This window comes from Neobittarella massiliensis (ex Bilen et al. 2018), from assembly GCF_900289145.1.
Classification (GTDB): domain Bacteria; phylum Bacillota; class Clostridia; order Oscillospirales; family Ruminococcaceae; genus Neobittarella; species Neobittarella massiliensis.
Window position 1 is genome coordinate 1 of record NZ_OKQO01000001.1, and the last position, 112,210, is coordinate 112,210.

At 58.3% G+C, this 112,210-nt stretch carries 121 protein-coding genes, 1 tRNA gene and 1 pseudogene (1 of these 123 cut by a window edge); 91 read left to right on the top strand and 32 right to left on the bottom strand.

The features are described 5' to 3' along the window. From C6Y32_RS15200 to C6Y32_RS15700, 8 genes are all read left to right on the top strand, one after another. Positions 1 to 808: DUF5011/hyalin repeat domain-containing protein (locus tag C6Y32_RS15200; protein ID WP_105203113.1), on the top strand; the 808-nt coding region annotated here is incomplete at its 5' end. Further along, on the top strand, positions 795 to 986 hold the full coding sequence (locus C6Y32_RS00010) for a hypothetical protein (RefSeq protein ID WP_105203114.1): 192 nt from the start codon (positions 795 to 797) through the stop codon (positions 984 to 986). The genes C6Y32_RS15200 and C6Y32_RS00010, both read left to right, overlap by 14 nt. 324 nt (positions 987 to 1,310) lie before the next feature. Beyond that, positions 1,311 to 2,642, top strand: coding sequence for an electron transport complex subunit RsxC (rsxC, locus tag C6Y32_RS00015; protein WP_105203115.1), 1,332 nt, complete (start codon positions 1,311 to 1,313; stop codon positions 2,640 to 2,642). 17 nt (positions 2,643 to 2,659) lie between these two features. Then, on the top strand, positions 2,660 to 3,628 hold the full coding sequence (locus C6Y32_RS00020) for an RnfABCDGE type electron transport complex subunit D (RefSeq protein ID WP_105203116.1): 969 nt from the start codon (positions 2,660 to 2,662) through the stop codon (positions 3,626 to 3,628). Further along, positions 3,625 to 4,161: an RnfABCDGE type electron transport complex subunit G gene (locus tag C6Y32_RS00025; RefSeq protein ID WP_105203117.1), complete on the top strand. Its 537-nt coding sequence runs from the start codon at positions 3,625 to 3,627 to the stop codon at positions 4,159 to 4,161. The genes C6Y32_RS00020 and C6Y32_RS00025 overlap by 4 nt, the downstream gene beginning before the upstream one ends. Beyond that, positions 4,161 to 4,898 carry an electron transport complex subunit RsxE gene (gene rsxE / locus C6Y32_RS00030; RefSeq protein WP_105203118.1) on the top strand — a complete coding sequence of 246 codons (738 nt, stop codon included), beginning with the start codon at positions 4,161 to 4,163 and terminating at the stop codon, positions 4,896 to 4,898. The genes C6Y32_RS00025 and rsxE overlap by 1 nt, the downstream gene beginning before the upstream one ends. Then, entirely contained in the window at positions 4,899 to 5,489 is a 591-nt protein-coding gene (gene rsxA, locus C6Y32_RS00035) for an electron transport complex subunit RsxA (protein WP_105203119.1), read from the top strand. It begins immediately after the preceding gene. A 15-nt stretch (positions 5,490 to 5,504) separates the two neighbouring features. Next, positions 5,505 to 6,314: an RnfABCDGE type electron transport complex subunit B gene (locus tag C6Y32_RS15700; protein WP_105203120.1), complete on the top strand. Its 810-nt coding sequence runs from the start codon at positions 5,505 to 5,507 to the stop codon at positions 6,312 to 6,314. A 323-nt stretch (positions 6,315 to 6,637) separates the two neighbouring features. On the opposite strand, the gene C6Y32_RS00045 is transcribed toward C6Y32_RS15700, so the two are convergent. The 3 genes from C6Y32_RS00045 to C6Y32_RS00055 form a co-directional block, all read right to left on the bottom strand. Next, positions 6,638 to 6,895, bottom strand: coding sequence for a hypothetical protein (locus C6Y32_RS00045; protein WP_105203121.1), 258 nt, complete (start codon positions 6,893 to 6,895; stop codon positions 6,638 to 6,640). 106 nt (positions 6,896 to 7,001) lie between these two features. After that, positions 7,002 to 7,223 (bottom strand): hypothetical protein, encoded by a 222-nt coding sequence (locus C6Y32_RS00050; protein ID WP_105203122.1) that lies wholly within the window; start codon positions 7,221 to 7,223, stop codon positions 7,002 to 7,004. After that, the gene (locus tag C6Y32_RS00055) at positions 7,202 to 7,558 is read right to left on the bottom strand and encodes a hypothetical protein (protein WP_105203123.1); all 357 of its coding nucleotides are present in this window, start codon (positions 7,556 to 7,558) and stop codon (positions 7,202 to 7,204) included. The genes C6Y32_RS00050 and C6Y32_RS00055 overlap by 22 nt, the downstream gene beginning before the upstream one ends. A 375-nt stretch (positions 7,559 to 7,933) precedes the next feature. On the opposite strand from C6Y32_RS00055, the gene alr reads away from it, so the two are divergent. The 3 genes from alr (at position 7,934) to hflX (ending at position 11,708) form a co-directional block, all read left to right on the top strand. Continuing rightward, entirely contained in the window at positions 7,934 to 9,103 is a 1,170-nt protein-coding gene (alr, locus tag C6Y32_RS00060; RefSeq protein ID WP_105203124.1) for an alanine racemase, read from the top strand. An 83-nt stretch (positions 9,104 to 9,186) separates the two neighbouring features. Next, positions 9,187 to 10,395 carry a M20 metallopeptidase family protein gene (locus C6Y32_RS00065; RefSeq protein WP_105203125.1) on the top strand — a complete coding sequence of 403 codons (1,209 nt, stop codon included), beginning with the start codon at positions 9,187 to 9,189 and terminating at the stop codon, positions 10,393 to 10,395. Positions 10,396 to 10,457: 62 nt separating this feature from the next. Further along, the gene (gene hflX / locus C6Y32_RS00070) at positions 10,458 to 11,708 is read left to right on the top strand and encodes a GTPase HflX (RefSeq protein ID WP_105203126.1); all 1,251 of its coding nucleotides are present in this window, start codon (positions 10,458 to 10,460) and stop codon (positions 11,706 to 11,708) included. 387 nt (positions 11,709 to 12,095) lie between these two features. Here hflX and C6Y32_RS00075 read toward each other — a convergent pair whose 3' ends face one another. The 5 genes from C6Y32_RS00075 to C6Y32_RS00100 all read right to left on the bottom strand — a co-directional run bounded on the left by C6Y32_RS00075 (position 12,096) and on the right by C6Y32_RS00100 (position 16,691). Continuing rightward, positions 12,096 to 13,634: a DUF4153 domain-containing protein gene (locus tag C6Y32_RS00075; RefSeq protein WP_164998041.1), complete on the bottom strand. Its 1,539-nt coding sequence runs from the start codon at positions 13,632 to 13,634 to the stop codon at positions 12,096 to 12,098. A gap of 387 nt (positions 13,635 to 14,021) precedes the next feature. Then, the gene (locus tag C6Y32_RS00080; RefSeq protein ID WP_105203128.1) at positions 14,022 to 14,264 is read right to left on the bottom strand and encodes a helix-turn-helix domain-containing protein; all 243 of its coding nucleotides are present in this window, start codon (positions 14,262 to 14,264) and stop codon (positions 14,022 to 14,024) included. Positions 14,265 to 14,307: 43 nt separating this feature from the next. After that, positions 14,308 to 14,778, bottom strand: coding sequence for a DUF2975 domain-containing protein (locus C6Y32_RS00085; protein ID WP_164998042.1), 471 nt, complete (start codon positions 14,776 to 14,778; stop codon positions 14,308 to 14,310). A gap of 750 nt (positions 14,779 to 15,528) precedes the next feature. Then, positions 15,529 to 16,107, bottom strand: a complete 579-nt coding sequence (locus tag C6Y32_RS00095; protein ID WP_164998043.1) for a cyclase family protein — start codon at positions 16,105 to 16,107, stop codon at positions 15,529 to 15,531. 83 nt (positions 16,108 to 16,190) lie between these two features. After that, positions 16,191 to 16,691, bottom strand: coding sequence for a flavin reductase (locus C6Y32_RS00100; RefSeq protein WP_105203132.1), 501 nt, complete (start codon positions 16,689 to 16,691; stop codon positions 16,191 to 16,193). A gap of 216 nt (positions 16,692 to 16,907) precedes the next feature. Between C6Y32_RS00100 and C6Y32_RS00105 the strand changes: the two genes are divergently transcribed. From C6Y32_RS00105 to C6Y32_RS15205, 3 genes are all read left to right on the top strand, one after another. Beyond that, positions 16,908 to 18,041: a cysteine desulfurase family protein gene (locus C6Y32_RS00105; protein WP_105203133.1), complete on the top strand. Its 1,134-nt coding sequence runs from the start codon at positions 16,908 to 16,910 to the stop codon at positions 18,039 to 18,041. Between the two features lie 99 nt (positions 18,042 to 18,140). Further along, positions 18,141 to 19,313, top strand: coding sequence for a tRNA uracil 4-sulfurtransferase ThiI (thiI, locus tag C6Y32_RS00110; protein ID WP_105203134.1), 1,173 nt, complete (start codon positions 18,141 to 18,143; stop codon positions 19,311 to 19,313). Between the two features lie 25 nt (positions 19,314 to 19,338). After that, complete coding sequence (locus tag C6Y32_RS15205; protein WP_164998044.1) at positions 19,339 to 21,471, top strand: competence/damage-inducible protein A; 2,133 nt, start codon at positions 19,339 to 19,341, stop codon at positions 21,469 to 21,471. A 453-nt stretch (positions 21,472 to 21,924) separates the two neighbouring features. Here C6Y32_RS15205 and C6Y32_RS00120 read toward each other — a convergent pair whose 3' ends face one another. Further along, a complete protein-coding gene (locus C6Y32_RS00120) occupies positions 21,925 to 23,121 on the bottom strand; it encodes a cation:proton antiporter domain-containing protein (RefSeq protein ID WP_105203135.1) in 1,197 nt (398 codons plus the stop codon). Between the two features lie 472 nt (positions 23,122 to 23,593). Here C6Y32_RS00120 and C6Y32_RS00125 point away from each other — a divergent pair, with 472 nt between their 5' ends. Continuing rightward, complete coding sequence (locus tag C6Y32_RS00125; RefSeq protein WP_105203136.1) at positions 23,594 to 24,907, top strand: M20 family metallopeptidase; 1,314 nt, start codon at positions 23,594 to 23,596, stop codon at positions 24,905 to 24,907. Positions 24,908 to 25,226: 319 nt separating this feature from the next. On the opposite strand, the gene C6Y32_RS00130 is transcribed toward C6Y32_RS00125, so the two are convergent. Further along, the gene (locus C6Y32_RS00130; RefSeq protein ID WP_105203137.1) at positions 25,227 to 25,751 is read right to left on the bottom strand and encodes a DUF1836 domain-containing protein; all 525 of its coding nucleotides are present in this window, start codon (positions 25,749 to 25,751) and stop codon (positions 25,227 to 25,229) included. Between the two features lie 166 nt (positions 25,752 to 25,917). Between C6Y32_RS00130 and trhA the strand changes: the two genes are divergently transcribed. After that, the gene (gene trhA / locus C6Y32_RS00135) at positions 25,918 to 26,571 is read left to right on the top strand and encodes a PAQR family membrane homeostasis protein TrhA (protein WP_105203138.1); all 654 of its coding nucleotides are present in this window, start codon (positions 25,918 to 25,920) and stop codon (positions 26,569 to 26,571) included. A 60-nt stretch (positions 26,572 to 26,631) separates the two neighbouring features. Here the strand turns inward: trhA and C6Y32_RS00140 are convergent, their stop codons facing one another. Both C6Y32_RS00140 and C6Y32_RS00145 read right to left on the bottom strand, forming a co-directional pair. Next, entirely contained in the window at positions 26,632 to 27,153 is a 522-nt protein-coding gene (locus C6Y32_RS00140; RefSeq protein WP_105203139.1) for a permease, read from the bottom strand. Then, a complete protein-coding gene (locus tag C6Y32_RS00145; protein ID WP_105203140.1) occupies positions 27,150 to 27,632 on the bottom strand; it encodes a permease in 483 nt (160 codons plus the stop codon). Before C6Y32_RS00145 ends, C6Y32_RS00140 begins: the two co-directional genes overlap by 4 nt. Positions 27,633 to 27,751: 119 nt before the next feature. Here C6Y32_RS00145 and C6Y32_RS00150 point away from each other — a divergent pair, with 119 nt between their 5' ends. The 5 genes from C6Y32_RS00150 to C6Y32_RS00170 are packed head-to-tail and all read left to right on the top strand — an operon-like array spanning position 27,752 to position 31,987. Continuing rightward, entirely contained in the window at positions 27,752 to 28,426 is a 675-nt protein-coding gene (locus C6Y32_RS00150; RefSeq protein ID WP_105203141.1) for a Crp/Fnr family transcriptional regulator, read from the top strand. A 17-nt stretch (positions 28,427 to 28,443) separates the two neighbouring features. Further along, positions 28,444 to 28,983 carry an NUDIX domain-containing protein gene (locus C6Y32_RS00155; protein WP_105203142.1) on the top strand — a complete coding sequence of 180 codons (540 nt, stop codon included), beginning with the start codon at positions 28,444 to 28,446 and terminating at the stop codon, positions 28,981 to 28,983. A 22-nt stretch (positions 28,984 to 29,005) separates the two neighbouring features. Continuing rightward, a complete protein-coding gene (locus C6Y32_RS00160) occupies positions 29,006 to 29,701 on the top strand; it encodes an L-2-amino-thiazoline-4-carboxylic acid hydrolase (RefSeq protein ID WP_105203143.1) in 696 nt (231 codons plus the stop codon). A 60-nt stretch (positions 29,702 to 29,761) separates the two neighbouring features. After that, positions 29,762 to 31,102, top strand: coding sequence for an amidohydrolase family protein (locus tag C6Y32_RS00165; protein ID WP_105203144.1), 1,341 nt, complete (start codon positions 29,762 to 29,764; stop codon positions 31,100 to 31,102). Beyond that, on the top strand, positions 31,103 to 31,987 hold the full coding sequence (locus tag C6Y32_RS00170; RefSeq protein ID WP_105203145.1) for a hypothetical protein: 885 nt from the start codon (positions 31,103 to 31,105) through the stop codon (positions 31,985 to 31,987). Between the two features lie 929 nt (positions 31,988 to 32,916). Here the strand turns inward: C6Y32_RS00170 and C6Y32_RS00175 are convergent. From C6Y32_RS00175 to C6Y32_RS00185, 3 genes are all read right to left on the bottom strand, one after another. Next, a complete protein-coding gene (locus C6Y32_RS00175) occupies positions 32,917 to 33,555 on the bottom strand; it encodes a hypothetical protein (RefSeq protein ID WP_105203146.1) in 639 nt (212 codons plus the stop codon). A 79-nt stretch (positions 33,556 to 33,634) separates the two neighbouring features. Then, complete coding sequence (gene secA, locus C6Y32_RS00180) at positions 33,635 to 36,373, bottom strand: preprotein translocase subunit SecA (protein WP_105203147.1); 2,739 nt, start codon at positions 36,371 to 36,373, stop codon at positions 33,635 to 33,637. Between the two features lie 385 nt (positions 36,374 to 36,758). Beyond that, entirely contained in the window at positions 36,759 to 37,007 is a 249-nt protein-coding gene (locus C6Y32_RS00185) for a hypothetical protein (RefSeq protein ID WP_129589345.1), read from the bottom strand. Positions 37,008 to 37,203: 196 nt separating this feature from the next. On the opposite strand from C6Y32_RS00185, the gene C6Y32_RS00190 reads away from it, so the two are divergent. The 10 genes from C6Y32_RS00190 (at position 37,204) to kdpC (ending at position 48,645) form a co-directional block, all read left to right on the top strand. Then, positions 37,204 to 37,896 carry an iron-sulfur cluster assembly scaffold protein gene (locus C6Y32_RS00190; protein WP_105203149.1) on the top strand — a complete coding sequence of 231 codons (693 nt, stop codon included), beginning with the start codon at positions 37,204 to 37,206 and terminating at the stop codon, positions 37,894 to 37,896. Between the two features lie 20 nt (positions 37,897 to 37,916). Continuing rightward, positions 37,917 to 38,915, top strand: coding sequence for a GGGtGRT protein (locus tag C6Y32_RS00195; protein ID WP_105203150.1), 999 nt, complete (start codon positions 37,917 to 37,919; stop codon positions 38,913 to 38,915). A gap of 531 nt (positions 38,916 to 39,446) precedes the next feature. Then, complete coding sequence (locus tag C6Y32_RS00200; protein WP_105203151.1) at positions 39,447 to 39,626, top strand: hypothetical protein; 180 nt, start codon at positions 39,447 to 39,449, stop codon at positions 39,624 to 39,626. Positions 39,627 to 39,750: 124 nt separating this feature from the next. Beyond that, positions 39,751 to 40,026, top strand: a complete 276-nt coding sequence (locus tag C6Y32_RS00205; protein WP_105203152.1) for a metal-sensing transcriptional repressor — start codon at positions 39,751 to 39,753, stop codon at positions 40,024 to 40,026. 168 nt (positions 40,027 to 40,194) lie between these two features. Then, positions 40,195 to 42,069, top strand: a complete 1,875-nt coding sequence (locus C6Y32_RS00210) for a heavy metal translocating P-type ATPase (RefSeq protein ID WP_105203153.1) — start codon at positions 40,195 to 40,197, stop codon at positions 42,067 to 42,069. A gap of 70 nt (positions 42,070 to 42,139) precedes the next feature. Continuing rightward, positions 42,140 to 43,006, top strand: a complete 867-nt coding sequence (locus C6Y32_RS00215; protein WP_105203154.1) for a GNAT family N-acetyltransferase — start codon at positions 42,140 to 42,142, stop codon at positions 43,004 to 43,006. Positions 43,007 to 43,097: 91 nt separating this feature from the next. Beyond that, positions 43,098 to 43,550, top strand: coding sequence for a GNAT family N-acetyltransferase (locus C6Y32_RS00220; RefSeq protein ID WP_105203155.1), 453 nt, complete (start codon positions 43,098 to 43,100; stop codon positions 43,548 to 43,550). A gap of 542 nt (positions 43,551 to 44,092) precedes the next feature. Continuing rightward, positions 44,093 to 45,916 (top strand): potassium-transporting ATPase subunit KdpA, encoded by a 1,824-nt coding sequence (gene kdpA, locus C6Y32_RS00230; protein WP_105203157.1) that lies wholly within the window; start codon positions 44,093 to 44,095, stop codon positions 45,914 to 45,916. Between the two features lie 57 nt (positions 45,917 to 45,973). Beyond that, the gene (gene kdpB / locus C6Y32_RS00235; protein ID WP_105203639.1) at positions 45,974 to 48,013 is read left to right on the top strand and encodes a potassium-transporting ATPase subunit KdpB; all 2,040 of its coding nucleotides are present in this window, start codon (positions 45,974 to 45,976) and stop codon (positions 48,011 to 48,013) included. A gap of 29 nt (positions 48,014 to 48,042) precedes the next feature. Beyond that, a complete protein-coding gene (gene kdpC / locus C6Y32_RS00240) occupies positions 48,043 to 48,645 on the top strand; it encodes a potassium-transporting ATPase subunit KdpC (protein WP_105203158.1) in 603 nt (200 codons plus the stop codon). Between the two features lie 654 nt (positions 48,646 to 49,299). Here the strand turns inward: kdpC and C6Y32_RS00245 are convergent. Next, on the bottom strand, positions 49,300 to 50,577 hold the full coding sequence (locus C6Y32_RS00245; protein ID WP_105203159.1) for an alkyl/aryl-sulfatase: 1,278 nt from the start codon (positions 50,575 to 50,577) through the stop codon (positions 49,300 to 49,302). A 168-nt stretch (positions 50,578 to 50,745) separates the two neighbouring features. Here C6Y32_RS00245 and yeiL point away from each other — a divergent pair, with 168 nt between their 5' ends. Then, positions 50,746 to 51,414: a transcriptional regulator YeiL gene (gene yeiL / locus C6Y32_RS00250; protein ID WP_164998045.1), complete on the top strand. Its 669-nt coding sequence runs from the start codon at positions 50,746 to 50,748 to the stop codon at positions 51,412 to 51,414. Positions 51,415 to 51,607: 193 nt separating this feature from the next. Here yeiL and C6Y32_RS00255 read toward each other — a convergent pair whose 3' ends face one another. The 4 genes from C6Y32_RS00255 to C6Y32_RS00270 form a co-directional block, all read right to left on the bottom strand. Further along, a complete protein-coding gene (locus C6Y32_RS00255) occupies positions 51,608 to 52,567 on the bottom strand; it encodes a carbohydrate kinase family protein (protein ID WP_105203161.1) in 960 nt (319 codons plus the stop codon). Positions 52,568 to 52,574: 7 nt separating this feature from the next. Continuing rightward, complete coding sequence (locus tag C6Y32_RS00260) at positions 52,575 to 53,249, bottom strand: phosphoribosylanthranilate isomerase (protein ID WP_105203162.1); 675 nt, start codon at positions 53,247 to 53,249, stop codon at positions 52,575 to 52,577. 159 nt (positions 53,250 to 53,408) lie between these two features. Beyond that, positions 53,409 to 54,380, bottom strand: coding sequence for a nucleoside hydrolase (locus C6Y32_RS00265; protein ID WP_105203163.1), 972 nt, complete (start codon positions 54,378 to 54,380; stop codon positions 53,409 to 53,411). A 26-nt stretch (positions 54,381 to 54,406) separates the two neighbouring features. Next, positions 54,407 to 55,375 (bottom strand): nucleoside hydrolase, encoded by a 969-nt coding sequence (locus C6Y32_RS00270; RefSeq protein WP_164998046.1) that lies wholly within the window; start codon positions 55,373 to 55,375, stop codon positions 54,407 to 54,409. Between the two features lie 97 nt (positions 55,376 to 55,472). Between C6Y32_RS00270 and C6Y32_RS15010 the strand changes: the two genes are divergently transcribed. Both C6Y32_RS15010 and C6Y32_RS00285 read left to right on the top strand, forming a co-directional pair. Then, entirely contained in the window at positions 55,473 to 56,099 is a 627-nt protein-coding gene (locus tag C6Y32_RS15010; RefSeq protein ID WP_164998047.1) for a Crp/Fnr family transcriptional regulator, read from the top strand. A 162-nt stretch (positions 56,100 to 56,261) separates the two neighbouring features. After that, on the top strand, positions 56,262 to 56,765 hold the full coding sequence (locus tag C6Y32_RS00285) for a hypothetical protein (protein WP_105203165.1): 504 nt from the start codon (positions 56,262 to 56,264) through the stop codon (positions 56,763 to 56,765). A gap of 462 nt (positions 56,766 to 57,227) precedes the next feature. Here C6Y32_RS00285 and C6Y32_RS00290 read toward each other — a convergent pair whose 3' ends face one another. The 5 genes from C6Y32_RS00290 to C6Y32_RS00310 all read right to left on the bottom strand — a co-directional run bounded on the left by C6Y32_RS00290 (position 57,228) and on the right by C6Y32_RS00310 (position 63,017). Next, positions 57,228 to 57,617, bottom strand: coding sequence for an SdpI family protein (locus C6Y32_RS00290; protein WP_105203166.1), 390 nt, complete (start codon positions 57,615 to 57,617; stop codon positions 57,228 to 57,230). Between the two features lie 93 nt (positions 57,618 to 57,710). Next, positions 57,711 to 57,968, bottom strand: coding sequence for a hypothetical protein (locus C6Y32_RS00295; protein WP_105203167.1), 258 nt, complete (start codon positions 57,966 to 57,968; stop codon positions 57,711 to 57,713). Then, positions 57,969 to 58,463, bottom strand: a complete 495-nt coding sequence (locus C6Y32_RS00300) for a helix-turn-helix domain-containing protein (protein ID WP_105203168.1) — start codon at positions 58,461 to 58,463, stop codon at positions 57,969 to 57,971. Between the two features lie 445 nt (positions 58,464 to 58,908). Beyond that, positions 58,909 to 60,423 (bottom strand): phosphohexomutase domain-containing protein, encoded by a 1,515-nt coding sequence (locus tag C6Y32_RS00305; RefSeq protein ID WP_105203169.1) that lies wholly within the window; start codon positions 60,421 to 60,423, stop codon positions 58,909 to 58,911. A 221-nt stretch (positions 60,424 to 60,644) separates the two neighbouring features. Continuing rightward, positions 60,645 to 63,017: a YfhO family protein gene (locus C6Y32_RS00310; protein ID WP_164998048.1), complete on the bottom strand. Its 2,373-nt coding sequence runs from the start codon at positions 63,015 to 63,017 to the stop codon at positions 60,645 to 60,647. A gap of 263 nt (positions 63,018 to 63,280) precedes the next feature. Here C6Y32_RS00310 and yfbR point away from each other — a divergent pair, with 263 nt between their 5' ends. Continuing rightward, positions 63,281 to 63,868 carry a 5'-deoxynucleotidase gene (gene yfbR, locus C6Y32_RS00315; RefSeq protein WP_243562417.1) on the top strand — a complete coding sequence of 196 codons (588 nt, stop codon included), beginning with the start codon at positions 63,281 to 63,283 and terminating at the stop codon, positions 63,866 to 63,868. 379 nt (positions 63,869 to 64,247) lie between these two features. Here the strand turns inward: yfbR and dusB are convergent, their stop codons facing one another. Beyond that, a complete protein-coding gene (dusB, locus tag C6Y32_RS00320) occupies positions 64,248 to 65,210 on the bottom strand; it encodes a tRNA dihydrouridine synthase DusB (protein ID WP_105203171.1) in 963 nt (320 codons plus the stop codon). A gap of 222 nt (positions 65,211 to 65,432) precedes the next feature. Between dusB and polA the strand changes: the two genes are divergently transcribed. The 8 genes from polA to C6Y32_RS00360 all read left to right on the top strand — a co-directional run bounded on the left by polA (position 65,433) and on the right by C6Y32_RS00360 (position 74,274). Then, positions 65,433 to 67,955 carry a DNA polymerase I gene (polA, locus tag C6Y32_RS00325; RefSeq protein ID WP_105203172.1) on the top strand — a complete coding sequence of 841 codons (2,523 nt, stop codon included), beginning with the start codon at positions 65,433 to 65,435 and terminating at the stop codon, positions 67,953 to 67,955. 41 nt (positions 67,956 to 67,996) lie between these two features. After that, the gene (locus C6Y32_RS00330) at positions 67,997 to 68,425 is read left to right on the top strand and encodes a low molecular weight protein arginine phosphatase (RefSeq protein WP_105203173.1); all 429 of its coding nucleotides are present in this window, start codon (positions 67,997 to 67,999) and stop codon (positions 68,423 to 68,425) included. Then, positions 68,416 to 68,919: a ribosomal protein S18-alanine N-acetyltransferase gene (gene rimI, locus C6Y32_RS00335; RefSeq protein WP_105203174.1), complete on the top strand. Its 504-nt coding sequence runs from the start codon at positions 68,416 to 68,418 to the stop codon at positions 68,917 to 68,919. Before C6Y32_RS00330 ends, rimI begins: the two co-directional genes overlap by 10 nt. 11 nt (positions 68,920 to 68,930) lie before the next feature. After that, positions 68,931 to 69,938: a tRNA (adenosine(37)-N6)-threonylcarbamoyltransferase complex transferase subunit TsaD gene (gene tsaD, locus C6Y32_RS00340; protein WP_105203175.1), complete on the top strand. Its 1,008-nt coding sequence runs from the start codon at positions 68,931 to 68,933 to the stop codon at positions 69,936 to 69,938. A 379-nt stretch (positions 69,939 to 70,317) separates the two neighbouring features. After that, positions 70,318 to 71,250, top strand: coding sequence for a nucleoside hydrolase (locus C6Y32_RS00345; RefSeq protein WP_164998049.1), 933 nt, complete (start codon positions 70,318 to 70,320; stop codon positions 71,248 to 71,250). Between the two features lie 13 nt (positions 71,251 to 71,263). Further along, positions 71,264 to 72,220 carry a nucleoside hydrolase gene (locus C6Y32_RS00350; RefSeq protein WP_105203177.1) on the top strand — a complete coding sequence of 319 codons (957 nt, stop codon included), beginning with the start codon at positions 71,264 to 71,266 and terminating at the stop codon, positions 72,218 to 72,220. A gap of 126 nt (positions 72,221 to 72,346) precedes the next feature. Further along, a complete protein-coding gene (locus tag C6Y32_RS00355) occupies positions 72,347 to 73,279 on the top strand; it encodes a nucleoside hydrolase (protein WP_105203642.1) in 933 nt (310 codons plus the stop codon). A 20-nt stretch (positions 73,280 to 73,299) separates the two neighbouring features. Continuing rightward, positions 73,300 to 74,274 (top strand): nucleoside hydrolase, encoded by a 975-nt coding sequence (locus C6Y32_RS00360; RefSeq protein WP_105203178.1) that lies wholly within the window; start codon positions 73,300 to 73,302, stop codon positions 74,272 to 74,274. A 147-nt stretch (positions 74,275 to 74,421) separates the two neighbouring features. On the opposite strand, the gene C6Y32_RS00365 is transcribed toward C6Y32_RS00360, so the two are convergent. Next, positions 74,422 to 74,928: a shikimate kinase gene (locus C6Y32_RS00365; RefSeq protein WP_164998050.1), complete on the bottom strand. Its 507-nt coding sequence runs from the start codon at positions 74,926 to 74,928 to the stop codon at positions 74,422 to 74,424. Then, positions 74,921 to 75,745, bottom strand: coding sequence for a shikimate dehydrogenase family protein (locus tag C6Y32_RS00370; RefSeq protein WP_164998051.1), 825 nt, complete (start codon positions 75,743 to 75,745; stop codon positions 74,921 to 74,923). Before C6Y32_RS00370 ends, C6Y32_RS00365 begins: the two co-directional genes overlap by 8 nt. Before the next feature lie 325 nt (positions 75,746 to 76,070). Here C6Y32_RS00370 and acpP point away from each other — a divergent pair, with 325 nt between their 5' ends. From acpP to C6Y32_RS00570, 41 genes are all read left to right on the top strand, one after another. Then, the gene (acpP, locus tag C6Y32_RS00375) at positions 76,071 to 76,298 is read left to right on the top strand and encodes an acyl carrier protein (protein ID WP_105203181.1); all 228 of its coding nucleotides are present in this window, start codon (positions 76,071 to 76,073) and stop codon (positions 76,296 to 76,298) included. A gap of 689 nt (positions 76,299 to 76,987) precedes the next feature. Then, entirely contained in the window at positions 76,988 to 77,299 is a 312-nt protein-coding gene (gene rpsJ, locus C6Y32_RS00380) for a 30S ribosomal protein S10 (protein ID WP_105203182.1), read from the top strand. A 73-nt stretch (positions 77,300 to 77,372) separates the two neighbouring features. Further along, a complete protein-coding gene (rplC, locus tag C6Y32_RS00385) occupies positions 77,373 to 78,005 on the top strand; it encodes a 50S ribosomal protein L3 (RefSeq protein ID WP_105203183.1) in 633 nt (210 codons plus the stop codon). Between the two features lie 18 nt (positions 78,006 to 78,023). After that, positions 78,024 to 78,647 carry a 50S ribosomal protein L4 gene (gene rplD / locus C6Y32_RS00390; RefSeq protein ID WP_105203184.1) on the top strand — a complete coding sequence of 208 codons (624 nt, stop codon included), beginning with the start codon at positions 78,024 to 78,026 and terminating at the stop codon, positions 78,645 to 78,647. Then, positions 78,647 to 78,940, top strand: coding sequence for a 50S ribosomal protein L23 (rplW, locus tag C6Y32_RS00395; RefSeq protein ID WP_105203185.1), 294 nt, complete (start codon positions 78,647 to 78,649; stop codon positions 78,938 to 78,940). Before rplD ends, rplW begins: the two co-directional genes overlap by 1 nt. Positions 78,941 to 79,040: 100 nt before the next feature. Next, positions 79,041 to 79,874, top strand: coding sequence for a 50S ribosomal protein L2 (rplB, locus tag C6Y32_RS00400; protein ID WP_105203186.1), 834 nt, complete (start codon positions 79,041 to 79,043; stop codon positions 79,872 to 79,874). Positions 79,875 to 79,900: 26 nt separating this feature from the next. Next, on the top strand, positions 79,901 to 80,179 hold the full coding sequence (gene rpsS, locus C6Y32_RS00405; RefSeq protein ID WP_105203187.1) for a 30S ribosomal protein S19: 279 nt from the start codon (positions 79,901 to 79,903) through the stop codon (positions 80,177 to 80,179). 20 nt (positions 80,180 to 80,199) lie between these two features. After that, a complete protein-coding gene (gene rplV, locus C6Y32_RS00410; protein ID WP_105203188.1) occupies positions 80,200 to 80,535 on the top strand; it encodes a 50S ribosomal protein L22 in 336 nt (111 codons plus the stop codon). A gap of 20 nt (positions 80,536 to 80,555) precedes the next feature. Continuing rightward, positions 80,556 to 81,230, top strand: coding sequence for a 30S ribosomal protein S3 (gene rpsC / locus C6Y32_RS00415; protein WP_105203189.1), 675 nt, complete (start codon positions 80,556 to 80,558; stop codon positions 81,228 to 81,230). Next, positions 81,230 to 81,655: a 50S ribosomal protein L16 gene (rplP, locus tag C6Y32_RS00420; RefSeq protein ID WP_105203190.1), complete on the top strand. Its 426-nt coding sequence runs from the start codon at positions 81,230 to 81,232 to the stop codon at positions 81,653 to 81,655. Before rpsC ends, rplP begins: the two co-directional genes overlap by 1 nt. After that, positions 81,655 to 81,861: a 50S ribosomal protein L29 gene (gene rpmC / locus C6Y32_RS00425; protein WP_105203191.1), complete on the top strand. Its 207-nt coding sequence runs from the start codon at positions 81,655 to 81,657 to the stop codon at positions 81,859 to 81,861. Before rplP ends, rpmC begins: the two co-directional genes overlap by 1 nt. Positions 81,862 to 81,879: 18 nt before the next feature. Continuing rightward, entirely contained in the window at positions 81,880 to 82,137 is a 258-nt protein-coding gene (rpsQ, locus tag C6Y32_RS00430) for a 30S ribosomal protein S17 (protein WP_105203192.1), read from the top strand. Between the two features lie 30 nt (positions 82,138 to 82,167). Next, on the top strand, positions 82,168 to 82,536 hold the full coding sequence (gene rplN, locus C6Y32_RS00435; RefSeq protein WP_105203193.1) for a 50S ribosomal protein L14: 369 nt from the start codon (positions 82,168 to 82,170) through the stop codon (positions 82,534 to 82,536). Positions 82,537 to 82,548: 12 nt separating this feature from the next. Then, entirely contained in the window at positions 82,549 to 82,872 is a 324-nt protein-coding gene (gene rplX, locus C6Y32_RS00440) for a 50S ribosomal protein L24 (RefSeq protein WP_105203194.1), read from the top strand. A 16-nt stretch (positions 82,873 to 82,888) separates the two neighbouring features. Then, entirely contained in the window at positions 82,889 to 83,428 is a 540-nt protein-coding gene (gene rplE, locus C6Y32_RS00445; RefSeq protein WP_105203195.1) for a 50S ribosomal protein L5, read from the top strand. 12 nt (positions 83,429 to 83,440) lie between these two features. Then, positions 83,441 to 83,626: a type Z 30S ribosomal protein S14 gene (locus C6Y32_RS00450; protein WP_105203196.1), complete on the top strand. Its 186-nt coding sequence runs from the start codon at positions 83,441 to 83,443 to the stop codon at positions 83,624 to 83,626. A gap of 24 nt (positions 83,627 to 83,650) precedes the next feature. Beyond that, positions 83,651 to 84,049 (top strand): 30S ribosomal protein S8, encoded by a 399-nt coding sequence (gene rpsH, locus C6Y32_RS00455; protein WP_105203197.1) that lies wholly within the window; start codon positions 83,651 to 83,653, stop codon positions 84,047 to 84,049. A gap of 18 nt (positions 84,050 to 84,067) precedes the next feature. Then, positions 84,068 to 84,610, top strand: coding sequence for a 50S ribosomal protein L6 (rplF, locus tag C6Y32_RS00460; RefSeq protein WP_105203198.1), 543 nt, complete (start codon positions 84,068 to 84,070; stop codon positions 84,608 to 84,610). 18 nt (positions 84,611 to 84,628) lie between these two features. Continuing rightward, on the top strand, positions 84,629 to 84,988 hold the full coding sequence (rplR, locus tag C6Y32_RS00465; RefSeq protein WP_105203199.1) for a 50S ribosomal protein L18: 360 nt from the start codon (positions 84,629 to 84,631) through the stop codon (positions 84,986 to 84,988). A 16-nt stretch (positions 84,989 to 85,004) separates the two neighbouring features. After that, a complete protein-coding gene (rpsE, locus tag C6Y32_RS00470) occupies positions 85,005 to 85,505 on the top strand; it encodes a 30S ribosomal protein S5 (protein WP_105203200.1) in 501 nt (166 codons plus the stop codon). A 13-nt stretch (positions 85,506 to 85,518) separates the two neighbouring features. Continuing rightward, complete coding sequence (gene rpmD, locus C6Y32_RS00475; RefSeq protein WP_105203201.1) at positions 85,519 to 85,698, top strand: 50S ribosomal protein L30; 180 nt, start codon at positions 85,519 to 85,521, stop codon at positions 85,696 to 85,698. Positions 85,699 to 85,719: 21 nt separating this feature from the next. After that, positions 85,720 to 86,163 (top strand): 50S ribosomal protein L15, encoded by a 444-nt coding sequence (gene rplO, locus C6Y32_RS00480; protein ID WP_105203202.1) that lies wholly within the window; start codon positions 85,720 to 85,722, stop codon positions 86,161 to 86,163. Position 86,164: 1 nt separating this feature from the next. Further along, on the top strand, positions 86,165 to 87,463 hold the full coding sequence (gene secY / locus C6Y32_RS00485) for a preprotein translocase subunit SecY (RefSeq protein WP_105203203.1): 1,299 nt from the start codon (positions 86,165 to 86,167) through the stop codon (positions 87,461 to 87,463). 30 nt (positions 87,464 to 87,493) lie between these two features. Continuing rightward, entirely contained in the window at positions 87,494 to 88,126 is a 633-nt protein-coding gene (locus C6Y32_RS00490; protein WP_105203204.1) for an adenylate kinase, read from the top strand. Further along, positions 88,123 to 88,869: a type I methionyl aminopeptidase gene (map, locus tag C6Y32_RS00495; RefSeq protein WP_105203205.1), complete on the top strand. Its 747-nt coding sequence runs from the start codon at positions 88,123 to 88,125 to the stop codon at positions 88,867 to 88,869. The genes C6Y32_RS00490 and map overlap by 4 nt, the downstream gene beginning before the upstream one ends. Positions 88,870 to 88,886: 17 nt before the next feature. Next, positions 88,887 to 89,150 (top strand): KOW domain-containing RNA-binding protein, encoded by a 264-nt coding sequence (locus C6Y32_RS00500; protein WP_105203206.1) that lies wholly within the window; start codon positions 88,887 to 88,889, stop codon positions 89,148 to 89,150. A 14-nt stretch (positions 89,151 to 89,164) separates the two neighbouring features. Continuing rightward, entirely contained in the window at positions 89,165 to 89,383 is a 219-nt protein-coding gene (gene infA, locus C6Y32_RS00505; RefSeq protein ID WP_105203207.1) for a translation initiation factor IF-1, read from the top strand. Between the two features lie 32 nt (positions 89,384 to 89,415). Beyond that, positions 89,416 to 89,529 carry a 50S ribosomal protein L36 gene (rpmJ, locus tag C6Y32_RS00510; RefSeq protein WP_105203208.1) on the top strand — a complete coding sequence of 38 codons (114 nt, stop codon included), beginning with the start codon at positions 89,416 to 89,418 and terminating at the stop codon, positions 89,527 to 89,529. Between the two features lie 35 nt (positions 89,530 to 89,564). Next, complete coding sequence (gene rpsM, locus C6Y32_RS00515) at positions 89,565 to 89,933, top strand: 30S ribosomal protein S13 (protein WP_105203209.1); 369 nt, start codon at positions 89,565 to 89,567, stop codon at positions 89,931 to 89,933. 20 nt (positions 89,934 to 89,953) lie between these two features. Further along, positions 89,954 to 90,346, top strand: coding sequence for a 30S ribosomal protein S11 (gene rpsK / locus C6Y32_RS00520; protein ID WP_105203210.1), 393 nt, complete (start codon positions 89,954 to 89,956; stop codon positions 90,344 to 90,346). A 23-nt stretch (positions 90,347 to 90,369) separates the two neighbouring features. Further along, a complete protein-coding gene (gene rpsD / locus C6Y32_RS00525) occupies positions 90,370 to 90,996 on the top strand; it encodes a 30S ribosomal protein S4 (RefSeq protein ID WP_105203211.1) in 627 nt (208 codons plus the stop codon). Between the two features lie 68 nt (positions 90,997 to 91,064). Then, positions 91,065 to 92,015: a DNA-directed RNA polymerase subunit alpha gene (locus tag C6Y32_RS00530; protein ID WP_105203212.1), complete on the top strand. Its 951-nt coding sequence runs from the start codon at positions 91,065 to 91,067 to the stop codon at positions 92,013 to 92,015. Between the two features lie 39 nt (positions 92,016 to 92,054). Beyond that, a complete protein-coding gene (gene rplQ / locus C6Y32_RS00535) occupies positions 92,055 to 92,390 on the top strand; it encodes a 50S ribosomal protein L17 (RefSeq protein WP_105203213.1) in 336 nt (111 codons plus the stop codon). Between the two features lie 264 nt (positions 92,391 to 92,654). Further along, positions 92,655 to 93,014 (top strand): hypothetical protein, encoded by a 360-nt coding sequence (locus C6Y32_RS15015; protein ID WP_129589348.1) that lies wholly within the window; start codon positions 92,655 to 92,657, stop codon positions 93,012 to 93,014. 65 nt (positions 93,015 to 93,079) lie between these two features. Continuing rightward, on the top strand, positions 93,080 to 95,029 hold the full coding sequence (locus C6Y32_RS00540; protein ID WP_105203214.1) for a hypothetical protein: 1,950 nt from the start codon (positions 93,080 to 93,082) through the stop codon (positions 95,027 to 95,029). Positions 95,030 to 95,040: 11 nt separating this feature from the next. Then, the gene (locus C6Y32_RS00545) at positions 95,041 to 95,889 is read left to right on the top strand and encodes an ATP-binding cassette domain-containing protein (protein WP_105203215.1); all 849 of its coding nucleotides are present in this window, start codon (positions 95,041 to 95,043) and stop codon (positions 95,887 to 95,889) included. 3 nt (positions 95,890 to 95,892) lie between these two features. After that, positions 95,893 to 96,552 (top strand): hypothetical protein, encoded by a 660-nt coding sequence (locus C6Y32_RS00550; RefSeq protein WP_105203216.1) that lies wholly within the window; start codon positions 95,893 to 95,895, stop codon positions 96,550 to 96,552. A gap of 30 nt (positions 96,553 to 96,582) precedes the next feature. Beyond that, positions 96,583 to 97,491, top strand: a complete 909-nt coding sequence (locus C6Y32_RS00555) for a hypothetical protein (RefSeq protein WP_105203217.1) — start codon at positions 96,583 to 96,585, stop codon at positions 97,489 to 97,491. A gap of 311 nt (positions 97,492 to 97,802) precedes the next feature. Next, entirely contained in the window at positions 97,803 to 98,981 is a 1,179-nt protein-coding gene (locus tag C6Y32_RS00560) for a metal-dependent hydrolase family protein (protein ID WP_164998052.1), read from the top strand. A 159-nt stretch (positions 98,982 to 99,140) separates the two neighbouring features. After that, positions 99,141 to 99,377 (top strand): hypothetical protein, encoded by a 237-nt coding sequence (locus C6Y32_RS15020; protein WP_129589349.1) that lies wholly within the window; start codon positions 99,141 to 99,143, stop codon positions 99,375 to 99,377. Positions 99,378 to 99,413: 36 nt separating this feature from the next. Next, positions 99,414 to 99,638, top strand: coding sequence for a hypothetical protein (locus C6Y32_RS00570; RefSeq protein WP_105203220.1), 225 nt, complete (start codon positions 99,414 to 99,416; stop codon positions 99,636 to 99,638). Between the two features lie 121 nt (positions 99,639 to 99,759). Here C6Y32_RS00570 and C6Y32_RS00575 read toward each other — a convergent pair whose 3' ends face one another. After that, positions 99,760 to 101,385 (bottom strand): peptide ABC transporter substrate-binding protein, encoded by a 1,626-nt coding sequence (locus tag C6Y32_RS00575; protein WP_164998053.1) that lies wholly within the window; start codon positions 101,383 to 101,385, stop codon positions 99,760 to 99,762. 15 nt (positions 101,386 to 101,400) lie between these two features. Next, positions 101,401 to 102,414 (bottom strand): aspartate--ammonia ligase, encoded by a 1,014-nt coding sequence (asnA, locus tag C6Y32_RS00580; RefSeq protein ID WP_105203222.1) that lies wholly within the window; start codon positions 102,412 to 102,414, stop codon positions 101,401 to 101,403. A 275-nt stretch (positions 102,415 to 102,689) separates the two neighbouring features. Here asnA and murD point away from each other — a divergent pair, with 275 nt between their 5' ends. From murD to C6Y32_RS00610, 6 genes are all read left to right on the top strand, one after another. Continuing rightward, complete coding sequence (gene murD / locus C6Y32_RS00585; protein ID WP_105203223.1) at positions 102,690 to 104,075, top strand: UDP-N-acetylmuramoyl-L-alanine--D-glutamate ligase; 1,386 nt, start codon at positions 102,690 to 102,692, stop codon at positions 104,073 to 104,075. Positions 104,076 to 104,245: 170 nt separating this feature from the next. Further along, positions 104,246 to 105,271, top strand: coding sequence for a M42 family metallopeptidase (locus tag C6Y32_RS00590; RefSeq protein ID WP_105203224.1), 1,026 nt, complete (start codon positions 104,246 to 104,248; stop codon positions 105,269 to 105,271). A 12-nt stretch (positions 105,272 to 105,283) separates the two neighbouring features. Further along, on the top strand, positions 105,284 to 106,312 hold the full coding sequence (locus tag C6Y32_RS00595; RefSeq protein WP_129589350.1) for a M42 family metallopeptidase: 1,029 nt from the start codon (positions 105,284 to 105,286) through the stop codon (positions 106,310 to 106,312). Continuing rightward, positions 106,302 to 107,039 carry a GNAT family N-acetyltransferase gene (locus C6Y32_RS00600; protein WP_105203226.1) on the top strand — a complete coding sequence of 246 codons (738 nt, stop codon included), beginning with the start codon at positions 106,302 to 106,304 and terminating at the stop codon, positions 107,037 to 107,039. Before C6Y32_RS00595 ends, C6Y32_RS00600 begins: the two co-directional genes overlap by 11 nt. Beyond that, a complete protein-coding gene (locus C6Y32_RS00605) occupies positions 107,039 to 108,301 on the top strand; it encodes a methionine gamma-lyase family protein (RefSeq protein WP_370738799.1) in 1,263 nt (420 codons plus the stop codon). The genes C6Y32_RS00600 and C6Y32_RS00605 overlap by 1 nt, the downstream gene beginning before the upstream one ends. A gap of 41 nt (positions 108,302 to 108,342) precedes the next feature. Beyond that, positions 108,343 to 108,424: transfer RNA gene (locus C6Y32_RS00610), tRNA-Leu, on the top strand. Positions 108,425 to 108,759: 335 nt separating this feature from the next. Here C6Y32_RS00610 and C6Y32_RS00615 read toward each other — a convergent pair. After that, positions 108,760 to 110,193: an ADP-ribosylglycohydrolase family protein gene (locus C6Y32_RS00615; protein WP_105203228.1), complete on the bottom strand. Its 1,434-nt coding sequence runs from the start codon at positions 110,191 to 110,193 to the stop codon at positions 108,760 to 108,762. Positions 110,194 to 110,459: 266 nt separating this feature from the next. Further along, complete coding sequence (locus tag C6Y32_RS00620; RefSeq protein ID WP_105203229.1) at positions 110,460 to 111,452, bottom strand: LacI family DNA-binding transcriptional regulator; 993 nt, start codon at positions 111,450 to 111,452, stop codon at positions 110,460 to 110,462. A gap of 545 nt (positions 111,453 to 111,997) precedes the next feature. Here C6Y32_RS00620 and C6Y32_RS00625 point away from each other — a divergent pair. Further along, positions 111,998 to 112,210, top strand: a pseudogene (locus C6Y32_RS00625) (aldo/keto reductase) (it continues 914 nt past the right edge of the window).

Here is a 112,210-nt window from a genome sequence, read left to right on the forward strand (position 1 = left end):
TATGACCGGCGAACTGAAGATCATGCAGGATGGCAAAGACGTCACTGCCGCCGGGGCCGATACCACCACAGCCGGCAGCTTTACCGTGGTGTATAAAGTCACCGATGCCGACGGCAACACGACCACCTTGTATCTCACCGATATCCTCACCGATCCCAACGCCCCGCCGGTGGTGGTCTACCCCGACTATGTCGACCCGATCGTTGGCCCGCCTATCGACCCGGATAAGCCGCTGGCCGAGCCCACCGTGAAAAAAGACCCTAAAACAGGCAAGAACCACGCCTATTACGAGGACTGGGCCACCGAAGTCATCCGCAGAGACCCGGCGCTGTACGATGGCAGCATAGACCGCGAAACGGCCCTGTCTATCATGCAGCAGCGCTTTCGCATCCTCTCCGGCCAAAGCAGTAAAAAGCTGCAGGTCATCGGTCTGTATATCTTCGATAAAGACGGCAAAGACATCACTAAACAGGGGATAGACACCCAAAAAGTCGGCGCCTACGACATCCGCTATACGGTCGAGGATACCGCCGGCAACCGCGTCACCATCACCCTGCACTACGCGCTGCGCATGCCCCAGGTAGATATAGACCCGGTGGCTCCCGAAAGTACCGGCGCCGATGGCGGTGGGCTGGAAAACACCCCTATCTCACAGCCCAACACCGGCAGCGCCGTGGGCGGCTGTGTTTTGCACTGGCTGGCGCTGCTGGCCACATTGGCCACCATAACCTACACGTTGCTGCGCGCCGGCTGGCTAAAATTTTTTAGCCGCTGCAAAAGACAAGGAGGAGATCATGAAACTGTGTGATCTGCTGTTTTTCACCGCCGCCGCGCTGATCGGCGGTGTGCTGTGGGCCTGTTCCGGCTGTGGGCTGGATGCGCCCATGCTGTTTGCTCTGGCAGCGGCTATCATCATGGGGGTGCTCATCCTCTCTCACAGCGCTAAAAAGGAACGTCAAGACCCGCACGGCGATGGAAAGCTATAGAAAAACTATAATTAAAACAGGTAAAAAGGCGGCTTGAGCCGCCTTTTTTCTGTGAAAATTTTGACAGCATCCGTCTCATAAGATCGTACAATCGCAATAGAATGTGCAGGAATACCGCCGCTTTTTGGCTCAATCACCAATTCGACAACAAATCTGTGTACATAAAAAATATTCGGTGCTATAATAATACATTGTAAATTGGGGCTGCTGGCCCCAAAAAAGTGGGACGGGACAGCTTTTTTGCCCCGTCCCGCGCGGTGACCGGCCGCCGCCTGGCCCACTTTTCGGCGGTGGATTATCCGAGCTACACAGGAGGAGTTAACAGTGTTTTCTTTTGGAAAGAACACCTTTAAAAGAACGCGGGGCGGCGTCACCCCGGGGCACTTTAAAAATACCAGGGACTGTGCCACCGAGCAGCTGCCCATCCCCGATACCGTGCGCATCCCCATGGCCCAGCACATCGGCGCGCCGTGCCAGCCCACCGTCAAGGTGGGCGACACGGTGGCGGTGGGCACCGTTATCGGTCTGGGAGAGGGATTTATGACCGCCCCCATCCACGCCAGCGTATCCGGTAAAGTCAAGGCGATCGAAGACTTTATCATGCCCACCTCGGCGCGCTGTAAGGCGGTGGTCATCGCAGCGGACAAGCTTCAGACCCTCGACGAGTCGGTGACCCCCCCCGATGTGCACGATTTCGAGAGCTTTATTGCCGCCGTCAAACAGTCGGGCCTGGTGGGCCTGGGTGGGGCCGGTTTTCCCACCTGGATTAAGCTCAGCCCCAAAAATCTCGACCAGGTCGATACCCTGATCATTAACGGCGCCGAGTGCGAGCCCTACCTCACCAGCGACTACCGCGAGTGTCTCGAGAGCCCCGACACGGTGATCGAGGGGGTACAGCTGGTCAAAAAATACTTGAACCTGCAGCACTGCTACATCGGCATCGAGAAAAACAAGCCCGAGGCCATCGCCATTTTAAAAGAAAAGGTGCAGGGCCTCGACGGCATCGAGATCAAAGAGCTGGCCACCCGCTATCCGCAGGGGGCCGAGAAGGTCATCATCAGCGAGATCACCGGCCGCCGGGTGCCCATGGGCAAGCTGCCGGCCGATGTGGGGGTGGTGGTGCTCAACATCACCAGCACCTCTTTTATCGCCAGGTATCTGCGCACCGGTATGCCGCTGGTCGCAAAGCGGGTCACCGTCGACGGCGACTGCGTCAAGAACCCCGGCAACTGGCTGGTGCCTATCGGCACAGCGATCGCCGATGTGGCCGAGGCCTGCGGCGGCTGCGACAAAGACCCGGCCAAGATCCTGCTGGGCGGCCCCATGATGGGCACCTGTGTGTACGCCGATAGTTACCCGGTGGCCAAAAACACCAATGGGCTGCTGTTTTTCAGCGCCGACGCGGCGGGCCAGCAGCGGGTACTGGCCTGCATGAAGTGCGGCCGCTGTGCCTCGGTCTGCCCCATGGGCCTCATGCCGCCCCAGATCTACGAGGCCAACAAGGTCAAAGACATCGCCGAGCTCACCAGGTTACAGGTCAATGCCTGTATGGAGTGCGGCTGCTGCTCATATATCTGCCCGTCCAAGCGCCTGGTCACCCAGTCCATGCGGGAGGCCAAAGCCACCCTGCGGGCTGCGGCGGCCAAAAAACAGTAAAAGAGGGGAGCTAAAACGTGAATACAGTCAACAGCGCAAACCGTCTCGTCGTCTCCTCATCGCCCCATCTGCGCGACCGCCGCACCACCGCCTCGGTGATGCGCGACGTGGTCATCGCCCTGATCCCTGCCATCATCGCCTCGGGCATCCTCTTTGGCAGCAAGGCGCTGGTGCTCATCGCCGTGTGTGTGGTCTCCTGCGTGGGCTTTGAGTACATCTGGGACCTGGTCATGAAAAAGCAGAATACGGTGGGCGATTTTTCCGCCGTCATCACCGGCATCCTGCTGGCTTTTAACCTGCCGGCCACCCTGCCTATCTGGATGGCCATCATCGGCAGCTTTGTCTCCATCGTCATCGTCAAACAGCTGTTTGGCGGCCTGGGTCAAAACTTTGTCAACCCGGCTATCGGCGGCCGTATCGTGCTGGCGCTCTCGTTTACCGAGGCCATGACCGCCTACCCCAATGCCTTTTTCTATAAGGTGGGGGTACAGTCGATGGCGTCGGCCACCCCCCTGGGCACCATGAAGACCATGTTTCAAAACAACACCTGGGAAAAACTGCCCGCCAACTCCGATATGTTCCTGGGCATCCAGCCCGGCGTGCTGGGCGAGACCTGTGCGCTGGCGCTGATCATCGGCGGCATCTACCTGGTCATCCGCGGGGTGCTCAACCCCATCATCCCGCTCAGCTTTTTGGGCACCGTGTTTGCCCTGACGGCAGTGATGGACGCCAACCCCGTGCAGCAGCTGTTGTCGGGCGGCGTTATGTTGGGTGCCATCTTCATGGCCTCCGACTATTCCACCAGCCCCATGTCGGGTAAAGGCAAGCTCATCTTCGGCATCGGCTGCGGACTGCTCACGGTGCTCATCCGCCTCTACAGTACCGGCAACGAAGGTGTGTCTTACGCCATCATTTTGATGAATATCCTCTCTCCGCAGATCGACCGGCTCACCAAAAACAAGGTATTTGGAGGGAAGGCGGCATGAAAAACAGCATATTCAAACAGATCATCTGGCCCGTCTTGTCACTGACCATCATCTGTATCGTGGTCTCGCTGGCACTGGGGGCCACCAACATGGTGACCAGCGCCAAGATCCAGGCCAACCTCGATGCGGTCAACAATGCCGGCCGGCAGGAGGTTCTGCCAGATGCCGACAAGTTTACCGTGGTCGAGCTCACCCAGGAGCTCAGTGACCTGGGCGTCACCGAAGCGGCGGTCGCCGACAACGGCGGCATGGTCATAAACGTCCAGTCCAAGGGCTACGGCGGCGAACTGCCCATCATGGTGGGCTTTGACGCCGGCGGTGCCATCACCCGTATCAAGATCCTGGACAACTCCGAGACTCCCGGCGTCGGCAAGCGGGTGGAGGAAGAGAGCTTTTACGGCCAGTTCAGCGGCCTGCAGGGCGATATCAGCGGCGTCAACACACTGGCTGGCGCCACAGTCTCCTCCACCTCGGTCAAGACCAGCGTACAAAATGCCATCGCCGCCCAAAAACTCATAGGGGAGGGAGCATAATGAAAAAACAAGGCAAACTGCAGTACCTCACCAATGGCCTGCTCAAAGAAAACCCGGTGCTGCGGCTGGTGCTGGGCACCTGCCCCACGCTGGCAGTCACCACCCTGGCTGTTAATGGCATCGGCATGGGCCTCTCGGCCACAGTGGTGCTCATCTGCTCCAACCTGGTCATCTCGCTGCTGCGCAACTTTATTCCCAAACAGGTGCGCATCCCGGCCTATATCACCATCATCGCCGGTTTCGTCACCATCGTCCAGCTGTTCATCAAGGCCTTTTTCCCCGATATAGACAGCGCGCTGGGCATCTTTTTACCGCTTATCGTGGTCAACTGTATCATCCTCGGCCGGGCCGAGATGTTCGCCTCCAAGCACGGCCCGATCGAGTCGGTGCTCGACGGGGTGGGCATGGGCCTGGGCTTTACGGTGGTGCTGTTCATCATGGCCTCCATCCGCGAGATCATCGGCAGCGGCACCTGGATGGGCATCGTCCTCACCGCCGATGCCATCACCCCTATGGGCATCCTCAAAATGGCCCCCGGCGGCTTTTTCGTCTTTGGCTGTCTCATGGCACTGGCCAACTGGCTGAGCGACCGCAAGCGCGGTAAGCCCGCCGTGAGCACGGCCGGTTGCGCAGGGGGCTGCGCCGGTTGTGCCGGCTGTGCACAGCACGCCGAGGGCGCCGATGCCGAGGCCCCGCAAAACGACCATCCCCACGTCGAAAAAGGGGAGGACAAGTAAATGAAAGAGATCTTTACGATTCTAGTCAGCGCCATTTTGGTAGACAACTTCGTGCTCTCCAAATTCCTGGGCTGCTGCCCGTTTTTGGGCGTATCTAAAAAAATGGATTCCGCTCTGGGCATGAGCGGTGCCGTTATCTTTGTCATGGGGCTGGCCTCGGCGGCCACCTGGCCCATACAGACCTACCTGCTCACCCCCTTAAAACTCGACTACATGGGCACCATCGTGTTCATCCTCATCATTGCCGCGCTGGTCCAGCTGGTCGAGACCATTATGAAAAAGTACCTGCCGGCCCTGCACCGGGCGCTGGGCATCTACCTGCCGCTCATCACCACCAACTGTGCCGTGCTGGGCGTCACGCTGCTCAACATCGAGAGCCAGTACACCTTCATCCAGGCGGTGGTCAACGGCATCGGCGCGGGTATCGGCTTTATGGTGGCGCTGGTGCTGTTTGCCGGCGTGCGCCGCAAGCTCGAGAGCTGCGATATCCCCAAATCGTTCCAGGGCCTGCCCATCACGTTGGTGGCGGCCTCGCTGGTCTCGCTGTCCTTTATGGGCTTTGCGGGCCTGGCCGAGAACATGTTTAAGTAACGGGAGGACAAACAGATGGTGACCTTATTAAACGGCGTCTGGGTCGTTACCGGCCTGGGCCTGGCCTGCGCCATCGTGCTGGTGGTGTTCTCCAAGCTGATGGAAGTCAAATCCGACGAGCGGGCCGAAAAGATCCGCGAAGTGCTGCCCGGCGCCAACTGCGGCGCCTGTGGCTATGCCGGCTGTGACGACTACGCCAAGGCGGTGGCCGCCGGCGAAGCCGAGGGCAACCTGTGTGTGCCCGGCGGCGCACAAACGGCAGACGACATCGCTGCCATCACCGGCAAGGCGGCCGGTGCAGTGGCCAAAAAGGTGGCGGTAGTGGCCTGTCAGGGCAGCTACGACAACACCTGGGACAAGATGGATTACAGCGGTATCGAGAGCTGCAAGGCCTGTGACAAATTTTTTGCCGGCCGCGCGGTGTGCCCCTACGGCTGTATGGGCTTTGGCGACTGTGTCGAGAGCTGCATGTTCGGCGCTATCTCCATTCAAAATGGGGTGGCGGTAGTGGATCAGGCGCTCTGTACCGGCTGCGGCGCCTGTGTGAACAACTGCCCCAAGTCGGTCATCAAGCTGGTCGACGCCGAGAAACCTACCGCCTTTGTGCTGTGCCAAAACCACGACAAGGGCGGTATCACCCGCAAAGGCTGTACCATCGGCTGTATCGGCTGTCAAAAATGTGCCAAGGCCTGTCCGGTCGAGGCCATTCATATGGATCAGAATTTGGCGGTAGTAGACCAGGATACCTGTATCAACTGCGGTAAGTGTATCAAAGAATGCCCCACCCACGCCATCAGTCACATTCTGCAAAAAGTAGAGGTGTAGAGCCTCGGGCCGGATCACGGCATAGTGAGAGCGCCGCTCCCCCACACCGGGGAGCGGCGCTCTTTTTGCGGTCTCTTTTTAAATGTTCAGCGGCCATATACCGCTCATGCCGCCGGCCCCAAACAGGTGTCGCCCGCCGGCGCCTCGCCTGGCCTGTCAAAACCTTCTGGCGCACTGTTTCCATCGCCCCCACCGTTCTTGCTGTCCCCACCGCTCTCCGGCGGGTCCTGCCGCGGCTCTCGTAAAAGCCTAATGTAGTGCTGCCCGCTGTGCGGCAGAGCATCCGGCAGCACAGGACATTTTCCATCTCTACCCGCCAGCTGTCATAGCTTGCGGCTGGCCACCAAGATCTCCCGTCCCAGATCCTCCGGGGAAAAATTGCAGTACACCGCTACCTGCGGTACCTCCTCACCAAGCCCATCTTGCTCTGGGCAGTCGATCGCCGTTGCTGTGTCGCCGGTGACGTGCCACACTGCACCTCCGCAAAGGTCGGCAGTCACTTCAGCTGGGGCCGGCTGTTCGCGCTGCTGCAGCGCTGCCTGCCCGGCATCCCACGCCGGCTCCCTGCCCGCTATCTGCACCTGTGCGTAGCACAGGCGGTCGATCTCCGGTCTGGGCCACGGTCTGGGACATGTCGTACCGGCCGCAGGAGGTAACGCTGTACAGCTCCTCCAGCCGGTAAGCCCGCTACTGTTCTTCGGTCGTGTAGCCCCAGTAACTCAACAGCGGCGCCCCCATAAAGTGCTCCTGCCGGTACAGCGTCACCACCGCCTGCCTGCCGCGGTGAACACCGGTAGGGAAGAAGTCGCTCAGATCGATATCGTCTGGCGGCAGCTGCCCGTACCCGCACTTTATCGCCACCTTGATCCGGTAGTTGCCGCTGGCCGTCAGCTGCTCGGCGGTGCGCACCTCGGGCTCGCAAAAGCCCAGAAAGGTATCGCTGCCCGGCCCGCTGGCGTCGGCGTACCGGCAGTACGGTTCCGCCCCGGCGCTAGGTTGGCACCGCGCTCTACAAAGCCCTGCCGCAGCAGGTTCCAGCGGGCATCGTCTAAAAGAAGGTGCTCCAGCATGTTCACCAGCACCGTAAAACTGCGCCCGTCAGCGTTCTGCTCGGGTGCCTTCGCCCAGCCGCTGCCGCGAGTGGACGGGTAGGGGATCGGCCCGCCTCTCTTGTACCGATCCAGGCGGGTCAGCGAGCCTGCCTGTCCGCCACCGCAGTGCTGCTGCAGGTAAGCGCTGATCATAGGTCCCGCCTTTTTTCATTGATCAGCGCCGGCCGCCGCTCCTTTTTGGCCGTACACCCGCCTGGCAGCAAGCAGCTGGGCAGTGCCGTCAAAAGTGGTATCCATCTTTCGCGCACTCGACTCCCACCCTCTATACGCTCGACGGCCCAGCCGGAACGGCCCCGTTTACTCTGCCTGCAGCATACTGCCGGCACACAGCGCCGCCAAGCGCAGTGCGGCTTGCCGCTTGTGCCCGCTGGCGGGATATACTATAATAAGAAAATAGGGCAGACGGCGCTACCGTCCGGTGCCCGCCCGGCGACTTTTCGCATTCGCCGGCACATACAGTTTGCTGTACGCAACTATTTTTGCCGATATAGATGGAGATGATCTTCCATGAGAGAGCCATTCAGGCGCACCTGGGCCGAGATCGACCTGGACGCCATCGAACACAACGCCCGCCAGATCAAGGCCCTGCTGGACCCCGGCTGCAAGATGATGGCGGTAGTCAAGGCCGACGCCTACGGCCACGGCGACCGCCAAACAGCTGCCGTGCTCAAGGCTGCCGGGGCCGATGCTTTTGCCGTGTCGGCCATTAACGAGGCCATTTCGCTGCGCGAATGTGGGGTAAAAGACCCCATTTTGGTGCTGGGTTTCACCCCGCTCGATTTTGCCGACAAACTGGTGCAGTACGGCATCACCCAAACGGTCTACTGCCCCGACTATGCCCGCTCGCTCAGCCGGGCGCTCACCGCGCTGGGGGCCAGTGTCAAGGTGCACATCAAAGTCGACAGCGGCATGGGCCGTCTGGGCTTTTTCGGCACCGACTCCGCCGCCGAGATCGCCGCTGTGGCGGCGCTGTCCGGCCTCGATATCGAGGGCATCTTCACCCATTTCACCTCGGCTGATGACTTTAGCCCCGAGGGGATTGCCTACACCCACGCCCAGTACCAGCGGTTTATGGGCGTTATCGCCGAGCTGGAGGAGCGGGGCGTGCACTTTTCACTGCGGCACTGCTGCAACAGCGCCGGCACCGTATTTTACCCCCAGTGCCACCTGGATTTGGTGCGCCCCGGCCTCATCCTCTACGGCCACTGGCCCTGCGCCGGCGATAAGATCCAGCTGCGCCGGGCCATGAAGCTCAAAAGTGTTGTCAGCATGGTCAAAACACTGCCCGCCGGCAGCTTTGTCAGCTACGGCAACACCTATCAGACCAAAGCCCCCACCCAGGTGGCCACCATCGCCGTGGGCTACGCCGACGGATACCCCCGCCAGCTCTCTAATCGCGGTTGGGTGGGTATCGGCGGCCGCCGCGCGCGCATTATCGGCCGGGTGTGCATGGACCAGATGATGGTCGATGTCACCGGTCTGGGCGTCTCGCCCGGGCAGGAGGTGGTGCTCTTCGGCGACGAGTCCGACGGCGTCACTGTCGAGGATGTGGCCGCCCTGTGTTCCACCATCAACTACGAGCTGCTGTGCATCCTCGGCCGGCGGGTGCAGCGGCTCTACTACCGGCAGGGCAAAATGGTCGAGGTGCTCGACTACCTGCTCGAGAGCGAGCACTGACAAAACACACCTGCCCCAACAGCTCGCGCTGCGGCAGAAAGCAGGCAGGGCCGCCGCGCCCCGCCATCAAGGAGGTCTTTACCGTGCTCGATACGCAGATGGTGCGCCGGGCAGCCGATGAGCAGCTGCCCTTTGTCAAGCAGACATTTACCCAGTTACACCAAAATCCCGAGCTCAGCATGCACACCAAAAATACCAGTGCGCTGGTACAGCAGCAGCTGCGCGAGTTGGGCGTGCCGTTTGAGATCGTCGGAAACTACTCGGTGATCGCTCTACTGGACACCGGCCGCCCCGGCAATACCCTGCTCTTGCGCGCTGATATGGATGCACTGCCCATGGACGAGGCCCCGCAAAACGACAAGGGACCCAAGCAGTGCGTGGCCCAGGTCTCCGGCGCTGCCCACACCTGTGGCCACGACGCCCACACCGCCATCTTGCTGGGTGCAGTGCGCGCTTTGTGCGGTATGAGAGAGAAGCTGGTGGGCAAACTGTACTTTGTGTTTGAAGAGGCCGAGGAGACCGGTGGCGTGGCCGATATTATGGAGCAGTACTTTGCCGATATCCACCTCGACTGCGCCTGGGCCATTCATGTCTACGCCAAACTTGCGACCGGTAAGATCTGCGTCACCCCCGGTCAGCGCATGTCCGGCTTTGGCGGCTTTGCCATTCGGGTAAACGGTCAGGGCGGCCACGGCTCCCGGCCCGATTTGTGCCGCAGCCCTATCATGGCCGCCGCCAACATGATCCAAAACCTCTCAAACGCCTGGATATCCCAGCGCGATATCACCAAGATCGTCACCCTCAGCATCGGCAGTATCCACGCCGGTACCAAGGCCAACATCATCCCCGACTGCTGTGAGTTTGCCGGCTCGATGCGCTACTTCGATTATGAGGCCGGTAAGCAGGCCATGGATACGCTCATCCGCGTGTGTAAAGACACGGCCCGCCTCTACGGCTGCACCGCCGAGGTGACCGACTGCGAGGTCAGCCGCAACATCGCCACCACCGCCCCCGAGACCTCGGCCTTTGCCACCGCGTGCTTTTTGCCGCTGTTTGGCAAAGAGGGGCTGGCCGATACCGAGCCCTGGTACGGCTCAGAGCCCTTTGCCGTCTACTGCCGCCACTGCCCGGGCATCTTCGCCTTTTTGGGCTGCCGCAACGAGGATAAAGGTATGACCGCCGAGCACCACAACCCCCATTTCGAGGTGGATCAGGACTGTCTGCAGATGGGCGTAGAGGCCACCTGCCAGTATGCGGCCAACTTTTTACACGACTTTAAGCCCCAAAACTAATCACTGCGCCCCACCCTCAAAGCGGATGGGCGCCCGTCATACAGAAACGAGAGGGACGCCCCTTGTACGAGACACAGCAAAAACGCCCCCGAGCTCTGGCCGTAGCGCTCGACAGCGGCGAATACGACGTGGAGAACTCGCTTTGCGAGCTGAGCGATCTGGCCGACACCGCCGGCATCGATATGGTGCTCAAGGTGGTACAGCGCAAAGAGGGGGCCGACAACGCCACCTTTGTGGGCAAAGGAAAGCTCGAGGAGATACGGCAACTCATCGAAAACGAGCAGATCGATATCCTGCTCTTCGACGATGAGCTGTCGCCCGTGCAGATCCGCAACATCGAGGAGCTGACCGGTCTGGCCCCTGTCGATCGCACCATGCTCATAATGGATATCTTTGCCATGCGCGCCAAGACCCGTGAGGGCGAGGTACAGGTGGAGCTGGCACAGCACCGCTACCGGCTGCCCCGCCTAATGGGCGCCGGTAAGGCAATGAGCCGCCTGGGCGGCGGTATCGGCACCCGCGGACCCGGTGAATCCAAGCTCGAGAGCGACCGCCGTCACATCCAGCGGCGCATCCAGTTTTTGCAGAGCGACCTGAAAAAGATCGAGAACCACCGCGAGCTGACCCGCAAAAACCGGCTCAAGACCGGTATCCCCACGGTGGCCATCGTCGGCTACACCAACGTGGGCAAATCCACCCTGCTCAACCGTCTTACCGGCGCCCAGGTGCTGGTGGAAAACAAGCTGTTTGCCACCCTCGATCCCACCGCCCGCAAGCTGGCGCTGCCGGATGGCACCACCATCCTGCTGGTGGACACGGTGGGCTTTGTCTCGCGGCTGCCCCACCACCTGGTCAAGGCCTTTCAGTCCACCCTGCGCGAGAGCGCCTATGCCGATCTCATCCTGCAGGTGTGCGATGTCCAGTCCGACCAGCTGCTCCTGCAGATGGCGACCACCAAGACCACTTTGGATGAGCTGGATATCGGCGACACAGAAATACTAACTGTATTTAACAAATGTGATAATACTGAATGTATGCAGCGCATTCCCGCCGGTGTACAGCGGGATAAATACGTGGCGGTCAGCGCCAAGACCGGTTTTGGCCTGGAGCAGCTGTGCGCCCGTATCGCCGACATCCTGCGACGGAACTATCTGCCCATCGATGTGGTGCTGCCTTTCTCGCAGGGCCAGCTCGAGACCGTACTGCGCGACCACGGGCAGATCACCAGCCTCGACTACACCGCCGATGGGGTGCATATCACCGGCCGCTGCCGGCAAGAGCACGCCCACCTGTTTGCCCCCTATCAAAAATAGACGCTGCGAAAGATGCGTGCAGCAAAAAAGAGAGACCTGTCGGGTCTCTCTCTTTTTTATCTGTCCTTCGGGCAGGGTCGCCAGCCGTGTGGTACACACAGTTGCGGCCGGCCACCTTGCGCCCGACAGTTTCTCTTTGGGCGGTGGGATGGCCCCCTATAAGCGGGTGCCGCTGTCGGTGTCTATACGCTGTGCGCTGTGCACTGTGTGCAGTATGCTGTGTGCTGTGCTCTATACCGGCCGCTATTTCCCGCACCTTTTGCCTGCCCGGCCAGCTGGTCTCGGGCGACTGCTAAAAAAAGTTCCTCCCACCGTACCAGCGGCGGCGTTTACTGCAGCGCGGTACAGCCTCCACTCGCAAAATAAGTCCCGCCTTGTGTTTGCCTGTCACCTGCTATCTGCCGTCTCGGCCAGCAAGTCACGGGATAGCGCAGTGGGGTCTATCTGCTGCCGGCAGCGGTGGGCAGTCAGCAGCTGCCAGTCGGCATTCTGCACCGTTACTTCCCGCAGCTGGCTCTGCCACACAAACAGCTGTAGCTGCTGCCGCTTGTCTGACCGCCGGGTCTCGGTACTGCCCGCATAGGCTGCCAGCACACCGGCGCTGCCGCAGTCGGTCAGCACCTGCACTTCTAGCTCCCGGTCGGCAGCCAAGTACCGGTTTACCGTATTTTGGGCCACGATGCCCCGCACGTCGCCAAACAGCAGCAGACACAGTCCCAGCGCCACCGCCGCCAGGCACAGCGGCCAAAGCCGCAACTGCCGCCCCCACAACACCACTTGACCGGCCAGTATCAGCAAAAACAGTATCGCCAACAGGCCTATGGCCCAGCAGGTGTACAGCCGCCTCGGGGTCAGGCCGTAGCGGTCCATGTACAGCTTCATTTTAGAAAAGGCGGTGACGATCAAAAACAGCGTCTGCACCGCCATCAGCGCCACCAGTATCCGCACCGTTACCGGCAGCCTGCCGTCTTTTCGCCGGCAGAACAGGTAGCAGCCCACCGTCACCAGCAGATCGATGGCCGCCACTGCACACAGCTCAAAAAAACCTTCCCGGGCATAGGTGGCGTAAGAGTATCCCGTCGGCAGCTGTCCCCAAAACGCCGCCGTCAGCGTCGCCTTGCCGTTCAAGACCCCCGCGCGGGCGGCAAAAAACAGCAGGTATAGACCGTTTAGTCCGCCCAGTACCACATAAAAGGTGCTGGTCGGCAGTGCCTGGCAGTCCATTTGTACTTGGCGCACACCGCTGGCCGTCAGGCTCTGACGGCGTATTCGGCGCACACTGCCATACAAAAGGCCAAACAGGTACAGCGCTACCGGCAAAGTAAACACCAGCCGCCAAAATACCGTCGCCACCTGTTCCGAAAAGCCAAAAGCCAGCTTGCGCGTCAGTTCATAAAAGTTGTGGTCGGCTCGGGCCAGCAGCAGGGCCACCACCGCCAGCACCGGTATCGCCAGCGCCCCGCCCAGTAAAAGGCCTAGCCCGGTATGGCGCTCGCTGGTGTTTTGGCCGCGGCTGCGCAGCAGTACTTGCGGCAGGTCAAACAGGGTTTTAAAGGGGGTGAGCAGCCCGCCCTGCAGACAGTCGGCGGCCAGATAGCCACTGGCGGCGCCACCCAAACGCGCACCGGTGATACAGCACACCCAATACACCGCCAGCGCAGCACACAAAAGCAGCTGCAGCGGTTTTAACAGCAGGTCGTCATGTATGGCCAGCCCCAGCGCCAAAAAGCCGGTGGCCATCATGTATAAGAGCCCCTCGGTGCCCAGCCGCAGTCCGCTCAGCTTGGCGTACACCGCGGTGACGGTCAAAAAGCAGAGCGTCCACACCGCCGCGCCCAGCCCCGGCTGCAGCGGGTCCATCAGCCACACGAACAGGTAGCCTATCACCAGGCAGCAAATGGCCAGTCCCCGGTCACCCCTGCCCACCGGCAGCGGCTTTTTGCCTGCCCGGACTGCAGGCGGGGAAGACGGAATACAACCGCCGCCGTTTGTCCCAGCCGTCGACGCACCCCAAATGGCCGATCCGGTGCCGCATCCGCCGCCTGCTGCGCTGGCAGCTGTAGGCGTCCCTGCGGCGGGGGTGGGCTGTCCTTTAAATAGTGGCGCACCCGGCGCGCTGCCGGTTAGCTGGTCCCGGGTGTGAGCCTCTCGGCCCGCGGTACACGGCGGCGCTTTTTGCATTTTGGGCGCGCCAGCGGTAGAGGGTCCTTGGCCCCCCGTATATTTGCTGTTCACTTTTTTACCCTCCTTTTCATCAAAGGCTCGATTTATACGATCTGTATATATATGATCTGTTTATATAAATAGTTGTTTTTACTGGCCCGGTGACGCCTGGCCATCACCGTCTCCGGGCTCCTGCCGGTACTCCAAAATATCGGCCGGCTGGCAGTCCAGGGCCTGACAAATAGCCTCCAGCGTAGAAAAGCGTATAGCTTTGGCCCGGTTATTTTTTAAGATCGACAGGTTGGCCGGTGTAATACCCACCCGCTGGGCCAACTCACCGGCAGATATTTTGCGCCTGGCCATCATTACGTCCAGGTTTACGACTATGGGCATGGTATCCTCCCCCTAAAAGCCTGCCCGGTGGGCAGCTTGGCGCTCAGATCGTGTAGTCTACTTCGGTCTGCAGATAAATGGCCTGGTCAAATACGTTTTTGACCACCCGCAGTACCAGGCCCATAAAGCCCGCGGCAGCAGCGATCACCAAAAACGGCAGGTACCAAAAGCTGGCGGCCAAGGTTATAGCCGCCGCCAGATAGCAGCACCACGATATCCGCCGTAACAGCTGCACGTTGTGGTGGATGAACACCTGTCCGGCCAGCAGATTTTGTAGCAGTCGGTCCAGGCACAGCAGCAGGTAAAAGCCCGGAGGGCAACAGCAGTACAGCGCCACCAGCAGCGCGGTATGCAGCTGCGGGCCAAATTCCCGCAGCTGCACATACCACTTTACCCAAAATGGGGCGCTGGCTGCTGCCAGCGCCAGCAGCACCAAAAAGCTGCGCACCGCCACCAGCGACAGCTGCATCGACCGGGTGCTGGTCCACCCGCGGCCATCCTCATGTCCAGTCATATCGTTCCTCCTTGTTTTACGCCGTGCAAGTATTGTCATCAGCGGCTCTCATCTACCAGTACTATAACATGTGAAATATTGATTTGCAAGTATTTTTTATCGATAAACAATAAATATACATGGAATAACGATAGATAGCCTTAAAGACATATAATGTGATCACACGTGCGGTCCCAATAAAAGCGTCATCCAGGCGATGGCACCATGCACGGCGCCCAAATGCTCGGAAGGTAATACCGCGTGTGGCTCCGGCTCCACGCACGGCATAGTCTCCACGCCATCGGCGGCTCTCCCGCTCCGGTCGCTCTTTCAAATTCGGGCGCGCCGTCTACGGCTCTCCTGCTTTTGTAAACAGCTGTTGGCCGGCTATCTCCCTATGGGCAGTCAAGATCTTGTCGGCAGTACTGTCCATCCTATTAACCCAGCAGTTCCCGCCGCCCACCCAGTGGAGGGGGAGACCGCCCTGCTCGGCGGCGCGGTTTAAAAAACTGCCGTTCCGAGCGATCCCGCACAGCCCCACTCCCAGCGTGTGCGGGGGTCCTCGAAAGCAGGTCCTCAACGCTCTCTTTCACGCCCCAGGATTTCATACAGCTCCTTTTGGGGCTGCATCACGCCCCAGGTAGTCTCTGCCAAAGCGCCATCCCAAACAAGCTCTCGTATCTCCCTAAAAAAGGGCCCCGACGCATGTACGCGTCAGGGCCCTTTGGGCGATCATATATGATTTACACAGGTCCAGGCATGGACGGCAGCTCACGACCACTCGATCAGTACCGCCCGCACCGGGGCGCCGTCGCTGCCGGCGATCTTGACCGGCGGCGCGCTCAAAAAGTACCTGCCCGGCGCCACACCATCCAGATTCAGTGTCTCGATGATGGCGATCTTCTCGGCCAAGATGCTCTGGTGCGGCGGCTTTTCACCGCCCACCGGTCCCACCGATAAGGCGTCGGTCCCCAGGGTGATCACGCCTTTCTCTCTTAAAATGGCCCCGGCATTGGCGCTGAAAAACGCCCCGCCCCGCACGATCAGTATACGGCAGCCCTGCATATCCAGCGCCCGCAGCCAATTGTCATCCACCGTCTCGCCGTCGTAGTCCACCAGCAGGCAGTCGCCAAAATAGTGCTCCAGCGGCATGTCGGCGATCGCCACCGGCAGGTCGGTAAAGTGGCAGGGGGCATCGGTGTGGGTCCCCTTATGTACCGAGGTGCTCAGTTTGGTACAGTTACAGTCGTCTCCCCGGTCGCGGCTCAGCGTCTTTTCCACCTCGGCCGGCGGGTCACCGGGGTACAGCGGCGCCGACAACAGCTCATGCGAGATATCGATCAGTCTCAAAGCGATCCCTCCTATATACGATATGTATTTTTAAATATTACAATAAGTATAATATGTGGTGGCTAAGACCTGTACCGTGCCGCCTACAGGTGGCGGTACACCTTCTCGATCTCGCCGATATACAGCCGGTGATAGTCCTTTTCCGGATAGTTGGCTGCCTCTACGCTCTTGTCTACAAAAACACCGTCCCCCATGTCGGTGTAGTAAAGCTTGCGGCACAGTACCACCAGCTGGGCCTGCTCAAAATAGGGGGCTGTGTCAAAGATCGGGTCGAGCCCGCAGGCGCGCGGCTTATCGATGTCCCGCCCCGACTTGGTCCCGCACAGCGTCAGTGCGTCGCGGTAGCAGGGGTCAAAAAAGCACAGCGAAAAGGTGTCCTGCTGCTCGGTAAACTGGTAGGTGTAGCGCTGGGGCCGCACGTAGATGGTGGCCACCGGCTTATTAAACAGTGTGCCCATCCCGCCCCACGAGGCGGTCATGGTGTTAAAGCGCTGCTCATCACCGGCGGTGATCAGCATCCACTGGCGGCCGATACGGTCGATACAATCGCCGATCTCGCCGGGCTGTATAGTTGTAAAAGGCATATTCGGTCCCTCCCTTGTAAAAAAGGCGCCCATCGGGCGCCGGTGGTGTCGGGCGACACGGTCGCCGGTAAAATTATCTCGCACACAGTATATCAGATCTTCTCCTCTCTGTACAGCGCCGCCCCCGCAGTCGCATTGCGCATTGACCGGGAATATAGTATACTAATTATCAATCGTGCCCCGCTGTGCGTGGGGCCGCAATCTAGGAGTGACACCATGGAATGTTATCTCGACAACAGCGCCACCACCCGGGTATTGCCCCAGGTGGCCGATACCGTGTATAAAGTCCTCACCCAGCAGTACGGAAATCCTTCCTCACTGCACAAAAAAGGGCTGGAGGCCGAGCTCATTTTAGAGGGGGCCCGCCGCGATCTGGCTCAAGTGCTGGGCTGCGACAGCAGCGAGGTCTACTTCACCTCCGGCGGCACCGAGGCCAACAACTGGGCCGTCTACAGCGGTTATGAGCTGTGCCGCCGCCGGGCCACCGGCATCGTCACCACCGCTTTCGAGCACTCGTCGGTGATCGAGCCGGTGCAGTTCTTGGCCGAAAAAGGGGCGCAGGCCACCTTTGTCGCCCCCGACATCACCGGCCATATCGACCCGGCCGCCGTGCTCGGCGCGGTAGACGAAAACACCGGTTTGGTCAGCCTCATGCTGGTCAATAACGAGCTGGGTACCATCCTGCCCATCAAAGCCCTCGCCGCCCAGATCAAGCGCAAAAATCCCCAGGTCCTCGTCCACTGCGATGCAGTACAGGGCTTTGGCAAATTGCCGCTGTCGGTGCACAGCCTGGGGGTGGATATGCTCACCGTCACCGGCCATAAGATACACGCCCCCAAAGGCATCGGCGCTCTGTATATCAAAAAAGGGGTACACCTCAAGCCCATCATCCGCGGCGGGCAGCAGCAAAAGCGGCTGCGCCCGGGCACCGAGAACGTCGCCTATGCGGCGGCTCTGGCCCAGGCCGCGCAAATAGCCGACCAGGGCCGGGTGCAAAATACCGCCCACGCCACCGCCCTGCGCGACAAGCTGCTCGGCCTGTGCGCCCAAAACAGCGAGGTCGCCGTCAATTCCCCCGCCGACGGCCTGCCCTATATCGTAAATTTATCGGTACTGGGCATCCGCAGCGAGACTTTGCTCCACTTCTTGGCCGAGCAGGGGATCTATGTCTCCAGCGGCTCAGCCTGTGCCAAAGGCGGCCCCAGCCATGTGCTGCGCAGCACCGGTATGGACCTCGCCCGCGCCGACAGCGCCCTGCGCATAAGCTTTAGCGCCTACACCGACGAGCGCGAGATCGACTGTCTCTATCAGGGCATCTGCCAGGCGCAGGCTACCCTGTCCCGGCGCTGACAGCGCCCCGCTCCCCTCAAGGCCACCCAAATACCCCGGTCCCCGGCCGGCCGCCACGCCGGCTGGGCACCCAAGTTAAACAGATAGGAATGTGTTAAGTTGAACGAGATACTGCTCTTAAAATACGGCGAGATCGCCCTCAAAGGTCTCAACAAAAATAACTTTGAAGGAGTGCTGCTCAAAAACGTGCGGCATCGCATCAAAAAACTGGGCCGGTTCGAGGTGCGCAAAGCCCAGTCCACCGTCTACGTCCAACCCCTGGAAGAAGTGGATCTCGACCGCTGCGAAGAGCGCCTCTCCCACGTGTTTGGCATCTCCACCATCGCCCGGGCGGTAGTGGCCGAGAAGGACTTTGCCGACATCACCCAAAAGGTGCTCGATTACGTGCAGGATATCCTGCCCTTTGCCAAGACGTTTCGGGTCGAGGCCCGCCGCTCCGACAAGTCTTTTCCCATGAACACCCCCCAGATCTGCGCCGAGCTGGGCGGCATTTTGCTGGAGCACTACCCCCACTTAAAAGTTGACCTGCATGACCCCGAGGTGCGGGTGTTCGTCGAGGTGCGCGACTTCGGCGCCTATGTCCACGCCGGGGCAAAAAAGGGGGCCGGCGGCATGCCGGTGGGCTCCAGCGGCCACGGCGCGCTGCTGCTCTCAGGTGGGATCGACTCGCCGGTGGCCGGCTACATGATGGCCAAGCGGGGCATGCAGCTGTGCTACATCCACTTCGAAAGCCCCCCCTACACCAGCGAGCGCGCCCGCTTAAAGGTGGTGGCGCTGGGGCAAAAGCTCACCGAGTACGCTAACACCTGCGAGATGTTCATCGTCCCCTTTACCGACATTCAGGAAAAGATAAAGGCCCACTGCCGCGAGGAGTATTTTACCATCATCATGCGCCGCATGATGATGAAGATCGCCAGCCGCCTGGCCGCCCAAAACGGGTGCGAGGCGCTGATTACCGGCGAGAGCCTGGCCCAGGTGGCCAGCCAAACGGTGCGGGCCATCGGCTGCACCGATGCCGCCAGCGAGCTGCCGGTATTCAGGCCGCTCATCGGCATGGACAAATCCGAGATCGTCGACATCGCCCAGAAGATCGATACCTTCGAGACCTCCATCCTCCCCTATGAGGACTGCTGCACCGTGTTCACCCCCCGCCACCCCAAGACCAGGCCGGTGCTGGAATACGTGTTAAAAGAGGAGGAGAAGCTGGCCGTCGACGAGCTGGTAGAGGCCGCGGTGGCCGGGGCGGCCAAATCGGTGGTCATCTTACAGTAGCCGCTAAGGCGAGGAGGGGACGATCTTGAGAGCAGAGCTCATCTGTGTGGGCACCGAGTTGCTACTCGGCGACATACTCAACACCAACGCCCAGTACATCTCCAGGCAGCTGGCCAAGCTGGGCATCGACATGTACTACCAGAGCGTAGTGGGCGACAACCCCGACCGCCTAAAAGAGACGCTGACCACCGCCCTGCGCCGCAGCGAGCTGGTCATCCTCACCGGCGGCCTGGGCCCCACCAAAGACGACCTCACCAAAGAGACCGTCTGCGACCTGCTGGGCCTCGAGCTCATCCTGCACCAGCCCAGCATGGACGCCATCGAGACCTACTACAAAAACACCTGCCGCCAAATGACCCCCAACAACGTAAAACAGGCCTATGTGCCCGCCGGCAGCAAGGTGTTTTTAAACCACCACGGCTCGGCGCCGGGCTGCGTGGTCTCCAGCCGTAAGGGCCACCAGCACGTGGTGCTGCTGCCCGGCCCCCCGTCCGAGTGCTGCCCCATGGTCGACGAGCACCTGATGCCGTTTTTGCAGGCCATCACCGGCCAGACTATCTACTCCACCACTCTGCGGGTGTTCGGCATCGGCGAGTCGGCGCTGGAACCCCAGGTCGAGGACCTGCTGGCAGGGGAAAACCCCACCGCCGCCCTCTACGCCAAAGAGGGGGAGGTGGAGCTGCGCATCACCGCCAAGGCCGCCAGTGAAGAGGCGGCCAGAGCCCAGTGCCAGCAGCTGGCCGACGAGGTAAAGCGCCGTCTGGGCGATCACGTCTACGGGCAGGATACCTCCGGGCTGCACCATACCGCCGTCGAGCTGCTCATCCAAAAAGGGCTCAAGATCTCTACCGCCGAGTCCTGTACCGGCGGCCTCATCAGCCAGCGCATCACCCAGGTGCCCGGCTCCTCCAAGGTGTTCGACCTGGGGGCCGCCACCTATGCGGTGTGGGCCAAGCGGTCGCTTTTGGGCATCCGCAAAAAATTTTTTAAAGGCGGGGCGGTCAGCGAGCAGGTGGCCGCGCGCATGGCCGTCGGCGCCCGGCGCCGCGGCCGGGCCGATATCGGCGTGGGGGTCACCGGCGTGGCCGGCCCCGGCGCCGACGAAAACGGCAACCCTGAGGGGCTGGTCTACGTCGGTGTGGCCTACAAAAAAACCGTCTATGTGCAAAAGCTGCAGCTGAAAAACGGCAACACCAGCCGCGACAAGATCCGCCACCTGGCCAGCCTGCACGCCTTCGATATGGTCCGCCGCATCGCCGCCGGGCTCGACTGCTCGGCCTACACCGCGCTGGATATCAAAAAACTCACCGCCGGCGACCGCTGGCTGCGCCGTCTCGACGGGCTGCGCGCAGTGGCGTTTTACCTGGCGCTTTGCGTGTTTATCGGCTCGCTTACTCTGGTGGGCCAGTACCTCTATGAGGGCTGGCAGAATAAGCAGCAGGTGTCCGGTCTCTCCAGCCTCTATACCGACGGCAAAGATGTAGACGTACAACTGCCCGAAGGGTACCTCCCCAAATTCAAGTCGCTGTACTACTACAATCAGGATATCGCCGGTTTCCTCCGCATCCCCCAAACGCAGATCAACTATCCCATCGTCCAGTACTCCGACAACAGCTATTACCTAAAGGTCGACTACTACGACGACTACAGCCGTTACGGCACGCTGTTTTTCGACTACCGCAACGACCTGCAGGCCCGGGGTGAGAACCTGGTGGTGTACGGCCACAACATGAAAGACAGCCAGATGTTCGGCGACCTCACCAAATATAAAGATCTCGATTTTTACAAAAAGTCGCCGCTCATCTACATGGATACCGTCTACGGCGAAGGCGTGTATAAGATCTTTGCCGTGTTCACCGCCAACACCGACCCCTCTGTGGGCGAGGTGTTCGACTACTACAACCGCCTCAACTTCGTCACTGCCGAGGCCTACGACCAATTCGTGTCCGAGCTCAAGGCGCGCTCGCTCATCGATACCGGGGTAGACGCCCAGTTCGACGACCGGCTGCTCACCCTCTCCACCTGCGAGTACGACTACGACGGCCAGCGGCTGGTGGTGGTCGCCCGCCAGGTGCGCGATGGGGAAGAGGACAAAGTCGATACTTCCGCCGCCAAGAAAAACCCCGATCCGGTGCTGCCGGTGTTGTATAAAAAATAAGTGATTGCTTTCAAAAGAGGGTGCCCAGTCGCGACGGACGCACAGGCTCTGCCTGCTCGCCTTGCTCTGGGCACTCTCTCTTTGCAAGCTCTCGACACAGGGCGGACAGCGCGCCCATGTCGCACTGTTCGCCCTGCGATAGGAGTCAGGCGTGCGCCTGACGGTATTAAATGGTTCCAGTGATACAGGTATCGTAAAACGTGAGTCGCTGCTTTCAAAAGAGAGTGCCCAGTCGCGGCGGACTTGCGGGCTATGCCCGCGCGCCTTGCTTTGACATCCCTCTTATGGTTTTCCCCGCACGGCACCAACATCGCACCCGAGCTGCTCTCGAGCTGTATGCGCAGCACCGCGGCAGGTGTTAGCCGTGCGCCTAATGCTATGTTGCAGGCACAGGGGCACAGCGAGAACAAAATGCGAGCCGCCAGGCCTTGTAGCCGGCGGCTCGCTCTGTATTTAGACCGGCCTCCCCCCATCTTTTTTTAGCAGCCGGGGCCCCAGTTTGTCGATGAGCAGCGCCCCCAGCGGGGCAGTCAGCAAAATAGCCACTACCGCCACCGCCAGTACGGTGCTGCCGCAGCCAAGACCCATAGCCAGCGGTACCCCGCCAATGGCCGCCTGTACGGTGGCTTTGGGCAGATAGGCAGCTGCGCAGAAAAGCCTCTCTTTTTTGCACAGCGGGGTCTTTATCACACACAGCAGTACCCCCAGCGCGCGAAAGATCAGCCCACCGGCCACACAACAGACCGCCGCCAGCCCGCACAGCGCCAAATACCGCAGGTCCACCGCTGCCCCCACCAGTGAAAACAGCAGGATCTCGGCGCCCACCCACAGCGAGGAAAAACTGCCGGCCAGCTCGGCTGCCCGGTCCGGCGTACGCCATAAAAGCGCCATGCCCATGGCCACAATGCCCAGCAGACCCGAAAAGGGGCAGTAGCCCTTCAGCTGGTTTTCCACCTCCAGCAGCAAAAACGAGACAGCCAAAAACAACACCGTCCGCAGTGGCACCGGCAGAAAAGACCGGGCAAAAAATACGCCCAGCAAAAGCCCGCACAGAGCCCCGGCCCCGGCCCCCAACAAAATGGATATCGGCACCTGTCCCAGTACTGCCGGCGAAAAACTGCCGCCCCCGGCCGCCACCCCGGTCAGGGCGGTAAACACCACGATGACGAACACATCGTCCACCGAGGCCCCAGCCATGATCATCTGCGGGATGTGCCGCTGCTGCCCACGGTTATCTTCGATCAGCGCCAGCATCCGCGGCACCACCACCGCCGGCGATACCGCCGCCACCACCGCGCCGATGATGCCGGCCTCCAGCACGCTCACCCCCAGCAGGGGCGGGGCCAACAGCAGCATGCCCAATATCTCAAAAGTCGCCGGCAAAAAGCACAGCAACAGCGCCGGTCGCCCCACAGCCAACAGGTCTTTTGGGTGCAGCGCCAGCCCGGCCCGCGCCAAAATGATCACCAGCGCCAGCTGTCGCAGCGGGGCCGAGATGGCCAAGATCCCCCCCTGCAGCAGCCCCAGCGCCCCCGGTCCCAAAATAACGCCTGCCAGCAGCATGCCCACCAGCGCCGGCAGCCCTGTTTTTTTGCACAGCTCACCCAAAAACCAGCCGCCTAAAAACAACAGTGCCATATCTGTCAGCACAATACATTCCCCCTTATCTCTCTTATCCGGCGGCTGCCGCCGGCAAACAAAAAAGGGCCGACAGCTACCGCGAGCATCTCTCGCAGAAGCCATCAGCCCCGACTATCTCCGGTGCGGTTCGGGCTCTGGGCCCGGGGAGGACATCATTCCCCACCGGCTCCAAAGCCGGCCCCATTATCCTAGCACACCATACGTACCGCTGTCAACGCCTATCTGCGGCCGGCACGCAGCATGCCGCAGATAGGATGTGTCCGGGCCAGTCGGTATCGACAGGCCGCCCTACGTCGGTCCATCCGCCACTTCCCCAGCCGCCGGCGCACAGCCACTTTTCACCCCTGCCAAAAAAGAGGAAAAAACGATAGCCAATTTGTCAATAGAAACCCGCTCCCACAGGTGGTATAGTGGTGATACATGAGAGAGTAAAAACGCTTTTACACACCGCCTGATAGACCCGCCTTGAAAGGAGCGCACCATGGAAAATAAACAGGTCATGGACTGGATCGATCAAAACAGTCAGCAGATCATCGGTTTTCTGCAGGAGCTCATCCGCCGCCCGTCAGTCAACCCCGCCTTCGACGAAAAAGAGGAGCTCAAAGGGGAGGGGGACGTCCAGCGCTACATCCAGCAGTATCTCCAAGACGAGCTGGGCCTCGAGTCCGAGCTGCGCTGTCCCGACCCTGAGGCGCTGCGCAAATACGCCGACAAGGCCGGCTACATGGAGGGTCACACCTTCGAGGACCGCCCCAACCTGTACGCCGAGTGCAAAGGTGCCGGTGGTGGCCGCTCCATCATGCTGTCGGGCCACGTCGATGTGGTGCAGCTGGGTGAGGGCTGGACGGTCGATCCCTTCGGCGGCGATATCGACGGCGACAAGCTCTATGGCCGCGGTGCCACCGATATGAAAGGCGGTGTAGCGGCAATGATCATGGCCCTCAAGGCCATCAAACAGGCGGGCATCACCTTAAAGGGAGATGTGCGTATCGGCACCGTCGTCGATGAGGAGGCCGGCGGCATGGGTACACTGGCGCTGGTGGGCGGCGACGGCCGCCGGGCCGACGCCTGCATCATCACCGAGGGGACCGAGATGCTTGTCGAGCCGCTATGCCGCGGTATCCTGTGGGGCAAGCTCATCGTGCCCGGCCGCCCCGGCCACATCGAGCACTTTAAGACCGATTGGCGCACCGGCGGCGCTGTCGACGCCATCGACAAGGCCCGCCTCTACCTCGATCAGATCGATCGCCTCAACGAGGAGTGGGGCTTCACCAAGCGGCACCCGCTGCTGCCCATCCCCTGCCAGTTCAAGGTGGCCCAGATCAATGCCGGCGAGTACCCCACCACCTATGCCGGCAGCTGCGAGATCATCTTTGACGTGCAGTACCTGCCGGAGGAAAACGACCAAAACGGCATGGGCTCCAAGGTCAAACAGCAGGTGCTCGATTTCGTCAAGCAGGTGGCCGATACCGACCCCTGGCTGCGCGAGAACCCGCCCAAAGTCGAGTGGATCCTCAACGCCGACTGCGGCGAGACCCCGGCCGACAGCGACTTTGTACAGACGGTGGTCGGCGCGGTGGAGCAGGTAGAGGGGCAAAAGCCAGATATCACTGGCGCCTTGGGCCACACCGATATGGGTTGGTTTTGCAACGTGGGCATCCCCACCATCAACTACGGCCCCGGCCCGGCCTGGAAGGCCCATCAGGTCGACGAGTACGTCTCCATCGATCAGCTCATCCGCTGCACCAAAAATATCGCCCAGACCATTCTCGACTGGTGCGGTGTGGCCGAGTGACCTCCCGGTTCTAGCGGCGCCCGCGCGGTGGCAGCTCTCTTCGGCGTAAAATAGCCGTAACACCAGCATACCAGTATACCAATACATCAGCACCCGTACAGGTTTTTCCTGTACGGGTGCTTTTTTTGCCGCCAAACGGGGCAGTATTTTTACAGTCGTTGGCGCAAACAGCAGCTTATAGCTTATAGCCGCCGCCAGCCCACCGCTACAAAAAATCGTATCCCACCGCCGTGATCAGTCGATCGGCCTATCTGGCGCCGCGCAGGGACGGTCTCTCCGGCAAACGACCGCATCCTGCGGCAAAAACAGCCGGTCGCGGTCACTTCTCGGCGGCAAAGTGCTGCTCTACCAGCGCCGCCGCCACATCCTGTACCTGCTGGCTCAGCCGCGAGAGCACCAGCACCGCGGCCAACAAGTCGCCGCTGTCGTCCAACGTCTCTTGGGGGATGAGGTCGCACAGCAGCCCGGCGGTGGTCTCTTCCAGCTGTGGCGCGCGCTCCAAAAATTCGCTGTAGGCCATCTGCAGGGCATTGTCGCTCTCCAGTGCACCGTAGCACTCGCCCAATACCTGTCCGATCTGGCTGATAGAGAGCACCGATTTCAGGTTGTAGATGAGCAGCATCTGTATGATGTGGTTCTTGGTGTACTTTTTTCCCGCCAGCGGGCGTATAATCTCCTCTTTGCGGTAGTTGTTGATCATCGTCTTGGTCAGCATGTTGTCGCCGCCGTGCTGGCTAAACAGGGTCAGCACCTGGTCCATATACAGGTCGATCTGGGGGATGTCCCGCAGCTGCATATCCTCGCGGTGCAGTGCTTTCTGTACGATCTCGGTCACTTTTTCCATGGCGATCACCTCTTCACAGCTTTTATGTTTCTATCATACTATGAACTAGTATAGAAATCAATATGTCGCTTGCATATAATATCAATAAGTGGTAATATACTAACATAAATATAGTTTTAAAAACTACATAATAAAGTTTGCGCTTGCTTATGATAGGAGAATTGCTATGTGGACCTACTTTCAGCGCGCCCGTGACCCCATCGACAGTTTCACCCACTTCATCGGCATCCTGCTGGCCGGCGCCGGCACGCTGCTGGTCGTGACCACCGGCCTTATCGCCGGCACGCCCCGCACCTATGCGGCGGCAGGCCTGGTATTCTGCATTTCCATGTTGGCACTGTATACTGCAAGCTCGGTGTACCATTACTATAATGGTCGGGCCGACCGGCTGCGCCGCCTGCGCAAGTTCGATCACTCCATGATCTATGTGCTCATTGCCGGCACCTACACCCCCATCTATTTCCGCTACCAGCCGCTGCCCCATGCGCTGGTCTTCATGGGGGTGCTGTGGGGCATCGCCATCGCCGGTATCCTGGTAAAAATGTGCTGGATCACCGCCCCCAACTGGCTGTCGGCGGCGGTGTATATCCTCATGGGCTGGGCGCTGGTGTTTGACTTTTCCATCTTTGCCCACATGCCCGCCGGTATGACGGCGCTGCTGGCCACCGGTGGGGTCTCCTACACGGTGGGCGGGGTCATGTACGCCCTCAAAAAGCCCGATCTGTGGCCCAATTTCGGCCATCACGAGCTGTTTCATATCTTTGTGTTGGTGGGTACCTTTTTCCACTTTCTGGCCATCTACTTCTACGTTATCCTCTAACACCCACAGAGCGGCATCACCGGGCCGGGCGGCAGCGCCCGGCTTTTTTGGTGTCCGCTCTCACAACTCTTCGGCCCGTCGGTACAGCGCTGTGCGCTGCGCCGGGGTCAGCAGCCACTCGATCAGCTGGGCGGTGGCAAACACCGCCGCCGTGTTTACCCCCAATCGCACCAGTGCAAAGGTCCAGCCCAGCGCCCCGGCCTCAAACAGCCAAAGTGGCACCCGCACAGCGTTGCTGGCACACAAAAAAAGCAGCATATTGCGTATGCGGGCCCCTTTTTTAAGCAGCATGGCCGCTACCGGCAGCAGCGCATAAAAAGGCACCGCCGTCACCATCCCCAGCAAAAAGGCCAGTCCGGCGCCGCGCCAGCCGGCCTGCTCGCCCATCAGTGCGGCCATGGCTGGGCGGGGCACCCACACCTCCAGCAGCCCCACACACAAAAACACCGGCGGCAGCGCCAACAGAAAGGTCCGCGCGCTCTGCCCGGTCAGCCGCAGGGCTTGGGTGCCCGCCGCCGGGTCCAGCGCCCACAGGATCAAAAACAACAGTAGAGAGCTAAATAGCAATAAGTATCTCTTCATAAAAATATTACCTCTAATATATATGCACTGCCAAAGGCGGCAGCCAGTGCCAGCAAGTTGCGCCACAGCGCTACCTTGACCCCCAAGTATCGTATCTCCAGCGGCAGCGTCACCAGCCCTACCGTCGTCAGCGTTCCCAAAAACACGGCGATCTGTGCCACTCCGGCGCCGCCCTGTAAAAGCTGGGCCGCGATGGGAAAAGCCACCAGTACCGGCACCACCGCCGCCGCGCCCAGTCCCGCCGCCACCAGCATGCCCGCCGACCCGCTGCCACCGCCCAAATAGCGGCTGATCACCGCCGGCGGCAGCACCGCCAGCAGCGAGCCCACCAGCAGCAAGATCCCCCCAAACTGGGGCAGTACCCGGCAAAACATCCGCCAGGCCACACCCAGCGCCTGCCGGGTCTTGCCCCGGTCCCGCCACAGCGACACCCCTAGCAGCGCCGCCGTGACCGCGTATAAAAGCGCCGTATAAACCATTTTTTGCCCTCCTCACTCATCGTCGCCTCACTTGCGGCGCTGCCAACACTATAGTATGATAGGGGCAGTGCCGTAAGTTGCCCGCGCAACATAAGTGGCAAATAGGGGAGGGGTCCACCATGATACAGCTGCCCGCTTCGGCACCGCTGTTTGCGCACATACCGCCGGCGGCGCTGCCGGCACTGCTGCACTGCCTGCAGGCCGTTACCCGCCGGTACCGCCCCGGGCAAACAGTGCTCTGGCCCGGGCAGCAGGTGTCGCAGGTGGGGGTGGTGCTCAGCGGCCGGGCCCACAGCGTCAAAAGCGATATCACCGGCAAAGAGGTGACCATCACCCTGCTGGTCCCCGGCAGTTCCGTCGGGGTGTTGCTGGCTGCCAGCGGCCGTTCCAGCCCGGTGGCGGTACGGGCGGTCAGCGATCTGGCCGTGCTGTTTTTCCCTGCCGACCGGCTCACCGGCTACTGCGGCCGCTGTTGCCCGGCCCACCGGCAGCTGCTTACAAACTATCAGGCCCAACTGGCCGCTAAAGCTATGGCCCTGCACGATCGCAACGACTGTCTCATCCGCCCCACGCTGCGGCAAAAGGTGCTCACCTATCTGTTGCAGCTGGCCGGGCGGCAGCGGCGGGCCGATGTCGTGGTCCCGCTCGACCGGGCCGGAATGGCCCAGTACCTCGATGCCGACCGCAGCGCGCTCTCCCGCGAGCTCTCCCGCATGCGCGCCGACGGTCTCATCTCTTTTCACAAAGATCACTTTCAGCTGTTGGGCCCGCTGGCCGGGCAGCTGCCCGACTAGCAGGGGAGGTAGATACCGTGCCAACCGAATACCGCGATCTCTATACCCGCTGCGGCCGGCGTGTCGGCCGGCCGGTCGCCCGCGGCACCGCCGCCCCCGCCGGCTGCTACTTTATGGCAGTAGAGCTGTGGCTATACCGGCCAGACGGCCAGCTCCTGCTGTGCCGGCGGGCCAAAAGCTGCCACGTGCTGCCGGGGTACTGGGGAGCCACCACCGGCGGCGTACAGACCGGCGAGACCAGTGAGCAGGCCTGCCTGCGCGAGGCCAAAGAAGAGCTGGGCCTTACCTTGTCCCCCACAGCGCTGCAACCCGTCGCCCGGCTGCTGCCCCACGGCGACACACTGTGGGATGTCTATGCCGCCGCGCTCACCTGCCCGGTCGGCGCGCTGACGCTGCAGCCCGAAGAAGTCGCCGCCGCCCGCTGGGCCACCACCGCCGAGATCCGCGCCCGCGCCGGGCAGGGGCAGCTGTATATCTATCCCGAACTGCCCTGGGTGCTGCACAAAGTGAAGATGCAAATTTTGTCTGGACAGGTCGATCCCCGACCGCTAGAATAGACAGTACAGGGAGGGATAGATCATGGAATTTTTGATCGAACACCACGCCGCGCTCTACGGCTACTTTGCCCGTGCCGCCATCGTCGCCGCTGGGGAGGAGGGCCGTCGTGCCATGGCCGAGGCCACCTGCCTCTACGGCCAGCAGCGGGGCCGCCGTATGGCGCTGCGCGCTGTGCGCGACGGGGCGCCGCTGGATATGAACAGCTATCTTCTGTACGGCGAATGGGCCGACAAAGAGGGCAAAAACATCTCGCAGCCGCTATCTGTTTCGCCCCACTATACCACCGCTACCACCCATTGCGGCTGGTGCGAGGCGTGGGAGAAACTCGGCCTGCTGGAGTACGCAAAGCTCTACTGCCAGTATGTCGACGAAAACCTGGTGCGCGGTTTCGCCCCCGCACTGCACCTGGGCATCGAAGGCGTGCTCTCAGCTGGGGCCGACCACTGCCATTTCGTCTGGTACGGGGCCGATCTCAGCGGAGAGGCAATGGCCGATTTTGCCCGCCGCAAAACCCAGATGGGAGAACAAAACCAGCGCGATTTCCTCTACCACACCGCCCATCTCTACCGCGCGCTCACCGACACACTGCGCACCCAGCTGCCCCAGTGTGCCGACTCGGTGATCGCCACGGCCGAGCAAGACTTTGCCGGTCAGTACGGTCTGGCGGCGCTGGCAGCGGTACAGACGGCCGCCAGCCAGGATTTTTCTGCCATCTAGCGCCCCGGCCCCACCGGCCGTCCTATACGCCCGCCACCCATTTGCACAGGAGGAAAAACTATGGTTTGTGACCTGCTCATCAGCGGCGCGTCGGCCCTCATGCCCGACTACACCGTCAGAGAGGACGTCTCCATCGCCGTCACCGGCGGCAATATCGTCGAGATAGGCCCCGCCGCCGACCTGGCCGTCAAATACCAGCCGGCCCAAACGCTGTCGGGCCGGGGAAAGCTGGCTATGCCCGGCCTGGTCGACGCCCACCACCACACCTGCCAGCAGCTGCTGCGCGCCAAAGTTACCGACGAGTACCCCATGATCTGGACCCGCTTTCTGGTCCCGTTTGAGAGCAATCTCGACGAGGAGGACGTGTATGTCAGCGCCCAGCTCTCCTGCCTCGAGATGATAAAATCCGGCACCACTTCTTTTGCCGATTCCGGCGGCCGCCACATGGACCAAGTGGTCCGCGCCGTGCTCGAGTCGGGCATGCGCGCCTGCATCACCCGCTCCACCATGGACATCGGTCCCGCCATCCCCGACAGCATGAAAGATTCGCCGGAGGAGAACATCCGCCAGACCGAGGAGCTCTACCGCCAGTTCCACGGCGCCGGAAACGACCGGGTACATATCTGGTTTGGCATGCGTCAGGTCATGACCTGCTCGCCCGAGCTGGTCCGCGCCACCGCTCAGCGCGCCCGCGAGCTGGGCACCGGCGTGCACGCCCACCTGTGCGAGCACAAAGACGAGGTCAGTTTCTGCCTGCAGAACTACCGCCTGCGCCCGGCCGAGTACTTGGAGGAGATGGGCATGCTGCGCGACAACCTGCTCACCGCCCACAATGTGGTGCTGTCCGAGAGCGATATCGCCCTCATGGCCCGGCGGGGGGTCAAGGTGGTGCACTGCCCCCGCGCCAACCTCTCCAACCACGGTTTCCCCAAAACGCCGCGCATCCTCGAGCAGGGCCTGTCGGTGGGCCTGGGCAGCGACGGCTGCTGTTCCAGCAGTCTAAACCTGTTCGACGAGATGAAGGTGCTGCGCAACGGCATCATCGCCTACTGGGGCCTGCCCATCTTCGACCCGGTGGTGCTGCGGGTGGAGCAGATCGTCGACATGGCCACCCAGGGCGGCGCCAACGCGCTGCTGCAGGGCGACAGTCTGGGCAGCTTGCAGGTGGGCAAAAAGGCCGATATCATCTGTATCGATATCGACCAGCCCCATATCAGCCCCACCTTCAACCTGGTCAGCACGCTGGTCGAGGCGGTCACCGGCGGCGACGTGGTCGACTCGGTCATCGACGGCAAGCTGGTCATGAAAGACCGCCAGGTACTCACCCTCGACCAGAAAAAGATCCTCGCCCAGGCCAAAGAGCACATGCAGACCATGGCCGTGCGGGCGGGTATCGCCTAAATGCATACCCGTCTGCGCGCTCCGGCGCGGCTGCTGTTGGCCCTGCTGGCCGCTGTGTCGCTGGTCGGCTGCGGTGCAGAGCAGGACCCGACGCCCGAGCCGACGAACCTCTACCGCACCTTTATCAGCGAACAGGCTGCCGAGATGGGCTACCTGCAGCAGAGCACCTATACCTTTCCCTGGCGCACCCCCACCAGCTCCAGCCAAAAGCTGGGCCTGTGCAGCGCCTATATCGGCGATCTCGACGGCGACAGCCAAAAAGAGCTGCTCACCGCCGCCATCCCCAAAGACCAGCAGGGCAGTGCCCAGTTTGTGGCGGCGGTGTACGGCCTTCGGGATGGGCAAGTCCGGCAGATAGGCCAGCTGTGCAGCCTGCCCACCCTGCAGTACGGCAGCGAGCACAAACAGCTGTTTATCCGCGAAAAAGACGGGGTGCGCTATCTCTGTGTCACCAGTCAGAGCATGCAGTCCCCGTTTCTGCCCGATTGGGGCAGCGCGCTCTGGGTGTACCAGCTTAAAGACGGAAAGCTGCGGCCGGTGCGGTCCTACGCCTTCACCCACAGCGAGGCGGGCAACCGCTACACCGGAGAAGGCATCACCCTGTTCGATACGGCGGCCGAGCCGGGCACCGCCCAGCGCTACGAGAGCGAGCAGGCCGCCATCGACGGCATCCGGCAAGATCTCGACGCCTACGGCCTGCAGGATCAGGCCGTCGCCGCCGAAAACCCCGATGCGCTGCGCCGCTTTGCCTTCGGCGATCCGGTGCGCAAAGACAGTGCTACCCAGCCCATCTTTGCGTTGGAGGCTTCTTTTAACGCCGACACAGCCCAAACGGTGTCTGTAAAGCTCAAAGATGCTACCAGTCTCCCCGGCCTGCTCAAATAAATAACTCAGCCCCATTTCCCGCAGGGCCCCGGCACCCAAAGAGGTACCGGGGCCCTGCTCGCGTCTGTCCACGCCGCCCCGGCACAGGTCTTCTCGCCAGGGCCAAAGGCGGCATTTGTCCCGGTACTGTACACCGCACATAGCACACCGCACACAGCACATCGCGATGCCATGAGACCATGACGCCACGACCTGCCAACTGCTCACCGGCCCGGTGGCAGGTGGCACGATCGCAGCACAGTCCTGTCATTTTCCTGGCGGGCGGGCAGGCAGCTATATCGCCATTGCTGCCCGCCGCCGTCCACGCTCATCCATCCCCACTATCACCACTGCCCCTCTCCGGGGCTCGACCCGTTTTCCCTCAGACCGCCAACACTCCTACAAACAGAGCGGCCTGCTGTAATATCCCCGCCGCCCGGTACCCATCGGGGAGGGGAGACCACCGCCTACCGGCTCCTTTTTGTGCAGCTTTTCTGCGGTCCGGTCCGGGGAGTCAGCCCTATACCTGCCGGCGACATCGCCCCCGCCGATACATGTTGCGCTGCACCGCGCTTTGCCCGGCAGCACCACCGGCAAAATTTGGCTCTTGTGTCCGCGCTAACGCTCTGCCTTAATAATTTGAGCTGCCTTCCCAACAACAGCCTGCCCTAAACCCCCATATGGCCCGCTGGCGGACTCTATAGCGCTCCGGCAGCAAAAGCCCTCACCGGCCCCATCGTTCCTACCGCTCCCACCGTACCTGCCGCCATGCCCGCTGCTGCGCCCTATTTATCCAGTACATACTGCCCCAGATCACACCCCCGCCCCAACGTTCCAACGCCACTCTACCCGCACCACATGCCCATTTCATCAAAAAGAGGAGCAGCTGCACACAAATGTGTGCAGCTGCTCCTCTTTATACGGTCTGCCCCGGCGGTCAGTGGCTCCGACTACAGCGGCTTTCTCTCGCCACTGCCGTCGGCATGGATGCGAAATCCGCCGTTTTTGTAGTTGCCGATCTCCACCCAGTCACCGCTGATGGCAAAGGTGAACCCCTCGGCGTTGGCAGGGGTGGCAAACACCTGCCCCGACAGCGACAGGTCGGTCACGTCGTTCTGTGCGCCGCTGCCGTCTGCCGCCACCCGCACCAGCTTCACCCGGTTCACCACTATGTACATCCAGCCCGAAGTCAGCGAGATCATCTCGCTGCCCTCGGGTAGGGTAGCCAGCAGCTTGTCATCCGTGCCGTCCAGCTTGGCGGCATGCAGCTCCAGCCCCCGCTGGTAATACAGGTTGTTCTTGCCCAAAATACAGCTGGTAAGGCCGCTGGCCACCACCTTGTCGCCGTCGCTCTGCGGCTCTTTATAAACCAGTTCTCTGGTCTGGCTGCCGTCCTCGGCCGTCTGCGTGCGCAGGCTGTAGGTGTTGCCGTCGCGCTCGGTGTCTTCGGTCATCAGCGAATAGGTGACGTCGGCCGTATCTTCCTTGCCGCCGAACACATCCACCCCCAGCGCGTCGTACAAAAAGTACACCACTGCGCCCGAGAGCAGTATCGCCACCAGCAGCGTTCCCAGCAACCACTTTTTCATATCTGTTCCATACCTTCCAAATGTCGTGGACAAAGGCCCGTGCACACCGGCGGCCCCTAAAGCGCCGTCGCTTTTATGGCTACAGGTCTCTGCCGCAGCACTTTTTGTACTTCTTGCCGCTGCCGCAGGGGCAGGGGTCGTTGCGGCCGATCTTCTTTTTGCGCACCGGCTCTTTTTTGGCAGTGCCGTCGCCGCTGCCGGCACTGGCCGCCGCCGGCTTGGCCACCTGCTCGCGCTTGGGCTCCTCCTGGGTCTTGATCACCATGGTCAGCACCATCTTCACCGTGTCCTCTTTGATCGACTCGATGAGCTCGTCGAACATGTCAAAGCCCTCGATCTGGTACTCCACCGCCGGGTCTTTCTGGGCGTAGGAGCGCAGGTAGATGCCCTGCTTCAGCTCCTCCATGGCGTCGATGTGATCCATCCACTTGGTGTCCACCACCCGCAGCAGCACCACCCGCTCCAATTCGCGCATGATCTTGGCGCCGTAGAGCTCCTCCTTGGCCGCGTACAGGACCTTGGCCTTTTCGATGATGGTCTCCCGCAGCTTGTCGGGGGTCAGGTCGGCCAGCTCTTTTTCGGTGTAGTGCAGGTCGTCTTCGTCTAGTATCCAGCCCAGGTAGTGGCTCTTAAGGCCCTTGATGTTCCACTCGCTGGGGTCCGAGTCGGCGGCGATGTAGCTCGACACTGCCGACTGCACCGTGTCCTCCAGCATGGTGACGATGTTCTGGTGCACGTCCTCGCCGTTTAGCACCTTGTCGCGCTGGGCGTAGATGATCTCGCGCTGCTTGTTCATCACGTCGTCGTAGCGCAGCACGTTTTTGCGGATGCCGAAGTTGCGGCCCTCCACCTTGCGCTGAGCGCTCTCGATGGCGTTGGTCAGCACCTTCATCTCGATGGGCTGGTCTTCCTCCAGCCCCAGCGAGCCCATCATGTTCTGCACCCGCTCGCCGCCAAACAGCCGCATCAGGTCATCTTCCAGCGACAGGAAAAAGATGGTCTCGCCCGGGTCGCCCTGGCGGCCGGCACGGCCGCGCAGCTGGTTGTCTATACGGCGCGACTCGTGGCGCTCGGTGCCGATGATAAACAGGCCGCCGGCCTCCTTTACCGCCTCGGCGTCCTGGCGGATCTGCTCTCTGTACTTCTCCTCCAGTTCGGCAAATGTCTTTCTGGCCGCCAGGATCTCCTCGTCCTCGGTCTCCGAGTGCCCGGTCGACTCGGCGATCAGCTCCTCGGCGTAGCCCTGCCGGCGCATCTCGGTCTTGGCCATAAACTCGGCGTTGCCGCCCAGCACGATATCGGTGCCGCGCCCGGCCATGTTGGTGGCGATGGTCACCGCGCCTTTCTGGCCGGCCTGGGCCACGATCTCGGCCTCTTTTTCGTGGTATTTGGCGTTGAGCACCTCGTGCTTGATGCCCTGCTTTTTCAGCAGGCTGCTCAAATGCTCCGACTTCTCGATCGAGATGGTGCCCACCAGCACCGGCTGGCCCTTTTTGTGGCTCTCCACGATCTGCTCGATCACCGCGCGGAACTTGGCCGCCTCGGTCTTGTAGATGCGGTCGTTGTGGTCCTGCCGCACGTTGGGCCGATTGGTGGGTATCTCGATGACGTCCAGCTTGTAGATCTCGGTAAACTCCACCTGCTCGGTCAGCGCCGTACCGGTCATGCCCGAGAGCTTCTGGTACATCCGGAAGTAGTTTTGGAAGGTGATGGTGGCCAGCGTCTTAGACTCCCGCAGCACCTTCACGCCCTCTTTGGCCTCGATGGCCTGGTGCAGGCCCTCATTGAAGCGGCGGCCGATCATCAGGCGCCCGGTGAACTCGTCGACGATGATGACCTCGCCGTCTTTCACCACATAGTCCACGTCCCGCACCATAATGCCCCGGGCCCGGATGGCCTGGTTGATGTGGTGGGCGATCTCCATGTTCTCGGCGTCGTTGAGGTTTTCGATGTTAAAATATTTTTCCGCCTTTTTAATGCCCTCTTTGGTCAGGGTGGCGGTCTTGGCTTTCTCGTCGACGATGTAGTCGCCCTCTATCTCGTCGTTGTCCTCTTTGTCGTTGAGCTCGGCCACCTTGGTCATGCGCAGGCTCTTGGCAAACTGGTCGGCGATCTTGTACATCTCGGTCGACTTGTCGCCCTGCCCCGAGATGATCAGCGGGGTCCTGGCCTCGTCGATGAGGATCGAGTCCACCTCGTCGACGATGGCGAAGTTGTGCCCGCGCTGCACCTTGTTTTCCTTGTAGATGACCATGTTGTCGCGCAGGTAGTCAAAGCCCAGCTCGTTGTTGGTGCCGTAGGTGATGTCGCAGCCGTAGGCCTCGCGCCGCTGGGCGTTGTCCATCCCGTTTACGATCAGCCCCACGCTCAGGCCCAAAAAGCGGTATACCTTGCCCATCCACTCGCTGTCGCGCTTGGCCAAATAGTCGTTGACGGTGACGATGTGCACCCCTTTACCGGCCAAGGCGTTAAGGTAGGCCGGCAGCGTGGCCACCAGCGTCTTGCCCTCACCGGTCTTCATCTCGGCAATGCGCCCCTGGTGCAGCACGATGCCGCCGATCACCTGTACCGGGAAGTGGCGCATGCCCAGCACCCGGTCGGCCGCCTCGCGGCAGCAGGCAAAGGCGTCGGGCAAAATGTCGTCCAGCGTCTCCCCGGCGGCCAGCCGGTCTTTCAGCTTCTGCGTGGTCTCGCGCAGCTGGGCGTCACTGTATGCGCGGTAGGTGTCCTCCAGCGCAAATACTTTTTTGGCGATGGGGTCTACCCGCTTCAGCTCTTTTTTGCTGTAAGAGCCAAACAACATCTCTTTCAGTCCCAAAAATAATCACCTCAAAATATCGGTGCACAGCGGCTGCGCACAGATGGGTAAGCGTATCATCACGCGTGTATACAAGAACAGGAATAAGAATAAGATACCAAATTACATTGTACCTGTTGGTTTTGGGCTTGTCAATCAAAGCAGGGCTTTCCCGCCGCGATCGTCATACACTTTTAAGGTTTGTCCGCCGCCCCGCCTCCCATACCGCCGCGGTCCCCGGCGCCAGGGTCGTCCCCTCCACCTCTGGCTGGGCGGGCACGCCTTTTTCTTTTAGGCAGTGCCGTCGCTCTGCGCCCACATACCGCGTTGTCGCCCGCCCCGGCCCTATACTGCTTGGCTCCGCTGTGCTGGGCACATATCTGTATACCTGTCTGCGCGCTCCTCTCTACTGCACCGGCATCAAACGCCCCACTCGGTTCAGCCCGACCCACCCCAGCACAGCCCAATCCAGCCCGGCCCAGCCCGACCCAGTACAGCACAGCCCGACCTGTTTCCCGCACGATCTGCAGCCTCCCACCGCTGCCGCCACATACCCCTCCTCTCCAAATGTCGCCCCCAACACCATCCCCAACACCATCCCCAACACCATCCCCAACACCATCCCCAACACCGCCCTAAACACCCCCCTAAACACCCCCCTAAACACCCCCCTCTTTTCCCGCACGGCCGGTGCACAGCACCTGTTCACATTTTCACACACCCCGGCGAAAACGGCGTTTTCGACTTGCGAAAAGCAGGCGGACCCAGTATAATGGGTCCAGAGCATGTATTTTGCCGATTTGTACTTTTAGCTTTAAAAGGAAGTCAGTAAAATCGAAAGGAGTTTTCAAATGAACTATTCTCATGAAGTTGAGAAAATGTGTGTCGTGGCCAAAGGCCCGCACCACGGCCCGGCTCCCATTCCCGAAGAGGGCAGATGGGTAAAAGCCTACCAGATACCCGACATCTCCGGCCTCACCCACGGCGTCGGTTGGTGTGCCCCCCAGCAGGGTACCTGCAAACTCACCCTGAACGTCAAAGAGGGCGTCATCCAGGAGGCCCTGGTCGAGACCATCGGCTGCTCCGGCATGACCCACTCGGCCGCCATGGCCGCCGAGATCCTGCCCGGCAAGACCATTCTGGAGGCCCTGAATACCGACCTGGTGTGTGACGCCATCAATGTCGCCATGCGCGAGCTGTTTCTGCAGATCGTCTACGGCCGCACCCAGACTGCTTTCTCCGAGGACGGCCTGCCCATCGGCGCCGGCTTGGAGGACCTGGGCAAAGGCCTGCGCTCGCAGGTGGGTACCATGTACTCCACCGGCGCCAAAGGCGTCCGCTACCTCGAGATGGCCGAGGGCTATGTCCTCTCCATCGCCCTGGATAAAAACGACGAGGTCATCGGCTACAAGTTCTGCAAAGTGGGCAAAATGCTCGAGGATATCCGCCACGGCGTAGATCCCACCACCGCTTACGAGCAGAACATCGGCACATACGGCCGTTACGACGGCGCTGCCAAATACATCGACCCGCGTGAGGAATAGGGAAAAGGAGGTTAGCGTACATGGCACAGTTTGAAGGTAAAGAGAGAAGAATGGCAAAGATCGAGGCATGCCTGGCCGAATACGGCTTCGAGAGCCTCGAGGCTGCCGACGAGCTCTGCAAATCCAAGGGGATCAATGTAGACGAGATCGTAAAAGGCGTACAGCCTATCGCATTTGAAAACGCCGTTTGGGCCTACACCCTGGGTGTGGCCATCGCCCTGAAAAAAGGTATCACCAAAGCCGCCGACGCTGCCGAGGCCATCGGTATCGGCCTGCAGGCATTCTGCATCCCCGGCTCGGTCGCCGAGCAGAGAAATGTCGGTCAGGGCCACGGCAACCTGGGCGCCATGCTGCTGCGCGAAGAGACCGATTGCTTCTGCTTCCTGGCCGGCCACGAGTCCTTCGCCGCCGCCGAGGGCGCCATCGGTATCGCACGCACCGCCAACAAGGCCCGCAAAAAACCCCTGCGCGTCATCCTCAACGGCCTGGGCAAAGACGCCTCTTACATCATCTCCCGCATCAACGGCTTTACTTACGTCCAGACCGAGTACGACTTTAAGACCGGCGAGCTCAAAGTGGTAAACGAGACCGCTTACTCCGAGGGCGAGCGCGCTGCCGTCAAGTGCTACGGCGCCAACGACGTGCTCGAGGGCGTGGCCATCATGAAACACGAGAAGGTCGATGTATCCATCACCGGCAACTCCACCAACCCCACCCGGTTCCAGCATCTGGTCGCCGGCACCTACAAAAAGTGGGCGTTCGAGAACGACGTCAAGTACTTCTCGGTGGCTTCCGGCGGCGGTACCGGCCGTACCCTGCACCCGGATAACGTGGCTGCCGGCCCGGCCTCCTACGGCCTCACCGACTCCATGGGCCGCATGCACGGCGACGCCCAGTTCGCCGGCTCTTCCTCGGTCCCCGCACACGTTGAGATGATGGGTCTCATCGGCATGGGCAACAACCCCATGGTCGGTGCCACCGTCGCCTGCGCGGTCGCCGTAGAGGAAGCGGGTAAATAAAACTCCTTTCCATATCGCTGTAAGCTTGAAATGTAGTACCTTATAATAGGCGCCGTCAGGTGCCACCGCCGCCCGCGCGCGGCAAACTTCCTTGATTATGAAAAAAGAGCTGTCGGCCCCCGCACATGGGCCAACGGCTCTTTTTTTCGTTTTTTAAACGTTATCTCCACGCACCAGATCGTCAGTTTTACGGGATTGCGCCGTTATATCTATAAAGTGGCGGCACCTAACGATAAATAGCATCTGCCGCTTGCCCGTTCACATGGCGACTATCCCCCCACCATGCGGTACTTTTTGTCTCCCGGCAACTCTTTTACCAGACGACCGCTTTGCCCCAAAACGCTCAATGCTTTCCTGCGATTGTAGTCGCCTATATCGCAGTTTCAGCCCAGTGCGCCCCGTCATTCAAAAATATTTGTTTTGCTCTATCTGAATAAATTTTTGCAATTTTTAGTATGGCAACCGCTCAGTTTAGCAGAACCCGAACAGGTGGCTAGACCCTCTGCAGTAGGATAGAGGCAGGTGGAGTAAATGGCTGATCAGAGTGGGCGCTGTTACCAGATGGATATAAGTATCTCCCATTGCCGGCATTTGTGGGGGGTCAGCCAGATCGAGGTGCCGCAGTTGTTCGCATCGCCAGCCCTGACCGCCCTGTTCGACAGCACCGACGCCTTGGAGATCGAGCCCAAACTGCTGTCCGAGTCCCACTGACCGACCTGCGCGGCCTCCCGGATCTCCCGACTTTTAGGCCGTTATCGTCTTGACAAAATCTACACGCCCCCCCATAATCAAAGAAAACACCTGCTCCGCAGGGCAGTAGTAGGAGGCGTCTGCCATGAAACAATGTATGGATGCAGAAAATCTGCACCGCCGCTTAAAAAAGATCGTCGGCCAAGTACAGGCGATCGACCGCATGGTCGATGAAGACATTCCCTGTGAGGATATCCTCTCCCAAATAAACGCCGCTAAATCGGCGCTGCATAAGGTGGGCCAGGTAGTGCTGGAGGGGCATATCAACCACTGTGTGCGCGACGGTATCGAGCATGGCGATGCTGACGCCACTATCAAAAACTTCACCAAAGCTGTCGAGCGCTTTGCCAATATGATCTAGATGTACACCCCTGTGCCCGCCGCACAGAGGTGTCTATATGCACCTGTAAACAGCCGATTTTACGGCTGTTCTTTTTTTGTCCGCTTGACAGGGCATACCCCTATAAGTATATAATGCAAATAGAACATATACCTCTATAAGTATAGAGACAAAAAGAGAGGTGCCACCATGAAAAAACTCGAGGCTCTGCTGGCGTGGGGCGGTATAAAAAAAGACATCACCTGCCTAGCACTGTCAGCGCTGGCCCTGCTTGCCAGTATATTTCACCTGCTGCCTTTGCCACTGGATGCGGCCTGGGTAGCCATCCTGCTCTGCGGTGTGCCTATCCTGCTCGAGGCCGGTATCGGTCTCATCACCGCCTTCGATATCAAAGCCGACCTGCTGGTCTCTATGGCACTCATCGCCTCGGTGGCTATTGGTGAAATATTTGCAGCCGGCGAGGTGGCCTTCATCATGCAGCTGGGCGCCCTGCTCGAAGATCTCACCGTATCCAGAGCCCGTGCCGGTCTCGAAAAGCTGGTCCATCTCACCCCCCGCACCGCCCGTGTGCTCAAAAATGGATCTGAGACGGTGATCCCTGCTCGGCAAGTACAGGTCGATGATGTGCTGCGGGTACTGCCCGGTGAGGCGATCCCCGTCGATGGTGTCATCACCGCCGGTGCCACCTCGGTCGACGAGTCAGTCATGACCGGCGAGTCGCTGCCGGTCGATAAAGCGGTGGGCGACCCGGTACAGAGCGGCACCACCAATCAGTTCGGCGCCTTCGAGATGCGCGCCGTCCGGGTGGGGGAGGACAGCTCCATCCAGCGCATGGTGCGCCTGGTCCAGTCGGCCGATGCCGGCAAAGCCAAGATCGTCGGTATAGCTGACCGCTGGGCCACCTGGATCGTGCTCATCGCCCTGATTGCGGCTGGCCTCACCTGGCTCATCACCGCACAGGTCATCCGTGCAGTCACTATCCTGGTGGTGTTCTGTCCCTGCGCGCTGGTGCTGGCCACCCCTACGGCCATCATGGCCGCCATCGGTAACGCCACCAAATACGGGGTGTTGGTCCGTCAGGGCGACGCCTTTGAGCGCCTGTCCCAAATACGCTGTCTCACCTTCGATAAGACCGGTACGCTCACCTATGGCCGTCCCCAAGTGGTGGCCGTCTGCAGTGCCGTCCCCGCTATCTCCAACGAGCAGCTGTACAGTTTGGCTGCTGCCGCCGAACTGCGCAGTGAACATCCACTGGGCCGGGCATTGGTCGACGGCTGCCGCCGTCAGGGCTATTTTATACCCCAGCCCCAGCAGTTTATAATGCTCCCCGGTTTAGGGGTCCAGGCGGTAGTCGCCGGCTGCACAGTGCTGGCCGGCAATCCGGTCCTGCTTTCCGACCGGGGTATCGCTGTCCCCACTGGTCAGGGCACACACTACGCCGACCAGGGGTGCACCCTCATCCACATCGCCGTCGATGGAGCCTATGTCGGCTTTGCCGCTCTGGCCGATACTTTGCGCCCCAGCGCCGCCCAAACAGTGGCCCAGCTGAAAGATCTGGGTGTCGCTCCACTGCTGCTCACTGGCGATCACTCCCAGGCGGCGGGCCATATCGCCGCCCAACTGGGCATCACCCAGTACCGGGCCAGCTGTCGACCGCAGGACAAATTACAGGTCATCAGCGACCTGCAGCACCAGGGTCGACCGGTCTGCATGGTGGGTGACGGCATCAATGACGCCCCAGCCCTCAAAACCGCACAGGTGGGTATTGCTATGGGCGGCATCGGCAGCGATATCGCCGTAGATGCCGCCGATATCGCCCTGGTCCGCGACGATATCTCGGCGCTGCCCCACCTGTTGGCCCTGTCCCGCCGCATGATGCGTACCATCCGCACCAATATGGCTTTCTCTATGGCCCTCAATTTCTTGGCTATCCTCCTGGCCATGACTGGCCTGCTGGGCCCGGTGGTGGGGGCGCTGGTACATAATGCCGGCTCGGTGGTGGTCATCATCCACTCGGCCCTGCTGTTGCGCTACCACTACCGCCCCGCCAGCCACCGCCCCTAGCGCACCATCTTTACAGCGCCCCCATTTTCAGGTATGCTGGTAGTAACGAAAAAAAGGGGAGACCTCATCCATGCAGCATACTCTGCAAACTAGCATCCGCCAAAGCACTGCCCTGCGCCGCAGCTTTATGAAGCTGGCTCGGCGCACCTTCGATATCGCCTTTGACAGCTGGTACAAAGCCGGCTACTGGACCGACCGCTACATCCCCTACGTGTTGGCCGACGGTGGTCGGGTAGTCGCCAACGTGTCGGTCAACACCATGGATATCGTGTGGCAAAAAAAGACCCGACACTATATCCAGCTGGGCACCGTCATGACCGATCCGGCCTATCGCGGCCAAGGCCTGGCCCGCCGGTTGCTCGAGCGCGCACTGGCCGACTGGGACGACGACAACGCCGCGGTCTATCTCTTTGCCAATGACTCGGTGCTCGATTTCTATCCCAAGTTTGGCTTTGTCCGCTGCCCCCAGTACCAATACGCGCTGCCGGTCACTGCCGCGCCCAGCAGTTTTCACCAGCTGGATATGTCCCGCACCAAAAGCGTGCGCCTGTTGCAGCGCTGCTATCAGGCCGGCAACCCCTGCGCCCAGCTCACCTGGAAAAACAATTTCGGGCTGCTCATGTTCTACTGTCTCGGCCCCATGAAAAATAGCGTCTACTACAGTCCGCAGCTCGATGTGGTCTGCATCGCCGCCCAGGATGGCGACACCCTCTACTGCTTTGACATATTTGGCCCGGCCTCGCTGCCGCTGCCCGAGCTGCTGCCCCAGCTGGCCGGCCCCGCTACCACCACCGCCGTGCTGGGCTTTACTCCCGATGATACCGCCGGTATGACCGCTGCCCCCATTACCGATGGCGACACGCTGTTCATCCGCGGCGGCGGGGAAGACCTGTTCACCGGTCAGCAGCGTATGTTCCCCATCCTCTCCCACGCCTAGAAGCGGGCGCTCGAGAGAGTGTTTACTTCTGCTGCCCCTATATGTTCGCCCGCCCACATTACCTGCCTGCAGACATGTAAAGGAGCTCCCCATGCACATCCGCCCCTATCAGCCGTCCGATATCGACCAGATCGCCAGCCTGTTTTACCAGACTGTACACACCGTCTGCGCCGCCGATTACACCCCCGACCAACTGGCCGTGTGGGCCACCGGCCAAATAGATAAAGCGGGGTGGGACCGTTCTTTTCGCAGCCACTATACCCTGGTGGCCGTCAGCGGCGACACGGTGGTGGGCTTTGGCGATATCGATGCCACCGGCTATCTCGACCGGCTGTACGTCCACTGCCGCTTTCAGCATCAGGGTATTGCCACCGCGCTGTGCGACCAGCTCGAGCGGCACTATCCGGTCGCGGCCATTACCACCCACGCCTCCATCACCGCCCGCCCCTTTTTCGAACGACGCGGTTACCGGGTGCTGCGCGCCCAGCAGGTCGAGCGCGGCGGGCTCACCCTGCAAAATTTCGTCATGCAAAAAGATCTCTAAAACACCGCCTTTTTCCATCCCCAAAAGCCCCGGCCATATTTTGGCCGGGGCTTTTTTAGCGCCGTTTTACCGCCAGGTCCCCTGCATCACGCTGTCTCAAGCCGTTTTGCTCGCCCCGCTCTTTTGCCCCCTTCGCACCACCTTGTTCCCCGGGCAGCGTCCCCGCGCCCCTATACTGCCGTGCCCCTATGCCACTATGCCCTGGGGCCCCGCCTGCACCGCCCTGCACCCGCCCGCCCCCAGGCCGTCGCTCCCGCGCCCACCAGGCCGCCCCCTGCTCAGTCTCCCTGCTGTCTGGTCCTTTATCCACCGCCCCCATACGTCCTCCCGCTCCACCACCGCCCCACCACTGCCACGCACTTTAACGCGCTCTTAACCGGATCGCCGTCGGCCCTAACGCCACCCTTATTTTTTTTGCGCTATGATAGTCCACGAAAGAAGGAGGGAGCATCTGTGCAAATCGTCATAATCGGTATTGGTATCTTAACGGTGGCGGTCCTGGTCTATCTGGGGCGCGTCCTGATGAAGGAGGATAGCTGACCATGCATGCAACTCTACAATATGTGCTGTACATTGCAGTACTGCTGGCACTGGCGATCCCGCTGGGCATCTATATCAGCAAAGCCATGGGCGGGGAAAAGACTGTGCTCACCCGGCTGCTGGCCCCCTGTGAGCGCGGCCTGTACCGCCTGCTGCACATCGACAGCCAGGAGGATATGAACTGGAAGAGATACGCCGGCTGCGCGCTGGCCTTCTCCGCCATCAGCCTGGCTGTGCTCACACTGATTCTCAAATTCCAAAACATTCTTCCCTGGAACCCGCAAAATGTCGACGGCATGAGCTGGCATCTTGCCTTTAACACCGCCGTCAGCTTTATCACCAACACCAACTGGCAGGCCTATTCCGGCGAGGTAGCGCTCTCCAGTTTCTCGCAGGCTCTGGGTCTCACCGTGCAAAACTTCGTCTCCGCCGGGGTGGGCATCGCCGTGCTGTTTGCCATCATCCGCGGCTTTGTGCGCACAAAGGCCAAAGGTATCGGCAACTTCTGGGCCGATCTGGTGCGCAGTGTGGTGTACGTGCTGCTGCCGCTGTGCTTTGTCATGTCCATCGCCCTGGTGGCGCTGGGCGTGCCCCAGTCGCTGGGCGAGAGCAAAACAGTCGACCTGCTCGAGCCTATCGCCGTCTCCCAGCAGGGAGAGGTGATCGAGGGGGCAAAGATCGACCTCGATGCCGGCACCGTCACCCTGGATGGCCAGCCGGTAGACGGCGCCAAGATCGTCACCAAGCAGGCGGTCCCGCTGTTCCCCCAGGCCAGCCAGGTAGCGCCCAAACAGGTGGGCACCAACGGCGGCGGGGTGCTGGGAAACAACTCCGCCCACCCGTTTGAAAATCCCAACCCCGCCACCAACCTCATCGAGATGATCTCCCTGTTGCTCATCCCCGCCGCGCTGTGCATCTCCTTTGGCCGCAGCGTCAAAAACAAAAAGCAGGGGGTAGCCATCCTGGTGGCCATGACGCTGGTGCTCATCGCCGCCCTGTCGGTGGTCGCCATAAACGAGCATCAGGCCACCCCCCAGCTGGCCCAAAACGGGGCGGTGCAGATAACCGCCGAGCAGGGCTACGCCGGCGGCAATATGGAGGGTAAAGAGACCCGCTTCGGCATCGCCACCTCCTCTACCTGGGCGGCGTTCACCACCGCCGCCTCCAACGGCTCGGTCAACTCCATGCACGACAGCTACACCCCCCTGGGCGGCATGGTCCCCATGCTGCTCATGCAGCTGGGCGAGGTGATATTCGGCGGCGTGGGCTGCGGCCTGTACGGCATGCTGGGCTTTGTGCTGCTCACCGTATTCATCGCCGGGCTCATGGTGGGCCGCACGCCCGAGTACCTGGGCAAAAAGATCGGCCCCAAAGAGATGCGTATGGCCGTGCTGGTGTGCCTGGCCACCCCCATCGCCATCCTGGTGGGCAGCGGTATTGCCGCCATGCTGCCCTCCACCGCCGCCAGCTTAAACAATGCTGGTGCCCACGGCTTTTCCGAAATGCTCTACGCCTATTCATCCTGCGGCGGCAACAACGGCTCGGCCTTTGCCGGCTTTAACGCCAACACCCCGTTTTTAAATGTCAGCCTGGGCCTGGTCATGCTGTTTGCCCGCTTCGTGCCCATGGTGGCCACGCTTCTCATCGCCGGCAGCATGGCGGCGAAAAAGCGGGTGGCGGCCAGTGCCGGCACGCTCTCCACAAGTAATGCTATGTTCGTGTTCCTGCTCATCCTCATCGTGCTCATCGTCGGCGCGCTCAGCTTTTTCCCCGCGCTGGCACTGGGCCCCATCGCCGAATTCACCCAGATGTTGGGCCTCGGCTAAAGGTAGGTGTTATCTGTGCTTGCAAAACAAAAAAGAGCGGCCTTTTCCAGCCGCGCCATGCTGGGGCGGGCCATCAAAGACGCCTTTTTAAAACTCGCCCCCAAAGACCAGATAAAAAATCCGGTCATGTTCTTAGTCTACCTCTCGGCGATCCTCACCACCGCCCTGTTCATACTGGCGCTGTGCGGGGTATCTGACGGCATCGTCGGCGCCGGCTATATCGCCGCCATCGCCGTCATCCTCTGGCTCACCACCCTGTTTTCAAACTTCGCCGAGGCCATCGCCGAGGGCCGCGGCAAGGCCCAGGCCGATACGTTGCGCGCATCCAAGCGCGACATGACCGCCCATCTACTGCAGTCGCCCGACGACCGCGACCACTTTCAGGACGTCGCCGCCCCGCAGCTCAAAAAGGGAGACCTGTTTTTGGCCCGCGCCGGCGAGCTCATCGCCGCCGACGGCGAGGTGGTGGCCGGTGCCGCCTCGGTAGATGAGAGCGCCATCACCGGCGAGTCGGCCCCGGTCATCCGCGAAGCCGGCGGCGACCGCTCCGCCGTCACCGGCGGCACCACCGTGCTCTCCGACTGGCTGGTGGTCCGGGTCACCCAGGAGGCCGGGCAGAGCTTTCTCGACAAGATGATCGCCATGGTCGAGGGGGCCGACCGCAAAAAGACCCCTAACGAGGTCGCGCTGGAGATCCTGCTGGTGGCGCTGTCTATCATCTTCGTGCTGGTCACCGCGTCGCTTTACACCTACTCGCTGTTTTCCGCCGGCCAGCTGGGGGTGGAAAATCCCACCTCGGTGGTGTGGCTGGTGGCGCTGCTCATCTGCCTGGCCCCCACCACCATCGGCGCGCTGCTCTCGGCCATCGGTATCGCCGGTATGAGCCGGCTCAACCAGGCCAATGTCCTGGCTATGAGCGGCCGCGCCATCGAGGCCGCCGGCGACGTGGATATCCTGCTATTGGATAAGACCGGCACCATCACGCTGGGCAACCGTCAGGCCGCCGCCTTTTTACCGGTCGATGGCTGCACCGAGCGCCAGCTAGCCGAGGCCGCACAGCTCTCCAGCCTGGCCGACGAGACCCCCGAGGGCCGCTCGGTGGTGGTACTGGCCAAGCGCAAATTCGGTATCCGTGACGTGTCGGTGCCAAAAGATCAGCTCACCTTTGTCCCCTTTACCGCCCAGACCCGCATGAGCGGCGTCGACTACCCCGGCTGTCAGGTGCGCAAAGGTGCCGCCGAGGCGGTGGAGCGCTACGTCAAAGCGGGCGGCGGCAGCTACAGCGAGCAGTGCCGTCAGCTGGTGGCCGAGGTGGCCCGTCAGGGCGGCACCCCGCTGGTGGTGGCCAAAAACCACCGTGTACTGGGGGTCATCCACCTAAAGGACATCATCAAAGACGGGGTCAAAGAGAAATTTGCCGACCTGCGCAAAATGGGCATCCAGAGCATCATGATTACCGGCGACAATCCGGTCACCGCCGCCGCCATCGCCGCCGAGGCCGGGGTCGACGACTTCCTGGCCGAGGCCACCCCCGAGGCAAAACTCGAGATGATCCGCAAATATCAGGCGCAGGGCCACCTGGTGGCCATGACCGGCGACGGCACCAACGACGCCCCCGCTCTGGCCCAGGCCGATGTGGCAGTGGCCATGAACTCCGGTACCCAGGCGGCCAAAGAGGCCGGCAATATGGTCGATCTCGACTCCTCGCCCACCAAGCTCATCGATATCGTGCGCATCGGCAAGCAGCTGCTCATGACCCGCGGCAGCCTCACCACCTTTTCCATCGCCAACGATATCGCCAAGTACTTCGCCATCATTCCGGCCATCTTTATGGCCCTCTACCCCGGGCTGGGCGTACTCAACATCATGCATCTGCAAAGCCCGGCCAGCGCCATCCTGTCGGCGCTCATCTACAACGCCCTCATCATCGTGGCCCTCATCCCGCTGGCCCTCAAAGGGGTCAAATACCGCGAGGTGCCGGCCGGCAAGCTGCTGCGCCACAATCTGCTCGTGTACGGCCTGGGCGGTATCGCCGTGCCGTTTATCGCCATCAAGCTCATCGATCTCGTCGTCGCCCCGCTGCTGGCCGTCCTGTAGTTACCCCGCTTTAAGGAGGAAGATCACCCATGAAAAAAGTTCTGTCCCGCGCCGCCGGTCTGCTGCTCTGCATGAGCTTGCTGTGCGGCCTCATCTACACGCTGGCAGTCACCGGTATCGGCCAGCTGTTCTTTCCCCACCAGGCCGGTGGCAGCATCATCGAAATTGACGGCAAGACCTACGGCTCCGAGCTGCTGGGCCAGCAATTTAGCGACGACGGCCACCTCTGGGGCCGGGTCATGCATGTAGACGTCAGCACCTTTACCGATGAAAACGGCCAGCCGGTGCTGTACGCTTGGGCCTCCAACCTCAGCCCCGCCAGCGACGAGTATGAGCAGCTCATCGCCCAGCGCGTCGAAAAGCTCCGCGCCGCCGACCCGCAGGCCGATCCCGACAACATCCCCGTCGATCTCGTCACCTGCTCCGGCAGTGGCCTCGACCCCGAGATATCGCCCAAAGCCGCCGCCTATCAGGTGCCGCGCATCGCCGCCGCCCGCGGCGTCAGCGAGAGCGAGGTGCAGGCCGTCATCGACCGCTATACCACCGGCCGTTTCCTGGGCGTGTTTGGCGAGGAGCGGGTCAACGTCCTCAAGGTGAACCTGGCTCTCGACGGCATCCTCACCGAGAGCTGACCGCATCGGGTAAAAAAACTCTGCCTCCAGCGCCCTACAGACCAAAAAGAGCCCCCCGTCTCGGTACGGGGGGCTCTTTTTGCAGCCGGATCGCTGCTTTTTACGGCGGCCATGCCCAAAATACAGGCGGCGACCGCTTGCCATAGCGCCCCCCGTCATCTCCTATCGGGGAAGAGCTCTTACTCCACATAGCAAAGAGCGGCAGATCACTGCGATCAGGGCCACAACCGGTACCACACCGATGTTGGGGGTTTCTCACCTCGGGCATATGCAGCGGCGACCGCTTGCCGCCCCAGGTGCAGGCCCTGCGCAGGATCAGCCGCCCGCGCCACGGCCCGTCCGCGTTCCGTCCGCGCGCCGAACCGCCGCCTAAAATAGGATCGATAGCGGGTGGGCTGCCTGCTATCGATCTTCGGCAGGCAGGGGATAAGGGGCGTTTGCAGCGCTCAGTACCCGCTCTGTACAGATATCGATACCAGTCGCCCCGCTTGTCCCGGCGCACCTGACAGAGCACCGCTTTCAGTACAGCTATAAAAAGGCCGTGTTCCACTCTTGACCGCCGCTCAAAACAGCCAAAAGGTGGGGGAGCCTCGCCGCATCTCGGCCATAAGCGCCCCTGCAGTCGTCTGGCGCACCGGTGTGCCGGTGCCCCGCCTACTCCTCCTCCAGCTCGCGGGCACAGGCCAGGTAGTAGTGCCGACCGTTGGCGCTGGTCTCCAGTGCCGCTATCGCCCGCAGAGCGGCTGCCTTCTGCCCGCGGGCGACGCGGTCTGTCTCCCGGTCGCCGCTGTCTAAAAGCAGGTCGCACAGCTGCAGGCACCACTGGTGCTCGCCGTCTGCGGCGGCGCGTCGGGCCGCCTGCAGCACCGCCGGCGCCCCACCCATTAGCGCCACCGTTTTCTGGGCGTGCTCTGCCGGCGGCAGCGGGTGCAGGTGGGTGGGGTTGCCGTCAAACCACCCCAAATAGGCGGTGTAAATGGCCCGTATGGTCCACTCCACACAGCCGTAGTGCTCCGCCAGGTAGGGTAGCTCGGCGTACTTTGCCGGCAGCACCAGCTCGGCGGCCAGCTCCTCGGCGCTCTTGCCGGCATTCATGCCCGCCAGCGTATGGGTCAGCAGGTAATCAAAGGCGCCCGCAAAGTTTTTTAGCGTCGCCTCCACCTGATCCCGGCCCAGTACCGCACCGGTGTGTCCCGGCAGCAGGCATACCGCCGGGTAACTGCGCAGCGTCTCAAGGCTCTCTATCCACACCGCAATATCGCGGTACTGCCCGCCCCGTATCGCGTACAGGTTGGGAAAACAGCCGTAGTAGGTGTCGCCACAGCAGAGCACCCCCGTCTGTTCCAGCCATATCATCATGCCGTCCTCGGCCTCGCCGGGCAGGCGCACCAACTCTACTTTTACCCCATCTATCTCCCGCACCACGCGTCTTTGCTGGTACAGCGTCGTCGGCGCCACAAAAGCGCGGTGCTCGCCGTGGGTAATGCCCTCCCGCGGGCCGATCCCCTGCGATATGGCCTCCTCGTCGGTCAGGCCGTAGCCAAACTGGCGCTCGCCCCGCCGCCGGCCGATCTCCTCCAGGTGCCCGCTATATTTTAGGGCCGGGCTCGCCGGCGCAAAGGCGATGATCTCCGACACGCTGTCGCTAAAGGCCCCGGCGCCGCCCCGGTGGTCGGGGTGCCCGTGGGTGTAAAAGATGGTCTTTACCTCTTTGCCGGTCTTTTCTCCTATCACCGCCCGCAGCTTCTCGCCCCGCTTTAGCGTGTCCAGCGTATCCACCAGCAACACGCCGGTGCGCCCCTCTATAAACACCGCGTTGCTGTGCCCCATCCCCAGCACGAACCACACGCCCGGGGCCACCTCGCGCACCTCTTCCCGGTAGCTCTGCCGCGAAAAGTCGCGCAGCCGTCTCTCGCCGTCTCGTATCAGCACTGTCATTTCCTCCCCACCCGGCGTCCGGCGCCGGCCATGCCCTGTAAAAAGGCGCTGCTGTCAACATACATCCCTATCCTACTACAAGATCCGCGCTGCGTCCATCCGCGCTGCACCACTTGCATATCCGCCGCCACTGCTGCATACTGGGGTCAGGAGGTGATCGCTGTGCGCAGCACCAACTGGGCGCGCCGTGACGACTTTATCCGTAAAAGCGGTATACAACATCTTTTTTCATTTGATATCCGCCCCTATATCCAGCTTTATTATTTTAAAAAAGGGACCGCCCTATACCGTGAAAACGGCACGGTCGACTGCCTCTATTTTGTCATGTCCGGGCAGGTGTCGGTGTCGCTCACTCAAAAAAATGGCCGCACCAGCACCGTAGAGCTGGTGCCCGGGCAGGGGGTCTTGGGCGAGCTGGAGCTGGTGGGCGCCCAGTGCGGCCCACAGGAGGCCTGTGCCATGACCGATGTGTGGTGTCTGGGCTTTCCGCTAAAACAGTGCCGCGAAAAGCTGTTGGGCGACGCGCTGTTTTTAAAGCATCTCTGTCAGCTCATGGGCCACAAGCTTATTGCCAACCGCGACGTATTCACTGCCGGCCAGGCCTATCCGCTCAAAAATCGGCTGGCGGCCTATCTGCTGCTGGTCATCCCCAAAGGGGCGCCGCTCTCCCAGCCGCTCACCGGTGTTGCCCGCTATCTGGGGGTCACCTACCGCCACCTGTTGCGCGTCATGGGCGACCTGCAAAAACAGGGGCTGCTGCAAAAGCAGGCAGACGGCTATCGCATCAGCGATCGCCCCGCCCTGCAAAAACTGGCTGACGAGATCCAGTGATCCGCGCCGCCGCGCCCCGCAAAAAAATAGCTGCGGCCGCTCGGGTGGGGTAGGGGCGCTGCTTTCTTGTCCCCCGCCCGGCAGCGCAGGTCATCTCCGGTATCTGAAAAAATAAAGTCGGGGCGGCCTACACTTTTTTAAGAGTAGGCCGCCCCGGTCTATACAGGTCTGGGAGCTGCTCTTAAACTCCCGGCTATGGGTCTATACAGGCCAGCAGATGTGCGAGTTCTGCCGGCCCCGGCACGCTGCGCGGCTGCCGGTGCGAGATCGCATGGGCCGCCACCGCCAGACCGTGAAAAACAGCCTCCCGCGGTGTGCCGCCGGCCGCCAGCCGGGCCAGATATCCCGCGTCGAACATGTCGCCGGCGCCGTTTCGGCTCACCACCTCCACCGACGGCGGGGCATGGCGGCTCTCGTGCAGGCGGTCTATCAGCAGCACCGGCTGTGCCCCATCCCGGCACACTACGGTGTTTTGTGCGGTGGCCCAGCGGCGGGCGGCCTGCTCCTTGGTGCGCCCCGGCGTCAGCGCGCACCACTCCTCGGCGCCAGAGCCCAAAATGTGGCTGGCCACTGCCAGCACCCGGCCCAACAGTGCCCGGCGCTCCGGCGTCAGGGGATACTGTGCACAGCGCAGGTTCAAGTCTATCGAGACCGGTATCCCCCGCGCCGCCGCCAGCTCACAAAATTCGGTAACTGCCCGGGCGCTGGGCCCGCCGTCCTGCACCACCATTCCGTTGAGGTGCAGCAAGCTGCAACGCTCCAACACCGGCTCGGAAAAGTCCGCCGGGGTAAAGGCTTTGTCCTGTCCCCCCGGGGGGAACCACTGAAAAAACACCTTTTCCCCGTCCTCTTCGATCACGCTCACCACTGCCATGGCTGGCGCCTGCTGCCGCCGCAAAAAGCGGGTGTCTACGCCATTTTTCTGCAGGTCGGCGGTGATCATGTCGCCGGTGCTGTCGTTTCCCACCATACCTAAAATAAGCGGTCGCAGCCCCATGCGCCCCAGAGCGGTCACCGTGTTGCCCATCCCGCCGCCCGGCAGCAGCTGCGCCGTCGGCCCGGGCAGGTCCTGCCGCAGCGCCCGTTTCATCTCCCCGTAGGGTACCACCAGGTCCGGGTTCAGGTCCCCCACACAGAGTATCTGCCCGTCCATGCGGCGCCTAGTAGGTGTGGGCGATACGGCAGAACTCCCGCACCTTCTCCACGTCTTTGCCCAAAAACACGCCGTCTTTTTCGATCGAGGTCATCGTCAGGCTGTCCACCCCGTAGGGCCGCACCGCCTCAATAGCTGCCGCCACGTTGTGGGGCCCCAGCCCGCCGGCCAGGATCACCTTTACCCGGTCGCCCACCGCCTCCACGATCTGGCGGCTCAGGTTCCAGTCGTGGGTGGCTCCCGCCGCCCCAACGCCGCTCTCACCGGTCTTGACCGTGTCTAAAATGTAGTAGTCGGCCCACTCGGCGTGCGCAGTGGCAAAGTCCACCGCCTCGGGCCCCACCATCCCCACCGCCTGCATGATCTCCATACCCGGCATCTCCTGGCGGCAACGCCGGTAAAAATCGCGGTTGGTGGTCACACTGCCGCACAGGTGTAAAATGTCGGGGCGCAGCTCTTTGGCCAGCGCCAGCACGGCCTCCTCACCGCAGAGCCCCAGGTCTAAAATAGCCACCTTTTTGGCCCGGTCGCCGATTGCCGCAAAGATATCCAGGGCCTCCGGCAGCATCACGTGGTCTTTTTTGATCGAGTCGTTGAGCACCAGCCCAATGTAGTCGGCACCGGCCTCCAAACATGCCAGCGCCTGCTCCTTCGAGATAATGCCGTAGATCTGTGTGATCATGGTATCGCTCCTTTCTTTTTTTCCAGTATACCGCCGCTGCCGCTCACCCACCTATGACAATTGTCATGCCCCGCCGCATTTTCCCCGCTGCAAAACAAAAGCGGGGGCCCCATCGGGCCTCCCGCTACTGTCTCTATATCAGTTTTCGGCGCGCCGGCGTCACTTTCGGGCGCAGTCCAGCAGGTACTGCCAAAACTGCTGGGGGTCCACCTCGGTCACGATCTCAGCGGTCAGGGGCAGCGGCTCGGGCAGGGTCAGGCTGTAAAAGTCGTCCGGCTTTATAAACAGCGTCATACCGCGGGTGTAGTCGCCTTTGGTCTCCACCCGCAGGTGGCTCTCAAAGCGGGTAGTGGCCATCTCCGGGTGCGAGAACACCGCCACCGTCACCGGGTCGGGCAGGTCAAAGCTGGGCGCCCCCTCGGCGGCGCGGGCGTTTTCGATCATGGTGCGGTTGCAGTCCACAAAAAAGTCGCCGATCTCGCCGCAGGCCCGTAGCTTTTCGATCATGTCCGGCCCCAGCCGCGCTCTGCCGGCGCAGGCCTCCAGTGTCACCATGGTGATGGGCACGCCAAAGGTGCACACCATGTCCGCCGCCTCCGGGTCCACCATGATGTTGAATTCCGCGCACACGGTGTGGGGGTTGTGGTAGTGGTGTGCGCCGCCCATTATGGTGATGTGCCGCAGCTTTTTCATCACCTCCGGCGCCTTGCGCATGGCGGTAGCCACGTTGGTCAGCGGCCCCAGGGTGATCAGGTCGATCGGCTCTTTTTCCGCCTCGATGTGCGCGATCAGCGCGTCCACCGCGTGTCCCGGCGTCAGCGGGATGGTGGGGGCGCGCAGCGGGGTGCAGCCCGGTGTCTGGTCTAAGTCGCCCATCCCGTCTTTGCCGTGCACCTGGTCGGCGGTCTCCAGCGGGCAAAACAGCGGTCCGGCGCAGCCGGAATAAATGGGCGGCGCGTAGGTGCCGGCGTATTCCACGCTCATGCGGGCATTGTAGGAGGCCAGCTCCAGCGGCACGTTGCCGGCCACCGTGGTGATGGCCACCACCTGCAGCTGGGGGTCGCGCAGCGCGCACACCAGCGCCACCGCGTCGTCCGAGGCGGTATCGGTATCGATGATGATCTTTCTCATATGCAGTATGCTCCTCTCGTGTCGGCCTACAGCACCAGGCTCAGCAGGTACTCTTTAAAGGCGGGCCCATCTATCTCGTAAACCACCGTGGCGTTGTGCCGGTGCAGGCTGCTGCCCTTAGCCATGGCCTGCACCGTCTGGGGCGCCCGTCGGTCGCACACCACCATGCCGTCGGTCAGCGCGCTGCCGGCAGTCTCCACCCGGGCATAGCCGGTAAAGTATCCCTGTATCAGCTCTGGTCGGGCCAAAATGGCAATAGCGGTGGGGTCGGGCAGGTCCAGCCCCGGCTCGCCCAGCAGGCTGGCATTTAGATCGATGAGTGTGCGATTGCAGTCGGCGCAAAAGCGCGCGGCCTCCGACTGGCTGCGCTGCAGCTGTTCTATCTCTTCCGGCGTGAATTTGGCGCTGCCAAAGCAGGCCTCAATGGTGGCCATCGTGATGGGGATGCCGCTGGCAAACACCACGTCGGCGGCCTCGGCGTCCACCCAAATGTTAAATTCGGCGGTGGGGTTGGCGTTGCCGGCAAAGGCGGCCCCGCCCATCATGGTGATGTGGGGCACCTTTTTCATCACCTCCGGCGCCTGCAAAATAGCCAGCGCAATGTTGGTCAGCGGCCCCAGCGTCACCAGCTCGATATCGCCGTCGCCGCCGGCTATCAGGTCGATGATCGCGTCCACCGCCCGCTGCGGCTGCGGCTCTGTCGCCGGCTCTTTAAAAAAACCGGCCGGCATATCGCCCATACCGTCCTCGCCGTGCACGTTGGTGGCCGTATTCAGCGCGCGCACCAGCGGCCGCTCGGCGCCGGCGTAAATGGGCGGCAGGTAAGTGTCGGCGTAGGTGGCCGCCAAACAAGCGTTTTTGGTGGCCAGGTCCAGCGTCACATTGCCGGCCACCGCGGTGATGGCCAACACCTCCAAAGCGGGTTCCCGCAGGGCCATGACCAGCGCTACCGCGTCGTCCGAGGCGGTGTCGGTGTCGATGATGATCTTTTTCATAGGTGCTCCTCTCTGCCGCCTTAAAAGCGGCCGCTGCCGCCGGTTGACGGGCAACCGGCTATTTTGTATGATGTACTTAAAAAGGGGGGGGATTAAAATGGGGGATCTGCTCACACGGCTCGAGCGCCACGGTCTGCTCTCGCAGCTGCCGTCCTTCCACACCCCGGCCGATCGGGCCATCCTGCTGGCCGGCGAGCCGCCCGACGGCGCCTATCTGCTCGAGAGTGGTCAGGCGGTGGTGCGCACACTCGACAGCCGTGGCGGCTCCACCATCCTCCACCGCTACCTGCCCGGCGAGCTCTTCGGCGAGCTGGAACTCATCTGCGGCCAAAACGTCGCCACCACCGTGTACGCCGCCACCGACTGCCGGGGCTACCGCATCCCGGCAGCCGACTTTTTGCCGCTGCTGGCCCGCGAGAACTGGCTGTGCATGTACCTGCTGCACAAGCTGGCCGCCCTGCAGCTGGAGGAAGTCCCCCGGGTCGACGCCCGCCGCAGCTTTACGGTGCGCCAAAAGGTGGCCCAGCTGCTGCTGGACAGCGCCGACGCCGGCGGCACAGTGGTGCTGGATAAACAGGAGACCGCCGACATTTTGCGCATCACCCTGCGCAGTGTGCACCGGGCGCTGCGCCAGCTGCAGGACGAGGGGCTCATCCGCGCCTCGGCCCACCGGGTACAGCTGCTCGACGAGCAGGCGCTGCGCCGGCTGCTACCATCAGTATAGCGGCCCGGCAGGCCGGCCGTAAAAGACAGCGGTCACTTTTTATGTAAAATCTGGTCGGTCCGGTTTGTGCAGTTTTACTGGTTTGCAACCGGCGCGCAAAAAAGGTAGAATAGAGTAGAATTCCGGGCCGCACATACTGCGGCCCCTGTGTTGAGGTGCGGCATGAACAAGTTCGATACCGTCAAGATCTACCTGCATATGGTGGCTCTGTACGACCGGGTGGCCCAGTCTCCCGGCGCCCAGGCGCTCGATGCGCTGTGCAGCGCCTTCGGGCAGGATTTTTCCCAGTTGGCCAGCTGCTGGGGCCGTTTTTACAAGACCATCTGCGCAGAGGATATGCACGCCTCCTGGCCCGACTATCTCTTCGGCCGCATCCTCGGCGACGACAATCCCTTTTCCGCCGCCTGTGCCCGGGGCGATTTTCTCGCCACCGAGACGCACATGCGTCTAACGGCCAAAAATGACCTCAGCTTTCTCTGCGCCGCCGGCTCCATCACCGCCAAAGAGCTCAAGGTGCTGTTGCTGAGCGCCTACCCCGACAAAGAAAAGGTGATCGATCTGCTGCCCGAGTGGTGCAGCGAGCACCGGCGCTACAAGGCAGATCCCGACTGGGGCAACGAGCTCATCCGCCTGTCCGAGCACTATAAGTCACCCGAGCAGCAGTGACTCGGCTGTGCCCATAAAGCGCCCCCACTCTAATCAGAGAGTGGGGGCGCTTTTTTCGCCCGCTATCACCCGGCAAAAAGCAGGGGAGAGCCGTCATACAAATAAGCCGCGGGCCGCCGCCCGCAAAGCCCTGACCGCCGCTGTCACCTGCTGTAGTTTGCTGCTACCCACCGCCACCTGCCGTCACCCTACGGCCCGGCGCCGCCCCGCCAACCTTTGTCCCACTTCCAGCCCACTGCACACCGTCCTGGCCGATCCCAACCAACGCCAGCCAACGTCCCAGCTCGCTGCGCAGCGGCCCCCATCGTCCCATCAAAAAAGCGTCTTTATTCCCGCCGCGCGAGAATAAAGACGTCTCTTTCGGTCATCTGTCTGTATCGATCTGCATCCGTCTTACAGGGCGCAAAAGGGGAGCCAGTCCTCAGTCCCCGGTACCCGGTCACAGTGTGCCGGGCGGTGCGGTCACTGCCCGTCTATGCCGTCCCGCGGCCGCCCGTCCCGGTCAAATCGCCGCCGCAGTGCCCGCTCGGTGGGCAGCAGCGACAACAGCATGGCCACTAGCTGCACCCCCATCAGCCACAGTAGGGCTGTCTCGCTGTGGCTGTCAAACAGCACCTCCGTCAGCACCAGCACCAACACCGTCACCACCGCCAGCAAAAGTCCGGTCCAAAACCACCACCGGGCACAGCACTGGTGGGCAAAGTCCCAGGTCTGTTGGCTTTTCATCGACATGGCCGTGCGGTAGCCATAGACCCCGTTTACGTCCCGCGGCGGGTGCTTTTTCCAGGCCGCCCCAAAAGCGATCATCGTCACCGGCAACAGCAGTGCCGTCACCAAAATAAACCAGAACACCTGCGATACGCCTCCTCACTGCGGCCGGGCTGGTATGCCCCGCCGTCTAGCAGCAGTATACCACCGCCCCCCGCCAGATACAAGACCGCGCCGTCACAGGCGTATGCGCACCACCGCGCCGTCTTTGGAGCGAATGTCCAAAAGCTCCAACCGGCGGTACTTTTTCTTGATGCGCAGCAGCTCCAAAAACAGCTGGTGCAGCTGCTGGGGGGTGTAGCGGGGCAGGTATGCGGGCGCGTACTTTTGCAGCGCCCCACTTACCAGCCGGGCCGTGGTCCTGCAAAACAGCAGCCGGGTGGGTAGCCCCAGCCAAAAGCTGGGCCCGCCCTTTTGCCGCACCAAAATGCGCACCTACTCCACCACCACTTCCACCACGTCGCCGTCCTTGCTCTCTACCTCCACCAGCTTGCCGATCACGCCGCTGTCCACCATCTGTAAGATCTGCTCCAGGTCCAGCCCGCGCAGTGCCTCGCTGCCGGCAAACTGGGGTACCTCCATGCCCATCTGCAGGGCCATCTTCACCAGGGCCATGGGCAGGTTGATGCGCACCCGGTCGCCATCGGTGGAATTTACCACCACCCGAAACATCATTTCCTCCACCCGCTTGCGCTGTTCGGGGGGCACCAGCTGGGTGTCCGGCTGTGGGCGGTCGCTCAGCAGTTCGTCCACAGTGCAGCCAAGCAGCTCGGCCAGTTTCGGCAAAAGCTGTATGTCGGGGCAGGAGAGATCGTTCTCCCACTTGCTCACCGCCTGGGGCGATACGGCCAACTGTTCGGCCAGCTCGTCCTGGGTAAAACCTCTCTCCTTGCGCCGGGTGGCGATCTTTTTGCCCAATGTGTTTTCCATCGTATCGGTCACTCCTCTATCGTCGTGGTGTGGGCCGGCCTGCCGGTCTTGCCGGTGCAGAGCGCACCGGCGTCAGCCTGGCCGCGCGTTTTTAAAAACTGTCCGGTAAGCGGCCGGCGGCTGCTCAATGCGCCGCCGCGCCCCAACTCCCCGCGGCAATTTCTATCCGGTGGCTCTATCATACCGCCCCCGCGCCGCCGGCGGAAGAAAGCAGTGGTTGAAAAGCGCCTGTTTTGCCCAACCGGCGGTTGTGTTTTCACCCAACCGCCGGTTGAGTCGCCCGCCGGCGTCCCCCTAAGCGGCCCCGAGCGCCACCCCAATGCCCTTAAAAGGCAAAAAAAGCAGACGGGGAACAGCCAGGTTCCCCGCCTGCTTTCGGCCCTAAAGCTTGCCGGCCGCGGCGCTTCTGTATCTGTCGGCCACCACCGGCGCCCGCTGTACGCCGCTAGCGGATGTAGCGCTCCAGGGGCGACAGATCCAGTTTGTCATAGCCCTTTATAAAGTCGTACACCTGCCGGGCGATCTTTTTGGCCCCGCCGACGTCGTCGCTCTCGATGTTTAAAGGCAGTATCGGGTCGTGCAGCGACATGCGCAGCAAAAACCAGCCCCGCTGCCCGGCCTCGGTAAAGTTTACCCGAATGCCTTCAAAGTTGTCTGCGGCCATCTGCCAGCCCGGCTGGGTATTCACGTACTGCTCCAGGTCGCAGAGCACCTGCTTGCCATAGGGGGCAAAGTCGTCGAGCTCTATCTTAAAGCGCAGCTCGGCGGTCTCGGCCGGCTCTTTTAAGTCGGCCAGCATGCTGTCGATGGTCTTGCCCTCGGCCCGCAGCTTGGCCGCCTTGATGAGGATCTTGGCGCACAGGTAGGCGCCGTCGTCCAGGTAGTAGTTCTCCTTGAGCGCCCCATGACCCGAAGTCTCGATGGCCAGCGGCGCCGCCACCCCCGTCTTCTCCAGGCGGATGGCCTCGTTGATCACGTTTTTGTAGCCGCGCTTAAAGCGGCGGTGCACTCCGTGCAGCTCGTCGGTGATGAACGCCGCCAAATGCGACGAGGTGACCGAGTCGGTGACGATGGTGCCGCCCGGGCAGTCCTCCAGCACAATGGCCGCCAGCAGCGCGATGAGCCGGTTGCGGTTGATCTCGTGGCCGCCGGCGTCCACCGCTCCGGCGCGGTCCACATCGGTGTCGAAGATCAGCCCCAGGTCGCAGCCGTTTTCGACGGTGGCGCGGATGATGGCTTCCATAGCCTGCTCGTTTTCGGGATTGGGGATGTGGTTGGGGAACGACCCATCCGGCTCCAGATACTGCGAGGCCGAGATGTCGGCCCCCAGCACCGCCAGCACCTTGGTGGCAAAAAAGCCGCCGGCGCCGTTGCCGGCGTCCACCGCGATCTTAAAGCCGGAGAGCGGCTGCTCTCCGCCGCCGATACCGGCGCGGATCTTCTCCACCAGGTGGGCGGCATAATCGCTGATCAGGTCTACCTGGCGGCAGCCGCCGTCGCCGCCGCTGGGCAGCTCTCCCGCCGCCAGCTCCACCAGCGCCTCGATATCCTCGTGCTCCAACCCACCGTCCGAGATGAAAAACTTCAGCCCGTTGCGGTTAAACGGCAGATGGCTGGCGGTGATCATAATGGCCCCGTCGTAGCCGTGGCCCGGCAGCACCGTCGACATAAACATCGCCGGGGTCGAGGCCATCGCGCAGTCGTATACCGTAACACCGGCGCCGCGCAGCCCCGCGCTCACCGCTGCCAGCAGGCTGGGTCCCGACAGGCGCGAGTCGCGGCCTACCGCCACCGTCAGCGCCCCGGTCGCCTTTTTCTTTTTGTCTGCGAGCCACACCGCAAAGGCGGCGCCCAGGTCGCGGGCGGCCTGCTCGGTCAGGTTCACCGCTTCGCCCGGCACCCCGTCCAGTGCCACGCCGCGGATGTCACTTCCATTTTGCAAATGTGCATAATCGGCCATAGGTAAGTAGCCTCCTTCAGTCTTTTCGTCTGGTGGCGCTGGCGGGCCCCTCGGTGGTTCCGGTCGGCGCGCACGTGTTTTCTCCCTCCACTATACCATAAAGTGGCGGCTGTTAGAAAGTCTCACTTTTTCCGCATATACCTCGTGCCACGGGGCGCGCCCTGCAGGCCGCGCCGAAAAAAGAGAGACCGGCCCGGTGCCGGTCTCTCTTTTCTATCCGCTCACTGCTGTGCCTGGTCGCAGGCTCTCTGCCGCCGCCTCTGCAGCGCGATGTAGATGATGTACCCCAAATAGATGGCCGCAAAGGCCACCAGGCACACCTCGCCCACCGCCAGCCCCGGCGCCCGGTAGCGAAACTCGATCTCCGCCTGCCCAGCCGGCACCTGCACCGCCATAAAACCCACATTGGCCCGGTAGATAGGCACCTCTTTGCCGTTTACATAGGCGGTAAAGCCCTCGTCGTACGGAACCGAGTAAAACACCAGCTTTTCGCTGTCATAGTCGGTGTGCGAGAGAAAACCGTCTTTGGTGGTGCGAAAATCCACCGCCGCCTGGTCCTGCAATTTCTGGCAGTCCTCGGCCATATTCTGGCGGTACAGTTTCATGGTCAGCGGGTCGGCCACGTTCTCCATCAGGTGGGCGTTGGGCTCCACGCCCTCGGTCTCCAGCACAATGGCCTGCAGCATGGCTCTGGCCCGCTGCGAGGTGTCCAGCACGTCGCACTGCTGCCGGGTCAAATAGGTGTCATAGGCAAAGCCCATGGGCAGGTACAGGTCGTTTTGGTAGATGCGAAAATCGCCCCTGTCCTCATACAGCGAAAAGCCGGTGGGCACCGACAGCGGCGTCGACTGGGCAAAAGTCTGATCGTCGTAGAGGTATTTTACCGACAGCAGTGGCCGCAGCGCGTACTGCTCCACCGGCGGCGACGAGTGCACGTCCCGGGTGATATCCAGGTACTCGTAAAACTCGATCACCGAGGTCGGCACCACCGTGTGAAAGCACTGGATGGTGGGGGTGTTCCAGAACATGCCCAAATTGTCCATGGCCGCATAGTAGTCGCTGCGGAAAAAGTCGCCGTTTTCCGGGTCGGGCTGTATGGCCACCGCCTCTCTGCCGCCCAGGGCGGTGTCTTTCATGTAGGCCAGCCCGTACGAGTGGCTGCGCCCACAGGCGTAGTGGATCAGGCTGTACCCCACCGCCACCGCGCACAAGAGCGCCAGCGCCGGCCTGAAAAACATCCCCCGCGGCCGCAGGTGGTAGATGAGCAGGTAAAACAGCAGCAGGCTGATCACCGATACCAACACCCACATAAAAAAGCGGTCGGGCATGGCCTCGGCGCCGATCTTCACCTTGTCGCCGTCCTGGGTGGGCACCAGCCCGATCAGGGTGAAAAAGCCCACCCCCACCGCGGTGATCAAAATAGGCCGCCGGTAGCTGGCCCCCCGGTCCTCCAGCACCTTGACCGAGGCCAGCGCCATCAGCAGCACCGGCATGTAGAACCAGCGCGCGTAGTAGGAACTGTTAAAGGCGTAAAAGGCGCTGTTGAGCACCGGCACCAGCGCCATCACCAGGCAGACAGACAGCACCCGCTTGACGAAGTTCTTGCCGGTGTTGCCAAAAAAGGCCAGCACCCCGGTCACCGAAAACAGCGGCAGCCACGCCGAGAGCGACGACCACTTGGCCCACTCCTGGGGGAAGAAGTTGGGGCGGGAAGGCACCTCCGGCATAAAAAACAGCGACGACAAGATCCCCCCGTAGCGCTGGGTGTCGGCGTAAAACAGCAGGTCGTGCCCAAACAAAAAGTTATCCACCCGCGGGTTGCCGGTAATGGCCAAAATGCCCGGCAAAAAGATGATCATCCCGCCCAGGCAGCCCAGTACTGTCTCGAAAGCCAGCCCAAAAAACACCCGTTTTTTTATGCAGAAATGGGGGGATGGAAGCCGGCACAAAAAGTAGATGAGTAAAAACACGGCCTGTCCCACAAAGAAAAAGTAGTTGACCATCATGTTGATAGCCACCGCCACCGCAAAAAAGCCCTTTTTGCCGTCCACCACGTACATCTCCAGCCCAATGAGCAGCAGCGGAAACAGCGCCACCACGTCCACGAAGTGGTTAAAGAATACGTTGTACACCGTAAAGCCCGAAAAGGCGTACAGCAGGCTGCCCAGCAGGGCAAAATTTTTGTTGCGCAAAAACCGCGCTATGTAGCAGTAGGCGGTCAGCCCGCACACCCCAAATTTTAAAATGAACATCGGCCCCATCAGGTAGGGGATCATCCAGTTGGGAAACGGCAGCATCAGCCAAAAAAAGGGGCTGCCCAGCATGTAAAAGCTGTACGAGCCGATAAAGTTGGCCCCCAGGTCGGTGCCGAAATCCCAGTTCCAGTTTCCCGAGCGGATCATCTCGTGGGCGTGCTGGTAAAACGGGATGTCCTGCACATTGTAGTCGCCAAAATAAAAAAAGTACCCCTGATCCTGGATCATAAATGGGATAAAAATGGCCGCCGCTACCAGACAGGCGAGCAAAAATGCCGCCAGATAGCGGTTTTTACCGGTGTCCTCCCGGTCGGTCAGGTAGCTGGTGAATGGTCGCATGGTCACAGTCTCCCCAAAATTTTTTTGCCCACCGCCGGCTGGCCGGGTAGTGGTCCCGGCCGGTCGGTGGTAAAATAAAACTATCGGTACGCAGCGCCCGCCCCGGCCACAGCGCCCGGGCAGAGCCTGTCGGCCGGCCGCCAAAGGCGCCGGCAGTCTGCGCATAAAGTCAGTGTATACCTACTACTATACAAAAAATCAGCAGATTTTGGTACCTGACCGCCGGTAATTTGGAAAGATAGCCAGAAAAGGGAGGAAAAACCGTGAAGAGTTTTCCGTTCTACGGCCAGCTGTGGCGCATGCGCTACATCCAGCGCTGGGGGCTCATGAAAAATAGCCGCCCCGAAAATCTCAGCGAACACACCCTCGATACCGCCATCATCGCCCACTGCCTGGGGGTACTGCGTAACACCCGCTTTGGCGGCAGCGTCGACCTGGGCCAGCTGGTGCTCTACGCCCTCTACCACGACGCGCCAGAGGTGCTCACCGGCGACCTGCCCACCCCCGTCAAGTACCACGACCCCGCCCTCAGCAGCGCCTACAAGCAGCTCGAGGAGCTCTCCGCCGCCCGGCTGCTCTCCCAGCTGCCCGCCGATCTGCAGCCGGCTTTTGCCCCCTACCTGCTGGGCCGGGGCCAGCAGGAGGTGCTGGCGCTGTGCAAAGCCGCCGACAAGCTCTCGGCGCTGTGTAAGTGTATCGAGGAGCAAAAGAGCGGCAGCAGCGAGTTCGAGAGCGCCCGCCGCGCCCAGCTGCAGGCCCTCAGGCAGATGGATCTGCCCGAAGTCGACCTGTTCTGCGAGCTGTTCCTCCCCGGCTACTACCTCTCTCTCGACGACCTACAGGAACTGTGATCTCACCCAGCAACTACACCGCTTCTGCCTTAAAGTGCAAAATGTGCTCAAGTATACGGCACAAATATTGAGCGCACAACTCCTTATAGCCGCCGCATAGTTTACTTGCTATCCCCCTGCGTTCAGCCCTTTTGACCCACGAACATTTCCCACCCACTTTTTATCAGTCAGCCCGGATACGCGCCGGTATGCAGTGTTTTGGCCAGCCGGCCCTTAAAAAGGTACCAACAGTTGTAAACAGGGCCGTTTTTACAGTTTATTAACAATTTTTTGACCGCAGAAAAACGGGCCGCCCCGCGGCCCGCCTCATTTTCTATCTGTTAAAAATGACCTTAAAGATCCGCCCAGCCTTCACCGCTGCCGCTCGGATCATTTTGCCTCACGATTCATCACATACCGTGGCGCACAGCGCCTCCAGGTCCTCAAAGGTAGATAAACTGCCGGTCATGGCCCGCAGCTTGGCCGCCCCGCGCACCCCTTTTATATACCAGGCGGCATGGGTGCGCATCAGCAGCATGGCCCGGCGCTCGCCTTTTTCCTCTATACACATGCGCGCGTGGCGCTGGAGCACCTCCATGCGCTGGGGCATAGCCGGTGCCGGCTCGTACCGGCCGCTCTGCAGGTACGACTCTATCTGTCCAAACAGCCAGGGGTGGCCCAGCGCCGCCCGCCCCACCATCACCGCGTCGCAGCCGGTCTCATCCAGCATCCGCCGGGCATCCTCGGGGGCGGCGATGTCGCCGTTGCCGATCACCGGTACCGCCACCGCCTCTTTTACCGCGCGGATAATGTCCAGGTCTACCTGTGGGGCGTACATCTGCTCGCGGGTCTTGCCGTGCACGGTAATGGCCGCCGCCCCGGCCTGTTGGCAGCCCAGGGCCATCTCCACCGCGTTGACCGAACTCTCGTCCCATCCCTTGCGCATCTTTACCGTCACCGGCACGTCCACCGCCGCCACCACTGCCGCCACCACCGCAAAGGCCCGCTCGGGGCGCAGCATCAGCCGGCTGCCACAGCCGTTTTGGGTGATCTTGGGGGCCGGGCAGCCCATATTGATATCGATAAAGTCGGGGCCGTAGTCCATGACCATCTCCGCTGCCGCGGCCATGATCGCCGGGTCGTCGCCGAATAGCTGGATGGAGAAGGGACGCTCGATATCTCGCCGAAACAGCAGATCACGGCTCTTTTTGTCCCCCAAAGTCAGGGCTTTGGCGCTGATCATCTCGCTGACCACCAGCGAGCACCCGTACGAGCGGCACAGCGCGCGAAAGGCGCTGTCGCCCACCCCGGCCATAGGGGCTAAAACGGTGTGCCCGGGTATCATTTTGTCTGCTATCTGCATGTTGTAGTCCTCTCTCATCGGTCTGCGATTTGTTTTGCGTATCTCATTTTAACAAAATGCCGCGCTTTTTACAAACACAGGCGATTTTGTGCTATACTAAAACATATATGTGCATTTCTGCTCTCGGCTCTTTTTGCCGCGGCAGACCTGCCGGCGCGTACAGGAGGATGGCCCTGGCCCGGCGGCAAAGACCATTTCCATACAGTGAGGTAACAACGACCTATGAAATATGTCTGCATCGACGGCAACAGCATTCTCAACCGCGCCTTTTACGGTATCAAGCTGCTCACCACCAAAGACGGCACCTACACCAACGCCATATACGGCTTTTTAAACATCCTGTTTAAGATCCAGGAGGAACAGCAACCCGATGGGGTGGCTATCGCCTTCGACCTGCCGGCGCCCACTTTTCGCCACCGGCGGTACGACGGCTATAAGGGGACCCGCAAAGGCATGCCTGAAGAGCTGGCTGCCCAGCTGCCGGTACTCAAAGAGATCCTGCAGAAAATGGGCTATACGCTGCTGGAGCGCGAGGACTACGAGGCCGACGATATCCTGGGCACCTTTGGCCGGCTGTGCCAGCAGCAGGGGGCCGACTGCGTGCTGGCCACTGGCGACCGCGACTCCTATCAGCTCATCACCGACCACGTTTTCGTGCGCATGTCGGCCACCAACAAGTCCGATATCGTCACCCCCGACGATATCCGTCAAAAATACGGCGTCGAGCCCCGCCAGCTCATCGATGTCAAGGCCCTCATGGGCGACAGCTCCGACAATATACCCGGCGTAGCCGGTATCGGTGAAAAAACGGCACTGACCCTCATCGGCCAGTTCGGCAGCCTGGATGGGGTGTACGAGCACTTGGAAGATAAGGCCATCAAGCCCGGCGTGCGCGCCAAATTGCAAAAAGACCGCGATATCGCCTACCTGTCGCGGGAGCTGGCCGAGATCTGTACCGAGGTGGATATCGATCCCGAACTATCCCACTACCGGGTGGAGGTGGTCGATGAGGATTGGCTGTTTCACACCTTTTCCAAACTGGAGATGCAGACCTTTATCGCCAAGTTGGGGCTGGTCCCCGGCGCGGCCCCGGCGGCAGCGGACACAGAAGCGCCGGTGCTGCCCGCCGGCGAGGTGGTAGAAACGCTACAGCAGGCGGACGAGCCCCTCTACTTGGTGCCGGTAGAGGACCGGTGGGCGGCTATATGGGGCCGACAGGTGCAGCTCTGTCAGGATGTGGACCAACTGGGTCCGGTGCTGGCCGACCAGTCGGTCCCCAAGCGGGTGTTTGACAGCAAGGCGCTGTATCACCTGTGCGGCGATTTGGCGGGCGTGCAGTTCGACTGTATGCTGGCCGCCTATCTGCTCAATCCAACCGCCAGCAGCTACGATCCGCAGAACCTGTTGGGCGAGTACGAGATACAGCCGGTCATGGCGCTGCCGGAGGACCTGCCCGGCGCCCAGCTCATCGCCGGTTTTCAGCCGCTTTGCAACAAGTTGGCCCAGCGGCTGGAAGAACTGGGTCAGCGGCAGCTGATGGACGAGATCGAGCTGCCACTGGCGGCGGTGCTGGCCGATATGGAAAAAGAGGGCTTTGAGATCGATACCGCCAGCACCGCCGCCTACGGTCAGGTGCTCGACGCCCGCATAAGTGAAGTACAGCAAAATATCTGGCAGGTGGTGGGCCGCGAATTCAACATCAACAGCCCCAAACAGCTGGGGGTGGCGCTGTTTGAAGACTTGGGCCTGCCCCACGGCAAAAAGACCAAGACCGGCTACTCCACCAACGTGGACGTGCTCAACAGTCTGGTAGATAAGCACCCGGTGGTGCGCGATATTCTGGATTTTCGCAGCTACTCCAAGCTGAAATCCACCTACGTCGACGGCCTGCTCAAGGTGGTGGCCGACGACGGGCGCATCCATACCAATTTTAAACAGACCGAGACCCGCACCGGCCGCATCTCCTCCACCGAACCCAACATGCAAAATATCCCGGTGCGTACCGCCCTGGGCAGTGAGTTGCGCAAGTTCTTTGTGGCCAAAGAGGGGTATACGCTGGTCGACGCCGACTACTCCCAGATCGAGCTGCGGGTGCTGGCCCACATGGCCAGCGACGAAAAGATGATCGAGGCCTTTACCGAGGGGATGGATATCCACACCACCACCGCCTCGCAGGTGTTCGGCATGCCGCTAGATTTTGTGACACCCGAGATGCGCCGCCGGGCCAAGGCGGTCAACTTCGGCATCGTGTACGGTATCGGTGCCTACTCGCTGGCGCAGGATATCGACGTGTCGGTGCCCGAGGCCGACTCCTATATCAAGGGCTATCTGAACACCTACCACGGAGTACACGATTTTATGGAGAAGACGGTGGCCGAGGCCACTGAGTGCGGCTATGTGAGCACGCTGTTTGGCCGCCGCCGCTACCTGCCCGAACTGCAGAGCAAAAACCGGATCATACAGGCACTGGGCAAACGCATGGCCATGAACAGCCCCATCCAGGGCACCGCCGCCGATATCATCAAGATCGCTATGTGCCGGGTATATGACCGTCTGGCTCGTGAAAAACTCGACGCCAAGCTCATTTTGCAGGTGCACGACGAGCTCATCGTCGAGGCCAGAGAGGATATAGCCAACCAGGTAGCCGCGCTGGTAGCCCAGGAGATGCAGGGCGCTGCTGATCTGCAGGTGCCGCTGGTGGTAGACGCCCATGTGGGAAAAAATTGGTATATTGCCAAGGGGTGAGTGACAGTTTGCGCCCCGGAAGTTTTTGAGAAGAGGAGACCATGAAGATTCTGTTTGTGTGTACCGGAAACACCTGCCGCAGCCCTATGGCCCAGCTGCTGTATGAGCAGCTGTACGCCGACCCGGGCGACAGCTGCCAGAGTGCCGGTCTCTCGGCTTTTGCCGGCGATCCCATCAGTGAGGGGGCCCGCCAGGTGTTGGCTGAGCGGGGCATCGATGCCAGCGGGTTCAGGGCCCGGCCGCTCTCGCTGTACATGGTCGAGGAGGCCGACGCCATCTGCGTGATGACCCCTCAGCACGCCCAGCTGCTGGGGCAGATGGTGGACGCGGCCACCCGCCAGAAAATACACGTGTTGGGCGCACCGGCAGGTATCAGCGACCCATTTGGCGGCGACTTAGACACCTATCGCCGCTGCCGCGACGAGATCGCTGCTGCCCTACAGCAGCTGCGGACTGGCCGATGTCAGTGACAATAGCCCCGGCAGTGGCCGAGCAGCTGGGGGAGGTCGCCGCTATCGAGTGTGCGGCGCTGCCGGCTGAGGCCTGGAGTAAACAGCAGCTGGCGAATGCTCTGTGCGATCAACAACAGCTGTTTTTGGTCGCTTGTGCTGGTGGCGGTACGGTAGTGGGGCATATTTTGTGCCGAGTGGTATGCGGTGACGGCGAGCTGCTCAGCCTGGCGGTGAGCCCCGCGGCCCGCCGCCGGGGCGTGGGCCGGGCCTTACTGCAGGCAGCACAAAAAGAGGCGCTGCGCCGTGACTGTACCGCTATGGGGCTGGAGGTGCGCGCTCAAAACCGGGCAGCTATCGCGCTGTACCGGGATCAGGGGTTTATTCCGGTCGGGCGCCGCCGGGGCTTTTACCGCGCCCCGATCGACGACGCGCTGGTGATGTTGTGGCAGCCGCCGCGGCCCACACAAGACAGGAGCGAGCGAACCGCTGTAGGCGGCGAGATAGAGATATAGGGGGATACTGCATGCTGGTATTGGGAATAGAGTCGTCCTGCGACGAAACTGCCTGCGCGGTAGTGGAGGACGGGCGCATTGTGCACGCGAATATCGTCGCCTCGCAGATCGAGGAGCACCGGCTGTACGGCGGCGTGGTGCCCGAGATCGCCTCCCGCCGCCACGCTGAGGCCATCAGCCAGATCTACGAGCAGGCGTTGTCCGAAGCCGGAGCCGGTCTCGGCGATATCGATGCCATCGGCGTGACCTATGCGCCGGGGCTCATCGGCTGCCTGCTGGTAGGGCTCAATTTTGCCAAGGGCCTCTCTTACGCGAGCGGCATCCCGCTGGTGCCGGTACACCACCTGCGCGGCCACATCGCCGCCAACTACATAGCTCACCCCGACCTAAAGCCACCTTTTTTATGCCTGGTGGCCTCCGGCGGGCACAGCCACATTATCGAGGTGCTCGATTACACCAGTTTTCGGGTCGTTGGCCGCACCCGGGATGATGCCGCTGGCGAAGCATTTGATAAGGCCGCCCGTACCATGGGCTTTTCCTATCCCGGCGGGGTGCAGCTCGACCGCGCCGCTCAGAGCGGCGACCCCACGGCTTTCGCCTTTCCCACGCCCCGGCTCGATACCCCGTACGACTTCAGCTTTTCTGGCCTCAAAACGGCAGTCATCAACCTGGTACACAACGCCACGCAAAAGGGGCAACAGCTGCCGGTAGAGGACCTGTGCGCCAGCTTTCAAAATAAGGTGGCCACTATATTGTGCGACAAGCTGCTGCTGGCTGCCCGCGATCTCGGTTACCGCACCATCGCTGTGGCCGGCGGGGTAAGTGCCAACTCGGGCCTGCGGGGCCAGTTGGAGCGCCGCTGCGGCGAGTTGGGCTACGCGCTGTACCTGCCGCCGCTGGCACTGTGCGGCGACAACGGAGCCATGATCGGCGCCCAGGGATACTATGAGTACTGTGCCGGCAACACCGCCAGCTTGGCACAAAATGCTTGCGCCAGTTTGCCGATCGATGTCACCTGAATAGAACAGAGATCCTGGACTTGCTAGAAAGGTCCGGGATCTTGTTATATACAAATAAAATATTACAATTAGTATTATACGTTGCTGAAAATTATGCAAGCGATTGCAAGAACAGATAAGAGCCCAATAAGGGCTTTTTTATTGCCAAAAGATACAAATTTGTACTCTGCAAACCGTGCAAACGCTGAAAAGAAGTTTTGCTGCTTGTGCCGGTGCTGGGGCAGACAGTATAATCAAATTGATAGGAAATAAAAGTGCCGCATATCCATGGGACGGCGCCCTGCTGGCGCTGTACCTTTAAAAGTGGCGCGCCGCCGTGCACTGCCGGTCGGGCGCATACACCATGCCAGATGCAGTGTGCGAAACGGAGGTAAACAGTATGCAAAAGATGCCGATCGTCTTTGACTGTGACCCCGGCCACGACGACGCGGTGGCCCTGTTCATGGCTGTGGGCAGCGAGCGGTTCGATCTGCGGGGCATCACCTGTGTGCCGGGCAACAATCTGCTCGACAAGGTGAGTCAAAACGCACTGAAATTGACCGAGTTTTTGGGGCTGGATATACCGGTAGTGGCCGGTTGTCCCAAGCCGCTGGCGCAGGAGTGCCACCCGGCGGTATCGGTGCACGGTGCCAGCGGAATGGAGGGCCCCCATCTGCCACTGCCCAAAAAGCAGCTGGCCAAAGTAAACGCCATCGATTTTTTGGCCCAGCAGATCAGAGAAGCCGGCGGTGAGCTGACCATCGTGGCAGTGGGCCCGCTGACCAATATCGCCACCCTGCTGCTGGCCTACCCCGAACTCAAAGGCGACATCAAGCGCATCTGTATCATGGGCGGCAGTGCCGAGGGGGGGAATGTCACCCCGGTTGCAGAATTCAATATCTGGCACGACCCCGAGGCGGCGCGCATCGTCTTTGCCTCAGGGGTGCCCATCACCATGTGCGGGCTGGACGTGACCCACCGGCTGTATATCACCGAGCCGGAGGTGGAGGAGATCCGTGCGCTGGGCCGTGTCGGCCGCCTGGCCGCCGAGCTGTTTGACTACTATAAGATGTACCACGGCGAAGGCGGGGTGCACAATGTCATCCCCCACGACGCGGTGGCGGTCTGCTGGCTGCTGGACCCCGAGATGTTTTATACCCGCAGCCTGCACGTGGAGGTAGATGCCGGCAGCGGCCTGTCGCGCGGGTGTACTCAGGTGTTTGCCATCAGCCGCGATATGGGCGACGACTCGGTAAAGGCAGAGGTCGTATTCGACGGTGACCGTGACAAATTCGTGCAGATGTTTAAGCACTGCATCGCCAATTTGGGCTGAGGAGGGGAACGTTATGGATAAAAGACCGTTTATCATCGACTGCGACCCCGGCATCGACGACGCAGTAGCCATCTTTCTGGCTGCCTCCTGCGACGCCTTCGACATTCGGGCGATCACCTCGGTGGCGGGCAATGTGGATATCGATCTCACCACCCGCAATGCACTGGATCTGTGTCACGTGGTGGGACTAGATACCATCGTGGCCCGCGGCGCGGCGCGCCCCATGATGGTAGAGCCCAAGATATCGGTTGGCGCCCACGGGGCTACCGGCCTGGGCACGGTGGTGCTGGAGCGCTCGCCCCAGGCAGAGGATGGCCGCCACGCCTGGGATGTGATCTACGACGAGGCAGTTAAGGCTGCCGGCGAATTAGAGATCATCGCCATGGGCCCGCTGACCAACCTGGGAATACTGCTCACCAAGTACCCCGATGCGCCCCGCTACATCAAAAAGATAACCATCATGGGCGGAAGCCGGGTGTACGGCAATTCCTGCGCCTACGGCGAGTACAATGTGTGGGCCGACCCGCTGGCTTCCGATATCGTCTTTCGGTCAGATATCCCCATGGCCATGGTGGGGCTCGAGACCATTTTTCGGGCCAAGCTCACCAGCAGCGACTGGGAAGACCTGTTCGCCGAAAAAAATCACATCAGCGAGATCACCCGTGAGATATTGCGCCACAAGACCGAGCGCGGGGAGGGGATCATGGACCGCATTACCGCCCGATCCGATGACCCGTCGCCGCTGCTGTGCGACTGCATGACGGTAGCCTGCGTAGTAGACCCCTCTATTGCCAAATTTGAGCGGCGGTACGTCTGTGTAGAAACAGCCGAGGGTCCCAGCCGTGGGCGCACCATTATCGACTGGCAAAACCGCAGTGGACATTCGCGCAACTGCGAGGTGGCGGTGTCGGTAGACCGCGCCGGCTTTAAGGCGGTCATGCAGAAGATGTTTGCCCACTACAGCAAGTAACTGTTTAAATGCGCACAGACCGGCTGCCGCCCGGGCGACCCGGGCGGCAGTGTTTTGGCTGTACACATATATGCTCGGCCCCTGGGCCGGGGCGCAGTGAGAGAAGAGAGGAAGAGGATGGAAAAAATGGACAGAAGACCACTCATCATCGACGGTGATCCCGGGCATGACGACGTAATGGCCATTATGCTGGCTTATGCCAGCGGCCGTTTCGATCTCAAAGGCATCACCTGTGTCAATGGCAACTGCCCGCTGCCCAAAGCGGTGGACAATATTTTGAAAACGCTGGATTACCTGGAACTCGATATCCCGGTATATGCCGGCGCCGCTACCCCGATGCGGGGCTATAACAAGCCGGCGGTCATGTGCCACGGTGCCTCGGGCTTAGCGGGCCCCATACTGCCGCCGGCCACGTCGAAGGTGCGCGATATGCGGGCCATCGAGTTTATTGCCAAAACACTGCGTGAGAGTGACGAGAAGGTGCTGCTGGCACCGCTGGGCCCCCTGACCAACATTGCCGATTTCATGATCGCCTACCCCGAGCTCATCGGTAAGATCGAGCGCATCTCGCTGATGGGCGGCGGCGCACTGCACGGCAACGTCACCCCGGCCGCTGAGTTTAATATCTGGCACGACCCCGAGGCGGCGCGCATCGTATTCTCCTCGGGCGTGCCCATAACCATGTGCGGGCTGGACGTGACTGAGCACGCCTTTGTCGACCCGTCGGACATCCAGCGCTTTCGCGATCTGGGTACCCGAGCCGGCAGATTTGCCGCTGAGCTGATGGATTACTACTGTCTGGCTTTTCAGCGCATGGGCATGATGGAGAACGCCCTGCACGATCCGGTGGCTATCTACGCGCTGCTGTACCCCGAAAAGGTAGAGACTCATAAGTACTATGTGGAGGTCGACATTTTCGGTGAGTACACCCGCGGCTGCACTGTTACCGACATGGTCGACTCGGTTCCCGGCAAACAGCCCAATGTGGATGTGGCTTTTGATCTGGACCGCAACGACTTTATCGATAAGCTGTGCGACGCGCTGGTAAAACTGGGCTGAGGCCGGAAAGGAACGAGAACATGCTGGAGAAAAGACCACTTATTATAGATTGCGACCCGGGTATCGACGATTTCGTCGCCATCCTGCTGGCCAATAGCTGCGGTCAGTTCGACATTCGCGCCATTACTACTCTGGGCGGCAATGTACTGCCCCAATATACCGCCCGCAACGCCAAGAATACCGCCGCCATGATCGGCCTCGACTGTCCCATCGGCAGAGGCGCCCAAAAGCCGCTGATGCACGAGATCGACACCGCCGATTACATCCACGGCGTCGACGGTATCGGCGGGGTGGAACTGCCCGAATCCGATCGCCCCTTTGACGAGCGCCCGGCCTGGGATATCATTTACGACGAGGCCTGCAAGTTTCCCGGCCAGCTGGAGGTGGCGGCCATCGGCCCGCTGACCAACATCGCTATTCTGTTCAGAAAGTACCCCGAGGTGGTGCGTCTCATCAAAAAACTGCATATCATGGGCGGCTCCACCACTACCGGCAACCACTCTCCCTACGGCGAGTTCAACATTTGGGAAGATGTATTGGCAGCTGATATTGTATTTAATAGCGGTGTAGAACTGCGCATGGTGGGGCTCGACTGCACTCGACAGGGCCAATGTGATAAGCAGGTGTGGCACCAGGGACTGCAAAAGCCGGGGCTGGTGATCTCAAAGCTGCGCGAGATGATGGCCTTTGACCCCACTCAGACCGAACTGTACCGCCAGCACCGGGGCATCAAGCCGCCCAAAGACGTAGAGAACTACGTGCCCGGTCTGCCCGATGCGGTAACTATGGCCGGTATGATCGACGAGGACCTGCTGCAGTGCCAAAAATACTATGTGATGGTCGAGACCACCGGACCCCTGACCTATGGCTGGACCATGGTCGACTGGAATATGACCACCCGCAAGCCATTTAACTGCGAGGTGGCACTAAAGGTAGACACCGACCGCATTACCGAGCTGTACCATCAGATGTTTGAATTTTACGAGGGAAAATAGCGGTATCGACACCAAAACATAAAGACCTGCATATAAAGAACAACGGAAGAGCCGCTCGGCGATCGATGCCGGGCGGCTCTTTGATATGTTTTTTGCATGTAGCGGATACGCCCTCGATATCGGGGGAGGTAACACAGGCATCACTTTTTAATGGCGGTGCAGGCGCAGCTGCTTGACGATGTCTCCGGCCACAGCAAAAGGTGAGGAGTCAGCCGCTATCTGCAGGCTGCAGCAGTTTTCGTATAGCGGACGGCGGCTGTCGTACAGTGCGCGCAGCTGGTCGGGGGTGCTATTTTGCACCAGCGGCCGAGTGGAATGACAGATGCGGCGATAGCAGGCCTCAAAAGAACAGTCTAAAAACACGGTACACCAGTTCTCTTGCAGCAGCTGGGCGTTACGCGCAAAGATGGGCAGCCCCCCCCCGCAGGAGAGCACCACTCGGTGAGGTCTCTGCTCTGTCAGGTATTGGTGTTCCAAATCGCGAAAGTACTGCTCTGAAAACTGGGCAAATATCTGCGGGATATGCATCTGCTCCCCGTGCTCGATAGCTGTGTCCAGGTCTATAAAGTGATAATTTAAACGCCGGGCAAGCTCTTTGCCCACCGTAGATTTGCCGCAGCCCATAAAGCCGATCAGGGCGATACCGTCAACCATGTAGCCCATCCTCCATCTCTGCCGTTATAGCAGCCAGCGCAGCGGGGTCAAAATCAGTTCCCAGCCAGATGTGCTGGGCCGCTGCCGCCTGCAGCACCAACATGTGCATACCGCCCAGCGCCTGAATGCCCATCGCCTGGGCACGGCGCAACAGCAGTGTTTGACGCGGGTTGTAGATACAATCGAAAACAGCCCCACAGCGGGAAATGACCTGCTCAGATACCGGGCAACCCTCAGAGTGCGGGTACATCCCCACCGGGGTGGCGTTAAGCAGAAGCGAAAACTGGCCGTCGATCTCGCCAAAAGATACCATCTGCCAGCGGGCGCCGGTGGCTGCCAGATCATCGGCCAGTGCCCGGGCATTGTCGCTGGCGGGGTCGCGCACTGCTACAGTCAGGCTGTTGCAGCTGTCGGCTGCCTCTAGGGCCATCATCCGCCCAGCCCCCCCAGCGCCCAGCAGCAAAATATCTCCCTTAAGGTCGCTGCCCAGTGCAGCTATCGACTGCAAAAAGCCCACCACATCGGTGTTGTGGCCGGCCAGTGTTCGGCAGTCAATGGTGTTGACGGCACCGTAACGGCTGGCGACCGGCGATATCTGGCGCAGGTGCGGTAAGATCATCCGCTTATAGGGAATGGTGGCGTTGAGCCCATCGTACTGCTGGAGCAGCTTATCGATGCGGTCATCAAAGGCATCTCGGGGTATCTCGATCAGCTGATAATCGGCATCCTGTACGCCAGATAGGGCAAACAGACGGCTGTGTATCTGGGGAGACAGTGAGTGGGGGAGTTTTTCTCCCAAAAGGCCAAAATGTTGCATAGACTCAGACCTCCGGCGCATACTGATTTGCATGAGTGGGGCTGCAGCTTTTTGGCACCCCACACTGTGGCCATTATAGCACACCTCGACAAAGCTTGTCGAATAGCGCCGCCGGCTGGACCCGATGCCATAGATAGCGCTTTGATCGGCCAAAAGCCACAGCACTGGCGGTGGAAAACAAGAATTTTTTGAAAAATATAGAAATAGGCATTGACAGGTGCGGGTAAAACGGGTATATATTGTTTAGGCAGTCAAAGGATCGCTAGGCCGGCCTTTGACCATCATAAAAAATTTATTAAAATTCGGATACTGGAGGAAACGAAAAATGGTATTTGAGAAGGTTAAGACCATCCTGTGCGACCAGCTGGACATTGAGGAAGACACCGTTACCATGGAGTCGAACATCATCGACGACCTGGGCGCCGACTCTCTGGATGTAGTGGACCTGGTGATGTCTCTGGAGGAGGAGTTCGACATCGAGATCCCCGATGAGGAAGTAGAGAACATCAAAGCGGTGGGCGACATCGTCAAATACATCGAGGCAAACATCTAAGCTTGCAATTCGTTTTCCAGTGGGGCGCCGTTTGGCGCCCCACTTTTGTCTGTCCTATATCTGCCAAGACTTGTGCCAGTATTTTTGATCAGTTGTTTGCTGAAAGTGCTTTATCCTGTCTGATATTCGACCGCAGCAGGGGGAGGCCGGTCCTTGGCAACACCCCCCCAGATCCAGTTAAAAATAGGTCTGCTCTTAACAGGCGGCTAGTTCCTTCCTTATTTATATAGGGGCGACTGTAGGCTGGGGGATACATCCAGGCCGTATTCTGTTAAAAAATGGCGGAAAATATCACCTGCTAAAGATTGTGCATCTATACGAAAATCGACTTGAAAAATCTTCAAAAAAGCTGAAAAAAGTCTTGCAATGAGGACGAGTATCGTGTATTATAATAGAGCGTGACTGCACAGATATGCGATGAAGCGGGAGGTTGCCATGCCCCTGGCATGGGTTTTTCCGTGGAGTATGTCCGATTTTAAACCGGGCGACAGTAAATACTGAACACGGCGACGTAGTAGTACAGGGGTAATTCTGTGCTCTGCCGCCGAAAACGGGTCTTTCTGACCTTCCCGGATAAACTTGCGTAGTCGAGTTTATTCGTTTTTTTATGGGCCAATTTGAAACACCCGGCTCAGTGTTTAGTTTTTAAGAACCGCCCCAAAAAACAAATGTCTTAGGAGGCGATTTAAATGGCAGTCAAAGAGAAAATCCGCATCAGACTCAAAGGGTACGATCACAACTTGGTAGACAAATCGGCCGAGAAGATCATTGAGACCGCTAAGCGCACCGGCGCCCGGGTCTCTGGTCCCATCCCCCTGCCCACCAAAAAAGAGGTCGTCACCATCCTGCGCGCTGTGCATAAATACAAAGACAGCCGCGAGCAGTTTGAGAGACGGACGCACAAGCGGCTCATCGACATCCTGCGGCCCTCGAACAAGACCGTAGAGAGCCTGATGAGCCTGCAGCTCCCCGCCGGTGTGGACATCGAGATCAAGCTGTAAGCTCGGCCGATATCCCCAGGGCAGAGAGGTCATGTTGGCGAGAGCCAACCAATAACCGAAGGAGGAAAAGAACATGGAAAAAGCAATCATCGGCAAAAAGCTCGGTATGACCCAGCTTTTCGACGAAGAGGGCAAGATCATCCCGGTGACCATCGTGGAGGCCGGCCCCTGCGTAGTGGTACAGAAAAAGACCGCCGACAACGACGGTTATGACGCTGTGCAGGTGGGCTATGGCGAGGCCAGTGTGAAGAGCACCAGCAAGCCCGCCAAAGGCCACTTCGACAAAGCCGACGTAGCGCCCAAAAAGCACCTGAAAGAGTTCCGGCTCGCAGGCGCAGCCGAAATGGAAGTCGGCGCTATCATCAAGGCGGACACCTTTGCTGTGGGCGACCACGTAGACGTGCACGGCACTAGCAAAGGTAAGGGCTATGCCGGCACCATCAAGCGCTACGGCAACCACCGCCTGAAAGAGTCTCACGGTACCGGCCCGGTCCACCGCCACGCCGGCTCCAACGGCTCCACCTCCTCTCCCTCCCGCGTGTTCAAGGGCAAAAAGCTGCCCGGTCACATGGGCGCTGAGAGCGTGAGTGTGCAGAACCTGGAGATCGTGAAGATCGACGTAGAGAACAATCTCATCGCGCTCAAAGGTGCGGTGCCCGGCCCCAAAGGCGGCGTAGTCACCATCACCAACAGCGTGAAAGCTTAACGGAAGGAGGAGAAGCAAATGCCTAAGGTTAAAGTACTAGACATGACCGGCAAAGAGGTATCTGAGATCGCACTGAGCGACGAGATCTTCGGCATCGAGCCCAACCAGGTCGTGATGCACGAGGCAGTGGTCAACTACCTGGCCAACCAGCGTCAGGGCACCCACTCGACCCTGACCCGCACCGAAGTTCGCGGTGGCGGCCGCAAGCCCTGGAGACAGAAGGGTACCGGCCACGCCAGACAGGGCTCCATCCGCGCGCCCCAGTGGACGCACGGCGGCATCGTCTTTGGCCCCAAACCGCGCGACTACAGCTACTCCCTCAATAAAAAGGTCAAGAGACTGGCCCTCAAATCGGCTCTGTCGACCAAAGTGCTGGAAGGCGAGCTGATCGTAGTAGACAACATCGCACTGGACGGCTACAAGACCAAGGCGGTCGTCGAGATGCTGGGTGCTCTGGGCGCCGGCAAAAAGGCAATGATCGTCATGCCTGAGGCCGACCAGAAAGTCATCAAGAGCGCCGGCAACATCCCCGGGGTCAAGACCTCTTTGGTCAACACCCTGAACGTGTACGACATCCTGAACTGCGACAAGTTTATCATCGCAGCGGATGCCGTGGCGAAACTCGAGGAGGTGTATGCATAATGAAGATGGCACAGGACATCATCTTGAAGCCCATCATCACCGAGGCCAGCATGGAAGGTATGCAGCTGAAAAAGTACACCTTCAAAGTTGCCAAGGATGCAGGTAAGATCGAGATCGGCAAAGCCGTAGAAGAGCTCTTCGGCGTAAAGGTCGCGAAGGTCAACACCATGAATGTTAAAGGTCATGAGAAGAGAATGGGCCGTACCAGCGGTTACACTCCTGACTGGAAGAAAGCCATCGTCACCCTGACCGAGGATTCTAAGGGGATCGAGTTCTTCGAGAGCATGATGTAAAACCTGCCCTGCCTAGTACCGCCTGTGTTTGCGGCGGTGAGGCAAAGTATGGGGGTGCACACGGCCCCCGCAAAGCCAACAATAGGAGAGTGAACACCCAATGGCGATTAAGAAATATAACCCGACGACCCCCGGCCGTCGTGGCATGAGCGTCACCGACTACGCTGAGCTGTCTAAAAACGGCCCGGAAAAGAGCCTGCTGGCGCCCCTGAAAAAGAGTGCCGGCCGCAACAGCTACGGCCGCATCACCGTCCGCCACCGCGGCGGCGGCAACCGCAGAAAGTACCGCATCATCGACTTCAAGAGAGATAAGGCCGGCGTAGAGGCCACCGTTAAAACTCTGGAGTACGATCCCAACCGCTCGGCTTTCATCGCTCTGGTAGAGTATACCGATGGCGAGAAGAGATACATCATCGCCCCCAACGGCCTAAAGGTCGGCGACAAGGTGATGAGCGGCCCCGATGCTGATATCAAACCCGGCAACGCGCTGCCCATGCAGAACATCCCGCAGGGCACCATGATCCACAACATCGAGCTGTATCCTGGCAAAGGCGCCCAGCTGGTCCGCTCGGCTGGCAACGTGGCCCAGCTGATGGCCAAAGAGGGCAAGTACGCCCTGATCCGTCTGCCGTCCGGTGAGCTGCGCAACGTGCCCATCGGCTGCATGGCCACCGTCGGCCAGGTCTCGAACATCGATCACGAGAATGTAAATCTGGGTAAAGCCGGCAGAAAACGCCACCTGGGCTTCAGACCCACTGTGCGCGGCTCGGTCATGAACCCGGTCGACCATCCCCACGGCGGCGGCGAGGGCAAGAGCCCCATCGGCCGCAGCGGTCCTGTCACCCCTTGGGGCAAACCTGCTCTGGGCTACAAGACCCGCAAAAAACACAACCGTTCGGACAAGTTCATCGTCAAACGCGCTGGCAGCAAATAGCGGTTTTGAAAGGAGGCAATTAGAATATGGGCAGAAGCATAAAGAAAGGCCCCTTCGTACAGCCGGTTTTGCTGAAGAGAGTAGAGGCAATGAACGAGGCTGGCGAAAAGAAAGTCTTAAAAACCTGGAGCAGATCCTCCACTATCTTCCCAGATTTCGTAGGCCATACGTTTGCAGTATATGACGGCCGCAAACACGTGCCTGTATACGTCACCGAGGACATGGTAGGTCACAAACTGGGTGAGTTCGCACCCACCAGAACCTTCAAGGGCCATGCCGGTTCTAAAACATCCAACAGAGGTTAGGGTCGAAAGGAGGAAAAACAATGGAAGCGAAAGCTTACCTGCGCCATCTGCGCATTGCGCCCAGAAAGGTACAGATCGTTTTGGATCTGATCAGAAACCAGCCGGCTGCCAAGGCGATGGCGATACTCAAGGCTACTCCCAAGGCTGCTAGCGAGCCCCTCCAGAAGCTCCTGAAGTCGGCCATGGCCAATGCTGAGAACAACCACAACATGGACAAAGACAACCTGTATGTCGCAGAGTGCTTTGTCTGCCCGGGCCCGATCATGAAGCGGATCCGCCCGAGAGCTCAGGGAAGAGCATTCCGCGTCCTGAAACGGACATCGCACGTAACCATGGTCCTGAAGGAAAAGGAATAAGCTGAAAGAGGAGGTAAACTATGGGCCAGAAAGTAAATCCCCACGGCCTTAGAGTGGGCATTATCAAAGACTGGGACTCCCGTTGGTTTGCTAAGGATAACGCTTTCGGCGATATCCTTGTAGAAGACTACAAGCTCCGTAAGTTCATCAAAAAAGAGATTTACGGCGCTGGGGTTCCCCGCATCGAGATCGAGAGAAACGCCAACAAAGTGCGCATCCACATCCACTGCGCGAAGCCGGGCATGGTCATCGGCAAAGGCGGCAGCGAGATCGAGAAGCTGAGAAAGAATATCGAGAAGCTCATCGGCAAGCCGGTGAACATCAACATCATCGAGGTCAAACAGCCTGACGTGAACGCGCAGCTGGTAGCCGAGAGCATTGCCAGCCAGCTGGAGCGGCGTATTTCTTTCCGCCGCGCCATGAAGATGGCTATGGGCCGTGCCATGAGACTGGGTGCCAAAGGTATCAAGACCCAGGTCTCCGGCCGTCTGGGCGGTGCGGATATTGCCCGCACCGAGCAGTACCACGAGGGGACCATTCCCCTGCAGACCCTGCGCGCTGACATCGATTACGGCTTTGCCGAGGCCAACACCACCTATGGCAAGATCGGCGTAAAAGTATGGCTGTACAGAGGCGAAGTGCTGCACGAGGCTGCACCCGCCAGAAGACCCCGGAGGGAAGGAGGCAACAGGTAATGCTTTTGCCAAAACGTGTAAAATACCGCCGCGTCCACAGAGGTCGCATGACCGGTAAAGCTACCCGCGGCAATAAGGTGACCTACGGCGAGTACGGCCTGGTTGCCCTGGAGCCGGCCTGGATCACTTCCAATCAGATCGAGGCTGCCCGTATCGCCATGACCCGTTACACCAAGCGTGGTGGCCAGGTCTGGATCAAGATTTTCCCCGACAAGCCCATCACTGAGAAACCCGCTGAGACCCGCATGGGCTCCGGTAAAGGTTCTCCCGAGTACTGGGTGGCTGTCGTAAAACCCGGCCGCGTTCTGTTCGAGATCGCGGGCGTGAGCGAGTCGGTGGCCCGTGAGGCCATGCGTCTGGCTGCCCACAAACTGCCTATCAAGTGCAAGTTTGTAAAAAAGGAAGAATTGGAGGGTGAAAACTAATGAAGGCTTTAGAGATTCGCGAACTCACGGCGGAAGAACTGAGCGCCAAGCTGATAGACCTCAAAGCTGAACTTTTCAACCTGCGCTTCCAGCACGCTATCAATCAGCTTGAAAATCCCATGCGGATCAAAGCTGTAAAGCGCGATATCGCCCGTGTGATGACTGTCATCCGCGAGTCCGAGATCGCCGGCAGCGTGAAACAGTAAGAAAGGGAGGACCCGGCTGTGAGCGAGAGAAACCTTAGAAAAACCAGGGTTGGCAAAGTCGTCAGCAACAAGATGGACAAGACCATCGTCGTGGCTATCGCCGACAACGTCAAGCACCCGCTTTATAAGAAGATTATCAAACGCACCAGTAAGCTGAAGGCCCATGACGAGAACAACGAGTGCAACATCGGCGATACCGTTGAGATCATGGAGACCCGCCCCTTGTCTAAAGACAAGAGATGGAGACTGGTGAACGTCATAGAGAAAGCGAAATAAGCTTTTTAGACCCGAAAGGAGGAACGCTCTGTGATACAGATGCAAACCTACCTCAAGGTAGCTGACAACACCGGTGCAAAAGAACTGATGTGCATTCGCGTGTTGGGCGGCTCGCGCAGGAGGTACGCCAACATCGGCGACGTAGTAGTGGCTTCGGTCAAGAAGGCTGCTCCCGGCGGCGTCGTTAAAAAAGGTGATGTAGTCAAGGCTGTTATCGTTCGCTCTTCTAAGGGCGTGCGCCGCGAGGACGGTACCTATATCCGTTTCGACGAGAACGCCGCTGTCATCATCAAAGAAGATAAAAACCCCAGGGGCACCCGTATCTTTGGGCCAGTTGCTCGCGAGCTGCGCGAGAAGAGCTACCTGAAGATCTTGAGCCTGGCACCGGAAGTATTATAAGGAGGTATGGCTGTGAACAAAGTACATGTAAAAACCGGCGATACCGTAGTGATCATTTCCGGTAAAGACAAAGGCAAACAGGGCAAAGTCCTGGAGGTCTCTCCCAAAGAGGGCAAAGTGATCGTGGAAGGCTGCAACATGGTGACCAAACACGTGAAACCCCGCCAGATGGGCGAGGTGGGCGGCCTGGTGAAAGCCGAGGCTCCCCTGTACGCCAGCAAAGTGATGCTGGTATGCCCCAAATGTGGCAAAGCCACCAGACTGGGCCACAAGATCCTGGAAGACGGCAGCAAAGTTCGTGTTTGCAAGCACGAGGGCTGCGGTGAAACTTTCTAAGTAAGGAGGAACAGACATGGCAAGAATGAAAGATCTCTATGTCAAAGAGGTAGCGCCTGCTCTGATGAACAAGTTCGGCTACCAGAGCGTCATGCAGATCCCCAAACTTGAGAAAGTTGTGATCAACGTCGGTTGTGGCGAGGCCCGCGACAACCCGAAGGTCATCGACGCCATCATTGGGGACCTGTCCAAAATCACCGGACAGAGACCGATCGTCTGCAAGGCAAAAAAATCCGTTGCGAACTTCAAGCTGCGTGAGGGTATGAGCATTGGCTGCAAGGTGACCCTGCGGGGCGAGAAGATGTACGAGTTCGTAGACCGCTTCTTCAATGTAGCACTGCCCCGCGTGCGTGACTTCAGAGGCATCAACGCCAACTCTTTCGACGGCCACGGCAACTACTCGCTGGGCATCAAAGAGCAGTTGATCTTCCCCGAGATCGATTACGACAAGATCGACGCGATCCGCGGCATGGATATCAACTTTGTCACCACTGCAAAGACCGACGAAGAGGCCAGAGAGTTGCTTACTCTGCTGGGCGCTCCGTACGCGAAGTAAGGGGGAACAGTTTTGGCTAAAACTTCGATGAAAATCAAACAGCAAAGAGAGCAGAAGTACTCCACCAGAGAGTACAACAGATGCAAGATCTGCGGCAGACCTCATTCCGTTCTTCGCAAATTTGGAATTTGCCGTATCTGCTTCCGGGAGCTGGCCTACAAAGGGCAAATTCCCGGCGTGAAGAAGTCTAGCTGGTAAATTACAGCAAAGGAGGTCAACGGTATGCAAATCACCGACGCTATTGCAGATCTTTTGACTCGCATCCGCAACGCGAGCTCTGCAAAACACGATACGGTAGACATCCCCGCATCCAATATCAAGAAGGCTATCAGCCAGATCTTGGTCGATGAGGGTTACGTGAAGAAATTCACGGTCATAGAAGACAACAAGCAGGGTACCATCCACATGACCCTGAAATACGGCGAGGGCAAAACTCCGGTCATCACCGGCCTGAGAAGAGTTTCCAAACCCGGTCTGCGCATCTACGCCAGCTGTGAGGAAATGCCCAAAGTCATCGGCGGCATGGGTATCGCCATCGTGTCCACTTCTAAGGGCATAATGACCGATAAACAGGCCCGCAAAGAGAATGTTGGCGGCGAAGTGCTGGCATTCGTATGGTAATGGTAGGAGGTGTAGACAATGTCTCGTATAGGTAGAAAACCAATCGAAGTACCGGCAGGCGTGGAAGTCAAGATCGACGGCCAGCATGTGTCGGTCAAGGGCCCCAATGGCTCTTTGGAGAATACATTCCATAGTGACATGGCCATCTCCATGGAGGGAAACGTGATCACCGTCACCCGCCCCTCCGACAAAAAAGAGCACAGATCTCTGCACGGCTTGACCCGCACTCTGATCGCCAACATGATCGTCGGCGTCACCGAGGGCTTCAAGAAAGAGCTGGAGATCAACGGCGTAGGTTATCGCGCTGCCAAACAGGGAAGTGCCGCCAACCTGAGCTTGGGTTACTCCCACCCGGTCATCATCGAGGAGATCGAGGGCATCAAAATAGATATACCGGCCCCCAACAAGATCGTCATTTCCGGTCCCGACAAACAGAAAGTCGGCCAGTTTGCTGCTGAGGTCCGTGAGAAACGGCCCCCCGAGCCGTACAAAGGTAAGGGTATCAAGTACGTAGACGAAGTGATCATCCGCAAAGAGGGCAAAGCTGGTAAAGGCAAATAAGCAAAGGAGTGACAGACAATGGTGAATAAGCCAGACAGCAACAAAGCGAGGCTTAAAAGACATCGCAGAGTGCGCGCTAAGATCAGCGGCACCCCCGAGTGTCCGCGCCTGGATGTGTTTCGCTCCGCCAGACACATCTATGCACAGATCATCGATGACGTAAACGGCGTTACATTAGCCGCTGCCTCTTCCATGGACAAGGACTTTGAGGGCAATGGTAGCAACAAAGAAGGCGCCCGCAAGGTCGGCGAGACCATCGCCAAACGGGCCGCTGAGAAAGGCATCACCGATGTCGTGTTCGACAGAGGTGGATACATCTACCACGGCCGGGTCAAAGAGTTGGCCGAAGGTGCTCGCGAGAGCGGCCTGAAATTTTAAGTGAGGGGGTATACTTTTGGCTAGAATCGACGCTACAACTCTGGACCTGCAGGAGAGAGTTGTCTCTATAAACCGCGTATCCAAAACCGTTAAGGGCGGCCGTGTCATGAAGTTCTCGGCGCTGATCGTCGTGGGCGACGGCAAGGGCTCTGTCGGTTACGGGATCGGCAAGGCAGCTGAGGTACCGGAAGCTATCCGCAAAGGTATCGAAGTCGCTAAGAAGAACATGGTGAAGGTCTCGCTGTACGGCACCACCATCCCGCACGAGGTCATCGGTGAGTTTGGCGCAGGCCGCGTACTGCTCAAACCCGCTGGCCGCGGTACCGGTGTTATCGCCGGCGGTGCCGTCCGTGCAGTCGTAGAGGCTGCCGGTATCAAAGACATCCGCACCAAGTGCCTGCGTTCTAACAACCCCTGCAATGTGGTGACTGCCACCGTCAACGGCCTGATGAGCCTGAGAGACGCACAGCAGGTCGCCGCCGTTCGCGGCAAGACACCGAAGGAAATCTTGGGTTAAGGAGGATCGGCTGATGGCTGATTTTAGAATTAAACTGGTTAAGAGCTTCTCCGGCAGAAAAGATGACCAGATCGCCACTGCTCGTTCTCTGGGACTGCGCAAGATCGGCGACGTGACCATCCAACCGGATAATGCTGCCACCAAAGGCAAGATCGCAAAAATCTCTCACCTCATCGAGGTTACCGAAGCTTAATTTAAGGAGGTGCAACGCAACATGAAACTGCATGAACTCTCTCCGGCCCCGGGCTCTAAGAAAGAGGCATACCGCAAAGGCAGAGGCGCAGGTTCCGGCAACGGCAAGACCGCCGGCAAGGGCCACAAAGGCCAGAACGCCCGTTCGGGCGGCGGCGTGCGACCCGGCTTTGAGGGCGGCCAGATGCCCCTGCAGAGACGTCTGCCCAAAAGAGGCTTCAAGAACATTTTCGCCACCCAGTACGCTTACGTAAACGTGGGCGACTTGGAAGCCCGTTTTGAAGACGGTGCTGAGATCGACGCCAAGGCGCTCATCGCCTGTGGCCTGATCAAAAAAGAGCTGGACGGCGTAAAAGTGCTGGCCAATGGCGAGCTGAGCAAAAAACTGACAGTGAAAGCCGCAAAATTCTCGGCTGCTGCAAAAGAAAAGATCGAAAAGGCAGGCGGGAAAGCTGAGGTGATGTAAGGTGCTAGAGACCTTTAGAAACGCGTGGAAGATCACCGAGTTGAGGAAGAAGATTCTCTACACGCTGATGATCCTCGTGGTCTTTCGGGTGGGCGTAGCCCTGCCGGTCTTTGGCGTTTCTCCTGGCGCACTCAAGAGCATGGTGGAGGGCTCCGGCAACCTGCTGGGCTATCTGGATATGCTCACTGGTGGCGCCTTCGCCAAGTCCACTGTCTTCGCGCTCTCCATCACCCCCTATATCAACGCCTCCATCATCATCAACCTCTTGACTATCGCCATCCCTCCGCTGGAGCGGCTGGCCAAAGAGGGCGAAGAGGGCAGGCGCAAACTCAACCGCATCACCCGGTACGTGGCGCTAGGTCTGGCCGTAGCGCTGGCCATCGCCTACTACTTCCTGCTTAAAAACCAAAATGCTCTGACCTATACCAAGGGCTTTTCCGGCATCTTCTCGGCCATCATCATCGTCGCCACCTTTACTGCTGGCGCTATGTTGATCGTGTGGCTGGGTGAACAGATCGACAAAAAAGGTATCGGCAACGGTATCTCGCTGATCATCTTTGCCGGCATCGTCTCCCGCGGGAGCACCGTCATCAGCAAAGCCGTGGCTTACTTCCAGCTGGCTGCTGAGGGCGAGTACAAGTACTACATCTACCTGCCCATCATTCTGGTGTTGGCAGTAGTGGTGATCGGCTTCGTGGTCTTGATGACCAACGCCGAGCGCCGTGTGCCGGTCCAGTACGCCAAGCGTGTGGTCGGCCGCAAGATGTACGGCGGTCAGAGCTCCCATATTCCCATCAAGGTGAACATGACCGGTGTTATGCCTATCATCTTTGCCAGCTCGATCATCTCGATCCCGGGCACCATCAAGGCGCTGTTCTTCAAAAACGCCACCAAGGGTTTCTGGGCGAGCTTTTTGGCACTGTTTGACTATAACTCCCTGGCTTACGCGATCATCTACTTTATGCTGATCATGGCATTCAACTACTTCTACACCGCCGTACAGTATAATCCCTTAGAGATCGCCAACAACCTCAGAAAGAACAACGGTACCATCCCCGGCATCCGCGCCGGTAAGCCTACCGTTGACTTCATTACCAGGATCCTCTCTAAGGTCACCTTTATCGGGGCCATCTTCCTCGGTATCGTGGCGGTAATGCCTATTGGCCTGACTGCTATATCGGGGGTGAACATCGCCTTGGGTGGTACTTCCATCCTCATCGTGGTAGGTGTTGCCTTAGAGACTGTGAGAACACTGGAAGCACAGATGATGATGCGCCACCACAAGGGTTTCCTTGAGTAGATGGCGTGTGCGTGTGAGGAGGTAAAGCGAATGAAGCTGATATTTTTGGGCGCTCCGGGCGCCGGTAAAGGCACCCAGGCCGAAAAGGTGTGCGATATGCTACACATTCCGGCCATAAGCACCGGAAACATCATCCGCGAGGCACTCAAAAACGGCACCGAGATGGGGCTGCAGGCCAAGAAGTACATCGAGGCCGGCGACCTAGTACCCGACGAGATCATCATCGGCATCATCAAAGAGAGACTGGCACAGAGCGATTGTGAAAACGGATTCGTTCTAGACGGCGTCCCCCGCACGGTAGCCCAAGCGGAGGCCCTGGACCAGATGGGCGTCGAGATCGACCGCGTCATCAACATCCATGTTGACGACGAGAAGATCGTGCGGCGTATGTCTGGCCGACGGGTGTGCGGCGATTGTGGCGCGTCCTACCACATCGACTATAAGCCCTCTAAAGCAGATGGCGTGTGCGACAAATGTGGCGGAAAATTAGTGATCCGCAAAGACGATGAGGCTTCGATCGTGAAGGACCGGCTGCGCGTGTATCATGAGCAGACCGAGCCCCTCATCGCGTACTACGAGAAAAAAGGCATTTTAAAGACCGTAATTGGCCAGGAGGAGATCGCCGACACCAGCGCGCTCGTGCGCAAGGCGGTGGAGGAATGATCACCTTAAGATCTGCCAAAGAGATCTCGGATATGAAAGCTGCCTGCAAGTTGTCGGCCGAGGCGTTAGCACTGGCCGGCAGTCTGGTGGCACCGGGTGTCACCACCCGCGAGATTGATGCCAAAGTCAAGAAGTTCATAACCTCTCACGGCGCCAAACCTTCCTTTTTGGGGTATGGCGGGTTTCCGGGCAGCGCGTGTATCTCGATCAACGATCAGATCATACACGGCATACCCGGTGACCGCGTGATCGAGGAGGGGGACATCGTCAGCGTAGACGTGGGCGCCTTTTATAAGGGCTATCACGGCGACAATGCTGCTACCTTCGGCGCCGGAAAGGTGTCACCGGCAGCACAGAAGCTGATGGATGCCACCCGCGAGAGCTTGCTTGCCGGTATCGAGGCCGCCCAGCCGGGTAACCGGATTGGGGATATCGGCCACGCGGTAGAGACCTATGTGACCGAGCGGGGCTTTTCAGTAGTGCGTGATTTTATCGGCCACGGGGTGGGCCATGAGCTGCACGAGGACCCAGAGGTGCCCAACTACGGGCGCGCGGGCCACGGGCCGCGGCTGACCCCCGGCATGACCATTGCTATCGAGCCCATGGTCAACGAGTTCGGTTCCCAGGTGGAAATTCTAAAGGACGGATGGACGGTCATCACCAAAGATGGCGGTCTGTCGGCCCACTTTGAACACACGATCGCGATCACGGCATCAGGCCCGGTGATTTTGACGGCACTGTGAGTCTGGAGGATGCGCAGATGAAGGCACTCCAGATAGGTACTGTAGTAAAGAGCTTGGCCGGCCGCGACAAAGAGAGACACAGCGTGGTCGTGGCACTTGAGAACGAATACGTTTTTATAGCCGACGGGAAAATGAGGAAATTGGAAACCCCAAAGCGCAAGAACAAAAAACACATCTGGCCTACTGGGCGCTTGATACAGATGGATGGGGCTACCAATAAGAGCATAGGGAGGATCCTCCGCCAGTTCGACGAGGCGTCCTCTGCCGCTCACAACAGTTAAAGGGAGGCATTCACTTGTCCAAAGAAGACGTTATCGAGGTCGAGGGTATCGTAGTAGATGCACTGCCTAATGCCGCTTTTCAGGTTGAACTGGAGAACGGACACAAGATACTGGCCCACATCTCGGGCAAGCTGCGCATGAATTACATCCGCATCCTGCCCGGAGACAAAGTGACGGTGGAGATGTCGCCGTACGATTTAACCAAGGGACGCATCACCTGGCGTTCCAAGTAAAGACTTTTCTAGGGTCATAGGAGGTAATTTACATGAAAGTCAGACCTTCCGTAAAACCCATTTGCGAGAAATGCAAAGTGATCAAACGCAAAGGTCGCGTAATGGTAATCTGCCAGAACCCCAAGCACAAACAGCGGCAGGGCTAAGGCGCAAAACCACTTAATGGAGGTGCAACGCAAACATGGCACGTATTGCTGGTGTTGACTTGCCGAAAGAGAAGCGAGTCGAGATAGGCTTAACCTACATTTACGGTATTGGCCGTAAATCCGCCGAGAAGATCTTAGATGCCACCGGTATCAGCCCCGACGTCAGAGTCAAAGACCTGACTGAGGACGACGAGATCAAACTGCGTGAGTATATCGATAAAAACTTCGACGTAGAGGGCGATCTGCGCCGGAACGTGGCGCTGAACGTGAAGCGGCTGGTAGAGATCGGCTGCTATCGCGGTGTCCGCCACAGAAAGGGCTTGCCCTGCCGCGGTCAGAAGACCAAGACCAACGCGAGAACCTGTAAGGGCCCCAAGAAGACGATCGCCAACAAGAAGAAGTAATCAGGGAGGGATACTAAGCGATGGCAATGAAAAGAACAGCCGTTCGTAAGCGCCGTGAACGCAAAAATATCGAGCGTGGTGCAGCACATATCCAATCCACCTTCAACAATACCATCATCACCATCACCGACGTGCAGGGCAACGCTCTTTCTTGGGCTTCTGCCGGCGGTCTGGGCTTCAAAGGCTCCAGAAAGTCTACCCCGTACGCCGCACAGATGGCCGCGGAGACTGCTGCGAAAGCCGCTATGGAGCACGGCCTGAAAACCGTTGAGGTATTCGTTAAGGGCCCGGGTTCGGGTCGTGAGGCCGCTATCCGCGCGCTGCAGGCCGCAGGGCTGGAAGTCAACATGATCAAAGATGTGACCCCCATCCCCCACAACGGCTGCCGCCCGCCGAAGAGACGGCGTGTATAGCATTTATCAGGAGGTGCAAATAGATGGCTAGATATACTGGTGCGGTGTGCAGACAGTGCCGCCGTGAGGGTCAGAAGCTGTTTTTGAAAGGCGAGCGCTGCTACTCTGATAAATGTGCGATTGCACGCAGAGCATACGCTCCCGGTCAGCATGGCCAAGGCAGAAAGAAAGTCTCCGAGTACGGTCTGCAGATGCGCGAGAAGCAGAAAGCAAGACGCTACTACGGTATTTTAGAGGGCCAGTTCGCCGGCTACTACGAGATGGCTGTTAAGTCCCCCGAAGTGACCGGTACCGCGCTGCTGAAGATCTGCGAGAGCAGACTCGACAACATCGCCTACCGCGCTGGCTTTGCCTCTTCCCGCAAAGAGGCTCGTCAGCTGGTGCTGCACAGACATTTCACCGTCAACGGCAAGAGAGTGAATATCCCTTCTTACCGCGTAAAAGCCGGTGATGTAGTCGCCGTGTTCGACGGCAGCAAAAACAGCACCAAGATCAAAGAGGTAGCTGAGCAGAATGCCTCTCGTCCCTCCCCGGTTTGGATGGATGTGGACCGCGAGAACCTGAAAGCGACCATCACCAGACTGCCCAACCGCGAAGACATCGACTTCGAGGTCGAGGAGCAGCTGATCGTTGAGTACTACTCCAAATAATCGGTGAGCATTTGTGAGTTTTACACGATTGGATAGAGCGTTATTTCTGTCTAAAAGGAGGGTACTGAATGATTGAGATCGAGAAGCCGAGAATCGAGACGGATGAACTCTCTCCCGACGGTTCTTTCGGAAGATTTGTAGTGGAGCCCCTCGAGCGCGGCTATGGTACGACCCTCGGCAACAGCTTGAGAAGAGTACTGCTCTCCTCGCTTCCTGGTGTCGCCGTCACTTCTATTAAGATCGACGGTGTACAACATGAGTTTTCGACCATCCCCGGTGTGAAAGAGGATGTCACAGAAATAATCCTGAACATCAAAGGCCTGACTGCCAAGCTGCACTGCGACGAGCCCAAAACGGTCTACATCGAGGCCAGCGGTGAGTGCGAAGTGACAGCCGGTTCTATCCAGGCAGACAGCGAAGTGGAGATACTCGACCCGGGCATGCACATCGCCACCCTGGGCGCCGGCGCCTCGCTGAGCATGGAGCTGACTCTGGAGAAGGGCCGCGGCTACGTGCCCGCCGATAAAAACAAGAGCGGGCAGCACATGGCCATTGGCGTATTGCCGGTGGACAGCATCTACACCCCGGTGCTGAAGGTGAACTACTTTGTAGAGAACACCCGTGTGGGCCAGATCACCGACTACGATAAGCTGACCCTAGAGGTGTGGACAGACGGTACCCTGTCGGCCGAAGAAGCTGTGTCGCTGGGCGCCAAAGTCATCATCGAGCACCTGAACCTGTTCGTCGACCTGTCGGGCGAGACCTACTCGGCTGAGATCATGGTCGAAAAAGACGATAAGGGTAAAGAGAAGGTACTGGAGATGACCATTGAGGAGCTGGACCTGTCGGTCCGCTCGTCGAACTGTCTGCGCCGCGCGGGCATCAACACCGTAGAGGACCTGATCAACAAGACCGAGGACGAGCTGCTGAAGGTGCGCAACCTGGGCCGCAAATCCTTTGAAGAAGTACTGAACAAGCTCGACTCGCTGGGAGTGAGCTTAAAAGAGAGCGAGGAGTAATCCACCGCTTTCGGAAATCCCGTTAAAGGAGTGAATTCGATGCCAAGAAAACTCGGCAGAGCTTCTGACAGCAGAAAAGCGATGCTCAGAGCGATGGTCACCTACCTGATCGAAAACGGCAAGATCGAGACCACCGTGACCAGAGCCAAAGAGGTACGCACTGCGGCAGAGAAGATGATCACCATTGGCAAGCAGAACAACCTGCACGCCAAGAGACAGGTCTATTCCTACATCACCAAAGAGGATGTAGCCAAAAAGCTGATGGACGAGGTAGCCCCCAAATACGCCGACGTAAACGGCGGCTGCACCCGCATCATCAAGATCGGCCCCCGCCGCGGCGACGCCGCTGAGATGGCCATCATCGAGCTGATCTAAAAGGTACGATCCTGTTAGATAGTTTAAAGGAGCTAGGCATTTTGCCTAGCTCCTTTTTTATGTTTTTAGTGACGAATAGTAAGAGAAATGTGCTGCAAATAGAATACTATACAAAAAACACATGTAAAGTAGGCGCTTAGATGAAAAATATTAAAAAATATTGAATGTTTAAAAAATATAGGTTATAATGTAGAAAATAGTAGAGTGCGATACAAATTTTAAGATTAACGTAAAGATGCCCCCTTGGATATGTAGGAGGTTATCATGAAAAAGTTTTTGGCAGTGATTTCCGCAGTTTTGTGTTTAGGCGTTGTGTTTGTAAGTAGTGTATTTGCTGACACAGCAACCGCAAATGTGTCTGGTACTTCTAGATGTTATTCTGGGAGAACAGTCGTTGGAAGTACACGTAGCAGATTAAGTTTAAGCGTGTATGCCAGTTCAGGATCTGTAAGGGGCTACGCACAATACTATACCGGGAATTATGTTACTACAAATAACAGTGTTGATTCTTATAATGGTATATATTCTACATCAAATTCGGCTCCGGATAATTATACATGGCGTTGTTATGGCCAGACAACTGGCAGTTATTCAGCTAGTGCCACTGTTCAAGTTACGACTTAAATTTATTTCCAAATGGACTGGACAGGTACCTGTCCAGTCCATTTATAAATATATAGAGGTGTACAATGAAAAAACTTATTAAGATAAATATAAAGCTTTTTCTGAGCTCTTTTGTACCGGCCTTGGGAATGACAATGCTTTTTGCATTTATAAACTGTATGAATGTTATACTTATTACCAGCCAAAAAAGATTATTTCCAATGATGAAAACAAATATTTCTTCAAATATAGTTATTTTTATCATGCTTATGTTTATAAGCTATGCATATTTAAGTAAGATAAAGGTAGATGCGGCTGAAGAAGTGTTAAAGGTAGAAAGTAAAGGTCTTGTAAAACATGTGGCAGCACAGCTTATCGTCCTTGTAACACTGCTTTTTATCATATATATAAATTGTTGTTTATACGCATTTTGCTGTACATATTTTGAAAATGCTCTAAATACTGCAATATGGATGCATATATTAAAAGTTTACTTTTTAGATATTTTTCTGATAGGATTATTGGGTCTAAGCTTTGGCTTTTTAATCGCGCTGTACTGTAATAGGTGGAATACTTACATAGTGATGTTATTGGTAACTATATTTTTCTCACCTTATATACAGACTTTTTTGTCTTCTATATCGAGCGAGCGTCTTAATCTGGTTAGGTGGGCAGATATATTTCACATTATGATGGAAAGAACAGATATGGGAGGTAATATTGATTACCTGTATGGGATCCCCAATGAGATGCAAAGGTATAATCGAATATTGTTTTGGATTGGTATGGTACTCCTATTGTGTTTATTAAAATTTATAAAGAGAAAAAGTAAAACTTCCGCAACGGCATTTTTACTGCTATTTACGTTTGTTTGTGTACAGGGGGTAGGGTATATAAAAGGGGGTAATATTCAATATTTTGGCTATGACAATCAGCGCTTTTTTTATAATGATGAAATTTCCACTGATAGTTTACATTCTGAGAATGTTTTTTTAAATAACGATAAATTCAGTGTTACGGACTATACATTAAAATTGAATGTGGGGCGGCAACTAAGTGCTGATGTTACAGTTTCTCTTGCTCCAGATAGACCAATAAAAAATTATGTATTTGTTTTATACCATGGCTATGCAATAAAGAGCATATACGATCAAGATGGAAAGACTGTTAGATATCAAAGAAAAGGAGATTATATAGAAATAGAAAATGAGGGAATGCAAATAAGTAATATTCGATTTACTTATACTGGAGGTTCAGAACAATTTTATAGTAACTATCAGGGAATAAGGCTGCTTGGCTTTTTCCCTTATTATCCCATTCCTCAACATGAAATAACAAGAGTAAGGAATCAGTGGATGTTGACAAATAGTACAACTTTTAAAAATTATGATCTCGTTTTAAAACATAATACGGCAGAGGTAGTAACCAATCTGGGAGAGGTATCAGAGGGGCATTATCAAGGCTATAGTGATTCGCTGACGATTATAGGGGGGCTTATACAGAAGCAACATATTGAGGGAATTGACACAGATAGACCACTCGTTTATAAGCATTTAAGCGATACTTATTATGGATTAGACAGTGACGAAAACAGACAAGTGTCACCCAAAGTAGTTGTGGAGCTTCTTAACAGTTATTGTAAAAAATTGGGCATTCCCGCAGACTATGAAAATGCATCAAAAGTAATATCTCTAGGAGGAACAGGAAATAGCGGATTTACGGGATATTTATTTGCCGACTATATGGTCGTTCCAATGTTGGAATCACCGGCATATACGGTAATTGGTATGATGGATAAAAAGTATTTTAGTGATATAACAGATGATAAAATAAACCTTAAGGATATTCTGTTGCGCTACTTACAGTCAAATATTCAGTTTCAGTATAGAGTAAGAACAAAACAGGCAGATTCTTTAGAGATGCTGTTTTACAAGTATGTTGATAATATGGGAGAAGATGCGGCTCTCCCGGATATATACCGTTATCTCTGCGATCCTATGGATACAAGAACACCAGATGAATTTTTGCAGCTTTAGGAGAAATAAACATGATAGAAATGAAAAGTGTTTCTAAAACTTTCGGCAAGAAAAAGGTCCTCGATAATCTGTATTTAACAATCGATAAAGGAGTTTATGGTTTACTTGGGCCAAATGGAATTGGAAAAACGACGTTAATTAGAAGTATATTGGGGCTTTATGATATCGATGACGGAGAAATAATTATTGACGGAAAGATCATGGATAGCAAAAAAAAGAATACTGGCATGATCGGCTATTTACCACAGCAATTTGGGATGTTTAAAGAATTGACAACGGCTGAAGTACTGGAGTATTTTTCTATATTAAAGGGAATTTGTGCTAGTGATTTAAAAAAAGAAATTGTAAGGTGTTTATCGGTTGTAAATTTACAACATGATAGGAAAACATTGGTAGGGGCCTTGTCTGGAGGTATGTTGCGCAGGCTTGGAATAGCACAGGCATTGCTGGGAGATCCGAAATTGCTTATTTTTGATGAGCCTACTGCCGGTTTGGATCCTGAAGAGCGAATGCGTTTTAAAGACATTATTGCATCGATCAGTAAAGACCGTACAGTAATCATTTCCACGCATATTGTCCAAGACGTTGACGTCATTTGTAATCACATTTTAATTATGAAAAGCGGGACAAATATTATTCAAGGGACTAAAGAAGAAATTCGCTCGTTTGCAAGAGAAAAAGTATATCGGATTTTATGTGGAGATCAGGATAAAATTTCAGGGAAAAGATACATAGAAAATATAGAAGAAGATGGGGGTACGAACTATTATAAGGTGCTGTGCTCAGATAGACAGAAAATCGGGACAGTGCTTTCACCGACAGTTGAAGACGGGTATATGAGCATTATAAAAGAGGTCTAGCATATGGATAATTTGCGTTTATTATATTTTGAATTTAAAAATATGCGATGGAAGTATTTCGTTCCACTCATTATTATTTACATCATGGTACCTTTACTTTCGATTAGGTACGCAGCTACTATAAATTTTGTATCAGACGCAGCTACTTTGATTGTCCCGCCGGTGTATACAGATTTTGAACGGTATATACCCATTATAGCTGTTTGGTACTTTACCTTGTGTTTTAGAGAATACAGCAATCAAGGGGCTTTAGAACTGGTAAAAGCATATGGGGTTAAACAAAAAAGTGATCTTATAAAAACGATTTTTATCTGGCTCCATACGGTGGCGCTTGTAGGTGTTCTATTGATAGGATATAGTTTTTATATGGACAATATGTTTGTGATGTTCGTAAAAATAATGATTCAAATGTTATTCTATCTTTCTTTTCAATATTTTGTTGTGAAAGTGACCAACTCAGTACTTGTGCCCGCTATAATTATTACTACATATCATTTAATATTTAATTTTGTCTATACAAAGATAAGTATATGGAATATTTTTATATATTATAATGAGATAACAAAAAGTGTTTTACTGAATAAATATGGGTTATTAGCGCTTATGAGTTTAGCGATGTTGATTGTGGGAATGAATATAGATAGAAAAAGTTATGATGAGTAGTTACAAACTCTATTTAAAAAGGTGATTTTTATGAAGCGCATAAAAAAGGTCTTTTACAGCAGATATCATGTGCTCATATTGAATATTTGCATTGTACTAGTGGCTTGTTTGGGAATATACATATACTATGCTATTGGACCACAGAGAACGGCCTATACGGTAGGAGCTATTGAGCCAGTTGTTGAAAAACTTCTTAGAAAAGATAACATTATTCTAGAAAAGAATTCAGATGATTTTTACTATTTTTGCGAGAGATATACGCAGGGAGTAGAAAATTTCTTATCCGACAACGATTATATTGAAGTAAATGTATCTGGCTTTCTTTCAATGTACTACTATATAGACATATATAATAGATTTACTGATGGATCTAGAAGCATTTCGAAAGAAGAGTTTAATGACAGGTATGCGGGTGTCATGGGCACTGTTTTTTCCAATGCTCCATACAATAAATTTACAGTATATTCTCTACACAATTTTTTCCGTAATCAAATATGCGTGCGGATGCGGGAAAAAGGTTGGGGTGATCAGAGAGATTTTTACAAATTTGAGGTTTCTGATATAACATTGGAACAAGCTCAAGAGATAAGTCTGCCAATTCTTGAATCGGGTAATGTGAAAGAATCGACCGAACTATTTGAAGAAATTACATTGGATAGAGACAAGGTTTATGAACAGTCGATTGATATTGAAGATAAGCTTGTTATTTTATCATATGCAAGAATACGATATATCTATCAGCGTGCAGAAGAGCTGGGGCTGGTTTTGCCCTACAGTTGGCAACAGGCCCAGGACATGACGCTGGGTGAACTGGAGCCCGCCCTGAACGATGTGGCAGAGCAGATCAACGCCGACCCCAGCCAGGAGCAGCGCAACCGGCAATACCAATCCCCCTACGCCCATTTGGGCATCTGGCCCTCCAAAATGATGAACCGGTAACACAGTTTGAAAACAGGCCTTTCGGTAGTGTAATTTTCTTTAGTGGGAGGATCTTGAAGATAAGTCTACAGATCTTGCCGGTGCTTTTTACAGTTTTTATCCACCTTGGTAGACGTACAATTGGCACACTCTATGAAATAGAAGATTTCGCCACTTTAAACCTTTAAAATATACAGCTGCTCTAGTATAATATTTTTATTGGGGTGTGCGCTCGCCCGGCTTTGTAACGGCTCCCGCACAGTATGTGTTTTCAAGATGCCGCAAACACGGGCTATCCCACACCAACTAAAATAACAAGGAGGACCCGGAAAATGAAGACAGTAGTGTTTCAAAATGCCAATATCGTGGATGTAGAGGCTGGCAGCGTGCTGGCCGGTGGCAGCATTCTGGTAGAAGACGGCGTGATCAAAGAGGTGGGCAAAGACCTGCAGTGCCCTGCGGGCGCAGAGGTCATCGATCTGGAGGGCTCTACTGTTCTGCCGGGCCTTTTTAACTGCCACACCCATATGAATCTGGCACCGGTCGCCGCCCCCACCTATACCGAGAGCGACGCCGAAGTGACCATGATGTCGCTTCATCATCTCGACCAGTTCACCCAGTCGGGTGTCACTTTTATTCGCGACGTGGGCGGTATCAACTCCATCGATATCGATATTCGCAACGCGGTGGCTGCCGGCAAACTGGTGGCGCCGGATATGCAGGTATCGGGTAAATGTATTTGTATGACCGGCGGCCACGGCTGGACCATGGGCCGTGAGGCCGACGGCCCCGACGACTGCCGCAAGGCGGCCCGCGAGCAGCTGCGCGCCGGCGCAGACTGGGTCAAAGTAATGGCTACTGGCGGCGTAATGACCAAAGGCGTAGAGCCGGGCTCCCCCCAATTAAACGAGGACGAGCTGCGCGCGGCTATCGAGGAGGCGCACAAGGTAGGAGCCAAGACCTGCACCCATGCGCAGGGAATGACTGGCATTAAAAACGCGCTGCGTGCCGGTATCGACTCTATCGAGCACGGTTTCTTTATGGATGACTGGTGCTTTGACTACATGAAAGAGAATAACGTCTATTATGTGCCAACGTTGGCAGCAGTACACTGGATCGTGGTCAACGGCACCAAGGCCGGTATTGCCGACTATGTGGTGCGCAAGGCAGAAGGCGCAGTAGAGGCTCATATGGACACCTTTAAGCGCGCCCATCAGGCCGGGGTGAAGATCGCGCTGGGCACCGATGCCGGTACCCCATTTAACGGACACGACAAGACCGCCTACGAGATGGTGCTGATGGTCAAGGCGGGTATGACCCCCATGGAGGCCATCCGTACCGGCACCATCAATGCCGCCGAACTGTGCGGCGTACAGGACAGCTTGGGCAGCATCAAGCCGGGCAAAAAGGCCCATTTCGCCATTTTTGCCGGCGACCCCACCAAGGACATCGAGGCGGCTATGGACTGCAAGATGACGGTGAAAAACGGCGAGATCATCTACCGGGCATAGGTACATAAAATAGCAGATAAAAAGAGAGCTGGCAGCTGCCGGCCCTCTTTTTTTGTCGAAAAGGAAAGGTGTTGTTTTTGCCGGCAAAATACTTTATGATGGGGGCAGATAGGCAGTGTGGTACCGGCCGATAAGTGGTGCAGAAAAGAGGGACCGCTGATGGAACAGAAGAAAAAACGCGCGGCGAGATTTCCGTGGTGGATCATTGCTGTCTGCATAGTCCTGCTGCTGGGGCTGTGTGTCTGGGTCGTGTCAATAGTGCCAGAGGAGGAGCCGGCAGCGCTGACGAGTTCTCCATCTTTTAGTGCAAGCATAGAGGGGGGCCGCTGTGAAACGTGGGGGAGAGTGGCATTGTGTAACCATACCGGCCACCCGGTCACCATCACCAGGATATAGCCGCTGTGCCACGGCGGCCACTGGCCGGATGAGGTGGTGGCCGAGCTGCAGAGCGGCATTGGGGGGGCGTTTGCCACCACGCTGATCCCCACGCCACTACCCTATGTGATGGAGGAAGAACGGGCAGAACTGTGTCTCTCCACCATACAGCGATTGGGCGATATCACCGAAGAAGAGGCAGAGAACAAGAGCTACGGCGTTGTGGGGGTGCGCATCCACCTGTCAGATGGCACCTATTATGATCTGGTGGCGGACAATTAGCACGGCGGTCCCATCCGGCTTTGCCCGTCGGTATGAAACACATCTGCAGAAACCCAAAAGAGCGTCTGTGTGCGGACTTATGCCCGCCACACAGGCGCTCTTTCTACTGGGGGTCACAGCATTAATTTTTTATGGCCTCTTTAAATTTGATATAGCCAAAATAGGGGTTGTACTCGATATTTTGCACGCTCTTACCCTGTACGAAGAACTGGGGTTGGTAGTACAGGGGGATGATACAGTTGGTGGCGAGGATCGCCTGCTCCGCCTGTCGACAGAGGTCGGCCCGCTCGCTGGCACTGGTCGAATCCTCCATGCGTTGCAGCAGGCTATCTACTGCAGGGTCAGACAGAGCTGGCAGATTGCGCTCACTACCGGTATAAAAATCGGCCAAAAAACTCTCGGCACTATTTTGGGTGGCGGTGATGGGCACCAGCGCAATGTCGTAATCTTCCAAATACACCTTAGACTGAATATCCTCCAGCGACATAGTCTCTACCTTGGGGAAAAGCCCCAGGTCCCGCTGCCACAGCTGCAGCAGGTTTTGCAGATAAGAGAGGCTGGCCTCATCGTCGGGGCACAAAACGGTGATCTGACTGGCCAGCGAGTTGTAGTCGTCATCGCTGGTTCCGGCATTGTAGGCTGCGTCAAACGAATCGGCCCCCGTCCGGTATGCCTCTTTGGCGGCCTGGGCATTTGGGGTGGGCATCAGGTTCTCGCCGGCAAAGGCGCGAAAGCTCTGTTGGCCCATCTGGATATCCGGTGGCACCAGTGCCCCCGCCAGTGTCTGGTAGGCGGGCAGCATATCTTTGATGGCATTTTTGTCGGTAGCCAGCACCAATCCGCGGCGGATATTGCCGTTAGACAGCAGCGGCTCCTTTTGGTTGAGCACCAGCGCCCAGGTAGTATTCAGATACGACACTGCCCCCTCCGAGACCGATTTGGGGTGGTCGGTGTACAGCAGGCAGTCGGTCTCGCCCTTTTCGAAATTCTTCAGCCGGTCCTCGTAGTCGGGGACAATGTTGAGCACCACACTGCCCGCCACTACCGGTGAGTCGGAACTGTACTTCTCGTTTTGTCGCAGCACCAGGTAGTCATCCTTTTCCCCCTCTTTGATCCAGGTGGTCAAAGAAAAAGGACCGTTGGAGATCAGCGCCTCGGCTGTCAGCCCGTACCCCCCCTTGGTGCTGTTGAAAAATTTCTCGTTGCAGGGAAAGGCGGCTGGGGTGGTCAGCAGATCTAAAAAACTCCCGTCAGCATGGGAGAGGTCGATCTGTAAACTGGTGTTGCTCAGCGCCTTGACACCCAGCCCCTCCAGCCCCACCTGGCCGCTCATATAGGCGCGGCTGCCACTGATGATATAAAAATCATTGGCGTAAGGAGAGCGGGTCTCGGGCGAAAACAGGCGTTTAAAGGCAAAGGCAAAGTCGTGGGCAGTCACCGGATCGCCGTTTGACCAGGTTGCGTCGTCGCGCAGGGTAAAGATATAGCGGGTGCCGCCGTTTTCAGCCTGGTAGCTCTTCGCCACCCCGGGCACGATGCTGCCGTCCGCCTTTTTTACCAGCAGCCCCTCAAAAATGTTGCCCACTACATCCAGCGATGACTCGTCTTCTGCCAGCTGTGGATCCAGATTAGAGGGGTGCGCTTCTAAGTCGTACTCGAACTGCTGGCCAGAGCCATCTTCAAAACAGCCACTGAGCAGCGACAGAGCCGCACACAGCACCAGCAGGAGAGAGAGAGCTTTTTTCATCAGACTCCCCCTCATCTACAGGAGATAGATGCCGCTGGCAGTACAGGCGGCGATCTCCTCCGGCGGCCAGACCGACACCTGTACTTCGCCGATGTGCGCCTTGCCCAGCATCAGCATACAGATGCGCGACTGGCCGATACCGCCGCCAATAGTCAGCGGCAGTTCGTCATGCAGCAGCATCTTGTGAAAGATCAGGTCCTCTCTTTTGGTCTGACCGCTCAGCTCCAGCTGCCGCCGCAGGCTCTCGCTGTCTACGCGAATGCCCATCGAGGAGATCTCTACTGAGCGGCCAAGAACGGGGAACCACACCAGGATATCGCCGTTCAGCGCCCAGTCGTCATAGTCGGGGGCGCGGCCGTCGTGAGGCTGGCCCAGCCGCAGTTTGCCGCCGATCTGGCTGATGAATACCAGCTTGTGCTGCTGACAGATCTTGTCCTCTCGCTCCTTGGGCGTCAAGTCGGGCCAACGGTCTTCCAGTTCCTGTGAGGTGACAAAGGTGATCTCCCGCGGGATGACCGGTTTTACCTGGGTAAAGGCGTCGCACAGTTTTTGCTGGGTGGTGTACAGCGCGTCTACGATCTGGTTGACCGTCTCTTTTAAAGTGTAGATGTTGCGGGTCTCGCGGGTAATGACTTTCTCCCAGTCCCACTGGTCTACATATACTGAGTGCAGGTTGTCCAGGTCCTCGTCCCGGCGGATGGCATTCATGTCGGTATACAGGCCGCTGTCAGGGGCAAACCCATATTTTTTCAGGGCCATGCGTTTCCACTTAGCCAGCGAGTGGACGATCTCCACGTCGCGACCGATATCTAAAATATCAAAGGAGACCGGCCGCTCAACGCCGTTGAGATCGTCGTTGAGACCGGTCTCGGGCGCCACAAAAAGCGGTGCCGAGACGCGGGTGAGGTTGAGGTTCTGCGCCAGTTCGCGCTCAAAGGTGTCTTTAATAAGCTTGATGGCGATCTCGGTCTGCAGTATATCTAAACTGGAACGGTACTTTTTTGGTAGGATCAAGGTATCGAGTCCCATAGTGTGCTTCCTTCCTGATAAATGGCATGATAGAGCCGTTTGTATACCTTTTATCATAACATGGAGATTGGAAGTTTTCAACATAAATCCCCGGGAATTCTTGTCATATCGGGCGGATGCACGTATAATGAGAAAAGAGTGATTCTTGTGGCAGCCGCCGGCATAGATGATTGGTCCGGCGCGCCGCGGCGCACACTGTGTAGGGGAGATGGCGGTCTGGGCCTGGCACGGTCTGCCGGCGCAGCTGTCGTCTAATTTGTTGGGGGGAATAGAGCGTGGAGAGATTTGATCGTTTTTTGAGTGATATCAAGGGCAAAAAATTGGCATTTATCGGGGCTGGCGTCAGCCATTTAGACTGTATCCGCATGTTTGCAGAAAAGGGCTTTGCCGTTACGGTGCGCGATAAAAACAGCCGCGAGAAGATGGGGCCGGTAGCCGACGAGCTGCAGCGTCTCGGCGTTCGGCTGGTGCTGGGGGAGGATTACTTAAAAGACATCGATGACGACATCGTATTTCGCACCCCCGGCATGCGCTTTACCGACGAGGACCTGGAGGCAGCTCGCCGCCGGGATATCATCGTCACCTCTGAGATGGAACTGTTTTTTGCCCTCTGCCCCTGCAGGATCATCGGGGTCACCGGCTCCGATGGCAAGACCACCTCAACGTCGATCATCGCCGCCTTTATGAAAGAGCAGGGCTACACCGTACACCTGGGCGGCAATATCGGCCGTGCACTGCTGCCCATTATCGAGCAGGTAAAACCCGACGACTGGGCGGTGGTGGAGCTGTCCAGCTTCCAGCTCATCTCTATGCGGCACAGCCCAGATATTGCCCTTATCACCAACGTGGCGCCCAACCACCTGGATATGCACCGGGATATGGAGGAGTATGTCGACGCCAAGCGCAACCTCTATGCCCATCAAGATGCCTTTTCTAAAACGGTGCTCAATGCCCACAACGCCATAACCCGTAGCTTTTCGCCCGATGTGCGGGGCAAGCTGTACTTTTTCGACCGGTTCGAGCCGGTCGAAAAAGGCGCCTATCTGGACCGGGACGGCAATATCTGTATGCGCACCCCGCAGGGGGAGCAAAAGCTCTTCCACAAGAGCGAGATCAAGATACCCGGCGAACACAACGTCGAAAACTACCTGGGTGCGATCGCCACCGTGTGGGGCCTGGTAGAGCCGGAGGTCATGCGCCATGTGGCGAATACCTTTGCCGGGGTGGAGCACCGCATCGAGTTCGTGCGGGAGATCGGTGGGGTCAAGTTCTATAACGACTCTATCGCTTCCAGCCCCACCCGCAGCATCGCCGGTCTGTACGCATTCTCGCAAAAGATCATTATGATCGCCGGCGGCTACGACAAAAAGATCCCCTACGAGCCACTGGGTCCAGTGGTGTGCGAGCGGGTCAAAAAGCTGGTGCTCATGGGCGCCACCGCCCCCAAGATCGAAGCAGCGGTGCGCGCGGCAGAGAACTTTGCCGGTAGCGGGCTCGAGATCGTGCACGCCAGCGATATGCAGCAGGCAGTAAAGCTGGCCTTTAAAGGAGCGCAGTCGGGAGATGTGATCTCTCTGTCGCCGGCATCGGCCAGCTTCGACCTGTATAAAAACTTTGAGGTGCGGGGCCGGCACTTTAAAGAGATCGTCAACAGCCTTTAAACATAATGTTTAGAATAATCTAATAATACGATATGTATAACACAGTTTAAGTCAAAATCGCCAATATATAGTATATATTTGTAAAAATAATACTTTGCGTATATTTAGAAAGCTATTATCAACACAGTGTAGAAATACAAAAGAGAGCGGACAGAAAGAGTAGGTGCGAAATGGATACATTTGACATGCTAAAAACGCTGTGCGATGCGCGGGGCGTCTCGGGCAGCGAGACAGCGGTGCGCAGTGCCGCCGCCTCGCTACTGGCTCCGCTGGGGCCAGTAGAGGTCACCCCGCTGGGCAGTTTGCTCTGCCATGTAGTACCGGCTGCGGATAACGGTCCACGGGTGCTGTTAGATGCTCACCTAGACGAGGTGGGCTTTGTGGTCACCGCCATCGACGATGCCGGTTTTGTCAAAGTGGCGCCGGTAGGGGGGATCGACAAGCGGTTGCTGCCGGCCTCGCAGGTGGTCATCAGTGGCAGTCAGCCGGTCTTCGGTGTCATTGGCTGTCTGCCGCCGCACCTCTCGGGTATGAAGGGCTATGAAGAGATACCTGACATCGATAAGCTCTATATCGATACCGGTTACGACAGAGAAGCGCTGCAGGAACTGGTATCACTGGGCGATCGAGCCAGCTATCGCACAGAGTTGCAACAGCTGCTCGGCAGTCGGGTCAGCGGCAAATCGCTGGATGACCGGGCGGGCTGTGTGGTGCAGTTGCTGGCTGCCGCTCAGATCAAAGCGGCAACACCTGCCGGAGTGGGCGTCGATCTGCTGCTCTCCTCGCTGGAGGAGACCGGCGAGCAGGGGGCAAAAACAGGGGCCTTTGGCGCCGATTACACCCATGCGGTAGCGGTGGACGTGAGTTTTGGCATGTCGCCGGGCTGCGATGCAGATAAGTGCGGCGAGCTCGGTAAAGGTCCCATGATTGGTTACAGCCCAATACTCGACCACGATATGTACTGCACATTTTGTGCGTTGGCCCAGAAACAGGGCATCCCCTACCAGCCCGAGATCATGGGCGGACTCACCGCCTCAAACGCCGATGCGATCGCCGTGTCGCGGGCGGGGGTGCGCACGCTGCTGGTCTCGGTGCCACAGCGCTATATGCACACCCCAGTCGAGGTGGTGGATCTGCAGGATATCGAGCATACAGCGGCGCTTATCGCCGCCTATGTTAGCCAGTTGACTCAGTGAGGGGGGAGCGCAGTGGAAGTGAATAGTGAAATGATGAGAAGGGTAGCTGAACTGTGCGCGATAAACGGCGCCTCGGGCAGCGAAGACGCAGTGCGCGCCTATCTGATCGGCGAGGTAGAGCGATTGGGACTCTCCTGGCAGACCGATGCACTGGGCAACCTGATCGTGCAAAAACCCGGCCGCCGCATACCCGCAAAACCGATTATGGTCAGTGCACATATGGATGAGGTGGGTTTTATCATCACCTCGGTCGATGAACAGGGGTACCTGCACTTTGCCCCGGTAGGGGGGATCGATCCGCGGGTGGCGCCGGGCCGTACCGTCGCTGTAAACGGCCACCCAGGCGTTATCGGCAATGTGCCCATCCACCTGCTCAGCAAAAAACAGCGCGAGGCGAGTATCGAGTTTTCCGATATGGCCATCGATATCGGCGCCGCCGACCGCCAGCAGGCGCTAGAGGTGGTGCAGCCGGGCGATATGGCCTATTTTGCCTATCCGTTTACCCAGCTGGGTGGCAATCGCTTTGCCGGCAAAGCCATCGATGATCGGGCGGGCTGCGCGGTCTTGTTGTGGCTGCTGGAGCAGGAACTGCAAAACAGCTGTACGGTGGTATTTTGTACCCAGGAAGAGGTGGGGCTGCGCGGGGCCAAAACAGCTGCATTTTCCGTCGACCCCGCTGTTGCCCTGATCATCGAGGCGACCACGGCAGCCGATAATCTGGGCCTGTCCACCGCCGATACTGTATGCGATCTGGGTGCCGGCGCAGTGGTGGGCTTTATGGACCGCTCCACCATCTATGATCGGGAGCTGGTACAGCTGGCCGGCCATCTCTCCCGCGAAAAAAATATTCCTCTGCAGTACAAAAAAGGGGTGTTCGGCGGCAACGATGCCGGGGCTATCCACCAGTCCCGCGCCGGGGTGCGCACGCTGGCTATCTCGCTGCCCTGCCGCAATCTGCACACGGCCAGCGGCGTGGCCGACTGGGGCGACCTGCAGGCGGTAATGGAACTCACGCACGCCGTGATCGACCATGTGTGCTGAGCAGCTGCTCCTAACGCCGGTACACTGCCGGCAGCAGCTGCCGCCGGGATTTTTGGCGGACGAAAAAACAGCGGTGCTTTCAGGCCTGCCGGCGGTAAAGCTGGCAGGCTTGCTTGCGGCTTACGGCCTGCAAAGCCCGCTGCTGCAGTTTTATCGCGCCGGCGAAGATGGCCTGCTCTGCGTGCAGGGCGACATAGCTACACTGTGCGGGGTAACGGCCCTGCCGCCTACTGCTCTACCCATGCTGGGGGTGCGCCGCTACTATGCCGACCGGCCGCTGTTTTCCCCGTGTGAGTGCCAGCGCCCCGTGTTGCGCAGGCGAGCGCGGGCGGGTCCTGCCGCCGATACGGAGATTGTCTGCCCGCCGCTGCGGGAAGTAGCCCAGCTTTTGAGCCAGGTATTTTGCGGGCTGGATGTGGACGGGCTGTACTGTGATCTGTCTCACCGGGTCCGCCACTCAAAGGCCCGGGTATTGGGCAGGTATCAGGGCGGCAAGCTGGTGGCCACCGCCGGTGTATACACCGCCGCCCCAAGCGGCTGTGTTATAGAGGGGGTCGCGGTGCTGCCCAACTGGCGTCGCCGGGGTCTGGCCAGCGCGCTGTTGAGTGCGCTAGAGGGCCAGTTTGTCGGGCAGCAGCTGTGGCTCTGCTGCCGAGAAGAACGGGTGCCATTTTATTTAAAGAACGGATATGTCCCCGCTGGGACCATTGTGGAGGGAAACTTGTGATAGATCAAAATTTTTTTACATTTGACGACGAGCTGCTGCAACTAGAGCGGCAGGCCATGGACCTTTGCGCCGATAAATTTGCCGAACTCGACGAGATCACGCAGTATAACCAGCTCAAGGTGCTGCACGCGTTCCAGCAGCACCAGATCGCCGAATCACACCTGGTCGATACCACCGGTTACGGCTATGGCGACCGTGGCCGCGACGCACTGGACGCTGTGTTCGCCACCATCGTGGGAGCCGAAGACGCCCTGTTTCGCAGCGGCTTTGCCTCGGGTACGCACGCGCTGACAGTGGCCCTGTTCGGTGTACTGCGCACCGGCGATACCATGCTGTCGATCACCGGCAAGCCCTACGACACGCTGGAAGAGGTCATCGGTCTGCGGGGCACCGGCAACGGCTCGCTCAAAGACTTTGGCATCCACTATGAACAGGTCGAGCTAAAAGATGACACCTTCGACCGCACCGAGATCGCCCGCCGCTGTGTGGGCAAAAAGGTGGTGTACATACAGCGTTCCCGCGGGTACTCGCTGCGCCGCTCGTTCACCGTCGAGGAGATCGGCGATGTCATCGCCCTGGTGCGCCAGCACGAGCCCCGTGCTATCATCATGGTAGATAACTGCTACGGTGAATTCGTGCAGAAGATCGAGCCCACTCAGGTGGGGGCCGATCTCATCATGGGCTCGCTCATCAAAAATCCCGGCGGTGGTATCGCCCAGTCCGGCGGCTACATCGCCGGACGCCACGACCTGGTCGAGCTCTGCTCCTACCGTCTCACCTCGCCCGGTACCGGCCGCGAGCTGGGCTGTTCGCTGGGGCAAAATCGGGCGCTGTATATGGGGCTCTACCACGCCCCCACCGTCACTGGGCAGGCTACGAAAGTCTCGGTATTTGCCAACGCGCTGTTTTCTCTGTTGGGGTACGAGGTCTTCCCCAAAGTGACAGAGCCCCGCGGCGATATCATCTCCGCTATTCGCCTGGGGGATGAAAGGCGGCTGTGTGCCTTCTGTCAGGGCATCCAGGCCGGCAGCGCCGTAGATAGCTCAGCCGTGCCGGAACCGTGCGATATGCCCGGCTACGAGTCGCAGGTCATTATGGCTGCCGGCGCCTTTACCATGGGTTCCTCTATCGAGCTCTCGGCCGACGCTCCCATCCGCGAGCCTTTTGCCGTCTGGTTTCAGGGCGGGCTCAACTTCGCCACCGGCCAGATCGGGGTCCTCACCGCCGCCCAGAACGTGCGGCGGATCGACCGCCGCAGCTGATTGACACGCCCCTGCAAATACGGTATACTACTATCGTGTTTGCGGGAGTGGCGGAATGGCAGACGCGCTGGTCTTAGGAGCCAGTACTTCGGTGTGTGGGTTCAAGTCCCATCTCCCGCACCAAACTGATATGATCCGGATTTTTCCCAATTAGGGAGGAGTTCGGATCTTTATTTTGCTCTAGAGAGCTGTAGACAAAAGCTGTGAGGCGGTATCTATTCGATATCGCCTCACAGCTTGATGTAAGTCTGTTTTTACTCCCCGATTTAGCCGGAATCGAGCCTGGAATATCCTGCTGTCTTTGGGAGAAACCGTTACCTGTTCTTCCCTCACTTTGAAATATGAGCACAGGCTCCCGCGGGCACGATTTTCATCGGTACCGGTTTGTTCTTCCGCAGAAATGTTCGTGATGGTATAGCGACAGGACCGATGCTGTCTGCCACAATGATGCAAAAGGTTTACGCAAAGGTTTCGCTGTAACGGTATTCATCTTTTATCTCGGTGTTCGGTGTGACCTCCCGTTTGGCAATTTTGAATGTCCGCTCTGCCAGATCTTCAATGCGGTTCATCTCCTCGCCGAGCACCGTACTTCCCAAGCGCCCACCGAGGGGCATCGTCCATTTTTCTTCGATCCCCGCAGTGCCCAGGAGCGTCCCCATGATCGCGCCTACCACCGCGGCATTGGAGTCGGTATCAAAGGCAAACGATACACAGTTTCCGATCGCCCGTGAAAAATCACCACCCGAATGTAGCAGAGAAAGCACCACGATCTTTTCGTTGGGAACAATGTGGCACCACTCGAATATATTGTATTCATCGTGCTGGTTATGTAGCGCTTCTATAGACTCCTCGAGTGTCATCCCACTGTCGAATTCGGCGATCGCGGAGCGCACGGCCTTGGTGAGCCTGGAGTTCTCAGGGATCTCCGCAAGCCCCGCTTCTATGATCTCGCGCACATCCGTAAGATGCATGGCAGCTGCTACCATGGCTGCTGTAAACATCTCGCCGTAGATGCCATTTCTCGTATGAGATACGCAAGCATCTCGAAAAGCTGCCTCGGCGGCGGCCACGGTATTGCCGGGATTCACCCAACCGAACATCTCCGCTCTGATCTGCGCCCCCACCCACTCTCTATAAGGATTTTGGAAGGTGGCAGTCGCGGGAGCAGACAGCCCTCGGAGCACATTTTTATAGGCTATTCGTTCCGCCGTAAAACACAGTCCAGCCGGGACCCAGTTGATCCATGCAAACAACACATCACCGGGGTCAAAATCGTACCCAAACTCCTCCATGAGTTTCAAATTGAGTACAGTATAGTTGGTGTCATCGTCCGTAGGCGCATACCCCTTCAGCTCGTCGATCCACGGCTGTTTGATCAGAGGCGAACCCGTCTTGATGTTGTACTTTTCGATCATGTCCGGGGTAAAGTCTTTGGTGGATACATAGCGATTTACGGGATAGTTATCTATTTCTTTTAACATACTGAGGAGGTTCTCATGCTTCCAAAACTCGAGGGGCTTGCCGAGAAGACAGCCGACGATTCTTCCCGTCCAGCCTCCAAGGATGCGATCCTTGATGGTCTCATCTGGTATGTTGGCGATTTCTCGCTTTTTTTCAGGCCGCTCTTGCAGAATTTCCTCGTAGACCGACGGCTCAACATGATCCGTTTTTTCCTTGATCGGCGCTTCCCGCATCTTCCTTTCCAGTGCATAAGCGACCTCAAGATCGCCAATGGAATCCTGCCGGTCGTCCGAGTAGAATCTTTTTTGTATGGCTTTACACACCTCCTCCAGATGCGCAACATCGCGCCCCTCATCTCTCGCCTGCTGCCAATCGTAATACACACGGGCAGTATACAGGGCAAACATGTCGTTCTCCATAAAATGTTTCATACTTTCTCCGGGAGCAATATGTGAAAGTATCGCTCCCCCTCCTTAAATAATTTTTTATTCCACTGCCGATAAACAGCAAAATAGCGAAAATATAGGGGATACAGCCCAAAATCTATGCTGGGTGGTGAAACGTCGTCAGGGTAAGCCTTGTGGCCAAACAGCGGGCAAACACAAGGGCTACCATGCCGGAGAGAAGAGGGGCGTTGCCGGCTGGCACCGCGGCAAAACATACCATGTAAGTTCACACAAATAAAAACATTGAGCCCTTATACGGATTTTCGTGACACGATCTCACAGTCAATGAATTTTTCGCCCAGGGGAACATCGTTTTGGATCCGGGACATCAGCATTTCTGCACTCTCAACGCCCACTTCGCGGCCGTGCAGGTCCACAGTTGTGAGGGGGGGATTGAGATATTGGGAAATAGAGATATTGTCGATGCCGACCACCTTGACGTCTTCGGGTACACGCAAACGCTTTTCGCTGAGGGCAAGAAGCGCGCCTGCTGCGATCAGGTCGTTGCCACACAAGACCCCATCAATACACCCGCCAGAGAAAAGGCTCGCGATCCCATGGAGCCCTGTTTCGGAGCTAAAATCGCCCTGCTGGTATATGAGATCTGCACGGATCTCCCGGCCACAGTCTTTTAGGGCATTTATATAGCCCTCAATACGGGTGGAACCGGTGGAGGGGGAGGGTCCGATATAGGAGATCTGGCGGCAGCCTTTGCGGATGAGTAGTTCAGTGGCCTTATAGGCTGCCGCATGGGAGTTGACATCCACGATACCTACATCAGATATATCTGTGGAAAAACCATGGTCGACAACAACAATTGGGATTTTGAATTGCGAGATAGATTCCGCGTTCTCAGAAGATAAGCTGCGCAGAAAGATGATCCCATCAACCATTTTTGAGCGCAGGAAACGAAAACTATCCAGCTCCGAGGATTTCTCTGTATCGGTATTACAAATGAGAACGCTGATACCTTTTGCCCTACAGGCCGATTCGATTCCAGTTACAATTTTAGCGATATAAGGGTCGGCAATATCATAGGTAACGACCCCGATCATATTGCTGCTCTTACGCCGCAGCCCCTTGGCGATCTCATTGGGGACATAGTGGTACTTCTGAACGATCCCCAATACTCTTTCTCTGGTCGCTTCACTGATATGCATGTCTACGTTGTTCAATATTTTAGAAACCGTTGTGATAGAAACGCCAGCTTCCATCGCGATATCTTTCATCGTTTTTTTCTTCAATTTCTACCCCTCACAATCAATTTATATAAAAATTATTGTAGGTTAACGTTATAGGTAAACGTTTTCCTAAATCTTTATTGTCATTATAGATACGATCACAAAACTTGTCTAGTGATTATGTGCACAGGAATCGCCATATGCGTTTGTGGATAATCACATGCTGCCTATTGTGTCAATTGCTCCACCCATCTAGTTGGCGGTCAAGTGGGGGGATGGCTCCACAACAGAATTCCTCCTGTTGTAAATACTTATCCTGATAGAGAAGAAACGATTTCCGTTTATGATGGACAGTGAAAAAGTTTTATTTTGAACATGCTTATAACGTGTCTTACAATGAATAAGGCGGCTGCCCGTACTGGGCCGCCGCCTTGTTTTCCTTTTCGTAGATCCGCGTCTGCTGCACAGAGCTTCACCTGCCAGCAGGCGTTTGACAAAATTTTTCGGTATCGCTTGACTTGGAGCCCACTCCAGGTGTTACTATAAATTGACACAGGTGAAACAGCATGCCCCGATGTCGGGACTGCCCCAAACAGGAGGTTTACAGGATGGAGAGACCGGTAAAAAAATTGGGCTTTGGCTTGATGCGCATGCCCGTGCGCGACACCGCTGACCAGACCAGCGTAGATATGCCCCAGGTCGAGCAGATGGTAGATACATTTTTACAGCGCGGTTTTACGTATTTCGATACCGCCTATATGTACCACGCCTTTCACAGCGAAGAGGTCCTGCGCGAGGCGCTGGTCAAACGGCACCCGCGA

What these genes read in the sequence shown, in the direction of transcription:
- C6Y32_RS00080 (WP_105203128.1), bottom strand. Translation starts at nt 14,264, where the DNA reads ATGCCCATAGTCGTAAACCTGGACGTAATGATGGCCAGGCGCAAAATA.
- C6Y32_RS00370 (WP_164998051.1), bottom strand. Translation starts at nt 75,745, where the DNA reads ATGCAACATTTTGGCCTTTTGGGAGAAAAACTCCCCCACTCACTGTCT.
- C6Y32_RS00530 (WP_105203212.1), top strand. Translation starts at nt 91,065, where the DNA reads ATGATTGAGATCGAGAAGCCGAGAATCGAGACGGATGAACTCTCTCCC.
- C6Y32_RS00190 (WP_105203149.1), top strand. Translation starts at nt 37,204, where the DNA reads ATGAACTATTCTCATGAAGTTGAGAAAATGTGTGTCGTGGCCAAAGGC.
- rimI (WP_105203174.1), top strand. Translation starts at nt 68,416, where the DNA reads ATGTCAGTGACAATAGCCCCGGCAGTGGCCGAGCAGCTGGGGGAGGTC.
- rplC (WP_105203183.1), top strand. Translation starts at nt 77,373, where the DNA reads ATGGAAAAAGCAATCATCGGCAAAAAGCTCGGTATGACCCAGCTTTTC.
- kdpC (WP_105203158.1), top strand. Translation starts at nt 48,043, where the DNA reads ATGAAAAAAGTTCTGTCCCGCGCCGCCGGTCTGCTGCTCTGCATGAGC.
- C6Y32_RS00355 (WP_105203642.1), top strand. Translation starts at nt 72,347, where the DNA reads ATGGACAGAAGACCACTCATCATCGACGGTGATCCCGGGCATGACGAC.
- rpsS (WP_105203187.1), top strand. Translation starts at nt 79,901, where the DNA reads ATGGGCAGAAGCATAAAGAAAGGCCCCTTCGTACAGCCGGTTTTGCTG.
- rpmD (WP_105203201.1), top strand. Translation starts at nt 85,519, where the DNA reads ATGGCTGATTTTAGAATTAAACTGGTTAAGAGCTTCTCCGGCAGAAAA.
- rplV (WP_105203188.1), top strand. Translation starts at nt 80,200, where the DNA reads ATGGAAGCGAAAGCTTACCTGCGCCATCTGCGCATTGCGCCCAGAAAG.
- C6Y32_RS00550 (WP_105203216.1), top strand. Translation starts at nt 95,893, where the DNA reads ATGGATAATTTGCGTTTATTATATTTTGAATTTAAAAATATGCGATGG.
- C6Y32_RS00200 (WP_105203151.1), top strand. Translation starts at nt 39,447, where the DNA reads ATGGCTGATCAGAGTGGGCGCTGTTACCAGATGGATATAAGTATCTCC.
- C6Y32_RS00545 (WP_105203215.1), top strand. Translation starts at nt 95,041, where the DNA reads ATGATAGAAATGAAAAGTGTTTCTAAAACTTTCGGCAAGAAAAAGGTC.
- C6Y32_RS00490 (WP_105203204.1), top strand. Translation starts at nt 87,494, where the DNA reads ATGAAGCTGATATTTTTGGGCGCTCCGGGCGCCGGTAAAGGCACCCAG.
- C6Y32_RS00260 (WP_105203162.1), bottom strand. Translation starts at nt 53,249, where the DNA reads ATGATCACACAGATCTACGGCATTATCTCGAAGGAGCAGGCGCTGGCA.
- polA (WP_105203172.1), top strand. Translation starts at nt 65,433, where the DNA reads ATGAAATATGTCTGCATCGACGGCAACAGCATTCTCAACCGCGCCTTT.
- C6Y32_RS00590 (WP_105203224.1), top strand. Translation starts at nt 104,246, where the DNA reads ATGGATACATTTGACATGCTAAAAACGCTGTGCGATGCGCGGGGCGTC.
- C6Y32_RS00140 (WP_105203139.1), bottom strand. Translation starts at nt 27,153, where the DNA reads ATGAAGAGATACTTATTGCTATTTAGCTCTCTACTGTTGTTTTTGATC.
- C6Y32_RS15010 (WP_164998047.1), top strand. Translation starts at nt 55,473, where the DNA reads ATGGGGGATCTGCTCACACGGCTCGAGCGCCACGGTCTGCTCTCGCAG.
- C6Y32_RS00160 (WP_105203143.1), top strand. Translation starts at nt 29,006, where the DNA reads ATGGAATTTTTGATCGAACACCACGCCGCGCTCTACGGCTACTTTGCC.
- rpsH (WP_105203197.1), top strand. Translation starts at nt 83,651, where the DNA reads ATGCAAATCACCGACGCTATTGCAGATCTTTTGACTCGCATCCGCAAC.
- C6Y32_RS00285 (WP_105203165.1), top strand. Translation starts at nt 56,262, where the DNA reads ATGAACAAGTTCGATACCGTCAAGATCTACCTGCATATGGTGGCTCTG.
- C6Y32_RS00270 (WP_164998046.1), bottom strand. Translation starts at nt 55,375, where the DNA reads ATGAAAAAGATCATCATCGACACCGACACCGCCTCGGACGACGCGGTA.
- C6Y32_RS00300 (WP_105203168.1), bottom strand. Translation starts at nt 58,463, where the DNA reads ATGGAAAACACATTGGGCAAAAAGATCGCCACCCGGCGCAAGGAGAGA.
- rpsJ (WP_105203182.1), top strand. Translation starts at nt 76,988, where the DNA reads ATGGCAGTCAAAGAGAAAATCCGCATCAGACTCAAAGGGTACGATCAC.
- rsxE (WP_105203118.1), top strand. Translation starts at nt 4,161, where the DNA reads ATGAAAAAACAAGGCAAACTGCAGTACCTCACCAATGGCCTGCTCAAA.
- C6Y32_RS00100 (WP_105203132.1), bottom strand. Translation starts at nt 16,691, where the DNA reads ATGCCTTTTACAACTATACAGCCCGGCGAGATCGGCGATTGTATCGAC.
- C6Y32_RS00105 (WP_105203133.1), top strand. Translation starts at nt 16,908, where the DNA reads ATGGAATGTTATCTCGACAACAGCGCCACCACCCGGGTATTGCCCCAG.
- tsaD (WP_105203175.1), top strand. Translation starts at nt 68,931, where the DNA reads ATGCTGGTATTGGGAATAGAGTCGTCCTGCGACGAAACTGCCTGCGCG.
- rplR (WP_105203199.1), top strand. Translation starts at nt 84,629, where the DNA reads ATGGTGAATAAGCCAGACAGCAACAAAGCGAGGCTTAAAAGACATCGC.
- rpsK (WP_105203210.1), top strand. Translation starts at nt 89,954, where the DNA reads ATGGCAATGAAAAGAACAGCCGTTCGTAAGCGCCGTGAACGCAAAAAT.
- kdpA (WP_105203157.1), top strand. Translation starts at nt 44,093, where the DNA reads ATGCATGCAACTCTACAATATGTGCTGTACATTGCAGTACTGCTGGCA.
- C6Y32_RS00145 (WP_105203140.1), bottom strand. Translation starts at nt 27,632, where the DNA reads ATGGTTTATACGGCGCTTTTATACGCGGTCACGGCGGCGCTGCTAGGG.
- C6Y32_RS00025 (WP_105203117.1), top strand. Translation starts at nt 3,625, where the DNA reads ATGAAAAACAGCATATTCAAACAGATCATCTGGCCCGTCTTGTCACTG.
- C6Y32_RS15700 (WP_105203120.1), top strand. Translation starts at nt 5,505, where the DNA reads ATGGTGACCTTATTAAACGGCGTCTGGGTCGTTACCGGCCTGGGCCTG.
- rpsM (WP_105203209.1), top strand. Translation starts at nt 89,565, where the DNA reads ATGGCACGTATTGCTGGTGTTGACTTGCCGAAAGAGAAGCGAGTCGAG.
- C6Y32_RS00215 (WP_105203154.1), top strand. Translation starts at nt 42,140, where the DNA reads ATGCAGCATACTCTGCAAACTAGCATCCGCCAAAGCACTGCCCTGCGC.
- C6Y32_RS00360 (WP_105203178.1), top strand. Translation starts at nt 73,300, where the DNA reads ATGCTGGAGAAAAGACCACTTATTATAGATTGCGACCCGGGTATCGAC.
- C6Y32_RS00540 (WP_105203214.1), top strand. Translation starts at nt 93,080, where the DNA reads ATGAAAAAACTTATTAAGATAAATATAAAGCTTTTTCTGAGCTCTTTT.
- C6Y32_RS00560 (WP_164998052.1), top strand. Translation starts at nt 97,803, where the DNA reads ATGAAGACAGTAGTGTTTCAAAATGCCAATATCGTGGATGTAGAGGCT.
- rpsC (WP_105203189.1), top strand. Translation starts at nt 80,556, where the DNA reads ATGGGCCAGAAAGTAAATCCCCACGGCCTTAGAGTGGGCATTATCAAA.
- map (WP_105203205.1), top strand. Translation starts at nt 88,123, where the DNA reads ATGATCACCTTAAGATCTGCCAAAGAGATCTCGGATATGAAAGCTGCC.
- C6Y32_RS00265 (WP_105203163.1), bottom strand. Translation starts at nt 54,380, where the DNA reads ATGAGAAAGATCATCATCGATACCGATACCGCCTCGGACGACGCGGTG.
- C6Y32_RS00175 (WP_105203146.1), bottom strand. Translation starts at nt 33,555, where the DNA reads ATGAAAAAGTGGTTGCTGGGAACGCTGCTGGTGGCGATACTGCTCTCG.
- C6Y32_RS00345 (WP_164998049.1), top strand. Translation starts at nt 70,318, where the DNA reads ATGCAAAAGATGCCGATCGTCTTTGACTGTGACCCCGGCCACGACGAC.
- C6Y32_RS00165 (WP_105203144.1), top strand. Translation starts at nt 29,762, where the DNA reads ATGGTTTGTGACCTGCTCATCAGCGGCGCGTCGGCCCTCATGCCCGAC.
- C6Y32_RS00205 (WP_105203152.1), top strand. Translation starts at nt 39,751, where the DNA reads ATGAAACAATGTATGGATGCAGAAAATCTGCACCGCCGCTTAAAAAAG.
- rplP (WP_105203190.1), top strand. Translation starts at nt 81,230, where the DNA reads ATGCTTTTGCCAAAACGTGTAAAATACCGCCGCGTCCACAGAGGTCGC.
- rpmC (WP_105203191.1), top strand. Translation starts at nt 81,655, where the DNA reads ATGAAGGCTTTAGAGATTCGCGAACTCACGGCGGAAGAACTGAGCGCC.
- rpsD (WP_105203211.1), top strand. Translation starts at nt 90,370, where the DNA reads ATGGCTAGATATACTGGTGCGGTGTGCAGACAGTGCCGCCGTGAGGGT.
- rplW (WP_105203185.1), top strand. Translation starts at nt 78,647, where the DNA reads ATGAAGATGGCACAGGACATCATCTTGAAGCCCATCATCACCGAGGCC.
- C6Y32_RS00305 (WP_105203169.1), bottom strand. Translation starts at nt 60,423, where the DNA reads ATGGCCGATTATGCACATTTGCAAAATGGAAGTGACATCCGCGGCGTG.
- C6Y32_RS00220 (WP_105203155.1), top strand. Translation starts at nt 43,098, where the DNA reads ATGCACATCCGCCCCTATCAGCCGTCCGATATCGACCAGATCGCCAGC.
- C6Y32_RS00130 (WP_105203137.1), bottom strand. Translation starts at nt 25,751, where the DNA reads ATGGAAAAAGTGACCGAGATCGTACAGAAAGCACTGCACCGCGAGGAT.
- kdpB (WP_105203639.1), top strand. Translation starts at nt 45,974, where the DNA reads ATGCTGGGGCGGGCCATCAAAGACGCCTTTTTAAAACTCGCCCCCAAA.
- dusB (WP_105203171.1), bottom strand. Translation starts at nt 65,210, where the DNA reads ATGCAGATAGCAGACAAAATGATACCCGGGCACACCGTTTTAGCCCCT.
- C6Y32_RS15020 (WP_129589349.1), top strand. Translation starts at nt 99,141, where the DNA reads ATGGAACAGAAGAAAAAACGCGCGGCGAGATTTCCGTGGTGGATCATT.
- asnA (WP_105203222.1), bottom strand. Translation starts at nt 102,414, where the DNA reads ATGGGACTCGATACCTTGATCCTACCAAAAAAGTACCGTTCCAGTTTA.
- C6Y32_RS00600 (WP_105203226.1), top strand. Translation starts at nt 106,302, where the DNA reads ATGTGTGCTGAGCAGCTGCTCCTAACGCCGGTACACTGCCGGCAGCAG.
- C6Y32_RS00195 (WP_105203150.1), top strand. Translation starts at nt 37,917, where the DNA reads ATGGCACAGTTTGAAGGTAAAGAGAGAAGAATGGCAAAGATCGAGGCA.
- C6Y32_RS15015 (WP_129589348.1), top strand. Translation starts at nt 92,655, where the DNA reads ATGAAAAAGTTTTTGGCAGTGATTTCCGCAGTTTTGTGTTTAGGCGTT.
- alr (WP_105203124.1), top strand. Translation starts at nt 7,934, where the DNA reads ATGAGAGAGCCATTCAGGCGCACCTGGGCCGAGATCGACCTGGACGCC.
- rsxA (WP_105203119.1), top strand. Translation starts at nt 4,899, where the DNA reads ATGAAAGAGATCTTTACGATTCTAGTCAGCGCCATTTTGGTAGACAAC.
- C6Y32_RS00310 (WP_164998048.1), bottom strand. Translation starts at nt 63,017, where the DNA reads ATGCGACCATTCACCAGCTACCTGACCGACCGGGAGGACACCGGTAAA.
- C6Y32_RS00575 (WP_164998053.1), bottom strand. Translation starts at nt 101,385, where the DNA reads ATGAAAAAAGCTCTCTCTCTCCTGCTGGTGCTGTGTGCGGCTCTGTCG.
- rplE (WP_105203195.1), top strand. Translation starts at nt 82,889, where the DNA reads ATGGCAAGAATGAAAGATCTCTATGTCAAAGAGGTAGCGCCTGCTCTG.
- rplF (WP_105203198.1), top strand. Translation starts at nt 84,068, where the DNA reads ATGTCTCGTATAGGTAGAAAACCAATCGAAGTACCGGCAGGCGTGGAA.
- C6Y32_RS00085 (WP_164998042.1), bottom strand. Translation starts at nt 14,778, where the DNA reads ATGACTGGACATGAGGATGGCCGCGGGTGGACCAGCACCCGGTCGATG.
- C6Y32_RS00125 (WP_105203136.1), top strand. Translation starts at nt 23,594, where the DNA reads ATGGAAAATAAACAGGTCATGGACTGGATCGATCAAAACAGTCAGCAG.
- C6Y32_RS00555 (WP_105203217.1), top strand. Translation starts at nt 96,583, where the DNA reads ATGAAGCGCATAAAAAAGGTCTTTTACAGCAGATATCATGTGCTCATA.
- C6Y32_RS00150 (WP_105203141.1), top strand. Translation starts at nt 27,752, where the DNA reads ATGATACAGCTGCCCGCTTCGGCACCGCTGTTTGCGCACATACCGCCG.
- rplQ (WP_105203213.1), top strand. Translation starts at nt 92,055, where the DNA reads ATGCCAAGAAAACTCGGCAGAGCTTCTGACAGCAGAAAAGCGATGCTC.
- C6Y32_RS00010 (WP_105203114.1), top strand. Translation starts at nt 795, where the DNA reads ATGAAACTGTGTGATCTGCTGTTTTTCACCGCCGCCGCGCTGATCGGC.
- C6Y32_RS00350 (WP_105203177.1), top strand. Translation starts at nt 71,264, where the DNA reads ATGGATAAAAGACCGTTTATCATCGACTGCGACCCCGGCATCGACGAC.
- rpmJ (WP_105203208.1), top strand. Translation starts at nt 89,416, where the DNA reads ATGAAAGTCAGACCTTCCGTAAAACCCATTTGCGAGAAATGCAAAGTG.
- trhA (WP_105203138.1), top strand. Translation starts at nt 25,918, where the DNA reads ATGTGGACCTACTTTCAGCGCGCCCGTGACCCCATCGACAGTTTCACC.
- C6Y32_RS00500 (WP_105203206.1), top strand. Translation starts at nt 88,887, where the DNA reads ATGAAGGCACTCCAGATAGGTACTGTAGTAAAGAGCTTGGCCGGCCGC.
- rplO (WP_105203202.1), top strand. Translation starts at nt 85,720, where the DNA reads ATGAAACTGCATGAACTCTCTCCGGCCCCGGGCTCTAAGAAAGAGGCA.
- C6Y32_RS00255 (WP_105203161.1), bottom strand. Translation starts at nt 52,567, where the DNA reads ATGGACGGGCAGATACTCTGTGTGGGGGACCTGAACCCGGACCTGGTG.
- C6Y32_RS00170 (WP_105203145.1), top strand. Translation starts at nt 31,103, where the DNA reads ATGCATACCCGTCTGCGCGCTCCGGCGCGGCTGCTGTTGGCCCTGCTG.
- C6Y32_RS00615 (WP_105203228.1), bottom strand. Translation starts at nt 110,193, where the DNA reads ATGAAACATTTTATGGAGAACGACATGTTTGCCCTGTATACTGCCCGT.
- acpP (WP_105203181.1), top strand. Translation starts at nt 76,071, where the DNA reads ATGGTATTTGAGAAGGTTAAGACCATCCTGTGCGACCAGCTGGACATT.
- C6Y32_RS00365 (WP_164998050.1), bottom strand. Translation starts at nt 74,928, where the DNA reads ATGGTTGACGGTATCGCCCTGATCGGCTTTATGGGCTGCGGCAAATCT.
- rplB (WP_105203186.1), top strand. Translation starts at nt 79,041, where the DNA reads ATGGCGATTAAGAAATATAACCCGACGACCCCCGGCCGTCGTGGCATG.
- C6Y32_RS00055 (WP_105203123.1), bottom strand. Translation starts at nt 7,558, where the DNA reads ATGATCAGCGCTTACCTGCAGCAGCACTGCGGTGGCGGACAGGCAGGC.
- C6Y32_RS00210 (WP_105203153.1), top strand. Translation starts at nt 40,195, where the DNA reads ATGAAAAAACTCGAGGCTCTGCTGGCGTGGGGCGGTATAAAAAAAGAC.
- C6Y32_RS00330 (WP_105203173.1), top strand. Translation starts at nt 67,997, where the DNA reads ATGAAGATTCTGTTTGTGTGTACCGGAAACACCTGCCGCAGCCCTATG.
- rplD (WP_105203184.1), top strand. Translation starts at nt 78,024, where the DNA reads ATGCCTAAGGTTAAAGTACTAGACATGACCGGCAAAGAGGTATCTGAG.